98 protein-coding genes, 2 pseudogenes and 1 CRISPR repeat array (2 of these 101 only partly in view) are annotated in these 114754 nt (G+C 71.1%); of the genes and pseudogenes, 70 read left to right on the top strand and 30 right to left on the bottom strand.

The window, feature by feature from the left end; genetic code table 11:
* From EL266_RS11605 to EL266_RS11585, 5 genes are all read left to right on the top strand, one after another.
* Positions 1-1537 carry the 3' portion of an ABC transporter ATP-binding protein gene (locus EL266_RS11605; RefSeq protein WP_197719315.1) on the top strand. Its footprint begins 215 nt before the window's first position, so the window shows 1537 of its 1752 coding nt (coding positions 216-1752); the start codon falls outside the window, past its left edge; it ends in the stop codon at positions 1535-1537.
* A gap of 2 nt (positions 1538-1539) precedes the next feature.
* Positions 1540-3279, top strand: a complete 1740-nt coding sequence (locus tag EL266_RS11600; RefSeq protein WP_026427957.1) for an ABC transporter ATP-binding protein — start codon at positions 1540-1542, stop codon at positions 3277-3279.
* A 330-nt stretch (positions 3280-3609) separates the two neighbouring features.
* Entirely contained in the window at positions 3610-5205 is a 1596-nt protein-coding gene (gene arc / locus EL266_RS11595; RefSeq protein ID WP_051281432.1) for a proteasome ATPase, read from the top strand.
* A 112-nt stretch (positions 5206-5317) separates the two neighbouring features.
* Positions 5318-5506 (top strand): ubiquitin-like protein Pup, encoded by a 189-nt coding sequence (locus EL266_RS11590; protein WP_026427955.1) that lies wholly within the window; start codon positions 5318-5320, stop codon positions 5504-5506.
* The gene (locus tag EL266_RS11585; RefSeq protein ID WP_232012029.1) at positions 5503-7011 is read left to right on the top strand and encodes a proteasome accessory factor PafA2 family protein; all 1509 of its coding nucleotides are present in this window, start codon (positions 5503-5505) and stop codon (positions 7009-7011) included. The genes EL266_RS11590 and EL266_RS11585 overlap by 4 nt, the downstream gene beginning before the upstream one ends.
* Before the next feature lie 156 nt (positions 7012-7167).
* Here EL266_RS11585 and EL266_RS11580 read toward each other — a convergent pair whose 3' ends face one another.
* From EL266_RS11580 to EL266_RS11560, 5 genes are read right to left on the bottom strand one after another with little or no spacing between them, the layout of a single operon-like run.
* Complete coding sequence (locus tag EL266_RS11580) at positions 7168-8217, bottom strand: sulfite exporter TauE/SafE family protein (RefSeq protein WP_051281431.1); 1050 nt, start codon at positions 8215-8217, stop codon at positions 7168-7170.
* 53 nt (positions 8218-8270) lie between these two features.
* Complete coding sequence (locus EL266_RS11575; RefSeq protein ID WP_084501127.1) at positions 8271-9626, bottom strand: sulfate adenylyltransferase subunit 1; 1356 nt, start codon at positions 9624-9626, stop codon at positions 8271-8273.
* A complete protein-coding gene (gene cysD, locus EL266_RS11570; protein ID WP_026427952.1) occupies positions 9626-10642 on the bottom strand; it encodes a sulfate adenylyltransferase subunit CysD in 1017 nt (338 codons plus the stop codon). Before cysD ends, EL266_RS11575 begins: the two co-directional genes overlap by 1 nt.
* A complete protein-coding gene (locus tag EL266_RS11565; protein WP_084501125.1) occupies positions 10639-11385 on the bottom strand; it encodes a phosphoadenylyl-sulfate reductase in 747 nt (248 codons plus the stop codon). Before EL266_RS11565 ends, cysD begins: the two co-directional genes overlap by 4 nt.
* Positions 11382-13103: a nitrite/sulfite reductase gene (locus EL266_RS11560; protein ID WP_026427950.1), complete on the bottom strand. Its 1722-nt coding sequence runs from the start codon at positions 13101-13103 to the stop codon at positions 11382-11384. The genes EL266_RS11565 and EL266_RS11560 overlap by 4 nt, the downstream gene beginning before the upstream one ends.
* A 541-nt stretch (positions 13104-13644) precedes the next feature.
* Between EL266_RS11560 and EL266_RS11555 the strand changes: the two genes are divergently transcribed.
* Both EL266_RS11555 and EL266_RS11550 read left to right on the top strand, forming a co-directional pair.
* Positions 13645-14274 (top strand): ECF transporter S component, encoded by a 630-nt coding sequence (locus tag EL266_RS11555; RefSeq protein WP_051281443.1) that lies wholly within the window; start codon positions 13645-13647, stop codon positions 14272-14274.
* Positions 14267-16627, top strand: a complete 2361-nt coding sequence (locus tag EL266_RS11550; protein ID WP_408608465.1) for an ATP-binding cassette domain-containing protein — start codon at positions 14267-14269, stop codon at positions 16625-16627. The genes EL266_RS11555 and EL266_RS11550 overlap by 8 nt, the downstream gene beginning before the upstream one ends.
* Before the next feature lie 246 nt (positions 16628-16873).
* On the opposite strand, the gene proC is transcribed toward EL266_RS11550, so the two are convergent.
* The gene (proC, locus tag EL266_RS11545) at positions 16874-17695 is read right to left on the bottom strand and encodes a pyrroline-5-carboxylate reductase (RefSeq protein WP_026427947.1); all 822 of its coding nucleotides are present in this window, start codon (positions 17693-17695) and stop codon (positions 16874-16876) included.
* A gap of 345 nt (positions 17696-18040) precedes the next feature.
* Positions 18041-18583: direct repeats of the CRISPR family, unit length 37 nt; unit sequence GTCTCAATGCACCTTATGGCGCGTGGTGCCTTCTGAC.
* Between the two features lie 813 nt (positions 18584-19396).
* Here proC and EL266_RS11540 point away from each other — a divergent pair.
* The 6 genes from EL266_RS11540 (at position 19397) to EL266_RS11510 (ending at position 30851) form a co-directional block, all read left to right on the top strand.
* Positions 19397-20191: an SDR family oxidoreductase gene (locus EL266_RS11540; RefSeq protein WP_026427946.1), complete on the top strand. Its 795-nt coding sequence runs from the start codon at positions 19397-19399 to the stop codon at positions 20189-20191.
* 173 nt (positions 20192-20364) lie between these two features.
* Complete coding sequence (locus tag EL266_RS11535) at positions 20365-21129, top strand: hypothetical protein (RefSeq protein WP_026427945.1); 765 nt, start codon at positions 20365-20367, stop codon at positions 21127-21129.
* A gap of 441 nt (positions 21130-21570) precedes the next feature.
* Entirely contained in the window at positions 21571-24876 is a 3306-nt protein-coding gene (gene ileS, locus EL266_RS11525; RefSeq protein WP_026427944.1) for an isoleucine--tRNA ligase, read from the top strand.
* Positions 24873-26678, top strand: coding sequence for a bifunctional folylpolyglutamate synthase/dihydrofolate synthase (locus EL266_RS11520; RefSeq protein WP_026427943.1), 1806 nt, complete (start codon positions 24873-24875; stop codon positions 26676-26678). The genes ileS and EL266_RS11520 overlap by 4 nt, the downstream gene beginning before the upstream one ends.
* 197 nt (positions 26679-26875) lie before the next feature.
* Positions 26876-28555: an alpha,alpha-phosphotrehalase gene (locus EL266_RS11515; protein ID WP_026427942.1), complete on the top strand. Its 1680-nt coding sequence runs from the start codon at positions 26876-26878 to the stop codon at positions 28553-28555.
* A gap of 193 nt (positions 28556-28748) precedes the next feature.
* Positions 28749-30851, top strand: a complete 2103-nt coding sequence (locus tag EL266_RS11510; protein WP_051281430.1) for a glucose PTS transporter subunit IIA — start codon at positions 28749-28751, stop codon at positions 30849-30851.
* 76 nt (positions 30852-30927) lie between these two features.
* Here EL266_RS11510 and EL266_RS11505 read toward each other — a convergent pair whose 3' ends face one another.
* Positions 30928-31656 (bottom strand): UTRA domain-containing protein, encoded by a 729-nt coding sequence (locus tag EL266_RS11505; protein WP_026427940.1) that lies wholly within the window; start codon positions 31654-31656, stop codon positions 30928-30930.
* Positions 31657-31853: 197 nt separating this feature from the next.
* Between EL266_RS11505 and ndk the strand changes: the two genes are divergently transcribed.
* Positions 31854-32291, top strand: a complete 438-nt coding sequence (gene ndk / locus EL266_RS11500; protein ID WP_026427939.1) for a nucleoside-diphosphate kinase — start codon at positions 31854-31856, stop codon at positions 32289-32291.
* Positions 32292-32363: 72 nt separating this feature from the next.
* Here the strand turns inward: ndk and EL266_RS11495 are convergent, their stop codons facing one another.
* Positions 32364-33752 carry an ABC transporter permease gene (locus tag EL266_RS11495; RefSeq protein ID WP_232012028.1) on the bottom strand — a complete coding sequence of 463 codons (1389 nt, stop codon included), beginning with the start codon at positions 33750-33752 and terminating at the stop codon, positions 32364-32366.
* A complete protein-coding gene (locus EL266_RS11490; protein ID WP_026427938.1) occupies positions 33749-34675 on the bottom strand; it encodes an ABC transporter ATP-binding protein in 927 nt (308 codons plus the stop codon). The genes EL266_RS11495 and EL266_RS11490 overlap by 4 nt, the downstream gene beginning before the upstream one ends.
* A gap of 243 nt (positions 34676-34918) precedes the next feature.
* On the opposite strand from EL266_RS11490, the gene smc reads away from it, so the two are divergent.
* From smc to ftsY, 3 genes are all read left to right on the top strand, one after another.
* Positions 34919-38584: a chromosome segregation protein SMC gene (gene smc, locus EL266_RS11485; RefSeq protein WP_232012027.1), complete on the top strand. Its 3666-nt coding sequence runs from the start codon at positions 34919-34921 to the stop codon at positions 38582-38584.
* A gap of 254 nt (positions 38585-38838) precedes the next feature.
* Positions 38839-39228, top strand: a complete 390-nt coding sequence (locus tag EL266_RS11480) for a hypothetical protein (protein ID WP_232012026.1) — start codon at positions 38839-38841, stop codon at positions 39226-39228.
* 106 nt (positions 39229-39334) lie between these two features.
* The gene (ftsY, locus tag EL266_RS11475; protein ID WP_026427936.1) at positions 39335-40534 is read left to right on the top strand and encodes a signal recognition particle-docking protein FtsY; all 1200 of its coding nucleotides are present in this window, start codon (positions 39335-39337) and stop codon (positions 40532-40534) included.
* Between the two features lie 78 nt (positions 40535-40612).
* Here the strand turns inward: ftsY and EL266_RS11470 are convergent, their stop codons facing one another.
* Together EL266_RS11470 and EL266_RS11465 are read right to left on the bottom strand one after the other, a co-directional pair.
* Complete coding sequence (locus EL266_RS11470) at positions 40613-41434, bottom strand: ABC transporter permease (protein ID WP_051281429.1); 822 nt, start codon at positions 41432-41434, stop codon at positions 40613-40615.
* Complete coding sequence (locus tag EL266_RS11465; protein WP_026427934.1) at positions 41431-42471, bottom strand: ABC transporter ATP-binding protein; 1041 nt, start codon at positions 42469-42471, stop codon at positions 41431-41433. Before EL266_RS11465 ends, EL266_RS11470 begins: the two co-directional genes overlap by 4 nt.
* 91 nt (positions 42472-42562) lie before the next feature.
* On the opposite strand from EL266_RS11465, the gene EL266_RS11460 reads away from it, so the two are divergent.
* From EL266_RS11460 to EL266_RS11435, 6 genes are all read left to right on the top strand, one after another.
* Complete coding sequence (locus EL266_RS11460; RefSeq protein WP_026427933.1) at positions 42563-43288, top strand: TetR/AcrR family transcriptional regulator; 726 nt, start codon at positions 42563-42565, stop codon at positions 43286-43288.
* Between the two features lie 181 nt (positions 43289-43469).
* Positions 43470-44801 (top strand): ammonium transporter, encoded by a 1332-nt coding sequence (locus tag EL266_RS11455; protein WP_026427932.1) that lies wholly within the window; start codon positions 43470-43472, stop codon positions 44799-44801.
* Positions 44802-44804: 3 nt separating this feature from the next.
* A complete protein-coding gene (locus tag EL266_RS11450; protein WP_026427931.1) occupies positions 44805-45143 on the top strand; it encodes a P-II family nitrogen regulator in 339 nt (112 codons plus the stop codon).
* The gene (locus tag EL266_RS11445; RefSeq protein WP_051281428.1) at positions 45140-47053 is read left to right on the top strand and encodes a [protein-PII] uridylyltransferase family protein; all 1914 of its coding nucleotides are present in this window, start codon (positions 45140-45142) and stop codon (positions 47051-47053) included. The genes EL266_RS11450 and EL266_RS11445 overlap by 4 nt, the downstream gene beginning before the upstream one ends.
* A gap of 185 nt (positions 47054-47238) precedes the next feature.
* On the top strand, positions 47239-48900 hold the full coding sequence (ffh, locus tag EL266_RS11440; RefSeq protein WP_026427930.1) for a signal recognition particle protein: 1662 nt from the start codon (positions 47239-47241) through the stop codon (positions 48898-48900).
* Between the two features lie 41 nt (positions 48901-48941).
* Positions 48942-49961: an amidohydrolase family protein gene (locus EL266_RS11435; RefSeq protein WP_051281427.1), complete on the top strand. Its 1020-nt coding sequence runs from the start codon at positions 48942-48944 to the stop codon at positions 49959-49961.
* Between the two features lie 88 nt (positions 49962-50049).
* Here the strand turns inward: EL266_RS11435 and EL266_RS11430 are convergent, their stop codons facing one another.
* Positions 50050-50301 (bottom strand): FitA-like ribbon-helix-helix domain-containing protein, encoded by a 252-nt coding sequence (locus EL266_RS11430; protein ID WP_034515660.1) that lies wholly within the window; start codon positions 50299-50301, stop codon positions 50050-50052.
* Between the two features lie 211 nt (positions 50302-50512).
* Between EL266_RS11430 and EL266_RS11425 the strand changes: the two genes are divergently transcribed.
* Together EL266_RS11425 and EL266_RS11420 are read left to right on the top strand one after the other, a co-directional pair.
* On the top strand, positions 50513-51700 hold the full coding sequence (locus tag EL266_RS11425; protein ID WP_034515642.1) for an AAA family ATPase: 1188 nt from the start codon (positions 50513-50515) through the stop codon (positions 51698-51700).
* Positions 51697-52275, top strand: coding sequence for a DUF4276 family protein (locus tag EL266_RS11420; protein WP_026427928.1), 579 nt, complete (start codon positions 51697-51699; stop codon positions 52273-52275). The genes EL266_RS11425 and EL266_RS11420 overlap by 4 nt, the downstream gene beginning before the upstream one ends.
* Positions 52276-52592: 317 nt before the next feature.
* On the opposite strand, the gene EL266_RS11415 is transcribed toward EL266_RS11420, so the two are convergent.
* A complete protein-coding gene (locus EL266_RS11415; RefSeq protein ID WP_034515640.1) occupies positions 52593-53432 on the bottom strand; it encodes a PaaX family transcriptional regulator in 840 nt (279 codons plus the stop codon).
* Between the two features lie 73 nt (positions 53433-53505).
* Here EL266_RS11415 and EL266_RS11410 point away from each other — a divergent pair, with 73 nt between their 5' ends.
* Positions 53506-54534 (top strand): alpha/beta hydrolase family protein, encoded by a 1029-nt coding sequence (locus tag EL266_RS11410; protein ID WP_197719245.1) that lies wholly within the window; start codon positions 53506-53508, stop codon positions 54532-54534.
* A 24-nt stretch (positions 54535-54558) separates the two neighbouring features.
* Here EL266_RS11410 and EL266_RS11405 read toward each other — a convergent pair.
* A pseudogene (locus tag EL266_RS11405) lies at positions 54559-54771 on the bottom strand (response regulator transcription factor); the annotation flags it as partial.
* 104 nt (positions 54772-54875) lie between these two features.
* Here EL266_RS11405 and EL266_RS11400 point away from each other — a divergent pair.
* On the top strand, positions 54876-55880 hold the full coding sequence (locus EL266_RS11400; RefSeq protein WP_126412346.1) for an IS481 family transposase: 1005 nt from the start codon (positions 54876-54878) through the stop codon (positions 55878-55880).
* Here the strand turns inward: EL266_RS11400 and EL266_RS11395 are convergent.
* The 4 genes and pseudogenes from EL266_RS11395 to EL266_RS11380 form a co-directional block, all read right to left on the bottom strand.
* A pseudogene (locus tag EL266_RS11395) lies at positions 55880-56269 on the bottom strand (response regulator); the annotation flags it as partial. The gene EL266_RS11400 and the pseudogene EL266_RS11395 sit on opposite strands and share 1 nt — an antisense overlap.
* A 23-nt stretch (positions 56270-56292) precedes the next feature.
* Complete coding sequence (locus EL266_RS11390; RefSeq protein WP_084500576.1) at positions 56293-57483, bottom strand: sensor histidine kinase; 1191 nt, start codon at positions 57481-57483, stop codon at positions 56293-56295.
* Positions 57483-58340 carry a hypothetical protein gene (locus EL266_RS11385; RefSeq protein ID WP_026426580.1) on the bottom strand — a complete coding sequence of 286 codons (858 nt, stop codon included), beginning with the start codon at positions 58338-58340 and terminating at the stop codon, positions 57483-57485. The genes EL266_RS11390 and EL266_RS11385 overlap by 1 nt, the downstream gene beginning before the upstream one ends.
* 51 nt (positions 58341-58391) lie before the next feature.
* Entirely contained in the window at positions 58392-59402 is a 1011-nt protein-coding gene (locus EL266_RS11380; RefSeq protein ID WP_051281032.1) for an ABC transporter ATP-binding protein, read from the bottom strand.
* 177 nt (positions 59403-59579) lie between these two features.
* Here EL266_RS11380 and EL266_RS11375 point away from each other — a divergent pair, with 177 nt between their 5' ends.
* The 18 genes from EL266_RS11375 (at position 59580) to EL266_RS11290 (ending at position 75827) form a co-directional block, all read left to right on the top strand.
* On the top strand, positions 59580-61133 hold the full coding sequence (locus tag EL266_RS11375; RefSeq protein WP_084500578.1) for an alanine/glycine:cation symporter family protein: 1554 nt from the start codon (positions 59580-59582) through the stop codon (positions 61131-61133).
* Between the two features lie 286 nt (positions 61134-61419).
* Positions 61420-61902: a 30S ribosomal protein S16 gene (gene rpsP / locus EL266_RS11370; protein WP_026426582.1), complete on the top strand. Its 483-nt coding sequence runs from the start codon at positions 61420-61422 to the stop codon at positions 61900-61902.
* Between the two features lie 2 nt (positions 61903-61904).
* Positions 61905-62141: an RNA-binding protein gene (locus EL266_RS11365; RefSeq protein ID WP_026426583.1), complete on the top strand. Its 237-nt coding sequence runs from the start codon at positions 61905-61907 to the stop codon at positions 62139-62141.
* A gap of 209 nt (positions 62142-62350) precedes the next feature.
* A complete protein-coding gene (locus EL266_RS11360) occupies positions 62351-64006 on the top strand; it encodes an N-6 DNA methylase (RefSeq protein WP_026426584.1) in 1656 nt (551 codons plus the stop codon).
* Complete coding sequence (locus EL266_RS11355) at positions 63990-64868, top strand: hypothetical protein (protein WP_126412344.1); 879 nt, start codon at positions 63990-63992, stop codon at positions 64866-64868. The genes EL266_RS11360 and EL266_RS11355 overlap by 17 nt, the downstream gene beginning before the upstream one ends.
* Before the next feature lie 172 nt (positions 64869-65040).
* The gene (gene rimM, locus EL266_RS11350) at positions 65041-65595 is read left to right on the top strand and encodes a ribosome maturation factor RimM (protein ID WP_026426585.1); all 555 of its coding nucleotides are present in this window, start codon (positions 65041-65043) and stop codon (positions 65593-65595) included.
* Positions 65592-67046 carry a tRNA (guanosine(37)-N1)-methyltransferase TrmD gene (trmD, locus tag EL266_RS11345; protein WP_034514753.1) on the top strand — a complete coding sequence of 485 codons (1455 nt, stop codon included), beginning with the start codon at positions 65592-65594 and terminating at the stop codon, positions 67044-67046. Before rimM ends, trmD begins: the two co-directional genes overlap by 4 nt.
* The gene (gene lepB, locus EL266_RS11340; RefSeq protein WP_051281033.1) at positions 67043-67834 is read left to right on the top strand and encodes a signal peptidase I; all 792 of its coding nucleotides are present in this window, start codon (positions 67043-67045) and stop codon (positions 67832-67834) included. Before trmD ends, lepB (EL266_RS11340) begins: the two co-directional genes overlap by 4 nt.
* 215 nt (positions 67835-68049) lie before the next feature.
* A complete protein-coding gene (rplS, locus tag EL266_RS11335) occupies positions 68050-68397 on the top strand; it encodes a 50S ribosomal protein L19 (protein ID WP_026426586.1) in 348 nt (115 codons plus the stop codon).
* 117 nt (positions 68398-68514) lie between these two features.
* Positions 68515-69384: a signal peptidase I gene (gene lepB / locus EL266_RS11330; protein ID WP_051281034.1), complete on the top strand. Its 870-nt coding sequence runs from the start codon at positions 68515-68517 to the stop codon at positions 69382-69384.
* Between the two features lie 8 nt (positions 69385-69392).
* A complete protein-coding gene (locus tag EL266_RS11325) occupies positions 69393-70079 on the top strand; it encodes a ribonuclease HII (RefSeq protein ID WP_034514754.1) in 687 nt (228 codons plus the stop codon).
* Between the two features lie 78 nt (positions 70080-70157).
* Positions 70158-70463: a DUF2469 domain-containing protein gene (locus EL266_RS11320; protein WP_026426588.1), complete on the top strand. Its 306-nt coding sequence runs from the start codon at positions 70158-70160 to the stop codon at positions 70461-70463.
* A gap of 110 nt (positions 70464-70573) precedes the next feature.
* Positions 70574-71038: a YraN family protein gene (locus EL266_RS11315; RefSeq protein WP_408608501.1), complete on the top strand. Its 465-nt coding sequence runs from the start codon at positions 70574-70576 to the stop codon at positions 71036-71038.
* Positions 71038-72612, top strand: a complete 1575-nt coding sequence (locus EL266_RS11310; protein ID WP_026426590.1) for a YifB family Mg chelatase-like AAA ATPase — start codon at positions 71038-71040, stop codon at positions 72610-72612. Before EL266_RS11315 ends, EL266_RS11310 begins: the two co-directional genes overlap by 1 nt.
* Positions 72609-73967, top strand: a complete 1359-nt coding sequence (locus EL266_RS11305) for a DNA-processing protein DprA (protein ID WP_026426591.1) — start codon at positions 72609-72611, stop codon at positions 73965-73967. The genes EL266_RS11310 and EL266_RS11305 overlap by 4 nt, the downstream gene beginning before the upstream one ends.
* A gap of 57 nt (positions 73968-74024) precedes the next feature.
* A complete protein-coding gene (locus EL266_RS11300; RefSeq protein WP_026426592.1) occupies positions 74025-74975 on the top strand; it encodes a tyrosine recombinase XerC in 951 nt (316 codons plus the stop codon).
* Between the two features lie 187 nt (positions 74976-75162).
* Entirely contained in the window at positions 75163-75402 is a 240-nt protein-coding gene (locus tag EL266_RS11295) for a CopG family transcriptional regulator (RefSeq protein ID WP_026426593.1), read from the top strand.
* Positions 75399-75827: a TA system VapC family ribonuclease toxin gene (locus EL266_RS11290; RefSeq protein WP_026426594.1), complete on the top strand. Its 429-nt coding sequence runs from the start codon at positions 75399-75401 to the stop codon at positions 75825-75827. The genes EL266_RS11295 and EL266_RS11290 overlap by 4 nt, the downstream gene beginning before the upstream one ends.
* 54 nt (positions 75828-75881) lie before the next feature.
* Here EL266_RS11290 and EL266_RS11285 read toward each other — a convergent pair whose 3' ends face one another.
* Complete coding sequence (locus tag EL266_RS11285; RefSeq protein ID WP_232012025.1) at positions 75882-76550, bottom strand: M23 family metallopeptidase; 669 nt, start codon at positions 76548-76550, stop codon at positions 75882-75884.
* A 455-nt stretch (positions 76551-77005) separates the two neighbouring features.
* Here EL266_RS11285 and rpsB point away from each other — a divergent pair, with 455 nt between their 5' ends.
* The 13 genes from rpsB to EL266_RS11220 all read left to right on the top strand — a co-directional run bounded on the left by rpsB (position 77006) and on the right by EL266_RS11220 (position 89977).
* Positions 77006-77941: a 30S ribosomal protein S2 gene (rpsB, locus tag EL266_RS11280; protein WP_026426596.1), complete on the top strand. Its 936-nt coding sequence runs from the start codon at positions 77006-77008 to the stop codon at positions 77939-77941.
* Positions 77942-77986: 45 nt separating this feature from the next.
* Positions 77987-78826, top strand: coding sequence for a translation elongation factor Ts (tsf, locus tag EL266_RS11275; protein WP_026426597.1), 840 nt, complete (start codon positions 77987-77989; stop codon positions 78824-78826).
* A 219-nt stretch (positions 78827-79045) separates the two neighbouring features.
* Positions 79046-79798: a UMP kinase gene (gene pyrH, locus EL266_RS11270; protein ID WP_026426598.1), complete on the top strand. Its 753-nt coding sequence runs from the start codon at positions 79046-79048 to the stop codon at positions 79796-79798.
* Positions 79799-79859: 61 nt separating this feature from the next.
* A complete protein-coding gene (frr, locus tag EL266_RS11265; RefSeq protein ID WP_026426599.1) occupies positions 79860-80417 on the top strand; it encodes a ribosome recycling factor in 558 nt (185 codons plus the stop codon).
* Positions 80418-80457: 40 nt separating this feature from the next.
* A complete protein-coding gene (locus EL266_RS11260) occupies positions 80458-81387 on the top strand; it encodes a phosphatidate cytidylyltransferase (RefSeq protein ID WP_026426600.1) in 930 nt (309 codons plus the stop codon).
* Between the two features lie 157 nt (positions 81388-81544).
* On the top strand, positions 81545-82720 hold the full coding sequence (rlmN, locus tag EL266_RS11255; RefSeq protein ID WP_197719313.1) for a 23S rRNA (adenine(2503)-C(2))-methyltransferase RlmN: 1176 nt from the start codon (positions 81545-81547) through the stop codon (positions 82718-82720).
* Entirely contained in the window at positions 82717-83262 is a 546-nt protein-coding gene (locus EL266_RS11250) for a DivIVA domain-containing protein (protein ID WP_026426602.1), read from the top strand. Before rlmN ends, EL266_RS11250 begins: the two co-directional genes overlap by 4 nt.
* Before the next feature lie 13 nt (positions 83263-83275).
* Entirely contained in the window at positions 83276-84541 is a 1266-nt protein-coding gene (gene dxr, locus EL266_RS11245) for a 1-deoxy-D-xylulose-5-phosphate reductoisomerase (RefSeq protein WP_026426603.1), read from the top strand.
* Entirely contained in the window at positions 84538-85860 is a 1323-nt protein-coding gene (locus EL266_RS11240; RefSeq protein WP_026426604.1) for a M50 family metallopeptidase, read from the top strand. Before dxr ends, EL266_RS11240 begins: the two co-directional genes overlap by 4 nt.
* Before the next feature lie 65 nt (positions 85861-85925).
* Complete coding sequence (gene ispG / locus EL266_RS11235) at positions 85926-87107, top strand: flavodoxin-dependent (E)-4-hydroxy-3-methylbut-2-enyl-diphosphate synthase (RefSeq protein ID WP_026426605.1); 1182 nt, start codon at positions 85926-85928, stop codon at positions 87105-87107.
* A gap of 67 nt (positions 87108-87174) precedes the next feature.
* Entirely contained in the window at positions 87175-88140 is a 966-nt protein-coding gene (locus EL266_RS11230) for a GNAT family N-acetyltransferase (RefSeq protein WP_026426606.1), read from the top strand.
* Between the two features lie 167 nt (positions 88141-88307).
* Positions 88308-88613, top strand: a complete 306-nt coding sequence (locus tag EL266_RS11225) for a hypothetical protein (RefSeq protein WP_026426607.1) — start codon at positions 88308-88310, stop codon at positions 88611-88613.
* Positions 88610-89977 carry a tripartite tricarboxylate transporter permease gene (locus EL266_RS11220; protein WP_026426608.1) on the top strand — a complete coding sequence of 456 codons (1368 nt, stop codon included), beginning with the start codon at positions 88610-88612 and terminating at the stop codon, positions 89975-89977. Before EL266_RS11225 ends, EL266_RS11220 begins: the two co-directional genes overlap by 4 nt.
* 127 nt (positions 89978-90104) lie before the next feature.
* On the opposite strand, the gene EL266_RS11215 is transcribed toward EL266_RS11220, so the two are convergent.
* The 5 genes from EL266_RS11215 to EL266_RS11195 all read right to left on the bottom strand — a co-directional run bounded on the left by EL266_RS11215 (position 90105) and on the right by EL266_RS11195 (position 95268).
* On the bottom strand, positions 90105-91304 hold the full coding sequence (locus EL266_RS11215; protein ID WP_034514755.1) for an alpha-hydroxy-acid oxidizing protein: 1200 nt from the start codon (positions 91302-91304) through the stop codon (positions 90105-90107).
* Positions 91301-92428 (bottom strand): phosphomevalonate kinase, encoded by a 1128-nt coding sequence (locus tag EL266_RS11210; protein ID WP_026426610.1) that lies wholly within the window; start codon positions 92426-92428, stop codon positions 91301-91303. The genes EL266_RS11215 and EL266_RS11210 overlap by 4 nt, the downstream gene beginning before the upstream one ends.
* Positions 92425-93429: a diphosphomevalonate decarboxylase gene (gene mvaD, locus EL266_RS11205; RefSeq protein WP_026426611.1), complete on the bottom strand. Its 1005-nt coding sequence runs from the start codon at positions 93427-93429 to the stop codon at positions 92425-92427. The genes EL266_RS11210 and mvaD overlap by 4 nt, the downstream gene beginning before the upstream one ends.
* Positions 93426-94391: a mevalonate kinase gene (gene mvk / locus EL266_RS11200; RefSeq protein WP_026426612.1), complete on the bottom strand. Its 966-nt coding sequence runs from the start codon at positions 94389-94391 to the stop codon at positions 93426-93428. Before mvk ends, mvaD begins: the two co-directional genes overlap by 4 nt.
* 619 nt (positions 94392-95010) lie before the next feature.
* Complete coding sequence (locus EL266_RS11195) at positions 95011-95268, bottom strand: hypothetical protein (protein ID WP_126412342.1); 258 nt, start codon at positions 95266-95268, stop codon at positions 95011-95013.
* Positions 95269-95340: 72 nt separating this feature from the next.
* On the opposite strand from EL266_RS11195, the gene EL266_RS11190 reads away from it, so the two are divergent.
* The 4 genes from EL266_RS11190 to EL266_RS11175 all read left to right on the top strand — a co-directional run bounded on the left by EL266_RS11190 (position 95341) and on the right by EL266_RS11175 (position 99633).
* Positions 95341-95541: a hypothetical protein gene (locus EL266_RS11190; protein ID WP_126412340.1), complete on the top strand. Its 201-nt coding sequence runs from the start codon at positions 95341-95343 to the stop codon at positions 95539-95541.
* Positions 95542-95684: 143 nt separating this feature from the next.
* Positions 95685-96296: an STM3941 family protein gene (locus tag EL266_RS11185; RefSeq protein ID WP_126412338.1), complete on the top strand. Its 612-nt coding sequence runs from the start codon at positions 95685-95687 to the stop codon at positions 96294-96296.
* Between the two features lie 413 nt (positions 96297-96709).
* A complete protein-coding gene (locus EL266_RS11180; protein WP_026426614.1) occupies positions 96710-98554 on the top strand; it encodes a proline--tRNA ligase in 1845 nt (614 codons plus the stop codon).
* Between the two features lie 404 nt (positions 98555-98958).
* Complete coding sequence (locus EL266_RS11175; protein WP_126412336.1) at positions 98959-99633, top strand: CPBP family intramembrane glutamic endopeptidase; 675 nt, start codon at positions 98959-98961, stop codon at positions 99631-99633.
* Between the two features lie 13 nt (positions 99634-99646).
* Here EL266_RS11175 and EL266_RS11170 read toward each other — a convergent pair whose 3' ends face one another.
* Positions 99647-100624 carry a Tat pathway signal protein gene (locus EL266_RS11170; RefSeq protein WP_232012024.1) on the bottom strand — a complete coding sequence of 326 codons (978 nt, stop codon included), beginning with the start codon at positions 100622-100624 and terminating at the stop codon, positions 99647-99649.
* A 79-nt stretch (positions 100625-100703) separates the two neighbouring features.
* Here EL266_RS11170 and EL266_RS11165 point away from each other — a divergent pair, with 79 nt between their 5' ends.
* The 4 genes from EL266_RS11165 (at position 100704) to infB (ending at position 105755) form a co-directional block, all read left to right on the top strand.
* Positions 100704-101180, top strand: coding sequence for a ribosome maturation factor RimP (locus tag EL266_RS11165; protein ID WP_026426617.1), 477 nt, complete (start codon positions 100704-100706; stop codon positions 101178-101180).
* 59 nt (positions 101181-101239) lie between these two features.
* The gene (gene nusA, locus EL266_RS11160) at positions 101240-102280 is read left to right on the top strand and encodes a transcription termination factor NusA (protein ID WP_026426618.1); all 1041 of its coding nucleotides are present in this window, start codon (positions 101240-101242) and stop codon (positions 102278-102280) included.
* A gap of 104 nt (positions 102281-102384) precedes the next feature.
* Positions 102385-102690 (top strand): YlxR family protein, encoded by a 306-nt coding sequence (locus EL266_RS11155; RefSeq protein ID WP_051281037.1) that lies wholly within the window; start codon positions 102385-102387, stop codon positions 102688-102690.
* 110 nt (positions 102691-102800) lie between these two features.
* A complete protein-coding gene (gene infB, locus EL266_RS11150) occupies positions 102801-105755 on the top strand; it encodes a translation initiation factor IF-2 (protein ID WP_026426619.1) in 2955 nt (984 codons plus the stop codon).
* A 103-nt stretch (positions 105756-105858) separates the two neighbouring features.
* On the opposite strand, the gene rarD is transcribed toward infB, so the two are convergent.
* On the bottom strand, positions 105859-106821 hold the full coding sequence (gene rarD, locus EL266_RS11145) for an EamA family transporter RarD (RefSeq protein WP_232012023.1): 963 nt from the start codon (positions 106819-106821) through the stop codon (positions 105859-105861).
* Between the two features lie 101 nt (positions 106822-106922).
* Here rarD and rbfA point away from each other — a divergent pair, with 101 nt between their 5' ends.
* From rbfA to EL266_RS11130, 3 genes are read left to right on the top strand one after another with little or no spacing between them, the layout of a single operon-like run.
* Complete coding sequence (gene rbfA, locus EL266_RS11140) at positions 106923-107435, top strand: 30S ribosome-binding factor RbfA (protein ID WP_051281038.1); 513 nt, start codon at positions 106923-106925, stop codon at positions 107433-107435.
* Entirely contained in the window at positions 107432-108499 is a 1068-nt protein-coding gene (truB, locus tag EL266_RS11135) for a tRNA pseudouridine(55) synthase TruB (RefSeq protein WP_084500582.1), read from the top strand. The genes rbfA and truB overlap by 4 nt, the downstream gene beginning before the upstream one ends.
* Positions 108500-108539: 40 nt before the next feature.
* Positions 108540-108953: a hypothetical protein gene (locus tag EL266_RS11130; protein WP_084500584.1), complete on the top strand. Its 414-nt coding sequence runs from the start codon at positions 108540-108542 to the stop codon at positions 108951-108953.
* A 102-nt stretch (positions 108954-109055) separates the two neighbouring features.
* Here the strand turns inward: EL266_RS11130 and EL266_RS11125 are convergent, their stop codons facing one another.
* The 4 genes from EL266_RS11125 to EL266_RS11110 are packed head-to-tail and all read right to left on the bottom strand — an operon-like array spanning position 109056 to position 114158.
* The gene (locus tag EL266_RS11125; protein WP_026426622.1) at positions 109056-109835 is read right to left on the bottom strand and encodes an ABC transporter ATP-binding protein; all 780 of its coding nucleotides are present in this window, start codon (positions 109833-109835) and stop codon (positions 109056-109058) included.
* A gap of 11 nt (positions 109836-109846) precedes the next feature.
* Complete coding sequence (locus tag EL266_RS11120) at positions 109847-112156, bottom strand: ABC transporter permease (RefSeq protein ID WP_026426623.1); 2310 nt, start codon at positions 112154-112156, stop codon at positions 109847-109849.
* Positions 112150-113493 (bottom strand): MFS transporter, encoded by a 1344-nt coding sequence (locus EL266_RS11115; RefSeq protein WP_084500586.1) that lies wholly within the window; start codon positions 113491-113493, stop codon positions 112150-112152. The genes EL266_RS11120 and EL266_RS11115 overlap by 7 nt, the downstream gene beginning before the upstream one ends.
* On the bottom strand, positions 113490-114158 hold the full coding sequence (locus EL266_RS11110) for a TetR/AcrR family transcriptional regulator (protein WP_026426624.1): 669 nt from the start codon (positions 114156-114158) through the stop codon (positions 113490-113492). Before EL266_RS11110 ends, EL266_RS11115 begins: the two co-directional genes overlap by 4 nt.
* Before the next feature lie 305 nt (positions 114159-114463).
* Here EL266_RS11110 and EL266_RS11105 point away from each other — a divergent pair, with 305 nt between their 5' ends.
* Positions 114464-114754, top strand: the start of a protein-coding gene (locus EL266_RS11105; protein ID WP_026426625.1) for a bifunctional riboflavin kinase/FAD synthetase. 732 nt of this gene lie beyond the right edge of the window; the window shows 291 of its 1023 coding nt (coding positions 1-291); it begins with the start codon at positions 114464-114466; its stop codon lies beyond the right edge, outside the window.

The raw sequence follows: 114754 nt of genomic DNA, 5'->3' as shown, positions 1-114754 counted from the left end.
GCGACTGCGCCACGGGCTGCGAGTCAGGATCGTCGCCGCCCTGTCCGGCATGCCGCTGGGGCGCGTGGCACTCGTCCCCCGCGGCGCCGTCCGCAAGATGGTCTGCGACGACACCTCCGCCATCCACACCATGGTGGCTCACCTGCCCGGTGACGCCACCAACGCCGTTGTCTCCGTCCTCGCCGGAGCCGTCTACCTGGTCTGGGTGGACTGGCGTCTCGCGCTCGCCCTGCTGGGGCTGTGGGGAATCGCCCTGGCGGGGTGCGCCATGCTCGGGATGCGGGGCATGAGCGACATCACCCACCGCTTCGGCGCCGCTCAGACGGGGCTCGCCGCCGCAACCGTTGAGATGCTCGAGGGCATCAAGGAGATCAAGGGATTTCAAGCGGCGGACTCCACCCGCACCCGCTTCAACACCGCCCGGGACCAGTTCTCCGAGATCTCCTTCGAATGGGTCCGGGCATCCGGTCGGGCCATGAGCCTCATGACCGCGCTCCTGCGGCCTGCGACCGTCGTGGCGACCCTGGCTCCCCTGAGCGTGCTGTTCACCTCTCAGGGATGGACACCGCTGTCCGCGACGCTCCCCTTCTTCCTCCTGGCGCCCGGCCTGCCCGAGGGAGCGATCGCCCTGGTGAGTCTTATGCAGCACCTCTACGAGTCCCGCCAAGCCGCGCAGTCCACGGCATCCCTGCTCCAGGAGGACCCCATGGCGCAGGGCCGGCATGCCCAGGGGGAGGGACCCCAGCCCGGACGTGTCGAGGTCCGCGACGCCGTCTTCTCCTACACCCAGGGCGCCCCTGTGCTGCACGGGGTGTCCTTCATCGCCGAGCCCGGGACCGTCACCGCGCTGGTCGGCCCCTCGGGCGGGGGCAAATCCACCCTGGCCCGTCTCGTCGCCCGCTTCCACGACGTCGACGACGGGCACGTCCTCGTCTCCGGTATCGACGTGCGTGACACCCGCCTGTCCTGGCTGGGATCGCAGGTGGCGATCGTCCTGCAGGATGTTGATCTGACCCACGACTCCATCCACGACAACATCGCCCTGGGGCGCCCCGGGGCGAGCCGGGCCGAGGTGGAGGAGGCCGCCCGCGCGGCCTGCATCCACGACCGCATCATGCGCCTGGCCCAGGGCTACGACACCGTCATCGGCGACAAGGGCGGGCACCTGTCCGGCGGGGAGCGCCAGCGGATCGCCCTGGCCCGCGCCTATCTGCGCGACGCCCCCATTCTCGTCCTCGACGAGGCCACCGCCCAGGCCGACCCGGCCTGTGAGCGCGACGTCCACCTGGCCCTGTCCCGCTTGGCAGCCGGGCGCACCGTCCTCATCATCGCCCACCGCCTGTCCACCATCCGCGACGTCGACCAGATCCTCGTTCTCGACCGCGGCCGGATCGTCGAGCGCGGCAGGCACGAGCAGCTGATGGCGGCCAACGGGCGCTACGCGCGCCTGTGGCGCACCCAGAGTGAAGGGCGCGGAGAGGATGAGGACAACGAGTCCGCACCCTGGCCGGCCCGCGGCGACAAGGATGGTGAATGAGCATGTGGAGCCTGCTGCTGCGACTGGTCAGCCCGCGCGAGATGAAGGCGATCACCGCCTGGTTCATCGCCTCGGCCGTCCTTCAGGGACTGGCCCTTGGCGCCCTCATCCCCTTTCTGCGCGCGCTCTACTCCCGCTCTGAGTCAACCACCGCGTGGATGGTGGTGCTCGTCGTGGCGGGCCTGTGCGCGATGGCCGTCGACATGGTCGCCCAGACCCGCTCCTACCGGGTCAGCGTCTACGAGATCTGCGACACCATGATCAGCCGCATCGCCGAGCACGTCCTGGCGCTCCCCCTGGGCTGGTTCTCCGCGGCACGCCAGGCCGCCGTGGTCAACGCGACCTCCAGGGAGATCAACACGCTCTCCCACGTGACCTCGCTGGTCATCCCCAACCTGTGCAATGCCTTCATCGTGCCGCTGGTCATGATCGGCGTCGTCGCCGCCGTGGAGTGGCAGATAGCCCTCATCATGGCGCTGACCATCGTGCCCCTTTACATCATCTGGCGGCGCATGAGGACGGCAACGACGCGCGCCAATGAGATCGAGGATGCCACGGCCGCCGTCGCCGCGGGCAGGCTCATCGAGTTCGCCCGCCTCCAGCCGGTGCTGCGCGCCTCGGGGCTGGCAGAGTCGGGTTGGCAGCCGGTGCGCGAGGCGCTGGCGGCCGATGCCGACGCCACTGCCGAGGGACTGCGCGTCAAGGGCAGGCCCGCGCAGGCCTTCCACCTCGTGGCCAATGCCTCCTTCGCCCTCATCATGGCGGTGGGGCTCGCCGCGGTGAGCGGGCACCGCCTCGATGTCATCGCCTACCTGGCGGTCATGGCCGTCACCTCGCGCATGCTCCTGCCGCTGACCAAGGCCGCCATGTACTCCACCGAGGCGGACAATGCCATCGTCGCCCTGCGGGCCGTCAACGAGATCCTGTCCGCGCAGCCGCTGCCCGATCCCGCGCCCGGGTGCGAGGCCTCGCCCCATGGCAGCGGCATCGAGCTGCGGGACGTGGACTTCTCCTACGACGAGGGTCGTCCAGTGCTCGACGGCGTGAGCCTGACCGCACCGGCCGGACGGGTCACGGCGCTCGTGGGGCCCTCGGGCGCGGGGAAGTCCACGGTGCTGCGCCTGGTCGCCCGCTTCTGGGACACTGGCACGGGAAGCGTGACCATTGGGGGCGCGGATGTCGAAGATCTGGGAACGGCTGCCGTCATGGGGCTGACCTCCATGGTCTTCCAGGAGGTCTACCTCTTCGACACCACGATCCGGGAGAACCTGCGCATAGCCAGGCCTCAGGCCACGCAGGAGGAGTTGGACCGCGCCGCGCGGCGCGCCCGCCTGGACGGTGTCATCGAGTCACTGCCCGACGGGTGGGACACCCGTGTGGGGCCTGCGGGCACGAGCCTGTCCGGTGGGGAGCGCCAGCGGGTCGCGATCGCCCGGGCCTTCCTCAAAGACGCCCCGATCCTCCTGCTCGATGAGATCACCTCCGCCCTGGACGGTGAGAACGAGTCGGCCATCGCCGAGGTCGTGCGCGAGCTGTCGGTCGGGCGCACGGTACTGATGGTCGCCCACCGCATCTCGACGATCCAACGCGCCGACGAGGTGGTCTTCCTCCAGCCGGGGCCGGACGGCGCCCGGGTGGCCCAGCGCGGGAGGCCCGAGGAGCTGGGCAGCGTGGACGGCCCCTACCGGGATTTCCTGCGCGCTGCCGAGGATTCCGCGCGCTGGCGCCTGGCGGGACGGTGAGCGCCTCATACGATCACGGAGCGCGCGGGCCGACTCACTCCCTAGTTCTTGAGGATCTCGGAGACATCCACGCGTGCAGGCGCCGCGCGGCCGTCAGGCGCGCAGCCGGGGAGGAGACCAGGACGGGTTCGGCGATGGCAGCCGTGCCCGGTCGTGGCACTGGTGACGGGCTGTTTTGGTACGCTTGTCCTAGAAGCGATCAGCGCGGATCCGGTGATGATGCCGATCCGCCGGGGACGGAGAAGCATGGCAGAGGAACACCCTGGGGCGGTCCAAGCGCCGGACGCTGATGACGGCGGGCCCGCTGCGACTGTGCCTGCCACGTCGACCATGTCTACGGAGTCGACCGCGCCGCCCTCCTCCCAGAGCCCCGATCAGCGCCTGCGCGAGCTGACCGAGCATGTCGGCGTGCTCAGCCGCAAGAACACCCACCTGGCCAATGCGCTGCGCGCGGCGCGCACCGAGCTGGCCACCCTCCATGAGGACATCGAGGCCCTCCAGGCCCCGCCCCTGGCACACGCCACCGTGCTGGCGGTGGACGCCACCGAGCGCACCGCGGATGTCTCCATCGCCGGGCGGCGCCACCGGGTGGGCATCGGCCCGGCCGTGGTGGCCTCCGCCCTGCACCCGGGCGACGACGTCGTCCTCAACGAGCACCTGGTCATCACCACGCGCATCGACTCCCACCGCTTCGGCGAGGTGGTCACCGTCAAGGAGACCTACGACGACGGCACCGTCCTGGTCCTGGCCCGCCATGACGAGGAGCAGGTCCTCACCCTGTCCGGGGCCCTGACCGATCGCCGCCCCCGAGTGGGCGACGCCCTGGTGGCCGACCTGGCCGTGCGCATGGCGCTGCGCCCCGTGGTGCGCTCCGAGGTCGAGGAGCTCGTCCTGGAGGAGGTCCCCGACGTCGCCTACGAGGACATCGGGGGCCTGGGCGGCCAGATCGAGCTCATCCGCGACGCCGTCGAGCTGCCCTTCCTCCACCCCGACCTCTACCGCGAGCACCGCCTGACGCCCCCGCGCGGCGTCCTGCTCTACGGCCCCCCCGGATGCGGCAAGACCCTCATCGCCAAGGCGGTGGCCGCCTCCCTGAGCGGCAAGGACCGCGGCGAGGCCTACTTCCTCAACATCAAGGGCCCCCAGCTGCTGGACAAGTACGTGGGGGAGACCGAGCGGCGCATCCGCGTCATCTTCGCCCGCGCCCGGGAGAAGGCCGCCACCGGGGTGCCCGTGGTCGTCTTCTTCGACGAGATGGACTCCCTGTTCCGCACCCGCGGCTCGGGCCGCTCCTCGGATGTCGAGACCACCGTGGTGCCCCAGATGCTCGCGGAGATCGACGGCGTCGACGAGCTGGACAACGTCGTGGTCATCGGCGCCACCAACCGCGAGGACATGATCGACCCGGCGATCCTCAGGCCCGGCCGCCTGGACGTCAAGATCCACATCGGCCGCCCCGATGCCGCCGGCGCCGCCGAGATCCTGGCCACCTACCTGACCGCCGACCTCCCCCTGGACGAGGAGCTCCTCCACTCCGCCGGTGGGGCGCAGGCCGCCGTGCGCAGCCTCATCGATCAGGTCGTCACCCGCCTCTACACCCGCTCGCGCGCCACCGAGATGGTCGAGCTCACCCACGCCGACGGGCAGGTCGAGGTCCTTCACGTCGCCGACCTGGTCTCCGGGGCGATGCTCGCCAATATCGTGGACCGCGCCAAGAAGGCCGCCGTCAAGGACCTGGTCACCACCGGCAGGCGCGGCCTGACCCCCCACCACCTTCAGAGCGCCGTCGTCGAGGAGATCGCCGAGAACGAGGGTCTGCCGGCCACCGTCCACCCCGATGACTGGGCCCGCGTCTCCGGGCGCCGTGGCGCCCCCGTGGTGTCCATGCGCGTCCTTCACCGCGAGCGCGCCCAGAGCGAGACATGAGCCCTGCCCGCCGGCTTGACCCCGCCGGGCGATGCGACCAGGCTCGATGCCTGGCGCCCCGGGCAGACTCCCCAGGACCCACAGGCCAACAACGCAGACAAGGAGAACAGCGATGAGTGAGTTCGCCCAGCCCTCCCGCAGCCGCTACGAGGACCCCGCCCCCGACGACGCCCCCGAGCCCGGCCCGGCCGGCCCCGCCCGTGGCCAGGGACTGGACTCCGTCCTGGACATGATCGACGACGTCCTGGCCGTCGACGCCCAGGAGTTCGTGCGCGGATTCGTGCAGAAGGGCGGCCAGTGAGCGCCCCGATGGATCGGGTCACCGGGCTGGAGACCGAGTTCGCCGTGTTCGCCGCCCCGGCCGCCCCCATCCACGCTCCCGGGGCGGGGGAGCGCGCCGCCTCCGAGCTGCCCGACGTCGAGACCGCCGCCAACCTCCTGTTCCGCCACCGCCCGGCCGGCTACCGCTCCAACAACCTCTTCCTGCCCAACGGCGGGCGCCTCTACCTCGACATCGGATCCCACCCCGAGTACGCCACCGCCGAGTGCCAGCAGGTGCGCGACCTGGTGGCCCAGGACCAGGCCGGCAAGCGCCTCCTGGCCCAGATGGCGGCCGGCGCCGAGGCCGACCTGGCCTCGCGCGGCACGGCCGCCCGCCTCCACCTGCTGGCCAACAACACCGACTCCGCCGGGCACACCTACGGCTGCCACGAGAGCTACTCGGTGCCCCGCAGCCTGGATGAGGAGGCGGTGCTGCCGGTCCTGACCTCCTTCCTGGTCACCCGCCCCGTCCTCGTGGGCTCGGGGGCCGTGCTGAAGGGGACCGGAGCCGGGCGGGATGAGGAGGACGCCGCCTGGGGCCTGTCCCCGCGCGCCCCTCACCTGGGCTCGCTGACCTCAGCGGACACCACCGGGCAGCGGGCCCTCATCAACACCCGGGATGAGCCCCATGCCGATGCCGCGCGCCTGCGCCGCCTCCACGTGACCTGCGCCGATACCACCATCGCCGAGCCCACCACGGGCCTGCGCACCGCCCTGACCCTCCTGCTGCTCGATGCCCTGGAGGCGGGGGAGGACTTCACCGATCTCATCGTGGACTCCCCGCTGGAGACCCTGGGGGCGCTGGGCACCAGCGCCTGGGGGCAGGCCCCGGCGCCCACCGCCACCGGCGCGCGGTCCACCGCCATCGACATCCAGGAGGCCTTCATCGAGCGACTGGCCGGATTCCTGGAGCGCCAGGGCGGTCGGCCCTTCCTGGCAGGCGCCGAGCACCTCGTGACCGACCTGGCCCCGCGCGTCATCTCCGCCCTGCGCCGCCAGGACGCCAGTGGCATCGACACCGAGATCGACTGGGCCATCAAGCGCCGGCTCATGCGCGCCCACCGCGAGCGCCACCCCGAGCTGGCGGGAGACGAGCTGGCGGCCCTGCGCTCGCGGGTGGACCTGGCCTACCACGACCTGCACCCGGGCCTGGGGCTCGCCGGGCGCCTGGAGGCCCAGGGGCTGATGGCCAGGCTGTGCACCCCAGGGGAGGTCGAGGAGGCGATGACCCGCCCGCCCGCCACCCGTGCGGCCCTGCGCGGGGCCTTCATCCAGGCCTGCCTGGACAAGGGCGCCGACTTCTCGGTGACCTGGGAGAGCCTGCGCCTGGACTCCCCGCCCACCACCCCGGTGGACCTGCCCGACCCGCTGGTCAGGGCCAACGAGGAGGCCAGTCGGCTCATCGCCCGCGTCGAGGGGCTGCGCCGTGAGGAGATGCGCCAGATCGACCTCGTGGGCCGTGGGGGCCTGGGCGCCCCCGGATAGGGGCCGCTGCTCTGCACGCCTGCGTCCACCGCGCTGGAGCGCCTCCCCGCCGGCTCCGCCTGGCCCCGCCCGCGCCGCTCCGTCGCCATGGGCGCTCCGCCAGTGCCCGGGTCTTACCGGGCACTGGCGGAGCGACAGTGGTGGAGCGCAGGGTTGTTAGATGCCCTGTGAGGCCAGCACCGGGGCGGGGCGGCGCTGAGCGCGGGACCGGGGAGCGGCCTGCTCATCGGCGCGCCCGCTGGCCGCCTCCTCGGAGGCCACGGAAGACACTGCGGCCTCGGTGATCCCGGCGATCCCGGTGGACTCGGTGGCCTCGGCCTGGCGGGCGGCCATGGCGATGCTGGCCGCCTCGGCCCGGGCCCGGCGCACGGCCAGCAGGAGGAAGCCCACCCAGGCCACGACCAGGAGCGTGTAGCCCACGGAGTAGACGGGTGTGGGAGCGCTGGCCCAGGACAGGAGCGTGGACAGGTTCGTGGCCACGATCAGCCCGCCCACAGCGGTCCCCAGCACCGGCCCGGGCAGGCGCGAGACCAGCCATGCGGCGATGGGCGCGGCCACCAGGCCCCCGGCCAGCAGCGCGGCCACCACGCCCAGGGACAGGCCCGAGGTCCCCAGCCCCAGCAGGAATCCTGCTGAGGCGGCGACGGTGACCATGAACTCCGAGGCGCTGACCGAGCCGATGACGGTGCGGGGGGCCGTGCGCCCCTGGGTCATGAGCGTCGTCGTCGTCACCGGGCCCCAGCCGCCCCCGCCCGTGGCGTCCACGAGCCCGCCGACCAGGCCCAGGGGGACGAGCAGTCGGGAGCCGTGGGGCGAGCGCCGCGCGCCCGTGCCCGCCGGGGGCCGGACCGCGAAGCGCACCAGCACGTAGGCGCCCAGCAGGGCCAGCAGCGTGGCCGTGATCGGTGTCGAGGAGCTGGTCGACAGATGCGACAGCAGCGTGGCCCCCGTGAAGGCCCCCACCGCCCCGGGCAGGCCCAGGCGCGCCACCAGGCGCATATCCGTATTGCCCAGCCTCCAGTGAGAGGTGCCGCCGGCCAGGGTCGTGCCGATCTCCGCCAGGTGCACCGAGGCCGAGGCGAGGGCCGGGCTCAGCCCCGCCAGGAGCAGCAGCGAGGAGGAGGTCACGCCATAGCCCATGCCCAGGGCGCCGTCGACCAGTTGCGCGACCAGGCCCACCAGGGCCAGGAGGATGAGTTTGCGCATGAGTGTTCCCCTTCAGGAATCGGTGATGAACGGGCGGGGGTCAGGAGTGCGGATCAGGCTGGGCCCGCGTCCGCGGGGATGCGGGCCATGCCCGCCGCCAGGGTGGTGCCCTCCTGGGCGTCGATGAGCAGGAAGGCCCCATCGGCGCGGGAGGAGGCGTAGTCGGCCAGCGGGACCGGGGAGGCCAGGCGCAGGCGGATGCGCCCGATGTCGTTGAGCTCCAGGCGCTGGGCGGGGATCGTGGTCAGGTCGTCGAGATCCAGGCGGCCGTCGATGCCCACCACCATGGCCTGAACCGTCTGGGTGCCGTGCTTGAGCAGCACCCGGGCCCGGGGCCTGAGCGCCTCATCGCTGAGCCAGCACACATGGGCCTCTACCGCGCTCAGGGGCTCGGGGGCGCCCTGGACGGCGGCCAGGGTCTGGCCCCGGGAGATGTCCAGGTCATCGGCCAGGCGGATGGTCACCGACTGGCCCGCCTGGGCCTCCTCGAGCTCGGTGTCGGCCAGGTCGATGCCCACCACCGTCGAGCGCCCGCCCGAGGGCAGGACCACGACCTCGTCGCCCACGCGCACCCGGCCGGAGGCCACCGGCCCCGCGTAGCCGCGGTAGTCGCGCAGCTCGGGGGAGGGGGCGGCCCCCTGGGGGCGGATGACCATCTGGACGCGCAGGCGGAAGGGCCTGTCCACCTCCGCGTTGCCCCCCGGAAGCTCCTCCAGGAGGCCCAGCAGCGTGGGGCCCTGGTAGAAGGGCGTGCGCGTGGAGGGCTCAACGATGTTGTCGCCCTTGAGCGCCGAGGTGGGCAGGGTGTGGACCTCCTCGACCCCCAGCTCGGCGGCCACCTGGCGCACCTGGGCGTCGATGCTGGTGTAGACCTGGGCGGAGTAGTCCACCAGGTCGATCTTGTTGACGGCCACCACCACGTGGGGGACCCGCAGCAGGGCGGCCACCGCCAGGTGGCGGCGGGTCTGCTCGACCACGCCGTTGCGCGCATCGACCAGCAGGACCACGACGTCGGCCGTTGAGGAGCCGGTGACCGTGTTGCGGGTGTACTGCACGTGCCCGGGGCAGTCGGCCAGGATGAAGGAGCGCCGGGCGGTGGCGAAGTACCGGTAGGCCACGTCGATGGTGATGCCCTGCTCGCGCTCGGCCCTCAGGCCGTCGGTCAGCAGGGCGAGGTCGGCGCTGGTCAGGCCCCGGTCCAGGCTGACCTGCTCGACGGCGGCCAGCTGGTCGCGCAGCACGGACTTGGAGTCGAAGAGCAGGCGGCCCACCAGGGTGGACTTGCCGTCATCGACGCTGCCGGCCGTGGCCAGGCGCAGCAGGGAGCTGGGCTGGGGCGCGGCCAGGGCCTCCGCGGCCTCAGCGGTCTCAATGCCCTCGACAGTCTGGATGGTCTCAGCGGTGGTCATCAGAAGTAGCCCTCCTTCTTGCGGTCCTCCATGGCTGCCTCGGAGAGCCGGTCATCGGCGCGGGTGGCGCCCCGCTCGGTCAGTGTGGAGGCCGCGACCTCCAGGGTGATCTCGTGATTGGAGGCCGCGGCGGACTCCACGGCTCCGGTGCAGGACATATCGCCCACGGTCCGGTAGCGCACAGTGCGGGTGACCACCTCCTCGCCGGCTCGCGGGGCGGTCACGGCCGAGGCCGCCAGCCACATGCCGTCGCGCTGGAAGACCTCGCGCTCGTGGGCGTAGTAGAGGCTGGGCAGCTCGATGTCCTCGCGGTCGATGTAGCGCCAGACCTCCAGCTCGGTCCAGTTGCTCAGCGGGAAGGCGCGCACGTGCTCCCCGGGGCGGTGGCGGGGGTTGAACAGGCTCCATAGCTCGGGGCGCTGATTGCGCGGGTCCCACTGGCCGAACTCGTCGCGCAGGGAGACGATGCGCTCCTTGGCGCGGGCCTTGTCCTCGTCGCGGCGACCGCCGCCGAAGACGCCGTCGAAGCCTCCCTCCTCGATGGCGTCGAGCAGGGGGATGGTCTGCAGGGGGTTGCGGGTGCCGTCGCTGCGCTCGCGCAGGCGGCCGTCGTCGATGTAGTCCTGGACGCTGGCCACCACCAGGCGCACCCCGAAGCGCTGGGCCGTGGCGTCCCGGTAGTCCAGGACCTCGGGGAAGTTGTGGCCGGTGTCCACATGCAGCACCGGGAAGGGGATGGGCGCGGGCCAGAAGGCCTTGCGGGCCAGGTGCAGCATGACCACGGAGTCCTTGCCGCCGGAGAACAGCAGCACGGGGCGGCGGCACTCGGCGGCGATCTCGCGGATGACCAGGATCGCCTCGGCCTCCAGGGCGTCGAGATGGTCCAGCCCCCCATCGGGGGCCAGCACGGGGGCGTGCGGCTCGTGGGCGGCCGGGGAGCCGTCCGGACCGGTGGGGTCGAGGGCGTCGGGGCCGGTGAGGGGGTGGTCGGTGGGGGCGGTGAGGATGGTGTTCATAGGTGGATTCCGCATTCGGTCTTGGTGAAACCGGCCCAGCGGCCGGAACGGGGGTCGTCTCCGGGGGCGACGCGCCTGGTGCACGGCGCGCAGCCGATGGAGGGGTAGCCGTCGTAGAGCAGGGGGTTGATGACGACCCCGTGCTGCTGGGCGTAGTCGGTCAGCTCCTCGAAGCTCCAGGCCGCCAGGGGGTTGATCTTGACGATCCCGTGGGTCTCGTCCCAGCCCACCAGGGGCGTGCCGGTGCGGGTGGGGGCCTCCTCGCGGCGCACCCCGGTGGCCCAGGCCTCGTAGCCCTCCAGGGCCCTGGCCAGGGGCTCGACCTTGCGCATGCGGCAGCAGGCCGCGGGGTCGCGCGACCACAGGTCGACGCCGTGGCGGGCGTCCTGCTCGGCCACGCTCAGCTCGGGGTGGATGTCGACGACGCGCACATCCATCGTGGCCGCCACGGCGTCGCGAGTCCCCATGGTCTCGGGGAAGTGGTAGCCGGTGTCCAGGAACAGGACGTCGACGCCGGGGGCCACCCGGGCGATGAGGTGCGGCAGCACGGCGTCGGCCATGGAGCAGGCCACGGCCAGGGTGCCCGGGAAGCTCTGGGCCGCCCACTGGGCCACATCCAGGGCCGGGGCGCTCTCGCCCAGCTCGCGGGCGCCGGCCAGGGCCAGCTCCTTGAGCTCCTCGCGCGAGCGCAGGGCGCCGGCCGCTGGCGGGGCGGGGGCGCTGGCGGGCAGGTGCGTGGTCATTGCAGGGCCTCCTCATCGGCTCGGTGCGCCCACTGGGCGAAGCTCTCCTCGTCGTGACGCTCATCCAGGTAGCGGCGCACCAGGCGCTCGACATAGTCGACCAGGCCCTTGGCGGGGACCTTCAGGCCCCGCACCGTGCGCCCCAGGCCGGCCTCGGGTCGTCCGTCGGTGGCCAGGCCGCCGCCCAGGTGGACCTGGAAGCCGGGCATCTGCTCGCCGTCGACCGTGATGATCTGGCCCTTGAGGCCGATGTCCGCGGTCTGGATGCGCACGCAGGAGTTGGGGCAGCCGTTGATGGTCATGGTCACGCGCCGGTCCAGGTCGGTGTCCGCCAGGCGCTCGTCGAGCTCGGCCAGAACCTGGGCGGCCAGGGACTTGGTCTCCACGATGGCCAGCTTGCAGAACTCCAGTCCGGTGCAGGCCAGGGTGTTGCGCTGGAAGTTGCCCGGGTTGGGCTCCAGGCCGAGCTCGCGAAGGCCCGCCACCGCCTCCTCGACGCGCTCGGCGGGGACGTCGAGCAGCAGGAGGTTCTGCAGGGGAGTGGTGCGGACCCGATCCGAGCCCACCGACTCGGCCAGGTCGGCCAGGCCCAGCAGGGTGTCGCCGTCCAGGCGGCCCACGGGGGGCTTGGCGCCGATCCAGAACCTGCCGTCCTTCTGCTCGTGGACGCCGATGTGGTCGGAGTCCCCTGAGGGGGCGGCCGGGGCAGGGCCATCGGGCAGGGCCCGTCCCAGGTACTCGTCCTGGAGGACCTCGCGGAAGCGCTGCGGCCCCCACTCGGCCATGAGGAACTTCAGGCGCGCCTTGTTGCGCAGCCGGCGGTAGCCGTAGTCGCGGAAGATGCGGATGACGCCGTACCAGACCTCCAGGGCGTCCTGCGGTGAGACGAACACGCCCAGGCGCTCGCCCAGGCGCGGGGCCGTTGACAGGGCCCCGCCCACCCACAGGTCGTAGCCCGCGCCCAGCTCGGGATGCTCAACCCCCACGAAGGAGATGTCGTTGATCTCGTGCAGGACGTCCAGGGCCGGCGAGCCGGAGATGGCCGTCTTGAACTTGCGGGGCAGGTTGGCCAGCTCGGGGTCGCCCAGGTAGGTCTGGCGGATGGCCTGGGCCAGGGGGGTGGGGTCGATGATCTCGTCCTTGGCGATGCCGGCCACGGGGGAGACCAGGAAGCCCCGGGGCGTGTCCCCGCAGCCCTCGATCGTGGTCAGGCCCACCTCCTCCAGGCGGCGCCACAGCTCGGGGACGTCCTCGATGCGCACCCAGTGCAACTGGATGTTCTGGCGGTCGGTGATGTCGGCGGTGCCCCGGGCGAAGTCGTTGGAGATCCGGCCGATGACGCGCAGCTGCTCGCGGCTCAGGCTCCCCCCGTCCAGGCGGATGCGCTGGAGGAAGTAGTGGTCCTCCAGCTCGGCGACGTCGAGCTGGGCCGTGCGGCCCCCGTCGATGCCCTGCTTGCGCTGGGTGTACAGGCCCCACCAGCGGAAGCGGCCGCGCAGGTCGTCGGGGTCGATGGACTCGAAGCCCTCGGTGGCGTAGACGGTCTCGATGCGCTCGCGCACATCCAGGGGAGCGCCCTCCTGCTTGAAGACCTCATTGGCGTTGAGCGGAGTCTGGCCGTCAACGGACCACTGGCCGTTGGAGCGGGCCTTGCGCGGCGGGCGCACAGAGGCCCCCGGGGCCGGTGATGGGGGCTGGGCATCGGTGTGAACGGTCATCTGCTCCTCCGTGGCGGTGGCGGGGAGCGTCCGGTGATCAGCCTCGGGCTATCCGGTTCGGTGCTCGCAGCGGCCCATCTCGGCTGTTGTGCCGGGGGAGGTGAGGTGCACCGGACGCTTCGTCGCGCCGGATTCCTCATGCTGTGGCTGTATGCCGTGGGTGGGAGTCAGGCGCTTGTCAGGCCCGACAACACATGACCCAGGCTCGGGCATGCAGGCTGCTCGCGGGGGACTGCCCGCGGGAGGTGGCTGCGTGCCGGAAGGTCATGGCCGTGACGCTAGACGCCGTGACATCCCGGTGACAAGTAAGGGGAGCCTTAGTGGTGCCAGTCGGCGCGAGCGCCCCCGCCGGCGCATCCCAGCGATGGCCCGCCTCCGGATCAAATCGAAGGGCCTCGTGTGATCCTGGTCGCGGTTGGATCCGCCTCGGCACATGCTTGCTCCCCGCTGTGCGCTGTGGGATGTCTTGCGCATCATCGCAACCGCATGGTTAGACTAACCTAAGTCCCTTGAGTCCCGGTGGTACGGAAGAAAAGGAATGATGGACTCCTCCGCGCAATCCCCCACAACGCCTTCGTCAGGCGCCAAGCAGCGCACAGTGCGATCCTCATCGCGCAAGGGCCTGGCCGACTCCGCCCTGGGAACCCGCAATCTCATGATCCTGGCGGCCCTGGCGGTTGTCAGCCAGATCGTGCTGCTGCCCCTGAACTATCTGGCCCCCACGGCAGGGGCGGCCCCCGGAGCGGTCTACGTCGCCTGCTCCATCCTCTTCCTGTGGGTGATCCCCTTCCTGCTGCCGGCGACCGTGGTGCGCCGGCCAGGGGCCGTGCTCGTCGCCTCCTTCATCATGGGCGTCATCGGCGTGTTCACCACACCCGTGGGCCCTGCCGCCCTGCCGGGCAACCTCCTGGGCGGGGCCTTCATCGAGGTGCCCCTGGCCCTCATGCTCTACCGGAAGTGGACGTGGTGGGCCTACCTGGTGGCGGCCGCGGTCTTCGGCCTGTTCAACAGCGCGATGTACGTCGGGCTGCTCAAGACGGCGGTGGGCCTGCCCGCCTCCTCGGCCATGATCGTGATCGGCGTCGCCTCCGCCGTCGTGGGCGGGGGCGTGGCCATCCTGCTGACCCGACTGCTCAACCGCGCCGGCGTCGGCATCGACCACCGTGGGTGAGGCCGCGGTCGCCGCGCCCGAGCGGGAGACCGCCCAGGGCGCCCTGATCCGGGCCGAGGACCTGTCCGTCCACTACCTGGGTCGCGAGGACTGGGTGCTGGACTCCCTGGCGCTGACCCATCCCGGCGCGGGGGTCACCGCCGTCGTCGGGCCCTCGGGGTGCGGGAAGACCACCCTGGTGCGCGCTCTGTGCGGCCTGGTGCCCCACTGCATCCCCTCGGAGTACTCCGGGAGCCTGCTCCTGGAGGACCGGGAGGTCGCCGATGCCTCCGTCCAGTTCCTCTCCGAGCGCATCGCCTACGTGGGGCAGAGCCCGGATGCCGCCGTGGTCACCCGAAGCGTGCACGACGATGTCGCCTTCCCCCTGCAGAACCTGTGCCTGGAGCGCGAGGAGATCGAGGCCCGAGTGCGCCTGGCGCTCACACAGGTGGGCCTGGCCGATCGCATCTGGGACAGCCCCTGGCGCCTGTCAGGAGGGCAGCGCCAGCGCCTGGCGGTGGCGGTCGCCCTGGCCATGCGCCCCCGGCTCCTCATCCTCGATGAGCCCACCAGCACCATCGACGCCGTCGGCCGGGACGGCTTCTACGGGTTGGTGGCCCAGATCGTCGAGGCCGGTGCGGGGGTGGTCGTGATCGACCATGACCTCGACCCGGTGCTGCCCATCGTCGATAGGGTTCTGGCCCTGGACGCCGCGGGGCGCACCATCGCCGTGGGAACCGCCCGAGAGGTCTTCACCGCCCACGCCCGCGAGCTGGCTGAGGCCGGGGTGTGGATGCCCCGCGCCCTTCGCGCCCGCGGGGCCGACGGGCCGGAGAGGGACGACAAGGATGATACGGGCGGGGGAGATGGGCCCCTGACCTGCCAGGAGGCGGGGATCGACCTGCCTCGGCTCTCCGACCTGTGCGACCCGGAGCAGGTGCGCTACCTCCAGCGCGGCGCACAGGGATGGGAGGAGGTCGAGGCCATCGATACGGCCGCCACGGCCGCCGATGCCCCCGAGGGCGGCCGGCCCCATGTCGACCTCGACGGGCTTGAGGTCCCCGGGCGCTCGCCGCGAGTCTCCCTGAGGCTGGCCGGGGGCGAGCTCATCGCCCTGATCGGTCCCAATGGCGCCGGGAAGTCCTCACTCCTGTCGGCGCTGGCGGGGCTGGTGGCCTCCACCGCCGCGCACGCCACCGTGCGCGGCAGGGCCGTGCGCGCCGGACGCCACCCGGTGGGGTACGTGTTCCAGAACCCCGAGCACCAGTTCGTCGCCACCTCCGTGCGCCGCGAGCTGGCCGTGGGCGGCACCGCCCCCGAGCGCGTCGAGGCCCTGCTGGAGCAGTTCCACCTGACCGCCCACGCCGACCACCATCCCCTGACGCTCTCCGGGGGGCAGGCCCGGCGCCTGTCGGTGGCCACCATGATCAGCGAGGAGCGCGAGGTCATCGTCCTCGACGAGCCCACCTACGGGCAGGACTGGGACAACACCCGCGAGCTCATGGGCTTCATCGAGGAGCTGCGCGCCCAGGGGCGCACCATCATCATGGCCACCCACGACCTGGAGCTCGCTCAGGAGCTCTGCACCCATATCGTGGCTCTGCCCGCGCCCCAGGCGGCCGAGCCGGACGGGCAGGAGGTCCCCGCCCCGCCCCGGCGCCGGCGCGGACTGCTCAGCCCGCTGAACCCGTTGACGCTCTTCATCGCCGCCCTGCCGGTGATGGCCATGGTGCTGGCCCTCAGGGATGCCAGGGTCAACCTGGCCGTGCTGGGGGCGGCCAGCCTGCTCATGGTGATGGCGCGCGCCTCGAGGACGCGCACCGTGATCGGCTTGCTGGCCCCGTGGGTGGTCTCGGCGCTCATGGTCTGGATCTTCTCCAGGGGGGATGCCCTCCAGGCCGCCACCAGGGTGTACGAGCCGGGCACGGCGGCCGCGGCGGGAACCGGGATCGGGGCGCTGGTGTCCCTGGCGCTGGTTTCGGGCATCGCCACCGATCCCGAGGCCCTCATCCGCACGCTGACCGGGACGTTCCGCGTTCCCTACAGGCTGGGCTCGGCCGGGATCGCCGCGACAGCCTTCATCACGCGCTTCCACGGGGACTTCACCCTCCTGCGCACCGCGCGCGCTCTGCGCGGCATCGGCAGGCGCTGGGGGCCTGCGGCACCGGTGCTGCGCTGGGCGGGCTCGATCGTGCCCCTGATGATCATCGCGATCCGCCACGCCGAGCGTGTGGCGCTGTCGATGGACTCGAGGGCCTTCGGTGCGCACAGGAGGCGCACCGAGCTGCGCGACGAGCCCTGGCGGCTGATCGACTGGGCGGTGGTGGCCTGCGTCTGGGCGGTTGCGGCCTGGGTGTGGGTGACGCTGCGCTGAGGCGGTTGGCGACGCCCGCGCGATCGTGCTCCGGGATGCGGCGCACTGCGGGGCGCCGCATCCCGGCGCTCCGCGGGAGGGCCGAGGTCGCCTGGGTCGACCGGGTCACTGCCACTAGAGCCCGATGTGGGAGTGGTGCCGCTGTCCGCCGTGCCGAAGGCGATGTCGACAGCATCGATGCCGGACCTGGGCATGCCCGGGCACCGGTCCCGGTCAGCAGAGCGCGAGCGCGCGCATGAATGGGGCTCAGGCACCGAGCTCGCGGTCGCGGGTGGCGGCTGCCTCCGCGCCGCGCACGATGGCGTCGGAGAACCCGGCCCGCTCCATGGCCATGACTCCGGCCACCGTGGTGCCGGCGGGGGAGCAGATGGTGTCGATGAGGTCGGCCGGGGTGCGGTGGGTGCCGTCCGCCGCTGCCTCGGCCTGCAGGATGGCCGCCGAGCCGGCCACGACCTGGGTGACGATCTCGACCGCCTGGGCTTTGGGGATGCCGCCGAGGACCCCGGCACGGGCCAGGGCCTCGATGAAGGTGAGAACGAAGGCGGGGGAGGAGCCGGAGATGGCGGTGAAGGTGCTGAAAAGGCTCTCGTCGAGCTCGGTGGTGGCCCCGACCGAGCCCATGAGGGTGGAGGCCGTGGCCAGGTCCTCCCGTGTGGCGCTGGCCCCCGGGGCCAGGGCGGTCATGGCCTGCCCGACCATGGCGGCGATATTCGGCATGGTGCGCACCACCCGCGTGCCCGCGGGCAGCAGGGACTCCAGGCGGAAGGTGGACAGCCCGGCCGCCACGGAGATCACCAGCGGGTTCCACTGGGCCACGGCGCCGTGGATCTCGGCGAGCACGGTGGGCACCACCTGGGGCTTGACCGCCAGGACCACGACGTCGCTGTCGGCCACCAGGTCTGCACTGGATCCGGCCACGCGGGCGCCGGTGTCAGCGGCCAGTGCTTGGGCGCTGGGGTCCGGGCCGGAGACCAGCAGGATGTCCTCGGCTCGCAGTCGACCGGAGGCGATGCCCCCGCGTACGATCGCCCCCGCCATATTGCCCGCCCCGATGAATCCGATGCGCATGTCGCCTCCTTGCCTCGTCTGGTGAGCGCTTCTGGCGCAGATCCTATGCGCCCGGTGCCCGTCGTGAACATCTTTCGGGCCCGACGCCAAGGGGCATGTCCGCAGATGCCCAGGTCAGGAGGCTGCCGGGGCGGTGGGGTGGCCGATCCGGGCCGTCACAGATGTTCACCGTGGAGGGAGCGCCTGGGCGTGTCCCCGCGCTGTCGTGCGACCATCCGGTCGCCCGCGACGCAAAGGCACGTCTGTGAGGCTTGGCAATGAGGTCAACCTATCCGCGCAGACTCTGATGGCGCGCGGTGCCTTCTGACAAGGCACACCTATGGTGTTCGATCTCGCCAGCTATGAGTCTCAATGCACCTTATGGCGCGTGGTGCCTTCTGATGACGAACATGGTCATGGAGTGGCTCAAATGGGGTGGTCTTAATGCACCTTATGGCGCGTGGTGCCTTCTGACACAGCAGGCAGAACATCGTCAACACCCTCCCCGAGGGGTCTCAATGCACCTTATGGCGCGTGGTGCCTTCTGACGGAAATCAACAAGAGAGGAGGACAGGCATGGGTCTGGTCTCAATGCACCTTATGGCGCGTGGTGCCTTCTGACATGTAGTGACTTCCTTTGACACCCTGGAGGGCGTCGGTCTCAATGCACCTTATGGCGCGTGGTGCCTTCTGATGGACAACCCTAGATTCACTACTGAGGCCATTGCCGTCTCAATGCACCTTATGGCGCGTGGTGCCTTCTGACCTGACCCGGGCGTGTTCATGGCCGTGTGAGAAAGGGTCTCAATGCACCTTATGGCGCGTGGTGCCTTCTGACGCATTACTGATAACTACCTCAACGCCGCCGCTCAGTCTCAATGCACCTTATGGCGCGTGGTGCCTTCTGACCCACCCCCCGATCCACCCCCTGTGACCAGGGACGATGCGGCGAGTAGCGCCAGCGGCTCTCAGGCACCTGTCGAACCGCCTCGGCACCAGGACTGTTCTACCACATCTTCGCAGGTCAGCGCCACAGCGCCAGCGATGCGCTTCTTGAGCCTCCACCACCCGGCTTTCAACGACGCCTTGCGGAAAAGTGCCCACGCACCACTCGACATCAGACAACCTGCCGCCCTCCAGGACCACCCCCCACCGACTCCCCGCCCCGCCCTCACGGCGCGCTGGTCCTGGGCGCGCGGGCCTCACGGGCGCCTGGCCGGCGGGCGGCTCAGCAGGTGGGGACTGGTCGTGCACATTCATTCATGGTCCACCTCGGAGCATCTGTCCGAGAATCCGCATGATTCCGCGGATCCGGCTCCCATGCCTCCAGGGCTGCACCATGATGAATGTGCATGAGCGTCGCCGACGCACATTCATCCCTGTTCGCCGGGGCAGTCGCGAGCTCAGATCGTTGGAATTCCAACGATCCCTGGTGAAGCCATGCAGGATGAATGTGCAACCCCGGACCTCACCACGCCCCAGCCTCACCACCAGCGGCCACACCACCCCGCGGAGCGCTCCTGAGCGCGCATGCGCCTGCTCCGGTGGTCGCAAGCTAAGGGGCCTGGGTGATGCGGCGATGCGCCTGAGTCCGCCCGAGTCCATGGTGCTCCCCCTCCGGTGGGTGCAGGGCGAACGGTAGGGCGGATGCGGGGAGGCTGCAAGCCATACTCCGATGGCCACGGCCTGGGGGCATCATGGGAGCAGTGCCATCATGGGGTCATGAGCAGCACTGCAGCGTCATCGCAAACATCGCCAACATCGCAGTCATCTCCACCTCGCCGCGCCCTGGTCACCGGCGCATCCACGGGGATCGGTGCTGCGACTGTCCGCCTGCTGCGCTCCCACGACTGGCAGGTGGTGGCCACGGCCCGCCGCGCCGAGCGTCTGGCCGATCTCGCGCAGGAGACCGGCTGCACCTGGGTGTCCGCCGATCTCCAGGAGTCCGATGATGTCGACCGACTGGCCCGCGAGGTGCTGGCCGACGGCCCCGTGGACGCCGTGGTCAACAACGCCGGGGGAGCGCTGGGCGTCGACCCGGTCGCCCAGGGCGACCCCGGCGAGTGGCTGACCATGTACGAGCGCAACGTCCTGGCCGCCCTGCGCGTGAGCCAGGCCTTCCTGCCGCAGATGCGCCAGCGCGGCGGGGATCTGCTCTTCCTGACCTCCACCGCGGCTCACGACACCTATCCGGGCGGCGGTGGCTACGTGGCCGCCAAGCACGCCGAGCGGATCATCGCCAACACCCTGCGGCTGGAGCTGGTGGGCGAGCCGGTGCGCGTCATCGAGATCGCCCCCGGCATGGTCGCCACCGAGGAGTTCTCCCTCAACCGCCTGCATGGGGACGCCGAGGCCGCGCAGCGGGTCTACGCGGGTGTCGCCGAGCCGCTGAGCGCCGCCGACGTCGCCGAGTGCATCGTGTGGGCCCTGGAGCGGCCCGCCCACGTCAACATCGACTCACTGACCGTGCGGCCGCGCGCCCAGGCCTCCAACACCCTGGTCGCCCGCGAGGGCTGAGGCCCACGGGTCGGTGCTGCCAAGCGCTCCGGGCCCGTGCCCGCCGGCGCGCAGCACTCGCTCACAGGAACTCACAGGTTGGGCACAGCGCAGCCCTGCCTGTGCCACAGCGCCGGTCCCTAGGCTGGTCCGCGCCCCGGGCAGTTCCGGGAGGCATCTGCGAAAGGACGTCCATGACCGACCACAGGCCCACCCCCGACGGCGACCCCGAGCACACTGAGCACACAGACAACACCGAGCATCTCGCGACCGCCGGCGCTCACAGCGCCCCGAACACCGAGGTGCTCCCCGCTGGCACGGCGGGCAACCCCGGTGACTCCGCCCAAGCCGCCGATCAATCCTCCCCGGCGCAGGACAGCGCTGCCGCTCCGGCCAATGGCGCCGCACCCAGCGGCGCTGCCGATCCCTCATCCGGGAGCCGTGCGGCACAGGACCAGGCAGCAGCGGCGCCACAGCATCACCGCGATCCCCGCGGAGCCTGGACCAACCCTGGCGCCCAGCGCCCAGCTGCCGCCGCGGCCGTCGCGACGGATAAGAGCGCGAGGAAGAAGGCTCGCCGGCCCCGGCGCCGGACCCTGGTCTTCGGCCTGGTCGCCATCGCCCTGGCGGTGGGCTCCTTCGGCCTGGGCTGGGGTGCGCATGCCCTCAGCGACGGCTATGACCGCGACCACGGCGTCTACTCCGATGACGACCGGCACGACCGCGACGACCGGCACGACCGGGATGGCCGCTACGAGCGGCGCGACCGCAACGATCACGACGATGACTGGGACGACCGGGACGAGGACTGGGAGGAGCACGGCCCCCAGCAGCAGGACGGTAGCGATGACTCCACCGACTCCAGCCAGGACCCCAGCGCCGACCCCACCGAATCGTCGGCGTCGCAAACCCCCTCCTCTGAGACCTCTGCCTCCTCCGAGGCCTCCCCGACTCCCTGAGGCAGTCACAGGAGGCAGTCACAGGCACCCCGAATCGCCCCGGGCCGCGGACCGCACCGTCAGGCCCGGGGCGCCTTGCGGGGCTCGCCGCAGGCGAGTGTGGCCATGACGACGCCGCAGGGCCCGCCCTCGACTGGCCCCAGGCGGTCCCTGGCCACTACACTCCCCAGTCCACAGGCATTGACCCGGCCATCACCGGCGAGCCTCCGGAAGAACCGGGCCGCACCACAGCGGGCGGCCCCCAGTAGAACCGGACGGGACAGCCCGTCACAGCTGGCAATGAAGCGGCCGCGCCACCCACGGGAGGCACGGCAAGCGAGGTGGTACCGCGGTGCGGTGCACCCGGTCGGCCCAGGGCCGGCCGCGGCGCCGTCGTCGTCCTCGTCGAGCCCTGGGCGTCCGCCCCGGGCGGCAGGCACGAGCACAACGAGGCACACCCAGATGGCTGAGCAGAGCACCGAGCGCCCCACCACCGGCGCCTCCTTCTACCCCCTGCACCGACCCGGCGAGCAGGTCACCCCCTCGCCCTCCTTCCCCGCCATCGAGGAGGAGGTCCTGGCCTACTGGAGGCAGGACGGCACCTTCGCCGCCTCCATCGCCAACCGGGACGAGCCCTGCGATGAGTTCGTCTTCTACGACGGCCCGCCCTTCGCCAACGGCCTGCCTCACTACGGCCACCTGCTGACCGGCTACGTCAAGGACGCGGTGGGCCGCTACCAGACCCAGCGCGGCAAGCGCGTCGAGCGGCGCTTCGGCTGGGACACCCACGGCCTGCCCGCCGAGCTGGAGGCCCAGCGGCTCCTGGGCATCGACGACGTCTCGGAGATCACCCGCGAGGGCGGCATCGGCATCGAGGCCTTCAACGCCGAGTGCCGCTCCTCGGTGCTGCGCTACACCCGCGAGTGGGAGGACTACGTCACCCGCCAGGCGCGCTGGGTGGACTTCGACAACGACTACAAGACCCTGGACCCCTCCTACATGGAGTCGGTCATCTGGGCCTTCAAGCAGCTGTGGGACAAGGACCTGGCCTACCAGGGCTACCGCGTCCTGCCCTACTGCTGGAACGACCGCACCCCCTTGAGCAACCACGAGCTCAAGATGGATGACGACGTCTACCAGGACCGCCAGGACAACACGGTGACCGTGGGCCTGCGCTCGGTCGACGGCGAGCTCCTCCTCATCTGGACCACCACGCCCTGGACCCTGCCCTCCAACCTGGCCATCGCCGTCGGCCCGCAGGTCGAGTACGCCACGGTGGCCGTCGACCCGGGCCTGGACTCCCCGCTGGCCGGCGAGCGCGTCGTCATCGCCACCGACCTCATCGGCGCCTACGAGCGCGAGCTCGGCGCGGACCCCCAGGTGGTGGCCCGGCGCACGGGCGCCGAGCTGGCGGGGCTGCGCTACCACCCGATCTTCGACTACTTCGACGATGAGGCCCACCGGGCCGAGGGCGCCGCCCCCGGCCCGCGCGGCTGGACGGTCATCACCGCCGACTACGTGACCACCGATGACGGCACGGGGCTGGTCCACATCGCCCCCGCCTTCGGTGAGGACGACATGATCGCCTGCCAGGAAGCCGGCATCGGCACCGTGGTCCCCGTCGACGACGGCGGCTGCTTCACCAGCGAGGTCAGCGACTACGCCGGGGTGCAGGTCTTCGAGGCCAACAAGCCGATCGTGGCCGATCTGCGCGACGGCACCGGGCCCCTGGCGCGCCGCGAGGAGTCCATCCGCGCCGTCCTGGTGCGCCAGGCCTCCTACGTCCACCCCTACCCGCACTGCTGGCGCTGCCGCAAGCCGCTGATCTACAAGGCGGTGTCCTCCTGGTTCGTGCGCGTCACCGCGATCCGCGACCGGATGGTCGAGCTCAACCAGCAGATCGACTGGTTCCCCGCCCACATCAAGGACGGGATCTTCGGCAACTGGCTGGCCGGGGCCCGCGACTGGTCGATCTCGCGCAACCGCTTCTGGGGGGCGCCCATCCCCGTGTGGGTCTCGGACAACCCGGACTACCCGCGCACCGACGTCTACGGCTCCCTGGCCGAGCTGGAGGCCGACTTCGGGGTGGAGGTCACCGACCTGCACCGCCCCTTCATCGACACCCTGACTCGCCCCAACCCCGATGACCCCACCGGCCAGTCCACGATGCGCCGCATCCCCGACGTGCTGGACTGCTGGTTCGAGTCCGGGGCGATGCCCTTCGCCCAGGTCCACTACCCCTTCGAGAACGTCGAGTGGTTCGAGTCCCACAACCCCGGCGACTTCATCGTGGAGTACATCGGTCAGACCCGCGGCTGGTTCTACACCCTGCACGTGCTGGCCACCGCCCTGTTCGACCGGCCCGCCTTCACCTCCTGCATCTCCCACGGCATCCTGCTGGGCGACGACGGGGCGAAGATGAGCAAGTCGCTGCGCAACTACCCGGATGTCTCCATGGTCTTCGACCGCGACGGGGCCGACGCCATGCGCTGGTTCCTGCTGGCCGCGCCGGTGGTGCGCGGGGGCAACCTCGTGGTCACCGACAAGGCCATCCGCGACACCGTGCGCCAGGTCCTCCTGCCGCTGTGGAACACCTGGTACTTCTTCGCCCTCTACTCCGGCCAGGCGGGTCAGGGCGGCTACGTCACCAGCGGTGTGGACCTCCAGGACGCCTCCCTGTTCGCCAAGCACGGCGGGCTGCATGTCATGGACCGCTACATCCTGGCCCGCACCCGCGACCTGGTCGAGACGGTGGGGGCCCAGATGGACTCCTATGACATCACCGGGGCCTGCGCCTCGATCCGTGACTTCATGGATGTGCTGACCAACTGGTACCTGCGCACCTCCCGCCAGCGCTTCACCGAGGGGGACACGGGCGCCTTCGACACCCTGCACACGGTGCTGCGCCTGCTCACCGAGATCATGGCCCCCTTGACCCCCCTGGTCTCCGAGGAGATCTGGCGGGGACTGACCGGTGGGCGCTCGGTGCACCTGAGCGACTGGCCGGTGCTGCCCGCCCACGTCTCGGACTCCGCCCTGGTCACCGCCATGGATGAGGCCCGCGCCGCGGTCTCAGCGGCTCTGAGCCTGCGCAAGGCCGAGAAGCTGCGGGTGCGCCAGCCGTTGCGAGCCCTGACCATCGCCACGGGGGACCCGGCGGGCCTGGCGCCCTTCCGCCAACTCGTGGCCGAGGAGGTCAATGTCAAGGAGGTGCGGGTCCTGGACGCGGAGTCCGCCGGGTATCGGGCCAGCACGGATGTCTCCCTCAACCCCCGGTCCTTCGACCCCCGGGTCCGCAAGCTGACCTCCCGGCTCTTCGCCGCCGTCAAGGCCGGCGAGTGGGAGCTGACCCAGGAGGGGGACCTGCGCTTCGAGCAGGTGCTGCTCGACGGCGCCCCCGTGGTCCTGCGCGCCGAGGACGGCGCCTTCGCCGTGACCACCCGCATCGAGGTCGACGACGAGGCCCTAGCCGCCACCATGCTGCCCTCGGGGGCCTTCGTGGTGCTGGACACCGCCCTGGACGACGCCCTGGAGGCCGAGGGCTGGGCCCGCGACCTGGTGCGCCTGGTCATGGATGAGCGCAAGGCCGCCGGTCTGCACGTGGGCGACCGCATCCGCATGGAGCTGCGCGTCCCTGAGGACAAGGACGCCTGGACCGGCGCCCACCTGGACCTCATCAAGTCCGAGGTGGGCTGCGCCGAGGCCGCGGTCATCGCCGAGCCCGGGCTGGCGCAGCCCTCGGTGAGCGTGACCAAGGCGGGGTCATGAGCGGGGCGGGCCCGGCCGGCGGCCAGGAGCATCCCGGCGCGGCCTTCGGGATCCCCGAGGGGGCCAGCGCCGAGGAGGTCGTCGACGCCGTCTTCGGCCAGGGCGGCGGCCAGGGCATCGATCCCGAGCTGCTGCCCTACCTGGAGGCCGCCGGCGGTCAGGGGCTCTCCCTGTCCGAGGCCGACGCCGTGCAGGAGGAGGCCGATCTGGCGGCCCAGGCCCAGGATGCCGAGGACCGCCAGGCCCTGCGCGAGCTCGTGGCCGCCAACCTCGTGCCCGGCGGGGACGTGGAGCGGCTCGAGGAGCTCCTGGCGGAGGTCGACGCCGATGACAGCGATGACTGGGACTCCTGGGAGCCCCAGCTGCCCGACCGCCCGGTCGATGAGGAGGGGACCCACCGCGCCGAGCTGCTGGCGGCGGCCCGATCCGTCGAGGTCTCTCAGCGCATGCGCGCCGTCGAGGCCGAGATCCTGGACCGGGCCCCCGAGCACAAGGTCCAGCCCTCCCTGGAGAGGGTTGAGGAGGTCCTCGACATCCTGGGCCACCCCGAGCGCGCCTACCGCACGGTGCACATCGCCGGCACCAACGGCAAGACCTCGACGGCCCGCATGGTCGAGCGCCTGGCGGCCGCCACCGGCATGCGCACCGGGCGCTTCACCTCCCCGCACCTGGCCACGATCCGCGAGCGCATCAGCCTGGACGGCGAGCCGATCAGCGAGGAGGGGTTCATCGCCGCCTGGGAGGACGTGGCCCCCTACATCGCCATGGTCGACGAGCGCTCCCAGGCCCGCGGCGGCCCGCGCCTGTCCTTCTTCGAGGTCCTGGCCGTCATGGCCCTGGCCGTCTTCGCCGACCATCCCGTGGATGTGGCGGTGATCGAGACCGGGCTGGGCGGGCGCTGGGACGCCACGAACGCGGTTCCCGGGGATATCGCGGTCATCACGCCCATCGGCCGGGATCATGAGCGCTGGCTGGGCTCCTCCCTGGCTGAGATCGCCTCGGAGAAGGCGGGAATCGTCAAGGACGGCGCCACCCTCATCAGCGCCCATCAGGTCCCCGAGGCCGGTGAGCGGATCGAGGCGGCCGCCGTCGAGCATCGCGTGGTGTGGCGCCGCGAGCTCGATCCCGATGAGGATCCGGGGGAGCCGGGCGCCGGGGAGCTGGCGGTGGGGGAGCGGCAGGTCGCCGTGGGCGGCCAGCTGGTCACCCTGCGCACGGCGGCGGCGGTCTATGAGGACGTCTTCGTCCCCCTGCACGGGGAGCATCAGGCCCGCAACGCGCTGCTGGCACTGGCGGCCGCCGAGGCGCTGTTCGGCGGGCGGGCGCTGCCGCCCGGGGTGGTGGAGAACGGATTCGCCTCGGTGACCTCGCCCGGGCGCCTGGAGGTGCTGCGCTCCTCGCCCAGCGTCGTCGTCGACGCCGCCCACAACCCCCATGGCATCGAGGCCCTGGCCCAGGCACTGGAGGAGGTCTTCGGCTTCCGGCACCTGGTGGCCGTGGTGGGGGTCATGGCGGATAAGGATGTTGAGGGGATCCTCGCGGGCCTGGAGCCGGTGACGGACGCGGTGGTGTGCGTGCCCATCGACTCTCCGCGGGCCATGGAGGTCGAGGACCTGGAGAAGGTGGCCCGGGAGGTCTATGGGGAGGATCGCGCCCACGCCGCCCAGTCCCTGGCCGAGGGTGTGGAGCGGGCGGTGGCCCTGTCCGAGGGCTTCGACGCCCCGCTGACCGCCTCGGGGGTCGTCATCGTCGGCTCGGTCATTCTCGCCGCCGAGGCCCGGGCCCTGTTCGGCAAGTCCTGAGCCCGCGGGCCCGCTCTCATCGTCGTCGCGGGGCCGGCTGCCAGTGATCCGGCAGCCGGCCCCGCCTGTGCGCTCTGTGGTGAGGGGCACAGCGCCAGGCCTGGTGGGCTTGTGCATACAAGTGCATACTTGTGTGCACAAGTCGTTCGGATGCTCGCTCCGGACCCAGGCCCCACGCTCCACAGGAGATCCCTCCCATGTCCTTCCACGACAAGGTCGTCTACCAGATCTATCCCAAGTCCTTCCGTGACACCACGGGCGATGGCGTGGGCGACCTGCGCGGGATCATCGACAAGGCCGACTACATCGCCTCGCTCGGGGTGGACATGGTCTGGCTCAACCCCTTCTTCCCCTCCCCGGGGAATGACAACGGCTATGACGTGGCCGACTACTGCGCCATCGACCCGGCCATGGGCACCATGGAGGACTTCGATGAGATGGTCGCGGTCCTGGCCGAGCGCGGGGTCGGCGTCATGCTCGACATGGTCCTCAACCACACCTCCACCGAGCACGAGTGGTTCCAGCGGGCACTGGCCGGGGACCCGGTCTACCGGGACTACTACATCCTGCGCCCCGCCCGGGCCGACGGCTCCCCGCCCACCAACTGGGTCTCGAAGTTCGGCGGCTCGGCCTGGGCGCCCTTCGGGGACACCGGCCTGCACTACCTGCACCTGTTCGACACCACCCAGGCCGACCTCAACTGGCGCAACCCGGCCGTGCGCGCCGAGGCCGCCCGCGTGGTCAACTTCTGGCGCGCACGGGGCGTGCGCGGCTTCCGCTTCGATGTCATCAACCTCATCGGCAAGGAGGAGGTGCTGCGCGACGCCCCCGCCGGGACCGACGATCGCGCCATGTACACCGACGGCCCTGCGGTCCACGACTACCTGCGCGAGCTGGCCGCCGCCAGCTTCGGCCAGGACCCCGAGTCCGTGACCGTGGGGGAGATGTCCTCGACCACCGTCGAGGCCTGCGTGGGCTACTCCAACCCCGCCAACGCCGAGCTGAGTATGGTCTTCAGCTTCCACCACCTCAAGGTCGACTACGCCGACGGCGCCAAGTGGACCCGCATGCCCTACGACCTGGCCGCCCTCAAGCGCATCATCGACCAGTGGGCGGCCGGGATGCAGGCGGGGGGCGGCTGGAACGCTCTGTTCTGGAACAACCACGACCAGCCCCGGGCCCTCAACCGCTTCGCCGACCCCGGGCACTATCGCGCCGAGTCCGCCACCATGCTGGCCACCGCGATCCACCTGCTGCGGGGCACGCCCTACGTCTACATGGGCGAGGAGATCGGCATGACCGACCCCGACTACCTCACTATCGAGGACTACGTCGACGTCGAGGCCCGCAATGCCTACGACGAGCTCAGGGCCGGGGGCGCTGGCCAGGCCGAGGCCCTCGCCATCGTCCGCGCCAAGGCCAGGGACAATGCCCGCACCCCCATGCAGTGGGACGCCTCCCCGGGAGCCGGCTTCACCGAGGGCACGCCCTGGCTGCGGCCCACCAACCAGAAGACCATCAACGTGGCCCGCGAGGAGCGCGAGGGGGTGATTCTTCCCTATTACCGCCGCCTCATCGCCCTGCGCAAGCAGCATGCCGTGATCTCCCGCGGTAGCTACGCCCCCCATGCCCCGGAGCATCCCGAGGTCCTGGGCTACATCCGCGAGCTCGACGGGACGCGCCTGCTCGTGCTGTGCAACTTCCGCGGGCGCGCCACCAGCGTGGAGGTGCCCGGCTCCTTCGAGGGTGCTGGCGTCCTCATCGGCAACTACCCCGATCGCTTGGGCGCCCAGGCCCCGGCGCAGGGGCAGGCCTCAGCCCATCATGGCCAGTCCATCGAGCTGCGCCCCTACGAGGCCCTGGCCCTCCTGGCCTGAGGCGGCCCACAGCCCAGCATCCGCCATTCCGCCACCCGACATCCACATCCCGTCGAGCGCCCTTGACGCGAGGCGGTCATCGCGACCGGGCGACGGCCGGCATCAGCCTGAGCCTGCCGGTCCCAGCCGACCCGCCAGCCGACCACCGTCCGATCCACCAGCCGACACCAGCAACGACACAGGAGCCATCAGCATGTCCACCCCAGACTCTCCCTCCGACTCACCCGACTCACCAGGACCAGGCCGCCTGGTCCCCCTCGTCTCCCCGGTCACGGGCAGCGTCATCCCCCTGGATGAGGTCCCCGATCCGGTCTTCTCATCCAAGGCCGTGGGCGATGGCCTCGGCGTCGAGCCCGAGGACGGCCGCATCGTCGCCCCCGTGGACGCCTCGGTCACCATGGTGGCCGCCACCGGCCACGCCATCGGCCTGAGGGCCGACTCCGGACTGGAGGTCCTCCTCCACCTGGGCGTGGACACCGTCGAGCTCGAGGGAGCGCCCTTCGACCTGAGCGTGAGCGCGGGGGACACGGTCACGGCGGGCCAGCCCCTGGGCACCATGGACCTCACGGCCGTGCGCGAGGCGGGCAAGGCCACCACCGCCATCGTGGTCCTGACCAACACCCCCACCCACCTGGAGTCCCTCTCGGTCCAGCCCGGCCCGGCCCAGGCGGGCGCGCCCATCGCCACCGCCACCCTCAAGGCCGAGGATGATGACCAGGACGATGACCAGGGCCCGGCCGCCGGACCCGCCGCTGCACCCGCACAGACCGACCAGGGCGGTGAGCGCGGCGATGGACTGACCGGATTCGACGCCACCGCCGCCGACATCATCGCCGGCATCGGCGGGGCCGACAACGTCCGCTCCGTCATCCACTGCATCACCCGCGTGCGCTTCTACCTCAAGGACGAGTCCATCGCCGACGACGCGGCCGTGACCGACCTTGACGGCGTCATCGACGTGGTCAAGTCCGGCGGTCAGTACCAGGTGGTCATCGGCCCCGAGGTCGTCGACGTCTACGAGGCCGTCGTGGCCCAGCTGCCCGGCATCGGCGCCGCTGGCGCCGAGGAGGCCGTGGAGGTGGTCGAGCGGCCCTCGACGCCATGGGGCTGGGTCAAGCTCGGCTTCTCCTCCCTCATCGGGGTCATCACCGGCTCCATGATCCCCGTGGTGGGCATGCTTGCCGCCTCCGGCATCCTCAAGGGCGTCCTGGCCCTGCTCACCCAGTTCCAGGTCGTGACGGCCGAGTCCGACACCTACAGGTTCATCGACGCGATGAGCTCGTCCATGTTCTACTTCCTGCCCATCATCGTGGGCTTCACCGCCGCTAGGCGCCTGGGCTCGGACCCCATCGTCGTGGCCATCATCGGCGGCGTGCTGGCCTACCCCTCCGTGGTGCAGATGGCCGACCCCGAGGCCGAGGGCTACCACGTGGTGGCCCAGGTGGGGCGCACGGTCTTCAACGCAGAGTTCTTCGGGATCCCGGTGGCCCTCCCCGAGGGCAACGCCTACGCCTACTCGATCTTCCCCATCATCGTCGCCGCCTGGCTGGCCTCCCTGATCGAGCCGCCGCTCAAGCGGATGATCCCCGCCGTCGTGCGCTCCATCTTCATGCCGCTGATCGAGATCTTCGTGGTCTCGGCCCTCATCCTGCTGGTCTTCGGGCCCATCGTCATGTTCGTCTCCGGTGGCATCGCCGCCCTCATCAACGCCGTGCTGTCCTTCAACTACCCGCTGGCAGGGCTGCTCATCGGCGGCTTCTACCAGTGCCTGGTCATCTTCGGCCTGCACTGGGCCGTCATCCCACTCATCTCCTCCGAGCTGGCCTCGGCGGGGAGCTCACCGCTCAACGCCATCGTCTCGGCCACCATGATCGCCCAGGGAGGCGGGGCCCTGGCCGTGTGGCTCAAGATCAAGAAGGCCAAGATCCGCGGCATGGCCGGGACGGCCACCATCTCCGCCTTCTGCGGGGTCACCGAGCCGGCCATGTACGGCCTCAACCTCAAGTACGGGCGCATCTTCATCACCGCCTCCCTCGGGGGCGCCGTCGGCGGCCTGCTCACCGGGCTGCTGGGGGTCAACATGTACGGCTTCACCGGCGCCTTCGTCGGCTTCCCCTCCTTCGTCAACCCCCAGGGCATCGACGCCGGCTTCACCGGATTCTGGATCGCCTCGATCGCGGCCCTGGTGGTCTCCTTCGCCGCCACCTACTTCTTCGGCTTCAAGGAGGCCGACTTCGATGCCGGGCGGGACGTCAAGAAGGTCCGCCTGGGCAACCGCGAGCCCGTCGCGAAGTAGCCCCGGCGCGCATGCGCCTCCTGATGGTGCCCGGCCCGCCTTGGCGGCGCCGGGCACCGGCGCTCGACCCGGCCACTCAGGGGCTCGGGAGCCGGTGGGCGGTGGTCTGGAAGGCGAAGTCCACTGGGGAGTGGCGCGAGACGGTGTACTCGAAGGGCGTCCCCGAGGAGTCGAAGACCGTGGAGGAGACCACGACCACGCAGTCCATCCCCGCCAGGTGCAGGAGGCGCCGGTCCTGGGCGGTGGCCGGCTCGACCCGGACCTCCCGGCTGGCCGTGGCCACGCGCAGCCCCAACTCGCCCTCGATGTAGCGGTACACGGAGGACTCCACGATCTGGGGGCTGAGCCCCGGGACCATCTCGGTCAGGAAGCAGCTGCGGTCCATGATCAGGGGGACGTCGTCGAGCAGCCGCAGCCGCTCGAAGACCGTGACCCGGGCCCCCGCCGCCAGCCCGCTGCGCTCGGCCAGATCGTCATCGACCGTGGCGGTCTCCAGGCAGATCATGTGGGTGCTCAGCGCGATGCCCAGGCGGGAGACGGCCTCCGTCATGGACTCGATCCCCCCGATGGTGAAGGTCGAGGCCGGGCGCGGCCGCCGGATCACCTGGACGCCCCGTCCCTGCATGGTCTGGACCAGGCCCTGGGCCACCAGCAGGGCGATCGCCTTGCGCACCGTGTTACGCGTGGTGTCGAACTCCCGGGCCACCGCGTTCTCCGAGGGCAGGAAGTCCAGGTAGCCGTAGTGGCCGGACTCGATCCGGGAGCGCAGGGCCTGGAAGATCTGGTCGTACTTGGCCTGCGCCATGGCGGCATCCTCCTGGGGCGTGCGGGGCGGCCGGAGCGGATCGGCGCCGAGCCGATCCGATGCGGCCTGCGCGCACACCTAACCACGGCTGCGCCATGGCGGTGGGCCAGGCGCGCCGTCGAGCACTTGCGGGGATGCCCCAGTGGCGCGCACCATTCCTCCACGACCATCCCTGATAAGGCCTGAAAGGACCACCCATGACCGCAACCGCCCCCGGGCGCATCCTCATCCTCATCAAGCCCGACGCCGTCACCCGCCGCCTGACCGGTGAGATCCTGCGGCGCATCGAGGCCAAGGGCTATGGGCTGACCGCCCTGCGGGTGACCACCCCCACGCCCGAGCTCCTGGCCGAGCACTACGCCGAGCACGTGGACAAGCCCTTCTACCCAGGGATCGTGGAGTACATGACCTCCGGGCCCGTCGTGGCCGCGGTCGCCGAGGGCCAGCGCGTCGTCGAGGGCGTGCGCAGCCTCATGGGACCCACGGACCCCACCGCGGCGGCCCCCGGCACCATCCGCGGGGACCTGGGCCGGGACTGGGGCACCGCGGTGATCGAGAACCTCGTGCACGGCTCGGACAGCGATGACTCCGCCGAGCGCGAGATCGCCATCTGGTTCCCCGAGCTGGCGCGCTGAGCCGTGTGACCGAGCCGGCGGGCAGGCGCCCCGGCTGTGCCTGCCCGCCGGGGCGCCTGAGTCGTCCGGGACTCAGCGCTCGGCGCTCGTCGATTCGCTGGAGCCCAGGGCGCCCAGGGCCTCCCGCAACGGCACCCGGGCGCCCATGCGGGTCACGGCCCGGGTGTAGACCTCCGCCGCCACGCGCACCAGCGCCGGCAGGAAGGCCAGGGCGATGACCAGGGCGATGAGCTGGTCAGCCCAGGAGGAGGCGCCCAGCACCAGGCGCCCGGGCATCATGAAGGGCGCGAGGGGCGGCAGGTAGGACAGCGCCCGCAGGACCGGCTGGTCAGGATCCCCCAGGGCCATGACGATGGTCAGGGTGTAGGCGATCGTCATCAGGGCCACCAGGGGCATCGTGACCGCCCTGAGGTCCTCCCGGCGGCTGACCAGCGAGGCCGCCGCGGCGAAGGTCACCGCATAGATGGCGTGGCCGACCACCATCCACACCAGCATCGCCAGGACGATGGCATCCAGTCGGACCGTGGTGGGCGACAGCAGATCCGTGGCCGCGGCAGCCAGCGCCCCCGCCACCCCAATGCCCCCCAGGCTCACGACGACGGCGATGCCCACGCCGATCGTCTTGCCCGCCAGCAGGGAGGCGGGGCGCACGCAGGCCAGGAGGATCTCCACGATGCGGCTGGACTTCTCCTGGACCACACCCATGGCGATGACCTGGCCCCCGCCCATGAGGGCGAGCATGACCAGCAGATCCATGACCATGAGGATCGCGTAGCGAGCGGGGAGCTCGGCGGAGTCCCGGGCGTCGGCGTCCAGCACCTCGACCGTGGGGGTGGCCTTGGTCAGGGTGGAGGAGACCCGGGCCGGGTCCCCTCCCAGGGAGGCGATCTGCTCGCTCAGAGCCGCCTGCCGGGCCAGCGCCGTGATGCCCGAGACCACGGTCTCATCGGCCCGCCCGCGCACCAGGAGCACAGGCCTGGTCCCGCTCAGGTCCAGGACCATGTCCACGGCCGAGCCCTCGGGGGCATCCTCCTGAAGGGCCGCGGCCGGCTCGACCCCGGCCAGGGCCACCGCCTCGACGGGCTCGCCCCGGGAGTCCACCACCCGGTCCAGCCCCGCCACGACCCGGGGCTCGGCGCCGTGCACGCCCACCCGGTAGGGCCCCTGCCCGCCTCCGATCACGGCACTGGTCGTGAGGATCCCGCCGACGGTGAGCACCAGCACGATGATCATGGAGACGATTGAGGAGCGCCGCAGCAGCAGGACGCGCAGCTCACGGCCGGCGACCAGCATGATCTCCTCGCGCAGGCCCAGGGCGTGAGCGCCCTGGGCTCCGGAGGGGGCGTCGTCGCCGGGCCCCGCCGCGCCGGGCACCGGCGTCGTCGAGCCGGGAGCGCCGGGGGAGCCCGGAGAGCAGGGGGAGTCGGGGGCTTCGGGGGAATCGGGAGGAGATGACGTCACGGGGAGTCCTTGTCGGGATGGGGAGCGGCCAGGGCCTCGCGGAAGATCTCGTCCAGGGGGCGGCGCACGGGGCCCAGCTCGCGCACCGTGCCCAGGCGCTGGGCCACGGCCAGGAGCGCCTGCTCATCCGGGCCGCCCGCGGTCAGGATCAGGCGGCCCTCGGCGCTGCGCTCCGCGCGCGCGTGGGGGAGGGAGGCCAGGGCGCTGGGATCGTGGGGGACGGCGCGGGGCTCGGGCTCCACGACCGCCCGCCACCGCGGCTCGGTGGAGGCCCGGAGCTGGGCGGCGGTGCCATCGGCCACCAGGCGGCCCTGACGGATGATGGCCACGCGGTCGCACAGGCGCTCGACCACCTCGAGCCGGTGGGAGGAGACGAGCGCCGGAACTCCGGCTCGGGCGCGCTCATGGAGGACCTGGCTCATGATGTCCTGGGTGAGGGGATCGGCTCCGGAGAAGGGATCATCGAGGATCAGCAGCTCGGGGTCGGCCACCAGGGCGGCCGCGAGCTGGACGCGCTGCTGATCGCCGGGGGAGAGCCGCTGGATCTCCGTGCCGCGGCGCGCCTCCAGCCCCAGGCGCTCGATCCAGGTGGCGGCCGACTCCGCGGCCGCCCGGGCGCCCAGGCCGTGGATCCGGGCCAGGTAGGTCAGCTGCTCGACCACCGTCATGCGGGGGTAGAGGCCGCGCTCCTGGGGCATGTAGCCGAAGCGACGGCGCGCGGCGGCGTCGATCGGACGGCCCATCCAGGTCAGGGAGCCGGCGTCGGGCGCCAATGAGCCCATGATGAGGCGCATGGTGGTGGACTTCCCGGCGCCGCTGGCGCCCACGAGGCCCACGAGCTCCCCGGCCCGCAGGTCGAGGGACAGGCCATCGAGGGCCTGCACCGCGGCGAGTCTCTTGGACAGTGCCGAGATTGTGAGCATGGCGCTCCCGAGGTCCTGACAGGCGGCGCCGAATCCCAGCGCCAGGGGCCTGGAAAGTCTGAGCGACCCGCATGTGCTTGTCAAACCTCCTGCGCGATCCTGTGCCGTGGTCACGACCGGCATCGGGGCCCTGGGGAGACGGCGCCCGCCAGGGATGCGCGGGCGCGCCGGGGGCCAGGGCGTGGGGCGCAGCGCCGGGCAGTGGGAGCCGATATCGTGGTTCCCGTGCATCTCAAAACGTTGATGATCAAGGGATTCAAGTCCTTCGCCTCGTCGACCACCCTCCGCCTGGAGCCGGGCATCACCGCCGTGGTGGGGCCCAACGGCTCGGGCAAGTCGAATGTGGTGGATGCGCTGACCTGGGTGATGGGCGAGCAGGGCGCCAAGAATCTGCGCGGCGGGTCCATGGCGGATGTCATCTTCGCCGGCGCGGGCTCGCGCCCGGCCCTGGGGCGCGCCGAGGTCTCTTTGACCATCGACAACGCCGACGGCGTCCTGCCCATCGACTACACCGAGGTCACCATCACCCGCACCCTGTTCCGCGGCGGGGGCAGTGAGTACCGGATCAACGGCACCCAGTGCCGCCTCCTGGATGTCCAGGAGCTCCTGAGCGACACGGGCCTGGGGCGTCAGATGCACGTCATCGTGGGGCAGGGCCAGCTCGACGCCGTCCTGTCGGCCACGCCCGAGGACCGCCGCGGCTTCATCGAGGAGGCGGCCGGGGTCCTCAAGCACCGCAAGCGCAAGGAGCGGGCCCTGCGCAAGCTGGAGTCCATGGCGGCCGACCTGGCGCGCGTGGCCGACCTGGCCCAGGAGCTGCGCCGCCAGCTGGGGCCGCTGGCCCGCCAGGCCGCCGTCGCCCGGCGGGCCCGCTCCATCCAGGTCGAGGTTCGCGATGCCTCGGCCCGTCTCCTGGCCGACGACGTCGTCCAGGCCCTCTCCCTGCTGGAGGCGGGCCAGGAGGACTCCACGGCCCTGGCCGCCCGCCGCCAGGCCACCGAGGCCGCCGAGGCCGCCGCCCGGGCGCGCCTGGCCGAGCTGGCCGCCGTCGAGACCACCTCGGCCCAGCGCCTGACGCGCGCCACGGCGGTGTGGGAGGAGCTGACCGGGGCCGCCCAGTCCCTGGGATCACTGGCCGAGGTGGCCTCCGAGCGGGTGCGCCTCCTGGCCGCCGCCCCCGCCCCCGCCCAGGGAACCGACCCCGAGGAGCTGGAGCGCCGCGCCGAGTCGGCCGCCGAGGAGGAGGCCGAGCTGGCCGATGCTCGGGAGGCCGCGCGCAGCGCCCTGGGGGACGCCGCGCGAGAGCGCCAGGAGGCCGAGGAGCAGGAGAGGGCCGCCGAGCAGGCGCTGAGCGCCGCGCAGCGTCAGCAGGCCGAGCACCGCGAGACCCTGGCCCGGGCGGGAGGGCGCCTGGCCTCGGCCCGCAGCCGGCATGAGGCATCCCAGTCGGCACTGGAGCAGGCCCAGGCCGCCCTGGCCGAGGCCCGCCAGCGCGAGGAGGAGGCCCTGGCCGCGCTGGAGGCGGCCGGCGGGCAGGACCAGGCCCCGGGCAGGGACGAGGCCCGCCCCGAGGCCGCCGAGGCCGCCAGGGCCGCCGCCGACCACGAGCGCGCCACCCAGGAGCTGGCCGCGGCCCGCGAGGCGGTGGCCCAGGCCACCGATGCCCGTCGCGAGGCCGCCTCCGACCGGGCCACCTGGACATCCCGACGAGACACCCTGGCCCTGTCCCTGCGCAGCCAGGACGGCACCGCCGCGCTCCTGGAGGCGGGAGTCGAGGGACTGGCGGGCCCGCTCGCCGAGCACCTGAGCGTGGAGCGGGGCTGGGAGAACGCGGTGGCCGCCCTGCTGCGCGAGCTGGCCGGGGCGGGCCTGGCCCTGGGCCCTCAGGCCGCCCGCGGCGCCCTGGAGCAGGCGCGGAGCCATGACAGCGGCGCCGTGCGCCTGGTGGTCAGCGGTGACGATGTGCCCGCTGTGCCCGGCGCGCCTGATGCGCCCGATGCCGCCGCCCCCGAGCCGGAGGCCGACTCTGCTGGAGCGCTGGCGGCGGCCGGCCTGGTGAGCACGACGCAGCCGGGACTGGCCCCGGTGATCGCCCACCTCCTGGCGGGGGCGTGGGTGGTGGCCGACCTCCCCTCCGCTCACCGCCTGAGGGAGGCGGACCCGCATGCGGTGGTGGCCACCCGGGCGGGTGAGGTCCTGGCCCCCGGATGGGTGGCGGGGGCCGGGCGGGGCTCCTCCTCGGTCCTGGAGCTCTCCGCCGCCCACGACGAGGCCCAGGCCGAGGCCCAGGCCGCATCGCAGGCGGAGTCGGCCGCCGACGCCGCCCTGGAGTCGGCCCGGGCCCAGGAGGAGTCCGCGCGCCTGGAGGTCTCCCAGGCCCTGGCGGCGCTGCGCCAGGCCGATGCGCAGGCGGCGCGCGCCGCCGAGGCCATGGCGCGCCTGACCTCGGCGGCCCATGCCGCCGGTGAGGAGACGGGCCGGGCCGAGCGGGTCCTTCAGCGCGCCGAGTCCGAGGCCGCCCAGCGCAGGGCCGAGCTCGCCGCGGCCACCACCGCCCTGGCGCAGATTGAGCAGGGCGCCGCGGGCGGGCCCGATCAGATCGGCGGACCCACCGGTGGGGATCTGGAGGCCCGGGTGGATGAGGCACGGCGGGCCAGGGACGAGGCCTCCGACCAGGCCCGCCAGGCCCGCTCGGCGGAGACCGAGGCGCGACTGGCGCTGCGCACGGCCGAGGAGCGCGAGCGCTCCAGCAAGGGCCGGGCGGAGTCCCTTCGGGCCGCTGCCCGCAGGGAGCGCGAGCACCGTCAGGAAGCGGCCCGGGCGGCGGCGGCCCGCGCCGCGCAGGCCCAGGCTGCCACGCATGTGCGCGACCAGGCCCGGGCGGTGGCCGAGGCCGCCAGGGCCTGGGCCCAGGAGGCGGCCGACGAGCGCAGCTCCATCGAGGCTGAGCGCTCCCGGGCCATGGAGGCCACCGCCGGGATCCGTGAGGAGATCGACGTCCTGGCCAAGGAGCTGGCGAGCCTGACCGATGCGGCCCACCGCGAGGAGGTCGCCAGAGCCGAGCAGCGCATGCGCCTGGAGGCCCTGACGGAGCGGGCCATGAACGAGCTGGGCCTGGAGATCGAGGCACTGGTGGAGGAGTACGGGCCGCATATGCCCGTGCCCGAGGTCGGCCAGGAGCAGGACGACGATGAGGACGGGCAGGCCCAGGACCCCTCTAAGCGGCCTGCCGGCGCCGCGGGCCCCGGACGGCCCTACGCGCGCGCCGAGCAGGAGAGGCGCCTGGCCAAGGCCACCAAGGACCTGGCCCGCCTGGGCAAGGTCAACCCCCTGGCGCTGGAGGAGCACGCCGCCCTGGAGCAGCGCCACCAGTTCCTGGCCGAGCAGCTGGCCGATCTCAAGCGCTCGCGCGATGACCTCCTGAGCATCGTCGAGGAGATCGACGCCCGCGTCCAGGAGGCCTTCGCCCAGGCCTTCGAGGACACCGCCCGGGAGTTCGCCGGAGTCTTCGACCGCCTTTTCCCCGGCGGCGAGGGCCGCCTGGTGCTCACCGATCCCGGTGACATGCTGACCACGGGCATCGACATCGAGGCCCGGCCCGCGGGCAAGAAGGTCAAGCGCCTCTCCCTGCTGTCAGGAGGGGAGAGGTCCCTGGCGGCCGTGGCGCTCCTGGTCGCGATCTTCAAGGCCCGGCCCTCGCCCTTCTACGTCATGGATGAGGTCGAGGCCGCCCTGGATGACACGAATCTGGGGCGACTGCTGGAGATCTTCACCGAGCTGCGGGCCTCCAGCCAGCTGATCATCATCACCCACCAGAAGCGCACCATGGAGGTGGCCGACGCCCTCTACGGCATCACCATGCGCGAGGGCGTGACCAAGGCCGTCTCGCAGCGCCTGGCGAGCCGGTGAGCCGGTGAGTCGGCGATCCCGACATGCGGGACGCCCATAGACACGGGTGCCGTGCCATCTGGGGGCGCTGCGGCCCTCTCGCCCCGGGCGCTGAGGGTGGCCTGAGCGCAAGGTCTTCAAACGCTGGAAGGTCCGCGCCGTTACTCAGGCGTGGCCAACCCAGAGGTCAGGGATTTATCAGGATCGGCTGTCTATTGCATGACATCGGTGCGTAAGGCTTGGGTTTTGACTGCGATCAGTGCAGAATCCAGCCTATGGGCGCCATGATCATTCCCCTTGCCATCGTCTCCGCGGTCGGGCTACTCGTTCTCGGCCTGGTCGTCGCGGACCGCTACCCGATCAGAACCTGGCCCGCCCGCATTCGCGGCCTGGTCCAGGATGCTCGCAACAAGGATGAGGATGACGTCGAGGTGGTGTCCCCCGAGGCCCGTCTCAGTGATCTCATGACCCGGGAGGGCCCCTCGGCCTACACCCGCACGGAGTCCTTCCAGGGCCTGGTCGACGTCGTTGACAAGGCCCTGGACACCACGGAGCGGGCCACGGGCTCGGCCCGGACCCGGGCCCAGGAGTTCGAGGCACGGCGCCAGGAGGCGCGCAGGGCCAAGGCCAGGTCGCCTCAGCACGGCAAGGCCGTCGAGGGCTGAGGGGCGCGTCGATCCGGCACCCATGGGCGCCCCGCTACTGGCACGGGGTTGAGGCGCCCCGACCCGTTCCCCCACGCCATCGGCGCTGATCGTGCATGATGAGGCCATGGACCTGATCCTCATCGTTATCGCAGTCCTCGTCGTCCTGGCCCTGGCCGGGGGCCTCTGGCTCTACGTCGGGCGCAGGCAGGGCGACCTCCCCGAGGACCTCAGCGCCCACAAGCCCACCAGCATCGAGGATCTCTTCCCCCAGGAGGGGCAGGAGGGTCAGGCCGCCGAGGAGGTCGGGGAGCGAGAGGAGCCCGGCGCCGAGCCCGAGGCCCGGCCCGCGGCCACGACCGCCACTCTGGAGTCCCCCGAGTCCATCCCCGGCCGGATGCAGCGCCTGCGGGCGCGCCTGGCCGGTGCCGGCGGCTTCGGCAAGGCCGTGCTGTCGGTCCTGTCGCGCGGCGATCTCACCGAGGCCGACTGGGAGGAGATCGAGGACACTCTGCTGACCTCGGACCTGGGCATCGAGGTGACCACCCAGCTCATGGAGGAGCTGCGCACCCAGGCCAAGGTCCTGGACACCTCCGACCCTCAGGCCATCCGCGCCGTCCTGCGCTCCGAGCTCCTGGCCCTGGTGGACCCCGACCTGGACCGCTCCGTCAACCTGGAGCGCCCTGCCGCCGCCGAGGGGGCGGAGATCGCCGGCACTCCGGCCGCGGCCATCCTCATGGTCGGGGTCAACGGCACCGGCAAGACCACCACCTGCGGCAAGCTCGCCCGCGTCCTGGTCGCCCAGGACAAGAGCGTCGTCATGGGCGCCGCTGACACCTTCCGCGCCGCCGCCGCGGAGCAGTTGAGCACCTGGGGCCAGCGCGTGGGCGTGGAGGTGGTGCGCTCCGAGCGGGAGGGGGCCGACCCCGCCTCGGTGGCCTTCGACGCCGTGCGCACCGCCGCTGAGCAGGAGGCCGACGCCGTCGTCGTCGACACCGCCGGCCGCCTGCAGAACAAGGCCGGCCTCATGGATGAGCTGGGCAAGATCAAGCGGGTCATGGAGAAGGTCGCCCCCGTGGGCGAGGTCCTGTTGGTCCTGGACGCCACCACCGGGCAGAACGGCATGCGCCAGGCCCAGGTCTTCGCTGAGGCCGTGGGCATCACCGGCATTGTGCTGACCAAGCTCGACGGCACCGCCAAGGGCGGGATCGTCGTGACCGTGCAGAAGGAGCTGGGCGTGCCCGTCAAGCTCGTGGGCCTGGGGGAGGGCGCCGACGACCTGGCCCCCTTCGACCCCGAGGGCTTCGTCGACGCTCTCCTGGGCTGAGCTCCCCACGCCGATCGCCGGCCCCGCGAGCTCCGCGGGGCCGGCGACGTGCTGTCGGGTCTGTCGGGTCTGAGGTCGTCACCGCCGCGACAGCGCCCGCAGGCAGATCGCCATACTCACGACCGTCCACACGAGCAGGATGATGAGATCTCTGGTCTGCCAGGTGTAGTCGCCCGAGGCCAGGCCGAGGCGCAGCAGGTCGGCCGCCGGGCGGATGGGAAGCCAGTCGTGGGCCGACTCCAGCCACCGGGGCAGGTGGGAGGCCGGGAAGGTGACGGGTGAGAACAGGAGGATGAAGAAGACCAGTGCCTGGGTGGCCGCCTGTGCGATCACGGGGCGCAGTGTCACCGCGATCGCGTAGCCGACCGCGGCGGACATGATGCTCACCAGCAGTGCCGCGCCGATGAGAAGCGGCCAGGTCGGGTCCAGGGACAGGTCGAAGCGCAGAAGTGCGACACCCATGGAGGCGGCGAGGCCTGGTAGCGCCACCACCATCCACACGGTCAGGTCGGCGGCCAGGAGGATCGGGCGCGGCACCGGCAGGGCGCGCATGTAGGCGAAGGTGCCATTATTGCGCGCCGTCGCCACGGCTTGGGGCACCATGACCAGCCCGACTATCAGGAGCTGGATGGTGGGAGCCCCCGTGGACATGTGCAGGGCCATGTCCGGAAGGTCGTCGATCCCGGGGATGAGCAGGGCGAATCCGAGGATGATCCCTGCCGCCATGAAGACCTGCAGCACGATGACGACGGGAAGCATCGGCCCGACAGAGAGCAGATTCCATCGCAGCACGGTGCGGTAGAGGCTCCAGGCGCCGGGATGACTCGCCGACGGACGGCGGCCCGCCTCCGCGGGTGCGGATGCGCTGGGGGCGGTGGATGGTGAGGCCATGGTGGTCATGCGGCGATCTCCTCGCTGGTCTTGTCCTTGTGGTCGGCCTCGGGCGCCTCAGTGAGGGCGAGGTAGGCGTCCTCCAGGCTGCTCGGGCTGAGGGTGTAGGTCTCGATGACGCCGGCCTGGCGCTGACCGGAGGCCCAGTCGACGCAGGCGACGGCATCCCCGGCAGGGATCGTGACCAGGAGCCTGCGGCCGGTGCGGACTGCTCGCAGCGGTCGAGTCGGGAGGGAGGGGATGGCGGAGGTCTCGGGATCCTGAGGGTTCGCCGTCGGGGAAGACGTGTCCAGGGGAGCCTGCGCTCCGGGGGTCAGGTGCAGCTCCAGCCGCAGGGTGCCCTCGCTGCCTCGCAGGCTCGCGGGCGTGCCGCTGGCGACCACCCGGCCGCGATCCAGGATGGTGACCTCATCGAGCACCTGGTCGGCCTCGATCACGTTGTGGGTCACCAGGAGGACCCCCGTCCCGGCATCGGCCCGCCGTCGCACGGCGTCCCACAGGAGTCGGCGGCGCGAGGCGTCGACGTCGTTGGTCGGCTCATCGAGGATGAGCAGTGGCGTGGGGGCGACGGCGGCCATGGCGAATCCGACGAGCCTGCGGATCCCTCCGGACAGCCCGCCGCCCTCGGGCAGGGCGCGGCGGGTCAGCCACGGCCCGTAGTCCAGCTCCTCGGCCAGGGCCAGGGAGGCGGCGCGGGCGTCGCGGGCGGACAGGCCCCGCATCCGCGCGGCGATCTCGACGGCGTCGCGCGGGGTCAGCCCGTCGATGGGGGACTGCGCCTGGGGCTGGAGCGCGACGGCGCGCCGCGCGGCGGCGGGGTGGGCGATGGCGTCGAGGCTTCCCACGCGGATATCCCCGGCGTCGGGCCGCAGCAGGCCAACCACCTGGGAGACGAGGGTGGTCTTGCCGGCGCCGTTGTGGCCCAGGAGGCCGACCACGCTGCCGGGCTCAACGCTCAGATCGATGGAGTCGTTGGCGGTGACAGCGCCGAAGCGGCGTGTCAGGCCGGTGATGGTCAAGCTGGGTGCATACCTGGATGAGGACATGATCACCTTTCAGATACTCGCGATATGTGGATACCGAGAGTATCTGAGTTGGTCTCGGGGCGCAATCCCTCGCCGCCGGTAGGATCGGCGGGTGAGCGATCTTCCCGACCCGATCAGCCGCAGGGACCGTCAGAGGCAGACCCGCGAGGCGATCATCTTCGCCGCCCGCGCCTCCTTCGCGCGCGACGGCTACCACGGTGCGCGGCTCGATGAGATCGCGCGCGCGGCGGGCTTCTCCAAGGGGGCGGTCTACTCCAACTTCGCCAACAAGGCCGAGCTCTTCCTCGCGGTCATGGACATGAACATGGAGCAGGCGCTGGCCACGGGGGCCAGGCCCCTGTTCGAGCTCAACTCGATGGACCTGTCCGGCGATGACGACGCGGTGCGCATGACTCGGAACTTCGCTCTGGCCACCCTGGAGTTCACGGCCGTCGCGGCCAGGGACGAGACCCTGAGCGCTGAGATGGCGCGACGCCTCGACCCCCTGATCACGGGCCAGGCCCTGGTCACCCAGGCGGTGCGGGCGGTTCACGGCCAGCGCGGCGTCACCGCCGAGGACGATCTCGACAGGGAGCAGGTCGGCGCCCTCCTGGCCGCCCTGGATCAGGGGGCGGCGGTCCTGGCGCTCGCCGGGAGCAGCGCCTTCGACGCCGGCCTCCTCGCCGCCGGCAAGGCGCGACTGCTTGCCCTGGGCGGCCTGTCAGCCGATGAGTTCTCCGAGCTCCTGGAGCGGGCCCAGCACCTGCCGCTGGTCGAGGAGCGCCTGGCGGAGTTCGAGCGCGACTGGCGCGCCGGTGGCGAGGAGGCGCCGGCGTAGTCCGCGCCGGCCCTGCTGACTCTGCCGACTCTGCTGACCCAGCCGACCGATCGGAAACACGCCCGACATCCCGGCCCGCGGAGTGTCACGCGCATGTCATCGCCGTGCAGTGGGCGGGCAACACCGGTGGCCTTGACTTCCCCTCGTGCGAATCCCGTCGCACCCTCTGAAGGGAGTCCCCATGGCACTCGACACCGGAGCCACCGCGTGGATGCTCATGAGCGCCTCACTCGTGCTGCTCATGACCATTCCCGCACTCGCCCTGTTCTACGGAGGCATGAGCCGGTCGAAGTCCGTCCTCAACATGATGATGATGTCCTTCGGCTCCACAGCCATCATCGGCGTTCTCTACGTCCTGTACGGATGGTCCATGTCCTACGGCGGCACAGACATCGCAGGGATCCTCGGCAACCCTCTGACCCAGCTGGGCCTTCGCGGCACCATGATGGATGACGGAGGCGAGTTCGTCCTCGACAGCCTCGGGGTGCCCGTCATCGTCGGCGTCGCCTTCCAGATGACCTTCGCGATCATCACCGTCGCCCTCATCTCCGGGGCCATCGCCGACCGCACCCGCTTCGGCGCCTGGATGAGCTTCGTGCCCCTGTGGGTCACCCTGTCCTACTTCCCCATGGCGCACATGGTCTGGGGCGGTGGAGCCCTGTCGGGCGAAGGCTGGTTCGCCTCGATCGCCGAGCCGATCGACTTCGCCGGCGGCACCGTGGTCCACATCAACGCCGGCATCGCCGGCCTCTTCCTGGCGGTGGCCATCGGCAGGCGTCGCGGCTTCGGAACCCAGCCGATGCGCCCCCACAACCTGCCCCTGACGATGCTGGGCGCCGGCCTGCTGTGGTTCGGGTGGTTCGGCTTCAACGCCGGCAGCGCCTTCACCGCGGACGGCAACGCGGGCCTGGCCTGGGTCAACACCTCGGTGGCAACCTGCGCCGCAGTGCTCGGCTGGCTGGCGGTCGAGCGGATCCGTGACGGTCACGCCACCAGCCTGGGCGCGGCCTCGGGCATCGTGGCGGGCCTGGTCGGCATCACGCCCGCGGCCGGGAGCCTGACCCCCGTGGGCTCCATCATCCTGGGACTGGTGGCCGGCGCCGTGTGCGCCGTGTCGGTGGGCCTGAAGTACAGGTTCGGCTACGACGACTCCCTCGACGTCGTGGGCGTGCACCTCGTCGGCGGGCTGGTGGGCACCGTCCTGGTCGGCTTCCTCGCCAAGGACTCCGGGCTGCTCTACGGCCACGGCCTCAGCCAGCTCATCGTCCAGGTGCTCGTCGCCCTCGTGGCAATCGTCTTCTCCCTGGTCATGACGGCCCTGTGCTGGTTCATCGTCTCGCTCATCGGGCAGGGGTGGCGGCTGAGCGCCGACGCCGAGCACATCGGGGCCGACAAGGCCGAGCACAGCGAGTCCGCCTACGAGTCCCTCACCGCGGGGCGCCTGGCCACCGTCTTGCCGCGGCGCGGCCACGCCCCGGGTTCAACCACCACCCCGTCCGCGAAGGAGTCCTGAGTCATGAAGCTCGTTACCGCCATCATCCAGCCCTACCAGCTCGACTCCGTGACCGCGGCCCTGGAGGCCGCCGGCCTCCACGGCGTGACCGTCTCCGAGGCCCAGGGCGCCGGCAGGCAGAAGGGCCACACCGAGGTCTACCGCGGCGCCGAGTACCAGGTGGACTACGTGCCCAAGCTCCGCATCGAGGTCCTCACCCCCGACGACGCGGCGTCCGACGCCGTGGCCGCCATCGCCGACGCCGCCCGTTCAGGGCGCATCGGTGACGGCAAGATCTGGGTGACCCACGTCGAGGAGGTGGTGCGCGTGCGCACCGGCGAGCGTGGTGAGGCCGCCCTATGAGGCCATCCGCTGCTCGGCCGCTCTCGCCGGCGCTGGCAGCGCGCCGCCACCCCCACCCCCGGCCCTGGACGCCCCAGGCGGGTCGGGGGTGGCGGCGCACCCTGAGCCAGGACGTCGAGGCCTCCATCGTCTCGCTGTGGGCCCAGGCCTGCGGGGCCGTCGGCCTCGTGGACGACGACGGCCTCGGGCACGCCGTCGTTCCCGGGCTGGCCCTGGCCTGCGTGGGATCCCTGGCCCGCCGCGAGACCGGCCCCGCCTCCGATCTGGACCTGGTCCTCCTGCACGCCCCGGCCTCCCCGGGCGCCGCCCGCGCGGCGCGCCTGGACGCCGCCACCGTCGCGGCCCTGGCCGAGCGCCTGTGGTACCCCCTGTGGGACGCCGGGATCGCCCTGGACCACTCGGTGCGCACCATCGAGCAGGTCCGCGAGGTCGCCGGCGGGGATCTGCCGGCGGCCGTGGGGATGCTCGATCTGCGCCACCTCGCCGGCGACGCGTCCCTGACCCAGGACTGCGCCGCGATGCTCCTTGGCGACTGGCGGCGCGCCACCCGCAAGCGCCTGCCCGACCTGGCCCGGGACGCGGCCGAGCGCGCCGAGATGGCCGGCGACCTCGTCACCCTCATCGAGCCTGACCTCAAGGAGGCCCACGGCGGCTTGCGCGACGCGGTCCTCATCGAGGCCCTGGCCGCCTCCTCGCTGGCCGACAGGCCCCACGGCCAGCTCGACCGCGCCGTCGACACGCTCCTCAATGCCCGTGATGCCCTGGCCCTGGTCACGGGCAGGCCCACGAGCAAGCTCCTCGCAGCCGCCCACGACGAGGTCGCCGAGCGGCTCGGCATCACCGGATCGGGCGGGTCGTCGGGCGGTGAGGAACCCCGCGACGCCCTTCTGAGAGGCGTCTACGAGGCGGGTCGTGAGGTCGCCTCCGCCCTGGACACCACCATGCGGGCTGCGCTGCGGGCGGCTCGACCGGCCCGGCGGCCGCTGACCCTCGTGCGCTTCGGCCGCCGCAGCGCACCGGTTCTCGAGAGCCCCGATGCGGGAGTGGCCATCCTGGATCAGGAGGTGGTCCTGTCCAACGACGCCGCGCCCGAGGAGGACCCGGTGCTGCCCCTGAGGGTGGCTCTGGTCGCCGCCTCGCGCCGCCTGCCGGTGGCTGCCGTGACGCGGCGCAGCCTGGCGCGCTGCCCGGTCCCCACCGCCCCCTGGAGCGAGCTGCCGGCCCGGCCCGGGGCGCAGGCCACCGCCCTGGACTTGTTCGTCGACCTGTTGGGAACGGGCAAGGAGCTCATCCGGGTCTGGGAGGACCTCGACCTGGCCGACCTGCCAGCACGATGGCTCCCCGGTTGGCGCGAGGCCCGCAATCGCCCCCAGCGCAACCCCATCCATCTCTACACCGTGGATCGTCACATGGTGCGCACCGCCGCCCTGGCAGGGGAGCTGCTCGACGACCCCGGTCTGTCCGAGAGCCTGGGCGCCGTCGGGCTGGCGGCCCCACAGGCGGTCGAGGCCCCGCAGTGGCGCCGATGCCTGCTCCTTGCCGCGGTCGTGCACGACCTGGGCAAGGCGCCAGGGGTCCTCGGGGAGGCCCACGCCGCAGCGGGAGTGGAGCGTCTGCCCGCGCTGTGGGAGGTCCTAGGCATTGCGGAGAGGGACGCCCAGGAGATCGCGCTCCTCGTGCGCCACCACCTGCTCCTGGCCACCGCGGCGGGACAGGCGCCCGGATGCGCCGAGGCGGTTGACGCCGCCCGCGAGGCGCTGGGGACCGGGCCGGCGGCGCTGCGACGACTCGCGCAGCTGACCGTGCTCACCGAGGCCGATGCCCGCGCGGCCGGGCCGCGGGCCTGGAGCCCATGGCGCGCCAGCCTGGTCGCCCAGTCCACAGCCGCTCTCGCCCGGGCCCTGGGGTGAGCCCGCCGGCGTCAGCGGTGAGCCGCTCGGCGTGAGGGGGCGCACGCCGCGAAGTGGGGACGGGCCGTCCCTCACCGGTATCCTGAGCAGCAGCCATGCCCACGGCGGGCGCACCACCGCCGTCCACGCCGTCGGGCGCTGTCACCTATCACCCGGCGCCACGGGCGCCCGAGGAAGGACACCGCGTGTTCGGCAACCTCTCCGACCGGCTCACAGCCTCCTTCAACCAGTTGCGCGGCAAGGGACGCCTCACCGAGGCCGACGTCGACGCGACGGTCACCGAGATCCGCCGTGCCCTTCTGGAGGCTGACGTCGCCCTTCCCGTGGTGCGCGCCTTCACCGCCGCTGTGCGCGACAAGGCCACCGATGCGGCCCGCTCCCAGGTGCTCAATCCCGGCCAGCAGGTCGTCAAGATCGTCAACGAGGAGCTCATCGAGGTCCTGGGCGGGGCCACCCGCGAGATCAACTGGGCGCCCAGCGGGCCGACCATCATCATGCTCGCCGGCCTCCAGGGCGCCGGCAAGACCACCCTGGCCGGCAAGCTCGGCCGGTGGCTGCGCGACCAGGGCAAGCGCGTCCTGCTCGTGGCCTCCGACCTGCAGCGCCCCAATGCGGTCACCCAGCTCGGCGTGGTGGCCGAGCGCGCCGGGGTGCATGTGTGGGCCCCCGAGCCCGGCAACGGCGTGGGCGACCCGGTGGCGGTGGCCCGCAGCGGCGCGGAGCACGGCCGGGCCAACGGCTATGACGTCGTCGTGGTGGACACCGCCGGGCGCCTGGGCGTTGACGCCGAGATGATGGACCAGGCCATCCGCATCCGCGACGCGGTCTCCCCCCACGAGATCCTCTTCGTCCTGGACGCCATGGTGGGTCAGGACGCCGTCAACACCTCGGTGGCCTTCCGCGACGGCGTGGGCTTCACCGGCGTGGTCCTGTCCAAGCTCGACGGCGACGCGCGCGGTGGTGCGGCGCTGTCGGTGCGCGGGGTCACCGGGGCCCCGGTGCTCTTCTCCTCCACCGGTGAGGGGCTGGGGGACTTCGAGCGCTTCCACGCCGACCGCATGGCCAGTCGCATCCTGGACATGGGCGACCTGCTGACCCTCATCGAGCAGGCCGAGCGCACCATGGACCGCCAGGAGGCGGAGGATGCCGCCGCCAAGCTCGCCAAGGGCGAGTTCACCCTCGAGGACTTCCTGGGCCAGCTGCGCCAGATCCGCAAGATGGGCTCGATGAAGAAGCTCCTGGGCATGATGCCCGGCATGGGCCAGATGCGCGACGCCCTGGAGAACTTCGATGAGCGCGAGGTGGACCGTATCGAGGCCATCGTCTGCTCCATGACCCCGGCCGAGCGCAAGGACCTGTCCATCCTCAACGGCTCGCGCCGCTCCCGCATCGCCAAGGGCTCGGGAACCACCGTCCAGGCGGTCAACGAGCTGGTCGATCGCTTCGAGCAGGCCAAGAAGATGATGGAGGCCATGGCCTCCGGCGGAATGGGCGGCCCGGGCGGGCCCGGGGGAGGGATGCCCGGCATGGGGTCCCTGCCGGGCATGGGCAAGCACTCCAAGGCTCGCCAGGCCCCCAAGGCCAAGAAGAAGGGCAAGGGCGGCAAGAAGGGGCGCTCGGGCAACCCCGCCAAGGCGGCGCGCCAGGCCAAGGAGGCCGCCGCCAGGGCCGAGCAGGAGGCGCCCGCGGCGCCGGCGGCCGGATCGGCCTTCGGCCTGGGCGGCTCCTACGGGATCATGCCCGAGGGCCAGCAGGCCGCCCCGCAGCAGGCCCAGCCCAGTGGCGATGAGGTCGCCGACGCCATGGCGGCCCTTCCCGAGGACCTGCGCCGGCACCTGGGGATCTGAGGGCCCGGCAGGACGTGAGGGCTACCGGGCCCGCTCAGGGCGTGACGGTGCCAGCCGGGGACGGCTTCGTCATCCCCGGCGGGCTGGTCGACGCGCACTGCCATATCGGGCTGGGGCCCGGTGGAGGTGTTGACCGCGCGACGGCGATGGCCCAGGTCAGAGCCGCAGCCCGGGCGGGGATCGGCCTCATCCGCGACTGCGGGGCGCCGACGGATACGCACTGGATCGACGCGCGGATCGATGAGGCGCTCAGCGCTGAGCGCGCTGACGGCGCGGAGCCCGCGATCCTGCCGCGCATCATCCGCTCCGGTCGGCATCTGGCCCGCCCCAGGCGCTACCTGCCCGGCTTCGCCCTGGAGCTGGACTCGCCCGGGGACCTGCCCAAGGAGGTGGCGCGCCAGGCGCGGGCCGGGGATGGATGGGTCAAGATCGTCGCCGACTGGATCGACCGCTCCGCCGGGGCCGAGGCCGATATCGCGCCGCTGTGGCCGGCCGAGGTCCTGGTTGATGCTGTGGCCGCCGCGCATGAGAACGGCGCGCGGGTCACGGCACACACCTTCAGCCGGGCGGCCCTGGGCCCGCTCATCGAGGCCGGCGTGGACTGCCTGGAGCATGCCACGGGCGCCGGTCCGGAGGAGATCGCCGAGATCGCGGCCCGAGGCATCGCCGTGACCCCGACCCTCCTGCAGGTAGACAACTTCCCGGCCTTCGCCCACCAGGCGAAGAGGTACCCCGTCTACGCGGCCACGGTCACCGCCCTGCATGCGGCTCATGACGAGCAGGTCGCCGCGATGCATGCCGCCGGGGTGCGGCTGCTGCCCGGCTCGGATGCCGGGGGCTCACTGCCCCACGACCTGCTCCCGCATGAGCTGCTGGCCTGGCGCCGGGCCGGCCTGCCGGACGCCGAGATCCTGCGCCTGGCCACCTCCAGCGCCCGCGAGTTCCTCGAGCCGGAGGGTGATGGCAGTGGTGAGGTCAGTGCGCCCGTCATCTACCCCCGCGATCCCGCCGAGGACCTCACCGCCCTGCTGGACGCTTTTGTCCACGGTGAACAACTTTAAGATTCTCCGCCTCCCGCCGCAATGACAAATACGCAGGTCAGAGCATGTTTCTCGTGGAGAGTGCCTGGCCGGAGGCGGCTAAAGTTGTTCACCGTGGACACAATCGGCGCGCGCGATCGATGCTCTCAAGGATGTCCGCAGAGTTGGGGGACGACTGCTGTGAGCCCCCCTCGAAGCGCTTTGAGATCCTCTCAAGGAGCTCAACGTTGCGATGACACCTGGCCTCCCGGGTCACCACGTCCAGAAGATAGGCCTGGAGGGACTCCCCACGCGCCCTCGCCCGTTCGGCAAGAGCATCGCGGACATCGTCGGGGACATTGCGGATCTGCAGTGCAACCATGCATGTATTCTGCATGCACTCCTGGAGTGAGGGAATGAGCGGCGGGATCTCGATGATGGCGTCGGCGTCCTCCTGCCTTGGCCCCACGGCAGCAGGACTGACAGTGCGCCGCTGTCAGCGCTGGGCGCGCTGGGATCCAGTGCTGTGCCAGGTCGCGTTGGCTCGCGGGCGACTCCGGCGGACGGCCTGTGAGGCCCGATAGGATGAGGCCATGACGACGACTCCAGGCGCCCGTGTCCGGCGCCTTCGGCTGGCGAACTACCGCAGCGTCGGCTCCTGCGACCTGGCGCTGGGGGACTTGGCGGTGCTTGTCGGGCCCAACGGTGCTGGGAAGTCGAACATCCTCGACGCGCTCGTCTTCCTCAAGGACGCGCTGACAACGAATCTGCGTGAAGCGACTGACATGCGAGGAGCGGATCAGATCGCCCTGCGGCTCTCAGAAAAATTGGATGCTCCACGCGTCACCATTGGCGTTGATATCGACGGGCTTCCGGATGGCCGTGCATGCGAGTATTCGATATCCTTCACCATCACGCCCACCATCGGGCCTGTCTTGAAGGTGCGATCAGAGACCTGTGTCGTGCGTGATGCGGGCGGTATGATCCGTGCTCATTTTGACTCCTCCGCAGGCGCGGTCGAGGTGGAGGGTACGACTGTCCCAGTTCCCGCCATCGAGGATGCTTCTCTTATCTTGGGAGCCCTGGCTGGGTATGAGGCGTTCGCTGCGGTTCGCAGGGCTCTTATTTCCACAGTTCTCAGTTCCCCGTATCCTGACTCGATTCGTCGGGTCGACCGTCATAAGGTGAGTGGTGAGCTTCAGATTGATGCGCGTAATCTTGCCGCTGTCCTGCATCGGGTTGAAGAGAGCATGCCGGATAGGAAAGAACTAATCGACGAGTATGTGCGACTCATCGTTCCTGGTGTTCGGCAGGTCAGTCCAAGGGAGGTGAGTGGATTCTATGCGCTAGATTTTGAACAAGAGGCGAGGGGGTCTGATGGGACATTCTCACTTCTCGCTGGGGTGATGAGCGACGGCACGCTCCGTGCGCTGGGCATCCTCACAGCTCTCTTCGCGCCCAGTGGCGACGGCACCTTCGGCCCGGTGATCGTTGAAGAGCCCGAGACCGCCCTGCACCCTGCCGCCGCAGGGGTGCTCTTCGACGCCATCCGCGAGGCCTCCACCATGCGGCAGGTCCTCGTCACCACGCACAGCGGCGATCTGCTCGATGCCGGGGATCTGGGGCCCTCCGAGATCTTCGCCGTCCGGGCCGACACCAGTGGCACACGCATAGGGTCTCTCGATGCGGGTGGAAGGCTCGCTCTGGAGGAGTCCCTCTTCAGTGCCGGCGAGCTCCTGCGATCCGACCAGCTCCAGCCCGCACCGGACACTCAGTCATGACCAGGATCGTTGCCTCCGTTGTCGAGGGTCATGGTGAGGTCAAGGCGCTCCCCGAGTTGCTGCGCCGAATCACAAACGAGGCGGGTATCTTCGATTCTCAGGTGGCCGAGCCTTTTCGACTGGGGCGTGACCATATGCGCTCCACCAAGGTTCGGGATGCTGTGAGGATGCAGTGGGCGAATATCAATCAGCGGGGAGGGATTGGCGTAGTTGTCGTTCTCTACGACTCGGACGACGATGATCCGCAGCAGTGTGTGAAGGCCACGCGGGAGGCGCTGGAGGGGCAGGAGGCCGTGGTCGCTGTCGCTGTCCGCGAGTACGAGGCCTGGTTCCTGGCTGGGATCGAATCCCTTCGCGATCACCGAGCTGTCAAGGACGATGCCGCGTACCCCAAGGATCCCGAGGCGAAGCGAGGAGCCAAAGAAGCGCTCCAAGAGCAGATGATCGAGAACTACGCCGAGACGCGGCACCAGGTCGCGTTCTCCTCGAGACTCGATCTTGATGCCACTGCACGACGCTCACCCTCTTTCGCGCGCTTCCGCGAGCAGTTCCTGGCCTCGCTCACAGCCGCCTGATACCAGGTCTCGCGCTGGCCCCGGGCCCCGGACGCCTACCGGGAGGAGATCTGAGTAACGACGTTTGATTCCTCGCACCAGCCGGTGCCATGAGGCCTCTCGGTAGGGACGGCGAGGCTTCGCACGGTGCCGATGCCATCGGTGCAATGGACGCCATGGATGTTAGCGCCTACAGCCTCCCATGATGATCGTCCTCAGCCAAGGCGTATTCGATTCTCCTGCCTGGCGCTACAGCCACCCGTGGCGGTCGGTGTTGCGGGCTCGCTCGGTCATGCGCGGCGCGAGGCATGTGAGCCTCTCGGCGTGCGAGGAGCGTCTCACGTGATTCGTGGCGGGTCGCTGTGGTTGGAGGGGAGCCAATCCCGGTAGAGAAGGCGGTCGGGGAGTCTGTTGGTCAGGTCGTCCCAGCGTCTGCGCCACTCGCGGCGCAGACGAGTGGGTTTCCAATCGGCTTCTCGGAGCTCGAGGGGCACAAGGGGGTCTGGTCGTAGTGCCCGTTCGATCGCATCGGCGAGGATGAGTTGAGCCCGAAGGATCGCCCCGGCGTCCGCCAGGTCTATGGCCGGTGGGCTGGAGAGCACCCGGTCAAGGTCTTCGTAGCCTGCCAGGAGAGGCTCCGGCGGCCACAGCATGGCCGCCAGCTCGCGAGGGTCACTCGTGCCCCCGATGCTGATGTCCGATGCGGTGATCGGCACGATCCGCCTTTGCTGCTCGGTGTCGAGAAGGTCGGTCAGGTCGTGCGGGCTGATGAACAGGCCCGTCGAGATCGAGACCGCACCGGCGTCAACGAGGATTCGACGGGTGGCGTCGCGCATCGATCGCTCGGCCTCCGGTGCGCTGACTGCCACCAGCCGCCAGCTCCCATCCCACGGGACGAGGCCCTCATCCTGTGCGAAGGCCAAGCGCAGAGCGAGGCGGTCCCGACGCAGTCGGTCCCGGCCGGCGTCGGTGAGCGCGACCGAGCCCTTGCGCCCCCGACCCGTCTGCTCGATCTGCCCGGCGGACACCATGCGCCGCAGGCACAGGCGCAGTGGCTGGTCGTCGATGCCCATGGCGTTGGCGGTGTCATAGATGACCCCCAGCCCAACCGCGCCGTCCGCGGGCAGGAAAGCCTCGACGATCGTGCGCGGCGAGATCGAGGATGAATCAGTGGCCATGCCCTGGTCCCCTTCCGTGTGCGTCTGCAGGCAACGAGCAGCACACCACTAATCTATCATGTAGTCTACGAACGTGAGGAGAGCGAGAGGTAGGTGGCGTCGGCGCCTGCTCCACATCGCGGTATGCGTATGCGTCATCGTCGCTGTCCTGGCCGGTGTGGCGCTGATTGGCAATGACTTCCGGTTCCGTCTGCAGCACCTCCAGGTACTCGTCGGGGATGAGAGCCTCGAGGCTGTGCTCACCATGCCGACTGGCACGCCGCCCCGTGGTCTCGTCGTCATCATCCATGGCGACGGGCCCATCGATGCGGACAACGACGGGCTCTACTTCCCCTGGTTCGAGGTGGCCGCCGATGCCGGGTATGCGACTCTGTCCTGGAGCAAGCCCGGCATCGCCGGTTCGGACGGGAACTGGCTCGACCAGAGCATGGAGGATCGAGCGGCGGAAGTCTCCGCGGTGATCGACTGGGCCCGTGGGCGAGCCTCCATCCCGACCGAGCGCATCGTGCTGTGGGGTGCCAGCCAGGCCGGTTGGGTGCTCCCCAAGGTGGCGGCCTCACGCGATGACATCGCTGCGGTGATTGCTCTCAACCCCGCCATCAACTGGCTGCGCCAGGGGCGCTACCACCTCCTGGCCGAGCTCGACCACAACAGCGCGGGCCAGGCCGAGCGCGATGAGGCGATCCGATGCAGCGAGCAGACTCGCCGCCTCCTCAAGCAGAAGGCGGATTACAACACCTACCGGGCGACCACCTGCGACCCTGAGCCGCTGACCGAGGATCGCTGGCGTTTTGCGATCCGGAACTACGCATCCGATGCCACCGATGACCTCGTGGCGATGGGCGGCGAACAGGTGCCTGTTCTCCTCATGCTGAGCACGCACGATCGACATGTCGACGTCTCGGAGACAGCCGCCACCTACACGAGCATTCTCGGGGCCAAGGCGACGGTCCAGTACTTCGATGCGGCCCACACGATGGCTCGCCCGGCCGTGGAGGACTCAGAGCTCCTCGGACTCGTCATCGCTGTTCTGTGGCCCCGTGCGCTCATGGCCGACAACTCCCTGGCCGCCTACCGCGACTACCTCGAGGCCCTGCCGTGACATCGCCGGCTCACCCGACCGGCGCTACAGCCACCCGTTGCGCTCGGCGGTGCGGGCGGCCTCGGTGCGATTGCGGGCGTGGGTCTTGGCGATCGCACTGGACAGGTAGTTGCGCACCGTCCCCTCGCCCAGGTGCAGGCTCGCCGCGATCCCATGGGCGTCGTCGCCCCGGGCCGCCAGGCGCAGCACGTCCTTCTCCCGGTCGGTCAGCGGATTGGGGCCCAACAGCACCGACTCCTAGGTGTACTTCCTTGGGAGGTTGTGAACGGGGTGGGTGGTGAGTGAGGGCCTCCGGCAGGATGTGGGTTGTCAATGCTCGCATCACTGAACCGGAGGCCCTCATGGTCCACGCTAACTCGCCTTTGACGCCTGAGGGGCGTCGACGTCTCGCTGTTCTGGTCGTCGAGGAGGGCTGGCCGCTGCGGCGAGTCGCTGAGCGCCTACAGGTCAGCCCGGCCACCGTCAAGCGATGGGCCGATCGCTACCGGGCCGGCGAGGCGCTGATCGACCGCTCCAGTCGACCCTCCACCTCGCCGGGGCGCCTGCCCTCCAAGACCGAGCGGCGGATCATCGCTATGAGATTCACGCGCCGCTGGGGACCGCACAGGATCGCCTATCACCTGAATCTGCACCGCTCCACAGTCGGGCGGGTCCTGTCGCGCTACCGCATGCCCCTACTGGCCCACATCGACCAGGCCACCGGGCTGCCTGTTCGCCGCCCGGCGCCGGCGCGCTACGAGAAGAAGCGCCCCGGGCAGCTGGTGCATCTCGACATCAAGAAGCTCGGCCGCATCCCACAAGGAGGCGGGTGGAGAGCCCACGGGCGCGGCTCGGCGGCCGACAAATCCTCAGGCCGGGCCCGCGACCGCGCCGCCAGGAAGGGCGCCAGCCCCTCACGCGGCTACCGCTACCTCCACCACGCCGTGGACGACTACTCCCGGGTGGCGTATTCCGAGATCCTCGACGATGAGCGCAAGGAGACCGTAACCGCCTTCTGGAGGCGCGCCAGCGCGTTCTTCGCGGACCTGGGGGTGGGTGTCAGCGCCGTGATGACCGATAACGGTGCCTGCTACCGCTCCGCAGCATTCAACCAACTGCTCCAGGACACCGGGATCAAGCACCGCTACACCCGCCCCTACCGCCCCCAGACCAACGGCAAGGTCGAGCGCTTCAACCGCACCCTGGCCACCGAGTGGGCCTACGCCAGGCCCTACACCAACGAGGCCGAGCGAGCCGCCGCCTACAACGACTGGCTCCACCACTACAATCACCACCGACCCCACACCGGCATCGGAGGCCAAACCCCATCACAACGCGTACACAACCTCACGGGGAAGTACACCTAGGCCAGGGTCGGGTCGATGACCCGCAGCCCGCCATGGATGCGGCGGATGGCGTCGGCCAGCTGCTCGGGCGGGGTGTCCTTGACCAGGAATCCGCTCGCCCCCGCCTCCAGCGCCCGGGACAGATACCCCGGGCGCCCGAAGGTCGTGACGATGAGGCTGCGGCACCCCAGTCCCGAGGCGGTCAGGGCCGCAGCGGCCGCCAGGCCATCGCCGTCGGGCATGTCGATATCCAGCAGCGCCACATCGGCGCGCTGCTCGCGGGCAGCAGGCACCACCGCACTGCCGGTGCCCACCTGCGCCACCACCTCCAGGTCGGCCTCCAGCCCCAGCAGCGTGGCCAGGGCCCCGCGCACCAGCGCCTGGTCATCGGCGATGAGCAGGCGGATCACACCGCCTCCAGTGCTCTTCGCGCTCACAGCACAACCTCCATCTCCGTGCCCGGGCCCTCCTGCCCGCCCATGCCGGGGCCCGACGGCGCAGGACTGACCACCCGCAGTCGGCCGCCGGCCGCCTCCACGCGCCGGCGCAGGCCCCGCAGCCCATTGCCGGCAGGCGCCCCCGCCAGGCCACGACCATTGTCAACCACGTGAAGGCGGCCCGCAGCGATGGCCACCCGCACGCGCGTGGCCGCGGCGTGCCGCAGAATATTCGTCGTGGCCTCCCGCAGCGCCCAGGAGATCAGCTCGCGCTGGCCCAGGGGGACATCCCCAGCGGCACCGGAGATCTCCGCGTCGATCTGAGCGGCGGCGAAGGCCGTTCGGGAGGACTCGACCTGGCTGGCCAGGTCCGGTGTGCGCAGCCGGGTCACAGTGGCCCGCACATCCGCCAGGGCGGCCCGCGAGAGCTCGATGACCTCGGCCAGCTCCCGCTCGGCGGCCTGCGGGTCCTGCCGCAGGAGCCTCTGGGCCACCTCAGCCTTGAGGGTGAGCACCGTCAGGGAGTGCCCGAGCAGGTCATGCACATCCCGACTGATCTCCTCGCGCTCCGCCATCGCTGCCTGCTCCCGGGCCCGGTGGGCGCGCTGCTCCTCCTGCTCGGCGTAGAAGCGGGAGATGACCACGAAGCCCGAGGAGAGAAGGCATCCCAGCGTGAAGTACAGGAACTGGGGGTCGAGCGCGGTGGCGGGCAGGGCGATGAGCAGGCTGGTCACGCACAGGCACGCGCAGGCCATCAGGCCGGTGCGCAGCCTCATGGTGAACAGGAGGACTGCGCAGAAATAGGGCAGAAACAGGGGGAAGTACCAGGTGATCGCGATGATCGCCGTTCCCGCGCAGATAGCCAGCAGGACAAGTGGTCGCAGCGCAGGGGTCATCTCCTGGCGCAGCGTGGACTGGGTCGGCACGCGGGTGAAGTCCACGCGCTTGGCGATGAGGCTGATCTCGATGACGTAGATGACCCCGAAGGCCGTCATCCCCACGGTCCCCAGGGCCTTCGCCCACGCCGGGGCCGGGGAGCGCAGGAGGAAGGCGATCGCCGGGATGAGGAAGCCGACCCAGATCGAGGACTGCACATCGACGCCGAGCCAGCCGGCCGTGCCGGGCCAGGTCCGGCGCCAGTCCGACCAGCTCGCAGGCAGGGCCGCCTGGGCGGGAGAGGCGCTCATCACCGGCTCGTCCCCCGGCGGCGGGAGACCAGGCAGATGGCGGCGAGGAGGAGTGTCCACGCTGCGAGGTTAGCGACCTGGAGCCAGGGGCTCTCGTGGACGGGGCCCGTGGCGGTGTTGATGAGGTCCTCCATGATGGGGCGCTGCGCCAGGGTCGCCGCACCGTAGAGCGGGGTGTAGTGGGCGATGGTGAGCAGCGTCCCGGAGATCGGCATGAAGATATTGGCCAGGAAGGCCCACACCGTCACCGAGGCCGCCGCCGTGCCCACCGCCCCCTGGGAGGGGAACCACATGCCGATGGCCAGGCCGTACAGAGCGAAGGGGACGGTCGGCAGCAGGCAGCCCAGGAAGGAGCTCGCCCAGATGAGCGGGTTGTCGCAGCGCGCCCCTGTGAGGGCCCCGGCGATGAAGAGCACGGTGGTGGGCACCAGTGACAGCAGGACCGCCGAGGCGGACTTGACCAGGTAGTAGGAGCGCATCCCACCGGGAGTCAGACCCATCTGGCGCCCCCAGCCGCCGGCCAGCTCGACGGCGCTGCTGCCGGCCACGGTCGTGGCCGCCATGGCGGCGCTGAAAGCCGCCATGTTGACCATGACGACGCCGGACACGTTCCCCCGCCCGGCGTCGATGTCGCCGTAGGAGGTCATCGCACCGAAGAGGAGGTACATGCCCAGGGGCATGACGATGATGAAGATGATCGTGTCCGCCCTGAGCACCGTTGTGCGCAGCTCGGTGAGAAGGTAGGGGATGAGACTGGGGCGCTCGGGGCGTCTTGCGGCCCCGGCGCCCCTGGCGGTCGGGGAGGGGGAGTGGGACCCGGTGGTCCTGGTGGTCGTCGTGGTGCCGGCGGTGGTCATGATGGTCTCCAGAAGGGTCGTGGGTGGTCTGTGTGCTGGGGCCAGGACGGCTCAGTCGGTCCGCCGAGCGGTGCCGGTGACGTCCCCGGTGCCCTTGACGTCTTCGACGTCCTCGCCGTCCTTGACGAGCTCTGCGAACACGTCGTCCAGGCTCAGTGCCGTGATCCCCAGGTGGTGGGCGGGGGTGCGGGTCAGCAGCAGGCGGGCGACGTCGTCGGGTGCGGTGGTGCGGATCTCCACGTGCTCGCCGTGGACCGCCACGTCCGCCAGCGTGCCGCGCACCGGCGCCAGCTCCGCCTCCAGCTCTGCGGCACCTGCCAGGCCCGGCCAGGTGGCGGTGATGATCGTGCCCTGGCCCAGGGCGCGGACCTCGTCCACGGAGCCCGAGGCGACGATGCGCCCGCGGCTGATGATGACGATCCGGTCCGCGAAGTCCGCGGCCTCCTGCAGGTAGTGGGTGGCGAAGAGGACCGCCTTGTCCCCGGCGGTGCGCTCGCGGATCGCCGCCCAGAAGGAGCGGCGTGCCGTGACGTCCATGCCGGCCGTGGGCTCGTCGAGCACCATGAGGTCGGGATTGCCCAGCAGCGCCAGGGCCAGGCGCAGGCGCTGTCGCTCGCCGCCGGAGCATTTGGCGACCTTGCGCCCCAGGACCGGGGTGATCCCGGCCAGGTCCAGGACGGAGGGGATGTCATGGCGGCCCCCCCTCATGGCGGCGACCACCTGGAGCGTCTGGCCTACCGTGTAGTCGGGCAGGAGCCCTCCCTCCTGGAGGATCGCCCCGGTGCGCAGCTCGCTGGCGGCCTGGCCGGGGCTGCGCCCGAAGACCCAGGCGGTGCCGGCGTCGGGGGAGGAGAAGCCGAGGACGATGTCAAGGGTGGTGGATTTCCCCGCGCCATTGGGCCCCAGGAAGGCCACGATCTCTCCGGGGTCCACGCGCAGGTCGATGCCGTCCACCGCGCGCAACGCGCCGAAGCTCTTGACCAGGCCGGTGGCCTCGATGGCCGGGCCTGCTGCGGGGATGGGGCCTGCGGCGCTGCTGGGTGCCAGTGCTGTTGTGCTCATGGCACCAGGCTGCGCGTGTGGGACGATATGCGGCACTGAGCCCTGTCACCGTCTGGGAATGACACATGTCATCGCCAGCGCCGGCCCGCCAAGGAACGGACGCCGCAGCGTGGTGCGCCAGGGTCTCGGCTAGTCTCACGACGTTCACCATGGAACCGGACAGACGGGATCCCCCTCATGCCCATCGCCACGCCCATCGCGCTCCCAGCGGCGATCGCCGCCGCCTCCGATGCGTCCCTGACCGAGCGCCTGACGGAGTCTCTGGCCGCTTTCGAGGGCTTCGTCTCGGGCAAGATCCTCGTGTGGATCCTGCTGGGAGCAGGCCTTCTCCTGACCATCGGGACCCATGGGGTCCAGTTCAGGCTCTTGGGCCGCAGTGCTCGCCTGGTCCTGCACTCGCGTCATCAGCGCGGATCCCTGTCGAGCTTCCAGGCCTTCGTCATCGGCCTGGGCGGACGGGTGGGCACCGGCAACATCGCCGGCGTGGCGCTGGCCGTGACCATGGGCGGCCCCGGCGCCCTGTTCTGGATGTGGGTGGTTGCGCTGCTGGGCATGGCGACGTCCTTCGCCGAGTCCACCCTCGCCCAGGTCTTCAAGGTCCGCAACGCCGATGGGATCTTCCGCGGCGGCCCCGCCTACTACATGCAGCGGGGCCTGGCCATCGCCGGCCATGGCGGCCTGGGGCGGGCCATGGGCATCGTCTTCGCCGCGATGCTCATCTTCTCCTACGGGCTCGTCTTCCCCATGGTCCAGTCCAACACCATCGCGGCCACGCTCGGCTCGTCCCACGAGGTGTCGACCACGGTCACGGCGATCGTCCTCATGCTCGTGACCGCGCCGATCCTCCTGGCGGGCATGCGCTTCGTGGCCAAGGTGACCGAATGGCTGGTGCCGATCATGGCCCTGGCCTACCTCATCGTTGTGGCCGTGGTCGTCCTGGTCTCCCTGCCGCGGATCCCCGGCGTCTTCGCTGACATCTTCGCCGGCGCCTTCGGGCTCAGGCCCGGCCTGGCCGGCGTGGGCGGTGGCCTGTTCGCCACCTTCCTCAACGGCACCAAGCGCGGCCTGTTCTCCAATGAGGCCGGGCAGGGGTCCTCGCCCAACGGCGCGGCCACCGCCGACGTCGCTCACCCCGTGGTCCAGGGCCTCATCCAGTCCCTCGGGGTCTTCATCGACACGATCATCATCTGCACCGCCACGGGCCTGACAGTCCTGCTGGCCTCGCCGTCCATCTACACCCCGGGGGTTCAGCCCGAGTGGGCCGAGACCACCCTGGTCCAGCAGGCACTCGCCGACGCCCTTCCCGGCGGCTGGGTGGTGTGGTTCATGACCTTCGTCGTGGCCACATTCGCCTACTCCTCGGTGCTGGGCTACTCGAACTTCGCCGAGATCAACCTCAGCTACCTGGGCGGGGGGCGCGGAGCCGGTGTGGTCCTGCGCCTGGCGATGACGGCGGCCACGGGCCTTGGCGCCATCGTCGCCCTCGACCTGGCCTGGACCATGGCCGATATCGCCCTGGCGCTCATGACCATCCTCAACCTCGTGGCCGTTGTCTGGCTGAGCCGGTGGGTCTTCGCCGTTCTGCGCGACTACGACCGCCAGCGCGCCGACGGCGTGGAGGAGCCGGCCTTCATCGCCGAGCGGGCCGAGCTCCCCGGAGTCCTTGAGGGCGATATCTGGACGGCGGACAAGGCCGCAGCCCGCGTGGCGACCCTTCGCGAGGAGGCCTGAGGCGCAGGCGGACGGCGGGTCCCCAGCCCGGCCCGCGCCGGAGCGCCGTCGCCGACCGGGGCGGGACCTCATGGTCTGTGGGCGATCTCGCATCGGTTGAGCGGCGGCCGATCCGATCGCCGCTGGCCGCTCACGGTGCGCCTCTGGCAGAATAACCGGCTGTACTCGACCGGACGTCGGCCCCTCTCCCGGCCCCGGTCGCGTCTCGGCTCACGCCGGACACCGTTGCTTGACCCCACCGGGGAGCGGCGCGGGCCAAACCATCCAGAACCAGGAGTTCAACCAAGTGGCAGTCAAGATTCGCCTCAAGCGCATGGGCAAGAAGTTCGCCCCCTTCTACCGGGTCGTCGTCCTCGACTCCCGTAAGAAGCGCGACGGCCGTGTCATCGAGGAGATTGGTCTGTACGACCCGATGCAGGAGCCCTCGCTCATCCGCATCGATTCCGAGCGGGCCCAGTACTGGCTCGGCGTGGGCGCCCAGCCCACCGACGCCGTCTTCAAGCTGCTGAAGATCACCGGCGATTACCAGGCCTTCAAGGGCCTGCCGGGTGCCGAGGGCACCCTGAAGGTCAAGGACGCCGACGCCTCCTCGCTCGCCAAGGAGGCCGCCGTCAAGGCGGCTGCCGAGGATGCCGAGAAGCGCAAGGCGGCCGCCGCCCAGGCCAAGGAGAAGGCTGACAAGGAGGCCGCTGAGGCCGCCGCCGCAGCCGAGGCCGAGGCCCCCCAGGAGGAGTCCGCTGAGGACGCGACCCCGGCCGAGGAGGCCTGAGCATGCTGGCCGACGCCCTGGAGCATCTTGTGCGGGGCATCGTCGACCATCCCGACGACGTCACCGTCACCTCCCGCTCGCTGCGTCGCGGCGACCTGCTGGAGGTGCGGGTCAACCCTGAGGACCTCGGCCGCGTCATCGGCCGCTCGGGGCGCACGGCGCGGTCATTGCGCACCGTCATGGGCGCGCTGGCCGACTCGCCCGTGCGCGTCGACGTCGTCGACACCGATCGCCGCTGAGCAGCCGGCGCGCGACGTCAGCTCACCGCCGTCGCCCGGCCTCCCATCCCGGGAGGACCGGGCGACGGCGCGTTGCGTCTCCCGCCGTCCGCGGCAGTGACCGGCGGGAGGCCCTGTCGTTGTGTCGGAGCATGGGGGTCGGCTCCTGCGACTAGGCTCCCGGTCCAGGTTCGATCATTCGTGTCAGAGCAGGCGGGCAGACTAGCACTATGCAGACCTACGTCGATTCTCGTGAGTCCCGAAAGGAACGCGGGGCCTTCTTCACCCCTCCGAGCGTGGCGGAGTTCATCGCCGGGTGGGCGATCCGGCGCGACAGTGACTCCGTCCTAGAGCCCTCCTGCGGTGAGGCTGTATTCTTGACGGCGGCTGCGCGCCGTCTCGCAGAGCTCGGAGGAGTCCCCTCCGCTGGCCAGCTCAATGGTGTCGACCTCCATCATGCATCTGTGGATCGCGCCGCTGATGCCTTGCGCGCCCAGGGCTTCGAGGCGGCGCTGTCAGTCGGTGACTTCTTCGACTACCGCCAGGCCGCCGTTGACGCGGTCATCGGCAATCCTCCTTATGTCCGTTACCACGGCTTCACCGGACGTTCCCGCGTCAAGGGTGCTGAGGCGGCGCTCAGTGCGGGCGTGCGGCTGACCGCGCTGGCATCATCATGGGCGGCCTTCACAGTCGTCGCCGCCACACACCTTGTGGCCGGAGGCAGGCTCGGGCTTGTCCTGCCCGCCGAACTTCTCAGCGTCAACTACGCATCCGAGGTGCGCTCCTACCTGCTGCGGAGTTTCACCCGGGTCCGTCTCGTTCTGTTCGCCTCGAGGGTGTTCCCTGATGTTCAGGAGGAGGTGGTGCTCCTCCTTGCCGACGGCTACGCCCCGGGAGGCTCGGGCTCGGAGTCCTTCGAGGTCATGCAAGTCGAGAACCTGGATGATCTGGCCACCTCCCGCACGGTGAGCACATGGACACCACCCGTGCCTGGAGGCAAGTGGACCCCGGCACTGGTGGATTGCTCCGCCTACCAGGAGACCCTCGACTCGCGCGGTTTCGCGCGGCTTGCATCCTGGGGTCGCCTCACCCTTGGGGCGGTCACTGGGGCGAACAAGTTCTTCGCCCTGAGCCCGCAGCGAGTCGCTGAGCTCGGACTCACCGAAGCGGATGTCATTGCTCTGAGCCCTCCAGGCTCACGGCATCTGCGCCGGTTCAGTCTGAAGGAGGCGGATCTGGATGCATTGGGACAGGCCGGTGCGCAGACTTTCCTGTTCTCCCCACCCGAGCGTCCTTCTCCAGCCGGAGCCGCCTACATTCGAGCGGGAGAGCTCGCCGGTGTCTGCGAGGCCTACAAGTGCCGTGTCAGGTCCCCGTGGTGGCGCGTTCCGAGGCCACCCATCGCCGATCTGCTCATCACCTATATGAACGCCGACAGTGTCGCGCTATGCGCCAACGAGGCAAGATCAGCGCATCTGAACTCGGTGCATGGTCTCGTCCTATCGTCGGATGCGGAAGGCATTCCGCCAGTGCTCCTGGCCCTGGCCGCACACAACTCAGTCACCGCACTCGGTGCGGAGTTCATCGGGAGGGCATACGGGGGCGGCCTGCTGAAGCTCGAGCCCCGTGAGGCCCGCGATCTACCGGTGCCCACATTGGAGGCCGTGCGTCATGCGGCGAGACCGCTTGAGCGCGCGCTGCCCCAGATCCTTGAGTTGATCGATCACGGTGATGCAGAGTCGGCTCGCGGTGTTGTCGATGAGGCGCTCGGCATCGAGTCGTGGATCGGGGCGCCTGCGATGAAGGAGATTCGTCAGACCCGTCGCTACCTGGCGGCGCGACGCGCGGCTCGTGGGAAAGGAGTAAGGGGTGTCCCGTCACACTGAGAACCGTCCACATGGCATCGCTCGCTACGATACCCTCATTCGTGAGGCTTCCTGCGAGTCGCCCTGGCGTCATGATGGCGAGGGCGAACGTTCCTACTGCCCGGATCTCGGGCTTTTGGAGAAGATCCTGACGATCCCCGTCAGCGAAGGGGCCTCCACTCAGACGGGTCTGCTCGGCAAGGGTCTCGACGCCTGGTTCGCTCATGAGTTTCGCCGCGCTGGCTTCGATCCGGATTTGGTGTGGCCGCGGGCGAGCGATCCACGAGTGCTGCCTACCGATATCAAGGCGCTCCTCGAGCGCGTCCCCGCCGATCTGAGGGATGACCTGGTGTCTAGGCTCCTCAAACTGCGCGCCGTGGCGCCCCAGGAAGCGAGCATCCTGGGTAGGGCGTACACGAAGCAGGTCGACGTCATCATGTCCTCCTGGGCTACAGGGCCTGAGCTTCTGCTGTCCACCAAGTCGCAGAGCTCCTCCTTCGGCAAGAACCTCCCCAATCGCTTTGAGGAGGCTTACGGGGATGCTGGCAACCTGCGCGCGAGGTACCCCCTAGCCGCCGTCGGGTTCGCATTCGTCCTGTCCTCGACGATTGAGACCGAACCCAGTCAGTTGGAGCGCGCGATCGACATGATGCGCAAACTTCGTGATCGCGGAGACGGCAACGGCTACACCGCCACATGCCTCCTCATGTACGACGTCGCTCCATCGGGCGCAGTGTCGATCCTTCCTGATCCGATCCCCTCCGATCTTGACGCCCCTCAGTTCATGGAGCGGATGATCGAGACGATTCTTGAAGCCGCGCCCGCTACGGCGCATCGTGCGGCGAGAGACCGACGCCATGGCTGGATCGCGCTGACTGAGTGAGCTGGGCCCGTCGCAGGCGGGCGCGGCGCAGTGGGACCGGTGTCGTGATGCGAGCCCCGTCAGACCCTGCGTGCGAGCCGGCCCGGATACCTCACATGCTCCCAGGCGGGCCCAGTGCGACCGGCGCGGTAAGTTGGAGGGCAGACCCGACCCGACCCGACCAGGAGACCAGGTGCTGCTCACCGTCGCCGTCATCGGCCCCGCCCACGCCCTCAAGGGGGAGGTCCGCCTCGAGATCCGCACGGACGATCCCGAGGGCCGCCTGGCCCCCGGGACCGTCCTGCCCACCGAGCCGGCCTCGGCCGGCCCGCTGACGGTCCAGCGCCTGCGCCACGACGGGACCCGCTGGTTCGCCTCCTTCCAGGAGGCGGGGGACCGCACCGCCGCCGAGGCCCTGCGCGGCGTCGCCCTCTTGGTGGAGACCGATGCCGAGGAGCCCCAGGAGGATGAGGACGCCTGGTACCGCCACCAGCTGGTGGGCATGCGCGCCCGCGACGTCGCCGGTGCCGAGCTCGGCGAGGTCATCGATCTGGAGCCCGGCATCGCCCAGGACAGGCTCGTCGTGCTCACCGGCGGGGGCCAGCGGGTGGCCGTGCCCTTCGTCGAGCAGCTGGTCCCCGATATCGACCCGGAATCCTCCACCGTGACCATCGACCCGCCCGGGGGCCTGTTCCCCGACGCCGCCGATGACGCCGAGGCCGACGAGCATCCCGAGGAGGAGCAGTGAGGATCGACGTCGTCACGATCTTCCCCGACTACCTGCGGGCCCTGGAGCTGTCCCTCATCGGACGGGCCACCACCGGCGGCCCCCTCGAGATCGGGATCCACGACCTGCGGAAGTGGACCCACGACCGTCACCGCACCGTCGATGACACCCCCATCGGCGGGGGCGCCGGCATGGTCATGAAGCCCGACGTGTGGGGCGAGGCCCTCGATGAGCTGCTGTCCGCGCCCCCGCCGGCCCGCCCGGACCACGAGGCCGACCAGGGCGGCCAGGGCGGTGGGCCGAGCCAGGGCGGTGCCCCGGTCCTCATCATCCCCACCCCCTCCGGCGAGGTCCTCACCCAGCGCATCGCCGAGGACCTGGCCACCCGCGAGCACCTGGTGATGGCCTGCGGCCGCTATGAGGGGATCGATGCGCGCGTGGCCGAGCACTACGCCTCCCGCGGAGTGGAGGTGCGCGAGCTGAGCATCGGCGACTACGTCCTCAACGGGGGCGAGGCCGCCGCCCTGGTCATCATCGAGGCCGTGGCCCGCCTCCTGCCCGGAGTGCTGGGCAACCCCGACTCCGTGGTCGAGGAGTCCCACGGCGCCTCCGGCCTCCTGGAGTACCCCGTCCACACCCGCCCGGTCAGCTGGCGGGGCCTTGAGCCCGACCCCGCCCTGCTCAGCGGCGATCATGGCCGCATCCGGCGGCTGCGCCGCGACCAGGCCATCGCCCGCACCGCCCAGCGCCGCCCCGACCTCATATCCCGCCTGGACCCGGCATCCCTGGACTCCGCGGACCGCGCTGCCCTGGCCGCCCAGGGGTGGGTGGTGCCCGCCGGAGCGGCCAGCCCCCAGCCGGTGGTCATCCGCCCGGCCCGGGTCGGCGACCTCGAGTCGATCGCCGACCTGGCGGCCCGCACCTTCCCCGACGCCTGTCCCGAGTACATTCCCGCCGAGCAGATCGCCGAGCACATCGCCGCGAATCTGACCCCGCAGCGATTCGCCGCCTGGCTGGCCGATGAGCGCGTCCCGCTCCTGGTCGCCCGCGCCCTCCAGGCGCCCGGGGGCGCCGAGGAGCAGGGCCCTGTCCTGGGCTACAGCACCCTCATCCTTGAGGTCCTTGACGAGGCCGGAGAGCCGCCCATCGGCCTGGACGCCAGGCCCGAGTGCGTCCAGGCCGCGCCCGGCCAGGTGATCGCCGAGCTGTCCAAGGTCTACACCGACCCCGCCATGCGCGGCTCGGGCCTGGCCGCCGCCCTGGTGGGCCACAGTCTCCGCCTGGCCGGTGAGCACGGAGTCGACCTGGTGTGGCTGGGCACCTCCACGCGCAACAAGCGCGCCCAGAAGGCCTACCGGCGGGCCGGGTTCGCCTTGGCGGGGGAGCGCAGCTATGGCGTGGGAGCAGTGATCTGCCACGACGTTGTCATGACCCGCACCATCAACCGCAGCACCGCAGGGGAGACGGCATGAGCGAGCCCACCACCGACCCGGAGCCCCAGGCGCCCCAGGCCGAGGAGGCCGATGGGGCCACTGCTCAGGCAGTCATCAGCCCCCTGCGCGCACGCCTGAGCCGCTGGGGGGTGACCTGCCTCTACGTCCTGGTGGTCGTGGTCCTCATCGCGCTGGTGCGCACCTTCGTGCTGCAGACCTTCATCATCCCCTCCGGCTCCATGCAGGACACCCTGACCGAGGGGGACCGGGTGGCCGTGCCCATGTTCAACACCCAGGACATCCACCGCGGCGACGTCGTGGTCTTCGTCGACCCCGGCGGCTGGCTCGACACCGCCGAGCCCACGGGGGTGTGGGGCCTGACCCAGGATGTTCTGGAGGCCATCCACATCCTGCCCGAGCACGCCGGGCACCATCTCATCAAGCGGGTGATCGGCATGCCCGGGGATCATGTGGTGGCCGATGGTCGGGGGTCGCTGACCGTCAACGGGGTGGAGATCAATGAGCCCTATCTCAAGCCGGGGCGCTCGGCCTCGGATGTGGCCTTCGACGTCGTCGTGCCCGAGGGGCATGTCTGGGTGATGGGGGACAACCGCTCCAACTCCGCCGACTCCCGCTACCACCGCGGGGACCCCAATGGCGGATTCGTCCCCCTGAGCAACGTGGTGGGCGTGGCCAAGGCCGTGGTGTGGCCGGTGGGGCACTGGTCCTCCCTGTCCCAGGGGCGCGAGGCCCTGGCCGAGGCCCGCTCGGCCCCGGCGCAGCGCGGCACGGCATCCAGACCCGGGCATCCGCTGCCGGCCGCGTGAACTCGGGCACGTCTCCCCACCATCCTCGCAGGTGGGGCCCGGGCTGTGGCACACTGAGCGGGCCCTTGGGCTCCGCGCCGTCCCCGCCACTGGGGAGGCGGCGCTCCAGGAGACCCCGGGCGCAGTGAATCCGGCGCAAGCCCGCAGGCCATGAGGCCTGTGGGGCGCCGCCTGAACAAGCACTCATGACCAGTGGCACGGGTGTGGAGAGAGCAATGAACCTGATCGACGAGATCAACAAGGCATCCATGCGGGACGACATCCCCGCCTTCCGCCCCGGTGACACCCTCAAGGTGCACGTGCGGGTCGTCGAGGGCTCCCGCACCCGCGTCCAGGTCTTCCAGGGCGTCGTCATCGCCCGCCAGGGCGCCGGGGTGTCGGAGACCTTCACCATCCGCAAGGTCTCCTTCGGCGTGGGCGTGGAGCGCACCTTCCCCGTCCACACCCCCTCCATCGAGAAGATCGAGGTCGTCTCCCGCGGCCGCGTTCGTCGCGCCAAGCTGTACTACCTGCGCAACCTGCGCGGTAAGGCCGCCAAGATCAAGGAGCGCCGCGAGGACTGAGGCGGCAAGCCCGCGCCTTACGCACATCAGGCGGCGCCCCGGGGACCGCATGTCCCCGGGGCGCCCCGCCTCATCCCCGTCCCGACCCCGTACGCCACAACCCAGGAGAGGGAGACGGTGAGCAGCCCACCGCAGGATGACGCTCCGCAGGCGCTCCCGCCCGACCGGGCCCAGGCGGTGAGCCCGGCCAGCGCCCAGACCCCCGATGTCCCCATGGATGAGGACGGGCACTCCCCCCGGGCTGAGCGCATCATCCGTGACTCCCTTCCCCCCTCCATCCCGCCGCGCCGCCGCCCTCCTCCCAGTATCAGCCCCGCCGCTCAGCCCGTCAGCAGACGACGGCGCCTGGCCCGCCACGCGCTGACAGTGCTCCTCATCCTTCTCACCTCCGCCCTGCTCAAGACCTTCGTCGTCCAGTTCTACGAGATCCCCTCCGGATCGATGGAGACCACCCTGCAGGCGGGCGACCAGGTGGCAGTGACCATGTACGACTCCACGCACATCGAGCGCGGCGACGTCGTGGTCTTCGTCGACCCCGATGGCTGGCTCGACACCGCCGAGCCCACCGGGATTCGCGGCCTGTTCCAGGACCTCCTGGAGACGATCCGCCTGCTGCCCAAGGACACCGGGCATCACCTCATCAAGCGGGTGATCGGCATGCCCGGGGATCATGTGGTGGCTGACGGTCAGGGGTCCCTGAGCGTCAACGGGGTTCAGATCGACGAGCCCTATCTCAAGCCGGGGCACTCGGCCTCCAATGTGGCCTTCGACGTCGTGGTCCCCGAGGGGCATGTCTGGGTGATGGGGGACAACCGCTCCAACTCCTCGGACTCGCGCTTTCACCGCGGGGACGCCCACGGGGGCTTCGTGCCGCTGAGCAACGTGGTGGGGGTGGCCAAGGCCGTCATCTGGCCGATCGGGCGGTGGAACCTGCTCGACGAGGGCGACCCGGTCTTCGCCGAGGTCGCGGCCCCTCGGGAGCGGTGAGCCGTCGTATGCGCCCCGACCGACGTGTGGAGACCGAGCTGCTGGGCACCACGGCCCTGGTGGGGGGCATGGATGAGGTGGGGCGCGGCGCCCTGGCCGGACCGGTGAGCGTGGGCCTGGCCGTCGTCTCCGCCGCCACATCCCCGGACTTCCCCCAGGGCCTGGCCGATTCCAAGCAGGTCACCGCCCGACGGCGCGAGGCGCTGATCGAGCCGATCACCGCATGGGTGGCCGACTGCGCCGTCGCCCACGCCTGGCCCGGGGAGATCGACAGCCTGGGCATCATGGGGGCCTTGCGCCTGGCGGGCCTGCGCGCCCTGGAGCAGGTGGCCCGGCGCGGCTTCGCCCCCGGCGCCGTGATCCTCGACGGCAGCGCCAACTGGCTGGATGCCCCTGAGGCGGATCTGCTCGCCGATCTGGAGGAGTCGGGCGGACGCTCCGCCGGCCCCATGATCGAGATCCCGCCGGTGCGCATGGAGGTCAAGGCCGACGCCCGCTGCGCCGTGGTCGCGGCGGCCAGCATCCTGGCCAAGGTCGAGCGCGATCGCCTCATGACCGAGCTGGAGGACCCCGGATACGGGTGGGCATCCAACAAGGGATACGCCTCCGCGGCCCACGCCCGCGCCCTGGGCCGCCTCGGCGCCAGCCCTGAGCACCGCCGCAGCTGGCGCCTACCCGGCCTGGCCCCCTGCTGAGCGGGCCCAGGCCCGATGGGACCGACTCGCCCCGCCAGCCTTGTCGCGCTGAGGCGGCCTGGCGTGCATGATGGCCCGGTGAGCGCAGAAGACCTCGAGGCCTATGAGAACGAGCTGGAGCTCTCCTTGTACCGGGAGTACCGCGACGTGGTCTCCCTGTTCTCCTACGTGGTGGAGACCGAGCGCCGCTTCTACCTGGCCAATGCCGTTGATGTCCAGGTCCGCGGCAACGGCGAGGAGGTGTTCTTCGAGCTCACGTTGGAGGACGCCTGGGTGTGGGACATCTACCGCACCTCCCGGTTCGTCAAGTCCGTGCACGTGGTGACCTTCAAGGACGTCAATGTCGAGGAGCTCACCAAGCTGGAGATGGACATCCCCTCCTGAGCCGATCGCCCTGAGCCGCATCGGCGTCCTGGGGCGGAGAGCCGGGCACCACCGGCGCGCCGGCGCGGGCGCTGCCCACAGGGCCGCGCCCCGCCCGCGCGCGGTGGCCAATCGCCCGCCACGCTGGTGGCGGAGGTGATCGCATGGAGGCATGCTCCCCGCGCAACTCGGGGGACCGGGCGCATGAGAAGGATCGTGACAAGGATGCGGTGGGGCGTCGCGGTGAGGACCTGGCCGCCGCCTACCTGGGCGATATCGGCTGGCATGTCCTGGAGCGCAACTGGAGGCCCGGGCAGGGGCTGCGCGGAGAGCTCGACATCGTCGCCCTTGAGGCCCGTGACACGGGGCCCGGCACCCTTGTGATCGTCGAGGTCAAGACCCGCAGCTCACTGCGCCTGGGCCCGCCCAGCGCCGGCATCGACGCCCGCAAGCTCGCCCGACTCCGCGCCCTGGCGGGGGCCTGGACCACCACCCGGGAGGTGCGCCACGGGGGCCTGCGCATTGATGTCATCTCGATCCTGCTGCGCTCCGGGGCCCCGGCACTGCTGCGCCACCACAGGGGAGTGGGGCTGTGATGGCACTGGCACGAACCCTGGCCGTGACCCTGACCGGGCTCAGCGGCCACCTGGTGGAGGTTGAGGCCCACGCCGTCCAGGGCCTGCCCGGATTCACCCTGGTGGGACTTCCCGACGCCGCCGTGCGCGAGTCCCGTGAGCGCGTGCGCGCCGCCCTGAGCACCTGCGGCCTGACCTGGGGGGAGCAGCGCCTGACCGTCAACCTCTTCCCCGCCGACCTGCGCAAGTCGGGAACCGGCCTTGACCTGGCCATGGCCCTGGCGGTCCTGGGAGCCCGCGGGCGCCTGCCCGGGGCCGCCGCCCAGCGCCTGGCGCGCACCGTCTACATCGGCGAGCTCGGCCTGGACGGCAGCGTCCACCCGGTGCGCGGCGTCCTGCCCGCCGTGCACGCGGCGGTGGAGGCGGGGGTCAAGCAGATCGTGGTCTCCGCGGGAGCGGCGACCGAGGCCCGCCTGGTCCCCGGTGCTCAGGTGGAGGCGGTACGGCATGTCGGAGAGCTGGTGGAGCTCTACGGAGGCCGCCTGGGGCAGGCCGCCGCTCGGATCGTCCGGGAGGCAGGGCCCGGCCCGCAGCGACCGCCCCGGCCCCAGGAGGAGGCCGTGCCCACCGGTGGGCCCGACCTGGCCGACGTCGTGGGCCAGCAGGAGGCCCGTCACGCCCTGGAGGTGGCGGCCGCAGGGGGACACCACCTGCTCATGCTCGGCCCCCCTGGCGCCGGCAAGACCATGCTGGCCGAGCGCCTGCCCTCCATCCTGCCGCCCCTGGAGCCCGAGGATGCGGTGACCGTGACCTCCATCCACTCGGTGGCCGGGACCTTCAGCCCCGAGGCCGGGCTCATCTCCCGCCGGCCCCTGCGCAGCCCCCACCACACCGCCACTCGGGCCGCCGTTATCGGAGGGGGGTCGGGAGTTCCCCGCCCCGGGGACGTCTCCCTGGCCCACCGGGGCGTGCTCTTCCTCGATGAGGCGCCCGAGTTCAGCGCAGGCGTCCTGGACTGCCTGCGCCAACCCGTGGAGTCCGGCTCGGTGACCATCGACCGCGTGGGCGGGCGCGCCACCTTCCCGGCGGCCTTCCAACTGGTGCTGGCGGCCAACCCCTGCCCCTGCGGCAGGGCGCTGGGCAGAGGCCTGGAGTGCACCTGCACCTCCCTGCAGCGGCGCCGCTACCTCTCGCGCCTGTCCGGGCCTCTCCTGGACCGGGTGGACATCCAGGTGGAGGTGGCCGCGGTTGCCGCCGCTGATCTGGCGGCCCCGGGGCAGGGCCCCACCAGTGCCGAGGTGGCCCAGCGCGTCGCCCGGGCCCGCCATCGCACCCGCGCCCGCCTGGCCGGCACGCCCTGGCGCCTCAACGCCCAGGTCCCAGGCTCCTATCTGCGGGGCCCGGCCGGAGGACTGCCCGCCGAGCTGTGCACCAGGCTCATGGCCGCCATGGAGCGCGGGGACCTGTCCCTGCGCGGGGTTGATCGGGTCCTGCGCCTGACCTGGACCCTGGCCGACCTGGAGGGAGCCGGCACACCGAGCCTTGCCCACCTGGGGGCCGCCCTGGCCCTGCGCACCCGAGGAGCGCGCCCATGACCATCCGCCTGCCCTACGACATCGCCGATGAGGCCCTGGCCCGCGCCACCTGGTCGCGCCTGGCCGAGCCGGCCGACCGCGCCGCCGTCGCCCTGGTGGCGGGACTGGGCGCCTGCGGCGCCCTGCAATGGCTGACCGGTCCCGCCACGGACAGCGACGGCGAGCCATCCCCATGCCCGCCCCTGCCCCTGGAGGGCCACGACGGCCCTGACCGTCGGGCGGGCAGACCCGAGCAGTGGGCCCGGGCGGTGGCCCGGTGGACGCCGCGACTGGCGGGCCTGGACATCCGCCGCGAGATGGAGGTCCTGGAGCGCCTGGGGGGAAGCCTCATCCTGCCCGCCGATCCCTGGTGGCCCCCGGGCCTCGATGAGCTCGATGAGACGCCCTTCTGCCTGTGGGTGCGCGGCGATCCCGCCCTGCTGGTCGACTCCGAGGACCAGGGCCTGGGCCATGACGGGCATGAGGCGATCGGGGAGGCGCAACCCTGCCCGGACCCCGAGTCCCCGTCGACGCGCCGCCCGGCCCGGCCGGGGCTTCCCACGCGCCGCAGCCGGGTCAGTGCCGGGCCGGCGCTGGGCCTGGGCATCGCCCTGGTCGGTGCGCGGGACTCGACCCGCTACGGCGAGCAGACGGCCTCCGGCCTGGCCGCGGAGCTGACCGCCCAGGGCGCGCTGATCATCTCGGGCGGGGCCTTTGGCATCGATGCCGCCGCTCACCGCGGCGCCCTGGGCCAGGGACCGACCATGGCGGTCTCCGCCGGGGGAGTGGACCGTCTCTACCCGGCGGGCAACGCTGCTCTGCTGGAGGCGGTGATCGCCACCGGCGCCCTGGTGGCCGAGGTCCCGCCCGGATGCCAGCCCGGTCGGCACCGCTTCCTGACCCGCAACCGTCTCATCGCGGCCATCAGCCAGGGCGTGGTCGTCGTTGAGGCCGCATGGCGCTCCGGAGCGCTGTCCACCGCCCACCACGCCCAGGAGCTGGGCCGCCCCGTGGGCGCCGTTCCCGGGCCGGTGACCTCCATGGCCTCCGTGGGCTGCCACCGCCTCCTGCGCAGCGGCGCCGTATGCGTCACCGACGCCCAGGAGGTCATCGAGCTCGTCGGCCCCCTGGGAGGATGCGACCCAGAGGCCGCCAAGGCCACCGATCCGCGCCTGGCCGGGCAGGGCATGCTCGATGGCCTGGATCCCGCCTGCGCCGTCGTCATGGATGCGCTGCCCGCCAGGTCCTGGGCCGTCACCGAGGCCGTTGTGCGGGCCGCCGGCCTGTCCACCCGCGAGACCATCGCGGCACTGGGCCTCCTGGAGCTCCTGGGCCGCGTCGAGCGCGGCGCCAGGGGATGGAAGCGGACCGGCTGAGCCCTGCCGGCGGCGCGTCCACGACTCGCCCGGCCCACCTGGCCCTAGCCTGAGCCCATGAGCACGCGGGCGCAGCAGGACGCAGGTCCCACCAGGCGTCAGGCTCTTGTTGAGGCCTACGCCCGCCACCTGGAGTTCCAGCGCGGGATGTCGGAGCACACGGTGCGGGCCTACCTCGGTGACCTGGCGGATCTGCTGGACTTCCTCGGCGTCGGAGAGGGAGAGGACGAGCCCATTGGCCCCGCCCTGGCCAGTATCGACCTGGCCGACCTGCGCGCCTGGCTGGCCCAGTTGGCGGCGGCGGGCCAGGCGCGGGCGAGCCTTGCCCGCCGCGCCGCCTCCGCGCGGGCCTTCTGCGCGTGGGCCCACCGCAGGGGACTCCTGGGCGCCGACCCCTCCACCCGCCTGCGCTCGCCGCGTGCCGAGAACCGCCTCCCCGGGGTGCTGAGCGTCGAGCAGGCCGCCCGCCTGCTGGCCACTGCCAGCCAGCTCGCCCAGGACGGCAGCCCCATCGCCCGCAGGGACGCCGCCATGCTGGAGACCCTCTACGCCACCGGGGCACGGGTCTCCGAGCTCGTGGGCCTGAACATCGGCGATCTCGATGAGGGCCAGCGGACCCTGCGCGTCCTGGGCAAGGGGGACAAGGAGCGCACCGTCCCCTACGGGCTTCCCGCCGCCCGCGCCCTGAGGGCATGGCTGGCCGTCCGCAGTGAGGTGGCCGGCCCCGAGGCGGGCAACGCCCTGTTCCTGGGCGCTCGCGGCCGACGCATCGATGCCCGGGCAGTGCGCGCCGTGGTCCATCGCATGTGCGCCGCAGCCGGCGTGCCCGACCTGGGCCCGCACGGCCTGCGCCACACAGCGGCCACCCATGTGCTGGGCGGGGGAGCGGACCTGCGCAGCGTTCAGGAGATCCTGGGCCACTCCTCCCTGGCCACCACCCAGCGCTACACCCACGTCAGCGCCGAGCGCCTGCGAGCCGTCTACGCCCAGGCCTTCCCCCGCGCCTGAGCCCAGATGATCACAGTGCCGGGGAGGCAAGACAGGCTCTCCCCTCCACAGGTGCTGGCACCGAGAAGTCAGGGTCATGGCCGGTTTTCGCTCGATGAGCTCATCGTCCGTCCATGCTCGTTCCTGGCATCACCGTATAGCATCACTGATGCGGACTGGATGTCATCCATGGTGCTATCATGACGACATGAGAACAACGGTGCGACTCGACCCTGAGGTCGCCGCAGAGGCTGAACGCCTCCGCAGGGAACTCCACATCGGTCTCGGTGAGGCCGTCAACAAACTCGCGCGTGCAGGGCTCGTGCAGAAGCAGAGGCCCGCGCGCTTTCAGCAGCGCACGGCCGCAGTGGGGCTGAAGGTCGATGTCACCAACATCGCCGATACGCTCGAGCTGCTCGATCAGTACGACGCCGAGGAGGCGCGGTGATCGTCGACGCCAACGTCCTGCTCTACGCCGTCGATGACCGGTCGCACTTCCACACCACCGCACGGGGATGGCTGAACGAGGCGATGAACGGCGTCGAGCGAGTCGGACTGCCGTGGGCATCCCTGATGGCGTTCCAGCGCATCATCACCCATCCCCGGGTGACCGCCAGTCCTCTGACGCCGGCTGAGGCGTGGGGCTTGATCACCGACTGGCTCGACGCCGACCAGGCCTGGGTGCCCACACCGGGAGGCCGCCACCGCGATATCCTCGGGCGACTCCTCATCGACGGCGACCTGCGCGGGAATCTCACCACCGATGCTCACCTGGCGGCGCTCGCCATCGAACACGGGACCAGCATCTGCTCCTTCGACAGCGACTTCGCCCGCTTCGACGGCCTGAACTGGATCAACCCCGCCGGCCGATAGCCCCGTCGGTGCCATCGCAGTGCGGCAGCTCCTGAGTGATCTGTTCACGGGCTTTCAGCTCACGGGTTTGAGGCGGATGACGGGTGGGCTCAGCAGGCGCAGCGGGTTGACGTAGGACTTCTTCCCGGTCCTGGCGCCCCAGTGCAGGGCGTCCACGCCGTCGGAGCGATGCCCCGCCAGGAGCGTGCCGATCACCTGGCCCCGGGCCACGGACTGGCCCGCGGCGACACTGGCCTCCACCGGCTCGTAGGTGGTGCGGATGCCGTCGGGGTGGTCAATGGAGATCACCGGTCGTCCCGCCACCACTCCCGCGAAGGCCACGACGCCCTGGCCTGCGGCGCGGACCTGGGAGCCTGCGGGCGCGGCCAGATCCACCCCGCGGTGCCCCCGACCCCACACCACTGCCGGAGGATCGAAGTCCTGGACCACCGCAGCAGGCCCTCCGGTGGGCCAGCCGTAGCGGCTTCGCGGCGCCCTCGCCCGATCATCCCCGGAGGCCGCCGCCCTCACCGACATGGCCGAGGCCGCGAAAGGGCCCTGGGCATCACCGTGCCCCACTGAGGCCGCGGGCGTCGCGCAGGCCAGCCAGAGGATCAGCGCCAGGGCCGCGGCCAGGAGGGGAAACGACAGTCCGCGCCGGGCTGATGAGCCTGGAGAGGCCGGGTGCGGTGTCCGCGCCAGCCGTCCCTCACGGCGCCTGCCAGTCCTGGTGATGGTGTCCATGACCCCAGAGTGGGGCGGTCCGGCCCTCGGCGCCCGGGCGAGGGCGCGGGCCTGTGAGCGCCACCGACGGCGGCGTGCCTGTGGTGATCGGAATGACCCCGGAATCAGCGAATCCGCCACAGTGGGGGACCATGGTCTGTGATAGCCTCGCCCCCGCAGCATTCTGCGGATCGTCCCGGAACTGACCGGGTGCGGGCCGCAGGGGCTGACTTCGCGCGCCCGCACCCGATGAGATCGGGACGTCCCTTCCGGACGACGCAGCCGCGGTCCCTCCGCCCACAACCGGGTGGTGGGTGGCTGCGCGTCGTGGGCGCCAGGCCCCGCACAGCCTCGGAGACATCCGGGGCTCGAGCACGGGGAACAACCCAGTAACACACCCCGGGAGGCCGCTGAGCGGCATCCCCCGAAAGGACCGTGCGTCGAGCAACCTCTCGGCACACAACGGAAGGACCTTCATGGCCGTCGTGACCATGCGCCAGCTCCTGGAGAGCGGTGTCCACTTCGGGCACCAGACCCGTCGCTGGAACCCCAAGATGAAGCGCTTCATCCTCACCGAGCGCAACGGCATCTACATCATCGACCTCCAGCAGTCCGTCGAGGGCATCAACACCGCCTACGACTTCGTCAAGGAGATCGTCGCCCGTGGCGGGAACATCCTGTTCGTGGGCACCAAGAAGCAGGCGCAGGCCGCCGTGGCCGAGCAGGCCCAGCGCGTGGGCATGCCCTACGTCAACCAGCGCTGGCTGGGCGGCATGCTCACCAACTTCTCCACCGTGCGCGCCCGCCTGGACCGCATGAAGGAGCTCGAGCAGATCGACTTCGACGACGTGGCCGGCTCCGGCCGCACCAAGAAGGAGCTGCTCATGATGCGCCGGGAGAAGGACAAGCTCCAGCGCACCTTGGGTGGAATCCGTGACATGGGCAAGCTGCCCGCCGCCGTGTGGGTGGTGGACACCAAGAAGGAGCACCTGGCCATCTCCGAGGCCCAGAAGCTGGGCATCCCCGTCATCGCCATCCTCGACACCAACTGCGACCCGGATGAGGCCACCTACGGCATCCCCGGCAACGACGATGCCATCCGCGCCGTCTCCCTGCTGACCCGGGTCATCGCCGACGCCACGGCCGAGGGCCTGCTGGTTCGCTCCGGCGGCCGCGCGCGCACCGGCGAGGAGGCGGAGGTCGCCGCCGGCGGCGAGGCCGAGCCCCTTCCCGAGTGGGAGGCCGAGCTGCTGGCCGGCGCCGAGGCTGTAGAGGCCGGCCAGACCACTGAGGCCGCCGGGGCCGCTGAGGCCGGCCCGACCGGCGCCGAGGCCGAGCAGGCACCCGCCGAGCAGGACGGCGCTGAGCCTGCCGAGCCCTCCGAGTCCGCTGAGTCCGCTGAGCAGGCCTGAGCGCCTCGAACCATCTCCCCGTCACAGAATCTCCAGGAGACATACATGGCGAACTACACCACCGCTGACATCAAGGCGCTGCGCGAGCAGACCGGCGCCGGCATGCTCGACGTCAAGAAGGCCCTCGACGAGGCCGACGGCGACACCGAGAAGGCCATCGAGATCATCCGCGTCAAGGGGCTCAAGGGCATCGCCAAGCGCGAGGGCCGCAGCGCCTCGGCCGGCCTCATCGCCGCCAAGGTCGTCGACGCCGCCGACGGCCAGATCGGCGTCCTGGTCGAGATCAACGCCGAGACCGACTTCGTGGCCAAGAACCAGAAGTTCCTCGACTACGCCGACCAGGTCCTCACCGCCGCCATCGACTCCGGCGCCACCGACGCCGAGGCCCTGGCCGAGGTCGAGGTGGACGGCTCCTCCGTGCAGGACCTGACCGACTCCATGCAGGCCGTCATCGGCGAGAAGATCGTCGTGCGCCGCGTGGGCCGCATCGAGGCCCCCAAGGTCGAGCTCTACCTGCACCGCACCAACCCCGACCTGCCCGCGCAGGTGGGCGTGCTGGTGGGCACCGACGCCAAGGCCGCCGAGGCGGCTCACGACGTCGCCATGCACATCGCCGCCTACTCCCCGCTGTACGCCACCCGCGAGGACGTCCCGGCCGAGGTCGTGGACAAGGAGCGCGCCATCGCCGAGGAGACCACCCGCGCCGAGGGCAAGCCCGAGAAGGCGATCCCCAAGATCGTCGAGGGCCGCCTGGGCGGGTTCTTCAAGGAGAACGTGCTGGTCGAGCAGGCCTTCGCCAAGGACCCCAAGACCACCGTCGGCAAGGTCGTCGAGGCCACCGGCGGTGAGCTGACCGGCTTCGTCCGCTTCCGGGTCGGCGCCTGATCGCCTATCGCCGAGGGGCCCCGCCCCCGCCCTCAGGGCGGTGCGGGGCCCCTTGTCATGCGGACGCATCGTTGATCACCGCGGACCGCGAGCCAGACGGTGACCGGGCGGCGCAGGGAGGGGGAGGTCATGGTTCTGGCGCCCTGATACGGTGCTGGAACGCGGTAGGCTGGCCCGAGCGCCTGCGAACCCACGGATACAGACCAGGAGGCCCTGCGCATGAGTCAGCCCCCCGTCCGCGACGACCGCGTCGCCCACGGCACCCACCCCAGGCGGGTGCTCCTCAAGCTCTCCGGCGAGGTCTTCGGCGGGGGATCGGTGGGACTGGACCCCGATGTGGTCTCCGACGCCGCCCAGCAGATCGCCGCCGCGGTCAATCAGGGCGTGCAGGTCTCCGTGGTGGTCGGTGGGGGCAACTTCTTCCGCGGCGCCGAGCTGTCCGCCCATGGGATGGACCGGGCGCGGGCCGACTACATGGGCATGCTGGGCACCGTCATGAACGCCCTGGCCCTCCAGGACTTCATCGAGAAAGCGGGGGTTCCCGCCCGCGTCCAGACCGCCATCGCCATGGGGCAGGTCGCCGAGTCCTACATCCCGCTGCGCGCCATCCGCCATATGGAGAAGAACCGCGTCGTCGTCTTCGGCGCCGGGGCGGGACTGCCCTACTTCTCCACCGACACCGTCTCCGCGCAGCGAGCCCTGGAGACCGGCTGCGACGAGCTGCTCGTGGGCAAGAACGGGGTGGACGGCGTCTACACCGCCGATCCGCGCACCAACCCTGACGCCCAGCTCCTGGAGCACCTGACCTACGAGCGAGCACTGGCTGATGGCCTGCAGGTGGTCGATGCCTCCGCCTTCGCCCTGTGCCGCGACAACGGCCTGACCATGCGCGTCTTCGGCATGGGCGAGCCGGGCAGCATCACCCAGGCGCTCCTGGGGGAGAAGATCGGCACCCTGGTCAGCTGCGGCTGACCCCACCAGCACCCCACCCGCACCACATCAGCAACGCAACCGCCACAGCAAAGGAACCCCCATGATCGATGACGTCATGCTTGAAGCCGAGGACAGGATGGACAAGGCCCTGGAGGCCGGCGTCCGCGAGCTCGCCTCCATCCGCACCGGCCGGGCCAACCCCTCCATGTTCAACGGCATCACCGTGGACTACTACGGCGCCCCCACGCCCCTGCAGCAGCTGGCCTCCATCACCATCCCGGAGGCGCGCACCGTCCTGGTCAGCCCCTTCGACCGCTCGGCCATGAAGGACATCGTCGCCGCCATCCGCGAGTCCGACCTGGGCGTCAACCCCACCGACGACGGAACCGTCATCCGGGTCTCCCTGCCCGCCCTGACCGAGGAGCGCCGCAAGGAGTACGTCAAGCTCGCCCGCTCGCGCGCCGAGGAGTCCCGCGTCCAGGTTCGCGCCATCCGCGGCAAGTCCAAGAAGGAGCTGGAGGCCATCAAGAAGGACGGCGAGGCCGGCGAGGACGATGTCAAGCGCGCCGAGGCCGACCTGGACGCCCTGACCAAGCGCTTCGTGGAGAAGATCGACGCCGCCCTGGCCACCAAGGAGGGCGAGCTGCTGGAGGTCTGAGGACCCCTCGCCCCTTTTCCGACGACGAATCGTGAGTCTGTTGAGCGCCCTGCTGAGCCCCGCCCCCACGCGCGACCGCGCGCCCCTGCCCTCCACCGGCAGAGCGGGGCGCAACCTGCCCGCCGCCATCGCCGTGGCGGCGGTCCTGGTCGCCCTGGTGCTGGGCTCCCTGATGTTCAACAAGGTCTACTTCGTCGCCCTGGCCGCGGTGGCGGTGTGCGCGGCTCTGTGGGAGCTGGCCGCGGCCTTCGCGCGCAAGGGCATCCGCCTGCCACTGGCGCCCCTGTGGCTGGGGACGATCGGCATCGCCATCACCGCCTGGCGGGTGGGGGCGGAGGCCGCCTTCGTGGCCTACGCGGCCACAGCCGGGGCCTGCGTGCTGTGGTGCTTCATGGATGAGGCCGAGGCCGACACCGGGACCTTCGTCGAGGCCGGCGCGCCCGACATGCCGCGCACCGACGTGCACGACGCCGTGCGCCGCTCCCGCTCCGCCTCGGCGGCCGCCTCGGTTCTCGCCGCCACCTACCTCCCCTTCCTGGCGGGCTTCGCGGTCCTGCTGGCCGCGCAGCCCCAGGGTGTGGAGAAGGTCATCCTGCTCATCGCCCTGCCGGTGGCCAATGACACCGGGGGATGGCTGGCCGGCATCACCATGGGGCGCCACCCCATGGCCCGCTCGGTCTCGCCCAAGAAGACCTGGGAGGGGTTCATCGGATCGCTGGTGGCCGCCGTGGGCACCGGCGCGGGCTGCATGCACCTCATGGACGGCCCCCTGTGGGCGGGCGGGGCGCTGGGAGCCTGTATCGTGGTCGTCTCGACCATCGGCGACCTGGGGGAGTCGTTGCTCAAGAGAGACCTCGGCCTGAAGGATATGGGTCGGCTCCTCCCCGGGCACGGGGGCATCATGGATCGACTCGACTCCATCCTGGTGGCGGCTCCGGTGGTCTACGTCTTCAGTCTCCTGGTCCACTAGCCGACCAGCCAGTCGCCCGGGCCCGCCCCGGGGCACCACCCATCAGCACACTGACCGAGCCCGAAGGAGGCACCCGCTCGTGAGCCACTCGCATCGGCGCAGCGCCGCGCGGCCCGTCGCCGTCGAGCCCCGTCCCGCTGCGGGCCAGGTCCAGGTGCTGCCCACCGACCAGCCTCCCGAGGGCGCGACCACCCCGGATGCGCGCCCCCGCCTGTCCTTCGCCGTGCCGACGCCGCGCGGCAAGGCCCCCCGCCACCTGGCCGACCTCGACCTGGCCGGGCGCAAGGCGGCCCTCAAGGACTCCGGGCTGCCGGCCTTCCGCGCCGATCAGCTCTCGCGCCACTACTTCACCCGTTTCACCCGCCAGGCCGCGGAGATGACCGACCTTCCCGCCGGCCAGCGCGAGCAGATGTGCGCCGAGCTCCTGCCCGAGCTCATCACCGAGGTCCGGGCGCTGAGGGCCGACGCAGGGCGCACGATCAAGCACCTGTGGGAGCTCCATGACGGGGTGAGGGTCGAGTCGGTGCTCATGCGCTACAAGGACCGCACCACCCTGTGCGTCTCCTCCCAGGCCGGCTGCGGCATGGCCTGCCCCTTCTGCGCCACCGGGCAGATGGGGCTGACCCGCAACCTGACCGCCGCCGAGATCGTCGAGCAGGTCCGCTACGCCGCAGGCGCCTCGGCCGCCGGCGCCCTCAGCGGCGGGCCGGCCCGTCTGAGCAACGTGGTCTTCATGGGCATGGGCGAGCCGATGATCAACTACAAGAACGTCGTCGCCGCCCTCCACCGGCTCATCGACCCCGCCCCTGAGGGCTTCGGCCTGTCCGCCCGCTCGGTGACCGTCTCCACCGTGGGCCTGGTCCCGCTCATTCGCAGACTTGCCGGGGAGGGGATGGCCGTGACGCTGGCCGTGTCCCTGCACGCCCCCGACGACGAGCTGCGCGACGAGCTCATCCCGGTCAACTCCAAGTGGAAGGTCGGCGAGCTGCTGGACGCCGCCCACGACTACTTCCTGGCCACCGGTCGGCGGGTGTCCATCGAGTACGCGCTCATCAAGGACATGAACGACCACGCCTGGCGCGCCCAGCTGCTCGCCGATGAGCTGAACCGGCGCGGCACCGGGTGGGCGCATGTCAACCCCATCCCTCTCAACCCCACGCCCGGCTCCATCTGGACCTGCTCGGAGCCCGGCGTCCAGGAAGCCTTCGTCGACACGCTGCGCCGCGCGGGCATCACCACCACGGTGAGGGACACTCGGGGCAGTGACATCGATGGCGCCTGCGGCCAGCTGGCGACCGAAGTACTCACACAGGAGAGGGCCACAACGCGATGAGTCAGATGTTCCCCAAGTCGGCGCTCCTGCGTCCGGGCTATCGGCCCGAGCAGGTCGACCGCTACTTCGAGACAGCGCGAGAGATCTACGACGCCGGCGAGCTCGACGAGATGGACTCCGAGGGCGTGCGCACAGTCGCCTTCGACGTCGTGGCCGGCGGCTACCAGCCCGTGGCCGTTGATGCGGCGCTGGACCGCCTGGAGGCCGCCTTCATGCAGAGGCGCCGCGCCAGCTTCGTGTCCCAGCACGGGCGTCAGGCCTGGATGGACCAGGTCACCCAACTGGCCACCACCCTCTACCCGCGGCTGCTGCGCCCTGTGGGGGAGCGCTTCGCCCCCGCCAGCAGGCAGGGCTATGCCAAGCCGGACGTTGATGCCCTCATGGACCGCATCGCCGGCTACTTCGACTCCGACACCACCCTGACCTCCTCCCAGGTGCGCTCGGCCGTCTTCCGCGCGGCCCGCGGCTCCAAGGCCTACGATGAGGCCAGCGTGGACCGCTACATGGCCCGTGTGGTCGAGGTCCTGCTGTCCGTTGAGTGAGTCCGCCGCCCCGATGACAGCAACGTCCCGCCTGGTCCTGCTCGGCTCCACCGGCTCCATCGGCACCCAGGCCCTGGAGGTCGTGTCCCGCCTGGGTCGCGAGGCGCCACGAGTGGTCGCCCTGGCCGCCGGCGGCGGGCGCCCAGAGCTCCTGGCCGCCCAGGCCGTCCGCACCGCCGCCGAGATCCTGGCCCTGTCCACCACCGAGCCCGGGGCCGAGGCCCGCATGCGCGCCGCCCTGGCCCAGGCCGCCGAGCGCCTCGGCCGCCCGCATGCGGTGACGACCATCCTCACCGGGCCCGACGCCGCCGCCCAGGCCGTCGAGGCCGCGGCCCTGGGAGCGGGGGACACGGTCCTCAACGGCATCACCGGCTCGGTGGGCCTGGGGCCCACCCTGGCCGCCCTGGGCAGCGGGGCCCGCCTGGCCCTGGCCAACAAGGAGTCGCTCGTGGTGGGCGGCTCGCTGGTCCGGGAGGCCATGGTCAGGCCAGGCCAGGTCGTGCCCGTGGACTCCGAGCACTCCGCCATCGCCCAGGCCCTGGCCAGCGGATGCCACGAGAAGGGCATGACCTCACCGGTGGTCACCGGCCGCAGTCAGGTGCGCCGCCTGGTGCTCACCGCCTCCGGGGGGCCCTTCAGGGGCCGGGCCCGCGAGGAGCTGTCCGGGGTCAGCGCCGCCCAGGCCCTGGCCCACCCCACCTGGGCGATGGGACCGGTGGTCACCGTCAACTCCTCGACCCTCATCAACAAGGGCCTGGAGCTCATCGAGGCCCACCTGCTCTTCGATGTGCCGCCCGGCGATATCGACGTCGTCGTCCACCCCCAGTCGATCATCCACTCCATGGTGGAGTTCATCGATGGCGCCACCATCGCCCAGGCCAGTCCCCCCGATATGCGCCTTCCCATCGCCCTGGGCCTGACCTGGCCGGATCGCCCCGACCTGTCGGGACTGGTGGAGCCCAACGACTGGCGCTCACCGGTGGCCTGGGACTTCGAGCCCCTCGATGACCGCGCCTTCCCAGCCGTGGGGCTGGCCCGCTCGGCCGTGGCCGAGTCGGCCACCCACCCCGCCGTCCTCAACGCCGCCAACGAGCAGGCCGTGGCCGCATTCCTCGCCGGAGGCCTGGAGTGGCTCGATATCGTCGAGATCGACTCCCGGGTCCTGTCCGAGCACGAGGGCCTGGCCGCGCCGGGCCTGGAGGAGATCCTCGCCGTCGAGCAGTGGGCCCGTGCCCGAGCCGACGAGCTCATCGGCACGTCAACAGGAGCCGCCTCATGACCCAGATCCTGGCCTACGCCGCGGGCATCATCATCCTCATCGTGGGGATCGCCGTCTCCGTGGCCCTCCACGAGTTGGGCCACATGATCCCCGCCAAGCGCTTCGGGGTGAAGGTCCCGGAGTACTTCATCGGATTCGGCCCCAGGATCTGGTCCTTCAAGCGCGGGGAGACCGAGTACGGGGTCAAGGCCGTGTGGCTGGGGGGCTACGTCAAGCTGGTGGGCATGCTGCCCCCGGCCAGGCCGGACCGCCCTGACAAGCGGGATAAGAACGGCGAGTTGGGGATGGTGGGCCAGGCCCGCGCCGAGGCCCTGGCCGAGATCGAGCCCGGCGAGGAGCATCGGGCCTTCTACCGCCTGAGCGTGCCCAAGAAGCTCGTGGTCATGGCCGGGGGGATCCTCACCAACCTCGTCCTGGGCATCGTGCTGATCGCCGTGGCCCTGGGGGTTGTGGGCGTCTACAAGCCGACCTCGACGGTGGCGGTGGTCGCGCCCTGCGTGTCCTCCCAGAGCGATGGGCAGTGCGCCGACTCCGACCCCGTCTCCCCAGCCGCCCAGGCGGGCCTGCGGCCCGGCGACACCATTGTGAGCTGGGACGGTGCGCCGGTCAGCGACTGGGAGGATGTTCAGGCCGCCATCGCCTCGGCGGGGACCGACAGCGCCACGGTGCTCATCGAGCGCGAGGGGCGCCGCCAGACCCTGACGGTCACGGCCGTCGAGGTCGAGCGCCCCGTGCGCGATGACACGGGCAGGCCCGTCACCGACGCCTCGGGTAAGCCCGTGACCGCGCCGCGCCCCTTCGCGGGCCTGAGCCCCGTCTGGGACACCCAGCGCCTGGCACCGGCCGAGCTCCCCGCGGTTGTGGGTCAGAGCGTGTGGGGCACGCTCAAGGCCATCGCCACCCTCCCGGTGGGCCTGTACAAGGCCGTGGCGGCGGGCCTGGGCTACCAGGAGCGCGACGCCGAGGGGGTGGTGAGCCTGGTGGGCATCGGTCGGGTCGCCGGCGAGGTCTCCAGCAGCGGCGCGGGGGAGGGCACGATTCCCCTCTCCATGCGGGTCTCCAGCATGCTCACCCTCCTGGGCGCCCTGAACCTGGCGCTGTTCGCCTTCAACCTGGTCCCCCTGCTGCCCCTGGACGGCGGGCATGTGGCCGGGGCCTGCTGGGAGGCGCTGCGCCGGGCCCTGGCCCGGGCCGCCGGGCGCCCCGACCCCGGGCCGGTGGACACCGCCCGCATGCTTCCCCTGACCCAGGTGGTCGTCGGCCTGCTCATCGTCATGGCCCTCATCCTGGTCTGGGTGGATCTGGTGGCGCCCATCTGAGCGGCGGGAGGGATGCCACACGGCCCGGATCGGGCAGTGGGGGCGGTCGGTGAGATACTGGGGCGGTGACTGACGCGATCGCTCTTGGCATCCCCTCCGTGCGCGCACAGGCCCCCGTGCTGGCCCCGCGCAAGCCCACGCGCACCATCCAGGTGGGTGACTTGCGGGTCGGAGGCGACGCCCCCATCACGGTGCAGTCGATGACCACCACCAAGACCCATGACATCGGCGCCACCCTTCAGCAGATCGCCGAGCTGACCGCCGCCGGCTGCGACATCGTGCGCGTGGCCTGTCCCACCGATAAGGACGCCGAGGCCCTGCCCATCATCGCCAAGCAGTCCCGCATCCCCGTCATCGCCGACATCCACTTCAACCCCAAGTACGTCTTCGCCGCCATCGAGGCCGGCTGCGGGGCCGTGCGGGTCAACCCCGGCAACATCCGCAAGTTCGACGATCAGGTCGCCGCCATCTGCAAGGCGGCCTCCGATCACGGGGTGAGCCTTCGCATCGGCGTCAACGCGGGCAGCCTGGATCCGCGCCTGCTCAAGAAGTACGGCAAGGCCACCCCCGAGGCCCTGGTGGAGTCCGCCACCTGGGAGGCCGGCCTGTTCGAGGAGTGCGGCTTCCACGACTTCAAGATCTCCGTCAAGCACCACGACGTGGTCACCATGGTCCAGTCCTACCAGCTCCTGTCCGAGGCCGGCAGCTGGCCCCTGCACCTGGGCGTGACCGAGGCCGGGCCCGCCTTCCAGGGCACCATCAAGTCCTGCGCCGCTTTCGGCACCCTGCTCGCCCAGGGCATCGGTGACACCATCAGAGTCTCCCTGTCCGCGCCCCCCGTCGAGGAGGTCAAGGTCGGCACCAAGCTCCTGGAGTTCATGGGGCTGCGCGAGCGCCAGCTCGAGATCGTCTCCTGCCCCTCCTGCGGACGCGCCCAGGTGGATGTGTGGACCCTGGCCGAGGAGGTCGAGGAGGGCCTGAAGGGAATCACCGCCCCGCTGCGCGTTGCCGTCATGGGCTGTGTCGTCAACGGCCCGGGGGAGGCCCGCGAGGCCGACCTGGGCTGCGCCTCGGGCAATGGCAAGGGCCAGATCTTCGTGCGCGGTGAGGTCGTCGAGACGGTTCCCGAGGATCAGGTTGTGGAGACCCTCCTGCGCCACGCCCAGGACATGGCAGCCCAGATGGCCGACGAGTTCGGCGAGGAGGCCCTGGAGGGAACCGTCCCCATGGTCTCGGCAGCGGGCTAGGACGGCACCCCTTGCTGGCCGTCCACGCACCGCAGGCCCTGACCGCATTGGCAGCATTGGCAGGGCCATGACCCTGCTGCGGCGGTGCAAAGCCCAGGTCACCCCTGTGGGCCCTCAGCAGATCGGCGGACTGCTCGATCTGTGCGCCCAGGAGCCGGTGGCCTCGGCCTGCCTGGCCCACCAGATCCAGCGCTGGAGCCGCTGGGGCCGGGGTGACGCCGTGGTGATCGGCCGTCCCGCCCGGCCGAGGGCCGCGGCCTGGACCGCGGGCGCCGTCATGCCCTTCGGGCTGGCCGCGCGTCCCCAGCTCGGCCTGGAGGGACTCAAGCGGGGGGAGGCGCGCGCCCTGGCCGAGCACGCGCGCCCTCGCCTGGCGCCCTACGGATCGATCATGGGTCCCCGCCAGGACGTCGAGATTCTGTGGCGGTCGCTGCGGGACCTGGGCACCACCGCCCGTGAGGAGCGCTGGAGCCAGCCCCTGCTGGGAGCCCCTCACGTCGGCGAGGGGCTCATCGCCGCCCAGGTGCGGCGTCGTCCCTCCCTGGCCTGGGTGGGACGGGATCTGGCCATGGCGACCAGCGCCGTGGGGGACATGGTCCTGGACGCCTCGGTGGACATGTTCACCGGTGAGCTCGGCTATGACCCCACGGATCTGGGCTCCTCCTACGCCCGCCATGTGGGGTGGCTCGTGGATGCCGGACGCAGCTACATCGTCCTGGATGATGGTCAGGGCGGCCCGGTGGGACCGGGCTCGCCGCGCTCGGTGGCCTTCAAGGCGGATGTGGGCTCGATGTGGCACGCTCCCAGCGGCGGGGTCGCCATGATCACCGGCGTGTGGACCCGCCCCGATCTGCGCGGCCGGGGACTGGGGGCAGTGGCCATGGCCGGCGTCGTCGACGCCGTGCGCCGCGACCATGTGGGCAGGCGCGGAGAGGTCAGCCTCTATGTCAACGACTTCAACACCGCCGCCCTGGGCCTCTACTCCACCGTGGGCTTCACCCGCACGGGAACCTTCTCCACCGTCCTGCTCTAAGCGCTCGCGAGCCTCGCCCGCCCAAGAATCGAGGGTGTGGGGCCCGAGGATGGCGGCCGAGCATCGCGGCACAGTGTCAGCAAAGATAAAGATGCGGCACGATGTCAGCAAAGATATGACCAACAGCATCTAGTGCTGCCCTGCCGGCTTTCCTAGCATCAGCCCTCATGCAGGCAAGCATCGGAGCACTCCGCAAGGGCACGGAGCGTCAGAACAACATCGAGGTCTGGAACGACCTCGTCTCGCCCAGAGACCTCCTCATCTGCCTGGCCGTCTCAGTGATCTCGGTCGGCACAGCCGTGCTGATCTCCCTGATGATCGGTGGCAGCACGCTCTTATGGGGACTGGGGGCCTCCGTCCTGGGGTTCGCCCTGAACTGCTTCCTCGTGACCCCGAAGCGAGATGTCCGCATCGTCGACGAGATGGATCGAGTCGAGGACGAGGGGAGCGCCGCGGGCGGTGATGCCCGATGACTCCCGAGACCATCGCGATGATCCTTGCGGCGGTGCTCGGCGCCGTCCTCCTCTACACCTTCATCGGCTTCATCCCGGGAACCGACGAGACAAGCGTGCTCGCCCCGGTGACCCTGGCCATCGTGCTGGCCGGTGCCCCGCCGGAGGTGGTGCTCGCCTTCTTCATCTCGGCAGTGGTCACCCTCAATCTCATGAACGGCATCCCCACCGCGCTGGTGGGACTGCCCGGCGGCGTGATGTCGGCTCCGCTGATGGAGCACTCCGTGCTGCTGCGCCGCAAGGGCCTGGCCTCGCAGACGATCAGGAAGATGGCGGTCGGCTCGACCATCGGGACGCTGGTGTCCATCCCCCTCAGCTTCGCGCTGGCCGGGCTGCTGGCGCCCGTGGCCGAGCCGATCAAGGCCCAGGCTCCGGTCATCCTGGCCGCTGGGGCAGTGCTGCTGGCGCTGTTGGGCAGGAACCGGATCCTGGCCCTGCTGATGATCATCCCCATGGCTGTCCTCTTCCAGGCACTGCCGGCCCTCTACCGCTCCGCCGGTGTCATCGAGGCAGACGACAACATCAACATCTCCTTCTTCCTGGGCATCACGGTGGGTCCCATGCTCATCACCCTGCTCGAGCTGCTCAACGCCGAGCGCCGGGCGGCCCTGCCGCATGGCGAGCGCACCGCTGCGACGCTCCTGCGCTCGGGCTTCGAGTCCCAGAGCCTCATGCCCGCGCACCTGGTCTCCCGGTCCGAGGGCCGATGGAGCGCCGCGATGGCGGCGCTGTCCACCCCGCTGTTCGTGCTCAGCCCTGTGGGCCTGACCTTCCTCCTGGGCGAGGCCTCGGTGGCGCGCATGCCCCAGGAGGACCGTGTGCGCCGGGCTCAGCGCGCGGTGACCGTGATGAGCTCTCTGACGCACTCGACCTACCTCGCCGGCGTCATCATCCCGCTCGTAGCGCTGGGCATCCCCATCTCCGGGGTATCTGCGGGTCCCGCAGGCCCGTTATTCAACGCGCCCCCCGTCCACGACTTGACCAGCAACCTGCACCACCGGCTCGATGCGCCCGGCTTCATCATCGCGGTGACAGTGGGAGCACTCATCTCGGTGGTCATCACCTATGTCATCGCGGTGCGCTGGTCCTCTCAGATCACCCGCTTCGTCATGCGACGCATCCCGCATGAGGCGGTCCTGGCCCTGTTCACCTCCTTCATCCTCCTGCTGGCCTACATCGATGCCGGCGTGCCGAACATGTTCGGAGTACTGCTGGTTGGCGTGGTGTGCGGCTCACTCAACAGACTGGGAGTCTCCTACGGCGTGCAGTTCATGACCCTTTACGCCGCGCCCGGCATCATCACGGCGCTTGGCGCGCTGGTCTGAGGCGGTTGATCTCGCTGGCCCTCCCCACTCCGGTCATGGTCTCCGCCCCTGACGCGGGGAGTCGGTACCGTCCGCCATCCGCGCCACGGGCATCGGGCGCCGGCTCGCGCCTTCGACGCGGCAGGACCTAGCCTGAGCAGGTCGAGCGCCGTGCCAGTGCTGGCAGATCAACGCCCAGCAGGCGCGCCTGCTCGGCGGTGCGACCGGTGACCAGCAGATCCGTGCGGCGCAGTGCCGCGATGTCGGCGGCTCCCAGGAGTGTCATGAGGGTCCTGACCTGCTCGCTCCACAACGCCAGCTCATGGCGCAGGCCCTCGGGGCCGCTGCGCGAGAGGGTGCGCAGGAAGTGCCCGGAGACGCCGACGGCGCGAGCCCCCAGTGCGAGCGCGCGCACAACATCGAGTGGATGCCGCACGCCTCCGGAGGCGAGCACCTCCAGCTGCGCGCCGTGCTCGTCCGTCTGCCCGACAGGCCGCTCAGTGCCGCGCGCGCTATCGCCCCCGGGCCGCCTCGCAGCGGGCTCGGCGCACAGCGACTCCAGCAGGCACAGCACCGTGGACTGCCCCCAACCGGTGAGATAGGAGTAACTGTGATCAGGCCTGCGCTCGTTCTCGATGGCGATGAAGTCGGTTCCTCCCGTACCGGCGACGTCGACGGCACTGGCACCGAGACGGCTGAGACTTGCCATTGTGCGGGCCGAGATCCCGAAGCCCACCTCCTTGACCACGACGGGGACCGGCACGGCCTTGACGATCGCGTCGATGCGCTGAGCCCAGTCGCGCAGATCCCTGTCTCCCTCGGGCATGACCAGCTCCTGAGCCGCGTTGAGGTGGATCTGCAGGGCGTTGGCCTCAAGCATCTCCACGGCGCGCACCGCCTGAGCGGGATCCATCGTCGGTCCCACATTGGCCAGGATGAAGGCGCGGGGGGCCCGGCGGCGGATGATGCGGAAGCTCTCAGCCCGCTCAGGGTCGTCCAGGGCGATGTGCTGGGAGCCGCAGGCGACGGCCACTCCCGCCTCGGCCGCGGCCCCGGCGAGTTCTGAATTGATGCGCATCGTGTTGCGCGTGCCGCCGGTCATGGCGTTGATGTAGAAGGGCTCCGCCCACTGGGCGCCGCACACCGTGGCGCTGGGATCGACCTGCGTAGCGGCGGTGGCTGCCAGCGCGTGGTGCATGAAGGCGACGTCGTCGAAGGCATTGGGACGATCCTGGCCGTGCAGGCGCAGGGCCAGGTCGAGGTGCTCATCCTTGCGCGAGGCTCGCGCAGCCTGGTGGGATCCGCCTGCCCCGACAGGCAGCCGCGGCGCGGACGATTGCGCGCTCATGAGGTGGCCCCGGTGGTGAAGGGTAGGGCAGGGACGGCGCGGGCCCCATGGAAGTGGACGGCCAGGTCGAGGGGCGCGATGCGCTCGGCCTGCCAGGCCGCGAGCATCGCGGGAGCATCTGTCCCACTCGGGCACAGGGCGATACCGCAATCCCCGCCCCCTGCGCCTGAGCTCTTGGCCGCCGCCTGGAAGTCCCGCGCGATCTCCACCAGGCGTCGCAGCCCAGGGGTCTCGATGGGGATCCCGCTGGTGCGGCTCAGGCCCAGCAGCAGTTGCCTGTTGCGCACGATCTGAGCGTCGATCCCCTGGGAGTCGTCGGTCTCCATTGCCCTGATCAGATGGTCCAGGCAGGCCCGGCTCTCGCGCAGGAAGGTGGCGTAGGCCTGATCACGGGCTCCGCGCGCCGCGCTCCGGACTCCCGCCACCAGTCGGGGAGTGGATGCGGGGGCACCGGTCCAGCCCACCCGCAGGCGCAGGCCAGGTGGTCTCAGGCGGTGGATGCTCAGGTGCGGCCAGTCTGCGGCCAGCAAAGCGCAGGTAGTCACCCGACCGTGCGAGCGATGCAGCCATCGGCGGTCGGGGGAGGTGTAGGCGATCCAGCCGGTGAAGGCGCTGGCGGCGATATCTCCCCCCGAGCCGATCGGCTGGACCCGGTCAGTGGCCAAGAGAGCGAGCTTGTAGACATCCATGTCCTTGAGAGGCAGGTCGTAGAACTTTGCCACTGCCCTGACCGTGGCCACTGTCACCGCCGAGGAGGAGCCCAGGCCCAGCTTGCGCCCGTCCCCGTCATCGAGCTCGCTGGTGATCTCCAGGTCGAAGAAGCGCAGAGCGCCTCCTCGCTCGCGCACCACCTGCTCGACCGTGCGGATGGCCCAGACCACATAGTCGTCTCGCCGCCCATGGAACTCCACCGCGCCGTCGTCTGGGCGCCGATGCCAGGTCAGGCGGCGCCCGGCGTAGAGGGCGGATGTGATGCTCCCGGAGTGCTCGGCCGCGGTGACTCGTATGGTGATGAAGCGGTCGACGGCCACCAGGACCGCCCTGTGGCCGGGCTCGACCACGGCGTACTCGCCCGCGATGTAGAGCTTGCCCGGAGCTCTGCAAGAGATGGTGGGTCCGTTCATCGGGTGACCCCCTCGATGCGCGCTGCGCCGCCTGGTCTGCGCAACCATACGCTGACCCCGGGCAGGCGCTCGCGCAGGGCCGCTGCGACCCGCTCCCCGCAGGCGCCCGAGGTCAGGGCCTTGACATTAGCTCCGGCGTCGATGGTCGCCCAGACGGGCATGCCCTCATGGCGCAGTGCCGCGATGGCGCGCAGCGCCTCCAGGGTGCGCGGTGTCCAATACATGATGGCGGGGCGTGAGGCCATCATGGCGGCGTGCATTCCCAGGGCGTTGGCCTCGACAACCTCTCCCAGGCGAGGCAGGTCACCACTGCGCAGGGCGGCCAGCGCCTCGCGAAGATCCACGGCGCTGGACTCCACCCAGGCGGGGTAGAGGGGCGAGGAGCCCATGGTGGCTCGCATGGCGGCGGTGCTGCTGATCTCCTTGCGCTCCTGGGTCAGGACCATGACCGCCATGGCCAGGTCCGGTGGACCATCGGGCTGAGCGGTGGGAAGGACGACCTGCTCGGCGTAGGAGGTCTCGTCGTCCTTTCCAGCGTTCCACAGCACCAGACCGCCGAGGACCGAGCGCGCAGCCGAGCCGGAGCCGCGCCTGGCCAGGCGGGTCAGGGCGCGCGCATCGAGCTCCATGCCCGCGGCCCGCGAGGCGGCCAGGGCCAGGGCAGCGAAGCCCGCTGCCGAGCTGGCCAGGCCCGCGGCCAGGGGGACTGTGGAGGAGGAGTGGACGGTGGCGGGAGCCGTGAGGCCGGCCCGGTGGCGCACCAGGTCCAGAAATCGGCTGACCCTGGCCACCTGGGCGGGGGAGGGGCGCACGCCGTCGATGGTCACCGTGTCCGCGCCGCGGGCGCCCTCCTCGAAGGAGACCGTGGTGGTGGTCCTGGTTCCGCCCAGCGTCAGGGACAGGCTGGATGTGGTGGGGATCGTCAGCGCCTCATCGGCCTTGCCCCAGTACTTGATGAGGGCGATGTTGGTATTCGCGCTGGCTGTCGCGGTGCGTGTCACTGGCCTGCCTCACTGGTGTGCATTCTGTGGGTCCATACTGCGGCCGCCCCAGCGTGCAGCAGCGCACTGCCGATCCGCTCGGCGGGCTGCGGGCCATCGGCCAGGGCGATGACGCATCCGCCCAGACCGCCCCCGGTGAGCTTGGCCCCCAGCGCGCCGGCCTGGCGGGCCGCACCGGTCAGGGACTCCAGGACGGGCAGGCTCAGCCCGAGTGCGGCCAGTACCTCATGCGCCCGGTCCATGGCCGTCCCCAGGCGGGGAGCATCGCCGTCCTCCAGCGCCGTGACCGCCAGGCGGGCCAGGGCGCCCAGCTCGGCGATGAGTGGGCCGACGGCCTCGGTCTGCTCCTCATAGCGCTCGCGCAGACCGGTAACGGCCTGCCGGGTGGAGCCGTGCACCCCTGAGTCGGCCAGGACCAGGTGGGCGCCCTCGATGCGCTGGCTCACGGGCCGCATCTCACCGGCCTGGAAGCGCAGGGGTCCCGGGGCGCAGGTAGCTGCAGCGTCCAGACCCGAGGGGCGTCCGTGAGCCACGGCCTCGGCCCGCTGCGTCAGTGCGAACAGCTCCTCGGCGCAGGCCGGGCGCCTGCAGGCATCCAGGACGGCGCGGATGATCGCTCCCGCCGCCGCTGCCGAGGAACCCAGCCCCCGCTCATGGGGAAAGTCGCTGCGAGTGGTGATGATGAAGGACTGCCGCGGGCAACCGGCGAATTCACGAGCTGCCTCGAAGGCCTGCGCCACACAGTCGAAGCGCGCCCCGCTGCCCGTCAGGGGGCCCTCGTAGTCCAGGCAGCGCAGCCGGGAGGGGCCGTTGATGGGCGTGGCCGTGGCATTCATCCGCAGATCGTGCAGCGGCACTGCGACAGCGGGGTGCCCGTAGACCACTGCGTGCTCGCCCAGGAGGATGGCCTTGGCCCAGGTATGGCCGCGCCCCTCGCGCCCGGGGGAGGAGTGGCTGCCCATGTCTCTCCTTGCCTGGGGCCCAAGGGCTAGGGACGCAGCGACCTGGGCCGGGTGAGGGATAACCGGGGCGCCGTGCCGCGGTTGGTTCACGGTGACTCCCCCGACCCGCTGCACTCCCCTCGGTTGGGCGGTCCGCCGGTGGTGGCTGAGATCAGCCGCCATGACGTGATGGTCCTGGAGCCCCCGGAGCCGGCAACGAATCGAGGTTGAGCGTATCGGCCCTGATCATCCGGTCGCAAGACGGAGAACCTCTCTCGCCAGGTCATGACAGCGCTGTCCTTAGAGCGGTCCTCGTGGAGCAAGTGGAGGATCCGGCGCAGTATGCGCTCCGAGCACGATGGGTAGGGGAAGGGCTTCGAATGCATGCCGAGAAGAACCGCTGCCACAGAGTCGACAACCTGGGGGCCGGTAGTCCGGTCACGCGCCTGTCCCCCGGAGGCGATGGGCAGTAGAGCCCGTGGAGTCCGGGGCCGGAACCCCGGCGCGGGCTCGGCGGTCATGACATGATTTCCATTATGGCGCCCGTCACGATTCCTCGATCCCTGCGCAAAGTCATCACACAACTCGTCCTCGGCATGCTCGGCAGTGGGGTCTGCCTATGGATCACGGTGATCATCGTTCAGGCCTCCATCAGTGAGGGCTGGTCCCTGGGAGCCGTCATCATCGTGATCGTCATGGTGCTGGTCTCGACGCTCAGCGTGCTCGGTGTGGTGGGCCTCCTCGTGCTGTGCAGGCGGCCCGGCCTGGTCATCGAAGATCGGGGACTGACGGAGTCCACCTCCCTGATCTCCATCGGCTTCATCCCCTGGGAGCAGGCCGTGGGCTTCATGCCCGGAGAGTTCCATGCCGGGCACAGGCGCAACAGGCTGGTGGGCATCGTCTTCGCCGATCCGCAGTGGCCCTGGACCCAACTGCGCGGCCTGCGGCGGCACGCCAACCGATTCAACCGGTGGCTCAAGATGTCATCTCCGTCGACACCCTGCGCATCGGGAACGTCGAGCTGGCCGCTCTTCTGGTGGAGCAGCGGCGCCTGCGCCGCCCGGACCTGCCCGTGGCAGGCGGGCCGGTGCCCGGTGCGCAACCGGGAACGTGGGAGATCTCCGACCCCTGTGGCTATCTCGCTGCCCTCGACCAGAGTCCGGGAGCGTGATCAGGCGCTGACTTACCGAGAGCACTCATGGGCACGTCGAGGGCCATGTGATCAGACGACCGCGCGGGCCCACTCCTGCCTGACATCAGGCCACACCCACCATCCAACTTGCCAGCCCCGATGAGAAAGGCTCAGTGCACCTCATGAATCCTCAGGTCTTCTACCACAAGCGCTGGCCCCTGCTGTGGCGAACGATGATCTGCGCCTGTGTCAGTCTGTTCTGCTTCTATGCCCTACTCCAGGGGATAACGTACGGGGATTTCTATGGTCTATTCCTCGGCGTTGTGGGGACCCCGATTTTTATCGCCTTGCTCCTGGGGTGGTGCAGCCTCTGGAGACAGCCTGCCCTGATCATCGACGATCGCGGCATCACCGATCACACCTCCATGGTCTCTCTCGGGTTCATCCCGTGGGAGCAGGTCCAAGCCGTGATCCCTGCTGGGGTGGCGACGCGGGGTGCCGGGCGGCATGACTATGTCTACATCGCCTTCGCCGATCCGCAGTGGCCGTGGGATCGGTTGTCCAGGATGTGGCGCTGGTTCTGGCGCGTGATCCATCGCACGGGAGGCGGGCCTCCGGTGCCGCTGACCATGGACGCCATGAAGATGACCTCCGTGGAATGCGCTCTCCTTCTCATGGAGCAGCAGCGCCTGCGCCGCCCTGATCTGCCCCCTGTGCTGGGACCGGTGGAGGAGTCACCTGGAGTCGTCGTCATGCCTGCCGAGGTGGTGCGCATGGCCGGCCTCCGCCCGTGAGGCGTGCGCGTGCGGGCCGCGGGCGGTCCGGGCATGGGGTGGTGCGGGCGTGCCGTGCCGTGCCGCACGATTCTGAGCGCGATCGGCCGGGGGTGACGCCGGCGCGGCTCGGACGAGCCTTTGCGTCGTCGACGTGACTTTGCCCCAGTCGGATGACGCGAACCCTCGTCCGGTACGCAGACCCTCGTCGTCGACGCGAACTCACGTCGTCGGGGCGAATCGGTGCTCCCGCCTCCCGTCACTGGGTGGCGCAGCATCACTGGGCGGTGCGCAAGGGGGCGCCCCTGTCTGAGGCCGGAGGTCCGGTCGCCCGTATCCGCCAGGGGAGGCATCCCACCTGCTCGCCGACCCTGACGAGAAAGGCTCAATGTGCGCAATGCACACGATGCGCGTCCTGCACGTAGCATGTGCTCGTGCTACAGACCATGTCCACCGCCTTCATCCGCACCCTGCGCGAGGACCCCGCTGACGCCGAGGTCGCCAGCCACAAGCTGCTGGTGCGCGCCTGCTACATCCGCCGCGCCGCCCCGGGCATCTACACCTGGCTGCCGCTGGGCCTGCGCACGCTGCGCAAGATCGAGGCGATCGTGCGCGAGGAGATGGATGCGATCGGCGGCCAGGAGGTCCACTTCCCGGGCCTGCTGCCCGCCGAGCCCTACAAGGCCTCGGGGCGCTGGAGCGACTACGGCCCCACCCTGTTCACCCTGACCGATCGCAAGGACAACGACTACCTCCTGGCCCCCACCCATGAGGAGATGTTCACCCTGGCGGTCAAGGACATGTACTCCTCCTACAAGGACCTGCCGGCCGTCATCTACCAGATCCAGACCAAGTACCGCGACGAGGCCCGCCCTCGCGCCGGCATCATTCGCGGGCGCGACTTCGTCATGAAGGACTCCTACTCCTTCGACGTCGACGACGCCGGCCTGGAGGCCTCCTACCGGCTGCACCGCGACGCCTACGAGCGCCTCTTCGCCCGCCTGGGCCTGGACTACGTCATCGTCAACGCCATGGCCGGCGCCATGGGCGGCTCCCACTCCGAGGAGTTCCTCCACCCCTCACCCATCGGGGAGGACACCTTCGTGCGATCCGCCGGCGGGTACGCCGCCAATGCCGAGGCCGTGACCACCGTGGTCCCCGATCCGGTCGACGCCTCCGGGGTCGGGCCCGCCCGCGTCGTCGACACCCCCGACACCCCCACCATCGAGACCCTCGTCGATCTGTGCAACGAGGCCTACCCCCGTGCCGATGGCCGCCCCTGGCGGGCCTCGGACACCCTGAAGAACGTCGTCATGGTCCTGACCCACCCCGATGGCCGCCGCGAGCTGCTCGTGGTGGGCGTGCCCGGGGACCGGGACATCGATATGAGGCGCCTGGAGGCCGCCGTCGCCCCGGCCGAGGCTGAGATGGCCACGGATGATGACTTCGAGGGCCACCCCGAGCTGGTGCGCGGCTACATCGGTCCCACCGCCATCGGCCCCAACTCTCCCAAGCGCCGCGTGGAGATCGACCAGGAGGGCAATGAGCGCCTGACCGGCTCCGTGCGCTACCTCGTGGACCCGCGCATCGTTGAGGGCACCAGCTGGGTCACCGGGGCCAACGAGACCAAGAAGCACGTCCTGGACCTGGTCATGGGCCGCGACTTCACCGCCGACGGCACCATCGAGGCCGCCACCATCCACGAGGGCGACCCGGCCCCCGACGGCTCGGGGCCCCTGAGCCTGGCCCGCGGCATCGAGCTGGGCCACATCTTCGCCCTGGGGCGCAAGTACTCCCGGGCCCTGGACCTGACCGTTCTCGACGAGAACGGCAAGGCCCAGGTGGTGACCATGGGCTCCTACGGGGTGGGCGTCAGCCGCGTCATGGCGGCCCTGGCCGAGGCCAACCACGACGAGCACGGCCTGACCTGGCCCATCGCCGTGGCGCCGTACCACGTCCAGGTCCTGGCCACCGGCAAGGATGAGGAGATCTTCTCCACCGCCGCCTCCATTGCTCAGGCCCTGGACGCCGAGGGCATCGAGGTCCTCTACGACGACCGCCGCAAGGTCTCAGCCGGGGTGAAGTTCGCCGACGCCGAGCTTCTGGGTCTGCCCTACACGCTGGTGGTCGGGCGCGACCTGGGCAAGCAGGGCACCGTGGAGATCCGCGACCGCCGCAGCGCGGAGCGCCACTCGGTGCCGGCGAATGAGGCCGCGGAGCACCTTGCCTCGCTCGTGCACCAGGCCCTGGCGGCCGCCGCGGGCGACCAGGGCAGCTGACCCGGGGGTATCTCTGCCTCGACGGCGCCGGCTTGCGTCATTCCATTGACCCTGACACGGGGATGGGTGGCGCGAGCCGGCGCCGTCGAGGCGAATCACCGCTCGCACCCGCCCCCGATGGGGCACTCTCGTTATTTCTCGCGCCGTGCTCGTCAGGTTATTCGTCGGCCAGGGCCAGTGTTATCAGGGCTTCACCTTCCAGGCGGAGGCTTGTCCATTCCGTTATTGCGAATGGTGCGTAGAACCACATGCCGGGCCAGGGTTTCAGGGGTGGGGGTCCGGTAAGATACCGGGGTCATTCTGGCGCCCTGATGGGCGCACCGTTCGGGCCGGTCCGACCGGCCGACTATCCGAGAGGGTTTATGAAACCGCATATTGTTTCCCCGTTGTTCTACACGGCGGCCATGGGTGCAATTTTCGCCTATCTGCATTTTGTTCAGGGCAGTACCTATGGAAGTGCAGAGTTCCTCCAGGGCGCCGTGCCCGGGATGGCCCTGCTGGCAGTGGCCAGCGTCGCCTACTGCCGGTCCCAGCGCCCCGCCCTGCCCGATGCGACGCCGCTGGGCTGGCGGATCATGCTCCTGCCCATGGTCCCGTCCGCAGCGATGATGCTCTACGCCCTGGGCACGCGGGCCCAGGCCAGCTGGGCCTTCCTCGCGCCGCTTCTGCTGGCCGTGGCGGTGGGCTTGGGAGAAGAGCTGATCTACCGCAAGGTGGTGCTGTCGTCCCTCCTGCAGGCCGCTTCACCCAGGCGCGCCATCATCATCAGCGCTGCGATCTTCTCCGCTCTCCACGTCGTCAATGTTCTTGGTGGGCAGACGGTCCTCGACACGACCAGGCAGCTCGGATCGACATTCGTGGCCGGTTTGGCCTACGCCGTCATGTACCTCTACACCCGTCGCATCGCCTGGCTCGTCGTGGCGCATGCGATGTGGGACTACATCGGCTTCTCCGGTGCTCTCACCCCTGGTTCACCGCTGTCAGCGCTGGCGGCAGTGGTCCCGCTCCTGGAGGTGATCGCCATGGTGGTGATCCTGCGCCGGCACAAGGAACTGTGGTCCACGGAGTCGCCCGCCTGAACCGCGGCGGGACTCAGGAGGCGTAGCCGGGCAGGCTGGGGAGGGCCTCCCCCCAGGACTGGGCCCGCAGGGCCGCGTCGACCACGGCCCCCACGGCGGCCTGGCGCTCGGGCGTGCCCGCCTTGGTCGCGGCGACCTGCTGGATCTCAGCCGTGACCAGGTCCGACCAGACCTGGCGGGCCCAGGTGACATCCAGGCTCTCGGTGCCCGACGCCGGCTCGGTCGGCGCCCCATACGCGGCGAGCCGGGAGTCCTCCGAGCCCGCGGACACCGCGGCGTTGACCACGGCGGAGGCCACCGCGGCGTCATCGGAGGCCAGCTCCCGATCAGAGCCCTGGCTGCGGGCCGCCACCTCCTGGCAGGCGTACCGGGCGGCGTCATAGGCCCTGACGAGCTCGCCGCTGAGGCTCTGACTGCCGGCCTGGGACTCCTTGGAGCTGCGGGGCGAGGTCTCGATGGTCCCGGGAGCCAGGATCTCGACCGAGGCGCTCCAGGAGGCCGCCAGGGAGGCGTAGAGCTGGGCCTCGGCGGGGTCGGTCGCGTTGAAGGAGGCCTGCGTGGCCATCGTCGCCCCGTGCTGGAGGGCGGCGAGGAGGTCCGCCGTCGTGGCATCCGATCCGGCAGTGGCCAGGGGAGTGGCCGTGGGATAGGTGGTGGGCACCGCGGTCGCCCAGGGCTGCCACACCCCGCCCAGGGCCTCGACCTGGGCCTGGGCGCTGGAGTGCACGGAGACGGCGGTCTGGGACCCCTCGGCGCCCGTGGCGGAGACCACCTGGGCGGTGGTGGAGATGAGCACCGCCTGGCGGGCCAGGGCGTCGCGCTGGGCCTGGGCCTGGGAGGGGGTTTCCAGGGAGGCCGGCGAGCCCTCGCCCATCCGCAGGCCGCAGCCGCCCGCGGCGATCAGGCAGGCGGTCAGGGCCAGCGCGCCGGCGCGGCGCGCCGATCGGCGGAGGGGGCCGTGGGAGGGCTGGGGCGCGTTGGGGCTCATCATCCGCTGATCCTGCCATGGCAGGTAGCATGATCCCGACCTGACCACGCCCTCACGGGCCGATAGGGGAGGAGCCCGACCCATGGCAAGCAAGGCGGACCCGCGTGCTGATGCCCTGACGCAGCGCCTGACCGAGCTGCTGGGGCCGGTTGTCTCCGGCTGCGGGCTCTTCCTGGAGGGAGTGCGGACCACCCGGGCCGGGAAGCACTCCGTGGTGAGGGTCTTCGTCGATCTTCCCGATGGCCCCGGGGACCTGGACCTCGACGGCCTGGGCGAGGTCACCTCAGCCGTCTCCCAGGCACTCGATGAGGCCGACCCCATCGCGGGCCAGTACACCCTGGAGGTCTCCACGCCAGGGGCCGAGCGCCCGCTGAGCACGCCCCGGCACTTCCGCCGCGCCGTCGGCCATGGGGCGGCGGTGGACACCGCCCAGGGCCGGATCACCGGAACCGTCATCTCGGCCGACGACGATGCCCTCGTCCTCGAGGCCGGTGGCGAGCGCCGCATCATCGCCCTTGCCGAGATCGACCAGGCCCGCATGATCGTCACCGGCCCCTGACCCGCGCCGAGCGCGCCCATCGACCACACGCCCCGCCCGCGGACCAGAGAGGACCCATCATGGACATCAACATGCCGGAGCTGAGAGGCGCCGCCGACGAGCTGGGCATCGACCTGGACAACCTCCTGCCCGCCATCGAGGACGCCATCCTGGGCGCCTACTCCAAGGTTCCCGGGGCGATCCGCGGGGCCCGCGTGGAGATCGACCGCCGCACGGGGCACATGAGCGTCCTGGCCCCCGAGGTCGACGAGGATGACCGGCCCACCGGGGAGTACTTCGACGACACTCCCGACGACTTCGGGCGCATCGCCCAGGCCACGGCGCGCTCGGTGATCGTCCAGCGCATTCAGGACCGTCGTGACTTCGAGGTCCTGGGCGCCTTCAAGGACAAGACCGGCGAGCTGATCTCGGGCACGGTCGAGCAGGGCCGCGACCCGCGCATCGTGCATGTGCGCCTGGACGAGGATCACGAGGGGATCATGCCGCCCCATGAGCAGGTCCCCGGCGAGCGCTACCGCCACGGGGACCGCGTGCGCGCCTACGTCACCGATGTCTCCCGCGGGATCAAGGGCGCCCAGATCCTCCTGTCGCGCACCCACCCCGGGCTGGTGCGCAAGCTCTTCGAGCGCGAGGTCCCCGAGATCGTCTCCGGGGACGTCGAGATCGTCTCCATCGCCCGCGAGGCCGGGCACCGCACCAAGATGGCCGTGCGCGCCCGTACCCGCGGGGTCAATGCCAAGGGCTCGTGCATCGGTCCCATGGGTCAGCGCGTGCGCTCGGTCATGACCGAGCTGGGCGGGGAGAAGATCGATATCGTCGACTACTCCGAGGACCCGGCGCGCTTCGTGGCCAATGCCCTGTCGCCGGCCAGGGTCTCCTCGGTGCGGGTGCTCGACGCCGAGGAGCGCACCGCTCGCGCCGTCGTCCCCGACTTCCAGCTCTCCCTGGCCATCGGCAAGGAGGGGCAGAACGCCCGCCTGGCCGCCCGCCTGACCGGGTGGAAGATCGATATCCACGCCGATGCCGAGTCCGGGGAGATCGCCCCCGGCCACGAATCCCGGGCGGACGACGTGACAGGTCCCTCAGACTTGGCCGACTGAAGGGCCTGGCGCCTGGCGGTAGACTTCACCGCGGAACCCCGCGGGCCCGCTCCTGGGCGGTGCTCGCGCAGGCGGCTGAACGAGTGGAAGGACGCATACGGACGGTGGCTCGCACCCCGCATGTGCCTGAGCGCACCTGTATCGGCTGCCGTGGGAAGGCCCCCCGGGCGCAGCTCCTGCGCCTGGTGGTGACGTCAAGCGGACAGCTCGACGTCGATGCCCGTGCCATCCGGCCCGGGCGCGGCGCCTGGATCCACCCGGATCCACAGTGCCTGACCCTCGCTGAGCGGCGGCGCGCCTTCGGGCGGGCACTGCGCACCACCCAACCGCTGGACGCGGATGCGGTGCGCCAGTGGCTGGAGCGCCGCGGCCCCAGCGGAACCCCGACGCCCAACCGGGCGGCGGACTGATCGATTGCGAAGGCGGGTAGGAAGCTGATGGGCACCCGATGAGTACCCAGCGATGAGCTGCCTCTAGAAGCACCCACCCTGTCCGGGGTGGGTAACCGGACAGGAGAAAAGTGGCTAAACCACGCGTTCATGAGCTCGCCAAGGAGCTCGACCCCTCTGGCAAGAAGGTCACCTCGAAGGTGATTCTGGCCTGGCTCAAGGACCAGGGAGAGTTCGTCAAGGCGGCGTCCTCCACGGTCGAGCCCCCCGTTGCTCGCCGGGTCCGCGAGCACTTCGGAGCCGCGGCCCCCCAGGCCTCAGGAGGCCCCAAGGCCGCCCCTGCCTCCAGGCCCGCCCCCAAGCCAGGGCCCGCGGCCAAGCCCGCGGCCTCCGGGCAGTCCAAGGCCCCCAAGCCCGGCGCCCCCAAGGCGCACAGCAGGACCGAGCCCGCCGAGCCCGCGGTCGCCGAGTCCGCCCAGGCCCGCGAGGCCACTGATGCGGGCAGGCCCGGCCCCCGTCCCAGCGCGCCCAAGGACCCGGCCTCCGGCCAGGCCGCCCGGCCCGCTCCTGCTCAGGGCGCAGGCTCGAGTCCGCAGGCCGCACAGGCCGCGGCCCCTGCCTCGGGCAGGCCCGGCCCCCGCCCCAGCGCGCCCAAGCCGGCCGCGCAGGCCTCCGGTGACGCGGGGCCCACTCCCGGCCCGCGCCCGGGCGCTCCCACTCCCGGCCCCCGTCCCGGCGCACCGCGCCCGGGCAACAACCCCTTCGCCACCGCCCAGGGCATGCCCCGCCCCGGCGGCCGCGGAGGCCGCCAGGGCGGTCGCGGAGGCGGTCCGCGCCCGGGCAACAACCCCTACGCGAGCGCTCAGGGCATGCCCCGACCCGGCGGTTCGGGCGGTTCCCGCCCGGCAGGGCCCCGTCCGCCCCAGGGCGGCGGCGCGGGCCCGCGCCCCCAGGGCGGTCCTCGCCCCGGCGGCCCCCGCCCCAACCCGGGCATGATGCCCGGCCAGTCCTCGATCGGGCGCCCCGGCGCCCCGGCGCGCTCCGGCTCGGGTGGTCGTGGTGGCCGTCCCGGCGGCGGTTCCGGCCGTCCGGGAGCCGGCGGTGGCTCGGGCCGGCCCGGCGGCGGCTTCGGGGGAGCCCGCGGCGGCCGTGGTGGGCGCGGCTCCACCCAGGGCGCCTTCGGTCGCGGTGGAGGCGCTCCGCGCGGACGCAAGTCCAAGAGGGCCAAGCGCCAGGAGTTCGAGCAGCAGAGCGCGCCGTCGATCGGCGGTGTCATCGTCCCGCGCGGTGATGGCTCCACCCCGGTGCGCGTGCGCCAGGGGGCCACGCTGACGGACCTGGCCGAGAAGATCAACGCCAACCCGGCAGCCCTGGTCACCGTCCTGTTCCATTTGGGCGAGATGGCCACCGCCACCCAGTCCCTGGACGAGGACACCTTCGCCCTGCTGGGGGCCGAGCTGGGCTACGACGTCCAGATCGTCTCCCCCGAGGACGAGGACCGCGAGCTGCTGGAGTCCTTCGACATCGACCTGGATCCCGACCAGGATGATGAGAACCTGGCCCCGCGGCCCCCGGTGGTCACCGTCATGGGCCACGTCGACCACGGCAAGACCAAGCTGCTGGACGCGATCCGCTCCACCGACGTGGTGGCCGGCGAGGCCGGCGGCATCACCCAGTCCATCGGCGCCTACCAGGTGCGCGTCGAGCTGGGCGGGGAGACTCGGCCCATCACCTTCATCGACACCCCCGGTCACGAGGCCTTCACGGCCATGCGCGCCCGCGGCGCCGAGGTCACCGACATCGCGATCCTGGTGGTCGCCGCCGATGACGGGGTCATGCCTCAGACGGTTGAGGCCCTCAACCACGCCCAGGCCGCCAATGTGCCCATCGTCGTGGCGGTCAACAAGATCGACAAGGAGGGCGCCAACCCGGACAAGATCCGCGGCCAGCTCACCGAGTACGGCCTGGTGCCCGAGGAGTACGGCGGCGAGACCATGTTCGTGGACATCTCCGCCAAGCAGCGCCTTCACATCGACGACCTGCTTGAGGCCGTGCTGCTGACCGCCGACGCCGCCCTGGACCTGCGGGCCAACCCGGAGATGGATGCGCGCGGCGTGACCATCGAGGCCAAGCTCGACAAGGGCCGCGGCGCGGTCTCGACCATCCTGGTCGAGCGCGGCACCCTGCGCGTGGGCGACCCGATCGTTGCGGGCAGCGCCTATGGGCGCGTGCGGGCCATGTTCGACGAGCACGGCCAGGCCCTGACCGAGGCCGGGCCCGCGCGCCCCGCCCTGGTCCTGGGACTGACCAATGTGCCCAGCGCCGGCGACTCCTTCATCGTGTCGCCCGACGACCGCACCGCCCGTCAGATCGCGGACAAGCGCGAGGCCGCCGAGCGCGCCGCCCTGCTGGCCAAGCGCCGCAAGCGCGTGTCCCTGGAGAACCTCACCGATGTTCTCAAGGAGGGCAAGGTCGACACCCTCAACCTCATCCTCAAGGGAGACTCCTCGGGTGCCGTTGAGGCCCTGGAGGACTCCCTGCTCAAGATCGACGTGGGCGAGGAGGTCGCGCTGCGCGTCATCCACCGCGGGGTGGGCGCCATCACGCAGAACGATGTCAACCTGGCCACTGTGGACTCCGCGGTCATCATCGGCTTCAACGTCCGGCCCGCCGAGCGCGTCTCGGAGATCGCCGACCGCGAGGGTGTGGACATGAAGTTCTACTCGGTGATCTATCAGGCCATCGAGGATGTCGAGTCCGCCATGAAGGGCATGCTCAAGCCGATCTATGAGGAGGTCGAGCTCGGCAGCGCCGAGATCCGCCAGGTCTTCCGCTCCTCGAAGTTCGGCTCGATCGCCGGCTCCATCGTGCGCTCCGGCATCATCAAGCGGGGCGCCAAGGCCCGCCTGGTGCGCGGCGGCGTCGTGGTCAACGGGGATCTGTCCATCGAGACCCTGCGCCGCGAGAAGGACGATGTCACCGAGGTCCGCGAGGGCTACGAGTGCGGTATCAACCTGGGCTTCAAGGACATCGCCGAGGGCGATGTCATCGAGACCTGGGAGATGCGCGAGAAGCCGCGCGACTGATCCGGCGCTCACGGCAGACGACGGCGGCCGGCCGCCCCACCCGGGGTGACCGGCCGCCGTCGGCGTGGAGGATGAGGCGTGGTCTCGGGCCGCTCAGGGCTGCTCAGGGGCGCTGGCTGCGGCCGGGGGTGCGCGCGAGCTGGCGCAGGGCGTCGGCGACGAAGACGGCCACCGCCATCCACACCAGGACCATGGCCGCCCAGCGGGCCGGCGGGATCTCCTCATGGAAGACCAGCCAGGCCAGGAGGAACTGGATGATCGGCGCGAAGTACTGGCTCAGGCCCACCACGGACAGCGGCACCCGCCGGGTCCCGGCCGCGAAGAGCAGCAGGGGCGCGGCCGTGACCGGCCCGGCCAGCACCAGCAGCGCCCCCAGCCACGCCGAGCCCTGCGGGCCCTGGACCGCCGCCTGCCCGTGGGCGGCCAGCCACCCCAGATAGGCCAGGGCCACGGGCGAGACGATGAGGGTCTCGGCGCACAGGCCGGTCAGCGCATCGACCTGGCGCGCCACCCGCTTCTTGACCAGCCCATACAGGCCGAAGCTGAAGGCCAGTGCCAGCGAGATCCACGGCAGCGAGCCCTGCATGACCACCAGCACACCCACCCCGGCCGCCGCCAGGGCCAGGCTCGCGCGGTGAGCGGGCCGCAGCCTCTCACCCAGGACCAGGGCCGCCAGGGCCACCGTGACCAGCGGGTTGATGAAGTAGCCCAGGGCCGCATCCGCGGTGCGACCGGTGTTGACCCCGTAGACGTAGACGAGCCAGTTGACCGAGACCAGGACTCCTGACACCGAGGCGCTCAGCACCAGCCTGGGGGTGGTCAGCAGTCGGCGGATCGCGGACCAGCGCCGGCGCACGGCGATGAGCAGCAGGCAGGTCACCATCGCCCAGATGATCCGGTGGCCGATGATCTCCACGCTCCCGGCGGCGTCGAGCAGGCGGAAGTACAGGGGGAAGAAGCCCCACAGCACGTAGCAGCCCACCACCAGGGCCATGCCCGAGGCGCTGGTCGAGGCCTGGTCGGCGGTGCTGGGGGAGGCGGGGTGGGACCCGGTGGATGAGGGCATTCGGGTCTCCTTCATGCGTGCGGTGGCACGGGACTTTACTCGTCCTGCCGCCGGCAGGGCACAATAGGCGCGCCCAGCAGACACGACCCCAGGAGGACCCCATGGCCGACGCCGCACGCGCCCGCAAGGTGGCTGAACGCATCCACGAGACCGTCGCCCGCCTCCTGGGAGGCCGTATCAAGGACCCCCGGCTCGGCTTCGTGACAATCACCGATGTCCGCGTCACCGGTGATCTTCAGCAGGCCACCGTCTTCTACACGGTCTACGGCTCCGATGAGGAGCGCGCTGACACCGCCAGGGCCCTGAAGTCGGCCACCGGTCTCATCCGCTCCGAGGTCGGCAAGGCGCTGGGCATCCGCCTGACGCCCTCCCTGTCCTTCCAGCTCGACGCGCTGCCCACCACGGCCAAGACCTTCGAGGACGCCCTGGCTCAGGCCAAGGTCCGCGATGAGCAGATCGCCCGCAGCGCCCAGGGCGCCACCTATGCCGGGCAGGCCGACCCCTACCGCCATGACCCGGCGGACAAGGACGAGGCCGGCCCTGATGGGGCGGGCCGGGCGGAGGACCGGCCTGAGCCCGGCGACGGGGCCCAGGAGCGGGACGGGGCGCTGTGAGCCCCGAGCGCCCGACGGCCCGGGGCCAGGGCTCGGCGGCGGGCGATTCCCGGCCTCCCCGGCCGCGGGTCCCCCGCGGGGCGGTCACGGCCGGCGACGGCCTGCTCCTGGTGGACAAGCCCGCTGGAATCACCAGCCATGACGTCGTCGGCGCCGTGCGCCGACTGGCCGCCACCCGCAAGGTGGGCCATGCCGGCACCCTGGACCCCATGGCCACGGGACTGCTCGTGGTGGGCATCGGGCGCGCCACCCGCCTCCTGACCCATCTGGTGGGGGCCGACAAGGCCTACCGGGCCACTATCCGCCTGGGGCAGGAGACCAGCACCGAGGACGCCGAGGGACGGATCACCGCCTCATCGGGATGCACGGCCCGGCAGGTGGATGCCCCGCGCATCACGCGGGCCCTGGCCTGCCTGACCGGGACGGTCATGCAGGTCCCCAGCGCCGTGTCCGCCATCAAGGTCGACGGCGTGCGCTCCTACGCCCGTGTGCGCGATGGCGAGCAGGTTGAGCTGGAGGCGCGGCAGGTGGTTATCAGCGCCCTGGATCTCATTGGGGAGCCCAGGGCCGCCAGCGCCCAGGATGGCACCCCCGTGGTGGATATCGACGTCGAGGTGGCCTGCTCCTCGGGGACCTACGTGCGGGCCATCGCCCGCGACCTGGGACGGGGGCTGGGCTGCGGGGCCCACCTGATCGCGCTGCGCCGCAGCGCCGTTGGCCCCCTGGAGGTGGGGTGGGCCGCCACCCTGGAGGCGCTGTCCGCCCAGGTTCAGGACGACGCCGCCGCATCCCAGCCCCGGGGCCTGGCCGTCATGCCCATGGCCCAGGCCGCGCGCCTGTGCTTCGAGTCGGTCGAGCTGAGCCAGGCTCAGGCTCAGGCCCTGCGCCACGGCCAGTTCCTTGATGAGCAGATCCTGGACTCACGCCGATCCCCGGTTCGCCCCATCGCCTCGGCGACCAGCGGTGGGGTGGTCGCCGGGTTCGCCCCGTCGGGCAGTGTCGTGGCACTGTTGGTGCGCAAGGGCCATAAGGCCCGCCCCGTACTCGTCCTGGATCCTGCCTGATCCAGGCGCGGGCCGCCCCACCTGAAAGGCAGGAACTGCCATGGCTGACACGACCCAGCGCCCTGAGCCCCAGCAGGAAGGATCGGAGACGACGGGAGCCCGCTCGGGCTGCCGCTGCGGCTGCGGCGGTCACGGCGGCGCCCAGGAGCGCGCCGCCGCCCCGCGCGTGGCCCAGCCTGTGGGGGAGGGCTACGAGAGGCCCGAGCCCTCCGAGGTCACAGACTCCTCGAGCGGTGATGACCCCACGGCCGCCACCGGCTCGTCGGCCGGTGGCGCCCAGGCGCCTGAGGCCTCAGGCGTCGTCCCCGGCCGCAAGGCCGGCAACACCCTGGGTCTGCGTGATGTCTCCGCCTCGGCGACCGGAGGCTGCGGCTGCGGCGGACACGGGCATGGTCACGCTCACGGTCGTGCTCACGCCCACGGGCGCTCCGGCTGCGGCTGCGGCGGGCACTGAGCCAGCACGGTGCCGGCAGGGGGCCGGCACCGGGCCGCCAGGGCGGCCGGGCCGCGGCCGGTCCCGAGCAGGGGTGAGCGGCGCGGGCCGCCCTCGGGCCACTCACACCGACTGGCGCTGCAGGGCCCTGGAGACGGCCTCCAGGCGCTGGCCGGCCTGGGCCTCCTGGTAGGCCCCCAGGTCAAGGTCCTCGACGATCCTGCCGTCGACCAGGACCAGGACCCGGCTGGCCCGAGCCGCCACCTGCGCATCGTGGGTGACCATGACCAGGGTTGAGCCCGAGGCGTGGATCTGCCCGAGCAGGTCGAGGATCTGCAGGGCGGTGGTGGAGTTCAGCGCCCCGGTGGGCTCATCGGCGAAGATCACCTCCGGCTCATTGATGAGGGCCCGGCAGATCCCCGCCCGCTGGAGCTGGCCCCCGGAGACCTCGGTGATATCGCTGCCCTCCAGCTCGCCGATCCCCATGGTGGCCATGAGCCGCTTGCCCCGGGCCTCGACCTCGGGGCGAGGTCGCCTGCCGGCCAGGAGCCCGGGCAGGACCACGTTGTCCAGCAGGCACAGCGTGGACATGAGATGGGCCTGCTGGAAGACGAAGCCGAAGCGCGACAGGCGCAGCTCGGAGAGCCGGCGCTCATCAAGGGAGGCCAGATCGGTGCGCTCCAGGTGGACCGACCCGCTCGAGGGCCGGGTCATGCCGCTCAGGCAGTGCAGGAGGGTGGACTTGCCCGAGCCCGAGGGGCCCATGATGGCGACGAACTCCCCGGCGGCGATATCCAGGTCCAGGTCCTCCAGGACGGGGGCGTTATAGGCCTTGGTCAGTCCCCGAGCCCGAAGAATGGGGGCTCCTGGGGACGCCTGCGGCGCCTGGGCGGTGCTGCTCATGGATGCTCTCCTTACTCGCTGGTGGTCAGGGTGATGGTGGACAGGCGCCGCAGGGCCAGGCAGATGGCGCCAAGGACGGTCAGGACCAGCGCGCCGGGCAGGACCAGGCCCACCACGAGCGGCTCGGGAAGCAGGTGGAAGCTCGGCGCTCCCCGAGAGGCCAGGACCAGGCCGATCGCCGACTCTCCCAGGGTCATGGAGGCCAGAAGGCCCAGGGCGATGCCCGCGGCCGTGATCAGGCCGAAGCGGGTCAGGTACTGCCCGCCGATGGCTCGCCTGGTGCAGCCCAGCGCTGTCAGGACGGCCACCTGAGACCGCTCCCGGGACAGGACGAGGACCGCGAAGAGCACCGTGATGAGGAATGTCAGGCCCAGGGCGACCACGCAGGACAGCGCCGCGATGACGCGGATCTGGGAGGAGGTCGCCCCGAAGAGCTGGGAGGAGTGCTCGGCGGTCGAGGTCACCTGGACCCCCGGCAGCCTCTCGTTGAGGTCACGGGCGATGGCCCCCTGCTGGCTGTCCTGCTTAGCATCGGCATAGATGAACTGCCACAGGGCCGGGGCGCCGTCGTCGAACAGCGCCTTGGCGGTCAGGCCGTTGTTGGTGATGTCCTGGTAGATCCCCGTGACGGTCAGGTCGCGCTGTCCACCGGCGGTTTGCACGGCGACGCTGGAGCCGACCTCGGCGCCGACCGCCTTGGCCTGGTTGTAGGACAGGGAGATCTCCTGGGGGGAGCGGGGCCCCCTGCCGGTCATGTACTGCATGGGGAAGGCCTGGTGATCGCCGATATCGATGAGGACCGACTCCCATGCCCCATCCGGCGCGCGCATGGCGTAGCTGCGGCGCAGCACCGTGGTGTGCCGGGAGATGCGCGAGTCTGAGGCGACCGCGGCCTCCACATCCTTCAGGTCCTGGGTCCCGGGGCGCACATCGATGCGCAGATCGGTCTGGCCCACGCCCAGGTAGGTGGTGATCCGCGGGTTGTCCAGGGTGGAGGCGACACTCAGCGGCAGCACCATGGTGACGGTGCACAGGGCCAGGACCCCCAGCAGCAGGGCGTTGGACGGGCGCAGCGCCTCGCGCAGCCCGAGCCACTGCTGGACCGGCATGCGGCGCGAGCGCGACAGGCGCCACCGATGCCGCCGGTGTCGCAGCGAGGCGCTGGTCCCGCTGCGCAGTGCGTCGATGACCGAGATCCTGCCCAGCCGCCTCAGGGTCATCGAGGTGTGGCCGATGACGCTCAGCGCCAGGAGGAGCACGGCGAGAATGGGGAGCCCCACGCTCCACACCGTGGTGGGAGGCGTGCCCTGGTAGAGCTGGGCCGGGGCGCCCAGGGCGGCGGCCAGCGGCTGGCCGGCCACGTAGCCCACAACCGAGCCCACCAGGGTCAGCACCAGGTACTTGAGCAGGTAGAGGCGCCGGATCTGCGCGGGGGGAGCGCCGATCGCCTTGAGAACCGCGATCTGAGCGAGGTCCGCCTCGATGGCGGCCAGCACCGTGTAGCGCAGCGCCAGCATGGACACCACCACCAGGACGAGCGCCACGACCAGCGCCACGGCCGCGATGAGCATGGTGCTCACGGCATTCATGAGCTGGAGCATCGAGGCATCGACATGGATGCCCGTGGCCGGCAGGCCCGCCGCCTTGTAGGCGTCGATCACCGAGGCGGGCCGGGCGGAGTCGGTCAGATCGAACTCGATGAAGTACTCCGGCTCGGCGATATGCGGCTCCAGGGCGGCGAAGTCCTCAGGACTGACCACTAGGCGCTTGGAGGGGACCATCGCGGCGTTCATCTGGGCGTCCCTGACGAAGGCCACCACCTTGAGCTCCTGGCGCAGCTCCCCGGTGTCGACGACCACGGTGTCGCCCACCTGGGCCGCGCCGATCGCGCTGTAGTGGATCGGCAGCGCGATCTCCCCGGGGCGAGGATGGACGGGATCGCCGTCCTCATCCAGCAGCAGGTCGATGCGCTGGGGGGCGGTGACGAAGGCGGGCTCGTTGTAGGAGTCGGCCTGGTTGGCCCCACCGATCCACAGCTCCTGGCGCGGCAGGGGCAGGGATTTGATGACCTCGTGGTCGACCACCTCCTCGCGGGACTCCGCCCACGCCTGGATCGCCTGGGCATCGGCCTGCCCGGAGTGCATCTGCACCAGGTCGGGCGCCTTGGCGCGCTGTGAGAGCCGATTGGTCGCGGCGGTCGTATCGACGATCAGCGATGTCGCCGCCGACATGAGCATGGCGGCCAGGGCGATCAGCGCCGCCAGTGTCAGGGCGACAGCGGAGCTGCGCCTCAGGTCCGCCTTCAGGAGTCGTCTCAGCATGACCAGGCCTCCATCCTGGCGCTGCCAGGGGCAGCATCGTTCGGGCAATGAGATGTGGACCGCCGGGCTCCGGGCGGGGTCGGCGAATGGGCGGACAGGTCGTGACGGCGCCGGGCCAGGACGCCCGCCAGGGCGAGGGTGGCCACTCCCGCCAGCGCCACGAGGGCGGCGGCCCCGCGCCCGGGCCCTGTGCCGATGACGCCTGCCAGGCCGGGGGACAGCGCACCGTCACGGGCGAGCAGCGGGGAGAGCACGCCGTCGGCGAGGGGACCGGCGCTCAGATAGGCCAGGATGTAGCCCGTCTGGGTGATCAGGCTGATGGTCCCCCATGCCCTCGCCTGGTGGTCCTGCGGGATCGCGCGGCGAACCAGGGCGTCGGCCCCCGCCTGGCACAGCGCCAGGGAGGCGAAGACGGCGAATCCGCACAGCGCCACCCACCAGGGCCAGGGCCGCAGTGCCAGCCCGATCATGGCCGCCCCGGTGGCCGCGGTGCCGATGATCAGCAGCGCGGTGGGCTGGGCCTTGGCCAGCGCCGCCACCGATGCCGCCCCCACCAGGATGCCGGCGGCGGCCAGAGTCTCGATGCGCCCCATGGCGGCGGCGTCGACATACGGCAGCACGATGGGCTTGAGCAGGACCTGCAGCATGCCGATGAGCAGGGTCATGACGGTCATGAGCCCGACCAGGGCGCGCACGGCGCGGTCCCCCCTCACCGCGCGCCAGCCTCCCAGCAGCTGGTCGGTGATACTGGCGGACCCGGTGACGCTCGCGGCCCTGCGACCCACGGCGCGCATGACCGCGCCCGAGCATCCCGCGGTGACCAGGCAGGTGGCCGCGTCAATGATCAGCAGTCCGGGCAGTCCCACCTGGGGGAGCAGGGCTCCGGCCGCGATGGGGGACAGGAGGTAGCGCGCCGATCCGGCGGCCTGCAGGAGGCCGGCGCTGCGCACATGGTCCTTGGGCTCGACCAGGTCGCTCACCGAGGCGCGCAGCGCGGGCTCGGTCAATGCGGCCAGGCAGGAGGAGATGACGACTCCGGCCAGGATGTGGCTCAGGCGCGGCTCGGGGCTGCTCAGGGCGATCATGATGACGGCCAGGCCCACCACGGAGCCGCCATCGCCGATGAGCATCATGAGGCGGCGGTCGAAGCGGTCGGCCAGGGCCCCGGCCGCGGGGGCCAGCAGGATGATCGGGGCGAAGGCGCACAGCTGGACCAGGGCGACCGCTGAGGCGGTGCCGTAGGCCTCGTAGGCGAAGATGGCCAGGCCGAAGGCGGTCAGCCCTGATCCCACGGAGTTGACCAGTGCGCCGATCAGCAGGATGGACAGGTGCCTCATGCTGAGCCCTCCATGCCCTGCATGCCCTCGATGCCCTCCACGCCCTCCATGGCCTGGGCCAGCGCCCCGGGCTGGGTGCCCAGCAGGACCTCGGCGGCGTGGATGAGGCCCGCGGTGCGCCGGGGGATCTGGTCCTCCTCGCCGATGAAGATGCCGGTGTCCAGGAGCATCCCGGCGGCGGTGAGGATGATCTCGATGACCTCCCGGGGGTGGTCGGTGGTGAAGGAGCCCTCGGCGATCCCCTCCTCGACCACCCCGACCAGGATCGGGGTCAGGGCGCGGATCGTGCCCAGGATCGACATGAGATGGAATTCGTCGTGGCCGGTGGTGTGGAGCTCGGCGGCCAGGGCGATCTCGGAGTCCTCCGCCCGGGCCGCGGCCATGACCGCCAGGAACTTGGGGATGGCCGGCATCGGGGAGTCGGCGACGGCCTGGGCCTGGGCCGAGACGCGTGCAGTGGTGCGCTCGACCAGGCTGCGCAGGATGTCGTCCTTGGAGGAGAAGTGGTAGTAGAGCGTGCCCTTGGCGATGCCCACCTCCGTCAGGATGTCCTCCACCGAGGTGGCCTGGATGCCCTTGGTGATGAACAGGCTATGGGCGGCGTCGAGGATCTCGGTGCGGCGCTGGGAGGCCGGCTTGGAGACTCGCTTGGCGGTTGGTGGCATCGTTCCTCGCCTCCGTGCTGATCCGTGCTGGGCCAATGGGTGTCGGGGTGATCGAGATGGTCGGGCGGTGTGGCTGAATGCCGGGCTTTCAGTGTCTCGACCGACCGTCGGTCGAGATTAGGGTACCGCGACTTGGGTACGCCTGGCAAGCATGTGCCGGCCGAGGCGTGATGGGGATGTGATGCGTCGTCGTCGGTCCGGGTTCGCGCCCCTTCGCCCAGGCGTGGCAATGTTGACCCGCGACTGGCTGGGCGCTCCGCCCGCTGGTGAGATCGATCAGCCGATGACGAACAGGAACAGTTGCAGTGGAGGTCTGGTACGGCGCCGAGCAGGTGCCCGCGAGCCTGAGTGAGCCCGGTGGCCCGGGCGCCGTGGTGACCATCGGCATCTTCGACGGCGTCCACCGCGGGCATCAGGCGATCCTGGAGCGCGTGGTGGAGCGCGCTCGTCAGTGGCGGCCCGGGCCGGCGCCGCTGGCCGTCGCGGTCACCTTCGACCCGCATCCCCGCCTCGTCCACCGCCCCCAGGAGGATCTGCCGCTGGTGACCTCCCTGACCGATCGCCTGGTCTCCCTGGAGGCCCTGGGCCTGGACGCC

The organism is Actinomyces slackii (assembly GCF_900637295.1).
Classification (GTDB): Bacteria; Actinomycetota; Actinomycetes; order Actinomycetales; family Actinomycetaceae; genus Actinomyces; species Actinomyces slackii.
Note: the sequence above shows the minus strand (reverse complement) of the source record. Positions and strands in the feature narration are given on the sequence as shown.

Excerpts from the sequence above, each read along its gene's own strand:
- EL266_RS11600 (WP_026427957.1), top strand. The coding sequence starts at position 1,540 with ATGTGGAGCCTGCTGCTGCGACTGGTCAGCCCGCGCGAGATGAAGGCG.
- arc (WP_051281432.1), top strand. The coding sequence starts at position 3,610 with ATGTCTACGGAGTCGACCGCGCCGCCCTCCTCCCAGAGCCCCGATCAG.
- EL266_RS11590 (WP_026427955.1), top strand. The coding sequence starts at position 5,318 with ATGAGTGAGTTCGCCCAGCCCTCCCGCAGCCGCTACGAGGACCCCGCC.
- EL266_RS11580 (WP_051281431.1), bottom strand. The coding sequence starts at position 8,217 with ATGCGCAAACTCATCCTCCTGGCCCTGGTGGGCCTGGTCGCGCAACTG.
- EL266_RS11575 (WP_084501127.1), bottom strand. The coding sequence starts at position 9,626 with ATGACCACCGCTGAGACCATCCAGACTGTCGAGGGCATTGAGACCGCT.
- cysD (WP_026427952.1), bottom strand. The coding sequence starts at position 10,642 with ATGAACACCATCCTCACCGCCCCCACCGACCACCCCCTCACCGGCCCC.
- EL266_RS11565 (WP_084501125.1), bottom strand. The coding sequence starts at position 11,385 with ATGACCACGCACCTGCCCGCCAGCGCCCCCGCCCCGCCAGCGGCCGGC.
- EL266_RS11560 (WP_026427950.1), bottom strand. The coding sequence starts at position 13,103 with ATGACCGTTCACACCGATGCCCAGCCCCCATCACCGGCCCCGGGGGCC.
- EL266_RS11555 (WP_051281443.1), top strand. The coding sequence starts at position 13,645 with ATGGACTCCTCCGCGCAATCCCCCACAACGCCTTCGTCAGGCGCCAAG.
- proC (WP_026427947.1), bottom strand. The coding sequence starts at position 17,695 with ATGCGCATCGGATTCATCGGGGCGGGCAATATGGCGGGGGCGATCGTA.
- EL266_RS11540 (WP_026427946.1), top strand. The coding sequence starts at position 19,397 with ATGAGCAGCACTGCAGCGTCATCGCAAACATCGCCAACATCGCAGTCA.
- EL266_RS11535 (WP_026427945.1), top strand. The coding sequence starts at position 20,365 with ATGACCGACCACAGGCCCACCCCCGACGGCGACCCCGAGCACACTGAG.
- ileS (WP_026427944.1), top strand. The coding sequence starts at position 21,571 with ATGGCTGAGCAGAGCACCGAGCGCCCCACCACCGGCGCCTCCTTCTAC.
- EL266_RS11520 (WP_026427943.1), top strand. The coding sequence starts at position 24,873 with ATGAGCGGGGCGGGCCCGGCCGGCGGCCAGGAGCATCCCGGCGCGGCC.
- EL266_RS11515 (WP_026427942.1), top strand. The coding sequence starts at position 26,876 with ATGTCCTTCCACGACAAGGTCGTCTACCAGATCTATCCCAAGTCCTTC.
- EL266_RS11510 (WP_051281430.1), top strand. The coding sequence starts at position 28,749 with ATGTCCACCCCAGACTCTCCCTCCGACTCACCCGACTCACCAGGACCA.
- EL266_RS11505 (WP_026427940.1), bottom strand. The coding sequence starts at position 31,656 with ATGGCGCAGGCCAAGTACGACCAGATCTTCCAGGCCCTGCGCTCCCGG.
- ndk (WP_026427939.1), top strand. The coding sequence starts at position 31,854 with ATGACCGCAACCGCCCCCGGGCGCATCCTCATCCTCATCAAGCCCGAC.
- EL266_RS11490 (WP_026427938.1), bottom strand. The coding sequence starts at position 34,675 with ATGCTCACAATCTCGGCACTGTCCAAGAGACTCGCCGCGGTGCAGGCC.
- smc (WP_232012027.1), top strand. The coding sequence starts at position 34,919 with ATGATCAAGGGATTCAAGTCCTTCGCCTCGTCGACCACCCTCCGCCTG.
- EL266_RS11480 (WP_232012026.1), top strand. The coding sequence starts at position 38,839 with ATGGGCGCCATGATCATTCCCCTTGCCATCGTCTCCGCGGTCGGGCTA.
- ftsY (WP_026427936.1), top strand. The coding sequence starts at position 39,335 with ATGGACCTGATCCTCATCGTTATCGCAGTCCTCGTCGTCCTGGCCCTG.
- EL266_RS11470 (WP_051281429.1), bottom strand. The coding sequence starts at position 41,434 with ATGACCACCATGGCCTCACCATCCACCGCCCCCAGCGCATCCGCACCC.
- EL266_RS11465 (WP_026427934.1), bottom strand. The coding sequence starts at position 42,471 with ATGTCCTCATCCAGGTATGCACCCAGCTTGACCATCACCGGCCTGACA.
- EL266_RS11455 (WP_026427932.1), top strand. The coding sequence starts at position 43,470 with ATGGCACTCGACACCGGAGCCACCGCGTGGATGCTCATGAGCGCCTCA.
- EL266_RS11450 (WP_026427931.1), top strand. The coding sequence starts at position 44,805 with ATGAAGCTCGTTACCGCCATCATCCAGCCCTACCAGCTCGACTCCGTG.
- EL266_RS11445 (WP_051281428.1), top strand. The coding sequence starts at position 45,140 with ATGAGGCCATCCGCTGCTCGGCCGCTCTCGCCGGCGCTGGCAGCGCGC.
- EL266_RS11430 (WP_034515660.1), bottom strand. The coding sequence starts at position 50,301 with ATGGTTGCACTGCAGATCCGCAATGTCCCCGACGATGTCCGCGATGCT.
- EL266_RS11425 (WP_034515642.1), top strand. The coding sequence starts at position 50,513 with ATGACGACGACTCCAGGCGCCCGTGTCCGGCGCCTTCGGCTGGCGAAC.
- EL266_RS11420 (WP_026427928.1), top strand. The coding sequence starts at position 51,697 with ATGACCAGGATCGTTGCCTCCGTTGTCGAGGGTCATGGTGAGGTCAAG.
- EL266_RS11415 (WP_034515640.1), bottom strand. The coding sequence starts at position 53,432 with ATGGCCACTGATTCATCCTCGATCTCGCCGCGCACGATCGTCGAGGCT.
- EL266_RS11400 (WP_126412346.1), top strand. The coding sequence starts at position 54,876 with ATGGTCCACGCTAACTCGCCTTTGACGCCTGAGGGGCGTCGACGTCTC.
- EL266_RS11390 (WP_084500576.1), bottom strand. The coding sequence starts at position 57,483 with ATGAGCGCCTCTCCCGCCCAGGCGGCCCTGCCTGCGAGCTGGTCGGAC.
- EL266_RS11385 (WP_026426580.1), bottom strand. The coding sequence starts at position 58,340 with ATGACCACCGCCGGCACCACGACGACCACCAGGACCACCGGGTCCCAC.
- EL266_RS11380 (WP_051281032.1), bottom strand. The coding sequence starts at position 59,402 with ATGAGCACAACAGCACTGGCACCCAGCAGCGCCGCAGGCCCCATCCCC.
- EL266_RS11375 (WP_084500578.1), top strand. The coding sequence starts at position 59,580 with ATGCCCATCGCCACGCCCATCGCGCTCCCAGCGGCGATCGCCGCCGCC.
- EL266_RS11365 (WP_026426583.1), top strand. The coding sequence starts at position 61,905 with ATGCTGGCCGACGCCCTGGAGCATCTTGTGCGGGGCATCGTCGACCAT.
- EL266_RS11360 (WP_026426584.1), top strand. The coding sequence starts at position 62,351 with ATGCAGACCTACGTCGATTCTCGTGAGTCCCGAAAGGAACGCGGGGCC.
- lepB (WP_051281033.1), top strand. The coding sequence starts at position 67,043 with ATGAGCGAGCCCACCACCGACCCGGAGCCCCAGGCGCCCCAGGCCGAG.
- rplS (WP_026426586.1), top strand. The coding sequence starts at position 68,050 with ATGAACCTGATCGACGAGATCAACAAGGCATCCATGCGGGACGACATC.
- EL266_RS11325 (WP_034514754.1), top strand. The coding sequence starts at position 69,393 with ATGCGCCCCGACCGACGTGTGGAGACCGAGCTGCTGGGCACCACGGCC.
- EL266_RS11310 (WP_026426590.1), top strand. The coding sequence starts at position 71,038 with ATGGCACTGGCACGAACCCTGGCCGTGACCCTGACCGGGCTCAGCGGC.
- EL266_RS11305 (WP_026426591.1), top strand. The coding sequence starts at position 72,609 with ATGACCATCCGCCTGCCCTACGACATCGCCGATGAGGCCCTGGCCCGC.
- EL266_RS11300 (WP_026426592.1), top strand. The coding sequence starts at position 74,025 with ATGAGCACGCGGGCGCAGCAGGACGCAGGTCCCACCAGGCGTCAGGCT.
- EL266_RS11295 (WP_026426593.1), top strand. The coding sequence starts at position 75,163 with ATGAGAACAACGGTGCGACTCGACCCTGAGGTCGCCGCAGAGGCTGAA.
- EL266_RS11285 (WP_232012025.1), bottom strand. The coding sequence starts at position 76,550 with ATGGACACCATCACCAGGACTGGCAGGCGCCGTGAGGGACGGCTGGCG.
- rpsB (WP_026426596.1), top strand. The coding sequence starts at position 77,006 with ATGGCCGTCGTGACCATGCGCCAGCTCCTGGAGAGCGGTGTCCACTTC.
- tsf (WP_026426597.1), top strand. The coding sequence starts at position 77,987 with ATGGCGAACTACACCACCGCTGACATCAAGGCGCTGCGCGAGCAGACC.
- pyrH (WP_026426598.1), top strand. The coding sequence starts at position 79,046 with ATGAGTCAGCCCCCCGTCCGCGACGACCGCGTCGCCCACGGCACCCAC.
- frr (WP_026426599.1), top strand. The coding sequence starts at position 79,860 with ATGATCGATGACGTCATGCTTGAAGCCGAGGACAGGATGGACAAGGCC.
- EL266_RS11250 (WP_026426602.1), top strand. The coding sequence starts at position 82,717 with ATGAGTCAGATGTTCCCCAAGTCGGCGCTCCTGCGTCCGGGCTATCGG.
- dxr (WP_026426603.1), top strand. The coding sequence starts at position 83,276 with ATGACAGCAACGTCCCGCCTGGTCCTGCTCGGCTCCACCGGCTCCATC.
- EL266_RS11240 (WP_026426604.1), top strand. The coding sequence starts at position 84,538 with ATGACCCAGATCCTGGCCTACGCCGCGGGCATCATCATCCTCATCGTG.
- EL266_RS11230 (WP_026426606.1), top strand. The coding sequence starts at position 87,175 with ATGACCCTGCTGCGGCGGTGCAAAGCCCAGGTCACCCCTGTGGGCCCT.
- EL266_RS11225 (WP_026426607.1), top strand. The coding sequence starts at position 88,308 with ATGCAGGCAAGCATCGGAGCACTCCGCAAGGGCACGGAGCGTCAGAAC.
- EL266_RS11220 (WP_026426608.1), top strand. The coding sequence starts at position 88,610 with ATGACTCCCGAGACCATCGCGATGATCCTTGCGGCGGTGCTCGGCGCC.
- EL266_RS11215 (WP_034514755.1), bottom strand. The coding sequence starts at position 91,304 with ATGAGCGCGCAATCGTCCGCGCCGCGGCTGCCTGTCGGGGCAGGCGGA.
- EL266_RS11210 (WP_026426610.1), bottom strand. The coding sequence starts at position 92,428 with ATGAACGGACCCACCATCTCTTGCAGAGCTCCGGGCAAGCTCTACATC.
- mvk (WP_026426612.1), bottom strand. The coding sequence starts at position 94,391 with ATGGGCAGCCACTCCTCCCCCGGGCGCGAGGGGCGCGGCCATACCTGG.
- EL266_RS11195 (WP_126412342.1), bottom strand. The coding sequence starts at position 95,268 with ATGCCCACCAGCCTGTTGCGCCTGTGCCCGGCATGGAACTCTCCGGGC.
- EL266_RS11185 (WP_126412338.1), top strand. The coding sequence starts at position 95,685 with ATGAATCCTCAGGTCTTCTACCACAAGCGCTGGCCCCTGCTGTGGCGA.
- EL266_RS11175 (WP_126412336.1), top strand. The coding sequence starts at position 98,959 with ATGGGTGCAATTTTCGCCTATCTGCATTTTGTTCAGGGCAGTACCTAT.
- EL266_RS11170 (WP_232012024.1), bottom strand. The coding sequence starts at position 100,624 with ATGATGAGCCCCAACGCGCCCCAGCCCTCCCACGGCCCCCTCCGCCGA.
- EL266_RS11165 (WP_026426617.1), top strand. The coding sequence starts at position 100,704 with ATGGCAAGCAAGGCGGACCCGCGTGCTGATGCCCTGACGCAGCGCCTG.
- nusA (WP_026426618.1), top strand. The coding sequence starts at position 101,240 with ATGGACATCAACATGCCGGAGCTGAGAGGCGCCGCCGACGAGCTGGGC.
- rarD (WP_232012023.1), bottom strand. The coding sequence starts at position 106,821 with ATGCCCTCATCCACCGGGTCCCACCCCGCCTCCCCCAGCACCGCCGAC.
- rbfA (WP_051281038.1), top strand. The coding sequence starts at position 106,923 with ATGGCCGACGCCGCACGCGCCCGCAAGGTGGCTGAACGCATCCACGAG.
- EL266_RS11130 (WP_084500584.1), top strand. The coding sequence starts at position 108,540 with ATGGCTGACACGACCCAGCGCCCTGAGCCCCAGCAGGAAGGATCGGAG.
- EL266_RS11125 (WP_026426622.1), bottom strand. The coding sequence starts at position 109,835 with ATGAGCAGCACCGCCCAGGCGCCGCAGGCGTCCCCAGGAGCCCCCATT.
- EL266_RS11120 (WP_026426623.1), bottom strand. The coding sequence starts at position 112,156 with ATGCTGAGACGACTCCTGAAGGCGGACCTGAGGCGCAGCTCCGCTGTC.
- EL266_RS11115 (WP_084500586.1), bottom strand. The coding sequence starts at position 113,493 with ATGAGGCACCTGTCCATCCTGCTGATCGGCGCACTGGTCAACTCCGTG.
- EL266_RS11110 (WP_026426624.1), bottom strand. The coding sequence starts at position 114,158 with ATGCCACCAACCGCCAAGCGAGTCTCCAAGCCGGCCTCCCAGCGCCGC.